At 61.5% G+C, this 81,440-nt stretch carries 73 protein-coding genes and 2 tRNA genes (1 of these 75 cut by a window edge); 27 read left to right on the top strand and 48 right to left on the bottom strand.

All coding sequences use genetic code 11. The features are described 5' to 3' along the window. Positions 1–93: 93 nt before the first annotated feature. The 7 genes from ADN01_RS10990 to ADN01_RS10960 form a co-directional block, all read right to left on the bottom strand. Entirely contained in the window at positions 94–327 is a 234-nt protein-coding gene (locus tag ADN01_RS10990; RefSeq protein WP_075071128.1) for a hypothetical protein, read from the bottom strand. 82 nt (positions 328–409) lie between these two features. Next, complete coding sequence (locus tag ADN01_RS10985) at positions 410–763, bottom strand: hypothetical protein (protein WP_062419532.1); 354 nt, start codon at positions 761–763, stop codon at positions 410–412. Positions 764–774: 11 nt separating this feature from the next. Beyond that, entirely contained in the window at positions 775–1,485 is a 711-nt protein-coding gene (locus tag ADN01_RS10980) for an ABC transporter ATP-binding protein (protein WP_113918794.1), read from the bottom strand. Next, positions 1,485–2,336 (bottom strand): ABC transporter ATP-binding protein, encoded by an 852-nt coding sequence (locus tag ADN01_RS10975; protein ID WP_062419533.1) that lies wholly within the window; start codon positions 2,334–2,336, stop codon positions 1,485–1,487. Before ADN01_RS10975 ends, ADN01_RS10980 begins: the two co-directional genes overlap by 1 nt. Then, positions 2,333–3,604 (bottom strand): branched-chain amino acid ABC transporter permease, encoded by a 1,272-nt coding sequence (locus tag ADN01_RS10970; protein WP_062419534.1) that lies wholly within the window; start codon positions 3,602–3,604, stop codon positions 2,333–2,335. The genes ADN01_RS10975 and ADN01_RS10970 overlap by 4 nt, the downstream gene beginning before the upstream one ends. 7 nt (positions 3,605–3,611) lie before the next feature. Beyond that, the gene (locus ADN01_RS10965) at positions 3,612–4,739 is read right to left on the bottom strand and encodes a branched-chain amino acid ABC transporter permease (protein WP_082142948.1); all 1,128 of its coding nucleotides are present in this window, start codon (positions 4,737–4,739) and stop codon (positions 3,612–3,614) included. A 73-nt stretch (positions 4,740–4,812) separates the two neighbouring features. Continuing rightward, a complete protein-coding gene (locus ADN01_RS10960) occupies positions 4,813–5,967 on the bottom strand; it encodes an ABC transporter substrate-binding protein (RefSeq protein ID WP_062419535.1) in 1,155 nt (384 codons plus the stop codon). Positions 5,968–6,491: 524 nt separating this feature from the next. On the opposite strand from ADN01_RS10960, the gene ADN01_RS10955 reads away from it, so the two are divergent. The 4 genes from ADN01_RS10955 (at position 6,492) to ADN01_RS10940 (ending at position 9,212) form a co-directional block, all read left to right on the top strand. After that, positions 6,492–7,613 carry a pyridoxal-phosphate-dependent aminotransferase family protein gene (locus ADN01_RS10955; protein WP_062419536.1) on the top strand — a complete coding sequence of 374 codons (1,122 nt, stop codon included), beginning with the start codon at positions 6,492–6,494 and terminating at the stop codon, positions 7,611–7,613. Positions 7,614–7,675: 62 nt separating this feature from the next. Then, complete coding sequence (locus ADN01_RS10950) at positions 7,676–8,662, top strand: 2-hydroxyacid dehydrogenase (protein ID WP_062419537.1); 987 nt, start codon at positions 7,676–7,678, stop codon at positions 8,660–8,662. 60 nt (positions 8,663–8,722) lie between these two features. Next, complete coding sequence (locus ADN01_RS10945; protein WP_062419538.1) at positions 8,723–9,091, top strand: YccF domain-containing protein; 369 nt, start codon at positions 8,723–8,725, stop codon at positions 9,089–9,091. Positions 9,092–9,140: 49 nt separating this feature from the next. Beyond that, positions 9,141–9,212: transfer RNA gene (locus ADN01_RS10940), tRNA-Lys, on the top strand. A 1,177-nt stretch (positions 9,213–10,389) separates the two neighbouring features. Here ADN01_RS10940 and ADN01_RS10935 read toward each other — a convergent pair. From ADN01_RS10935 to ADN01_RS10910, 6 genes are all read right to left on the bottom strand, one after another. Then, positions 10,390–10,902 (bottom strand): transposase, encoded by a 513-nt coding sequence (locus tag ADN01_RS10935; protein WP_062419539.1) that lies wholly within the window; start codon positions 10,900–10,902, stop codon positions 10,390–10,392. 29 nt (positions 10,903–10,931) lie between these two features. Beyond that, positions 10,932–11,924 carry a helix-turn-helix transcriptional regulator gene (locus tag ADN01_RS10930; RefSeq protein ID WP_062419540.1) on the bottom strand — a complete coding sequence of 331 codons (993 nt, stop codon included), beginning with the start codon at positions 11,922–11,924 and terminating at the stop codon, positions 10,932–10,934. Positions 11,925–12,080: 156 nt separating this feature from the next. Next, positions 12,081–14,531 (bottom strand): replication restart helicase PriA, encoded by a 2,451-nt coding sequence (priA, locus tag ADN01_RS10925; RefSeq protein ID WP_236691010.1) that lies wholly within the window; start codon positions 14,529–14,531, stop codon positions 12,081–12,083. 5 nt (positions 14,532–14,536) lie between these two features. After that, the gene (locus ADN01_RS10920; protein ID WP_062419542.1) at positions 14,537–15,856 is read right to left on the bottom strand and encodes a hemolysin family protein; all 1,320 of its coding nucleotides are present in this window, start codon (positions 15,854–15,856) and stop codon (positions 14,537–14,539) included. Next, positions 15,853–16,698, bottom strand: a complete 846-nt coding sequence (gene amrB, locus ADN01_RS10915; protein WP_062419543.1) for an AmmeMemoRadiSam system protein B — start codon at positions 16,696–16,698, stop codon at positions 15,853–15,855. Before amrB ends, ADN01_RS10920 begins: the two co-directional genes overlap by 4 nt. Positions 16,699–16,835: 137 nt before the next feature. Continuing rightward, a complete protein-coding gene (locus ADN01_RS10910; RefSeq protein WP_062419544.1) occupies positions 16,836–17,207 on the bottom strand; it encodes a PPOX class F420-dependent oxidoreductase in 372 nt (123 codons plus the stop codon). 256 nt (positions 17,208–17,463) lie between these two features. On the opposite strand from ADN01_RS10910, the gene ADN01_RS10905 reads away from it, so the two are divergent. After that, the gene (locus ADN01_RS10905) at positions 17,464–18,522 is read left to right on the top strand and encodes a hypothetical protein (RefSeq protein WP_075071127.1); all 1,059 of its coding nucleotides are present in this window, start codon (positions 17,464–17,466) and stop codon (positions 18,520–18,522) included. On the opposite strand, the gene ADN01_RS10900 is transcribed toward ADN01_RS10905, so the two are convergent. Then, on the bottom strand, positions 18,501–19,220 hold the full coding sequence (locus tag ADN01_RS10900; protein WP_160318414.1) for an N-formylglutamate amidohydrolase: 720 nt from the start codon (positions 19,218–19,220) through the stop codon (positions 18,501–18,503). The two genes, ADN01_RS10905 and ADN01_RS10900, sit on opposite strands and share 22 nt — an antisense overlap. 204 nt (positions 19,221–19,424) lie before the next feature. Here ADN01_RS10900 and ADN01_RS10895 point away from each other — a divergent pair, with 204 nt between their 5' ends. Together ADN01_RS10895 and map are read left to right on the top strand one after the other, a co-directional pair. Continuing rightward, positions 19,425–19,958: an HIT family protein gene (locus ADN01_RS10895; RefSeq protein ID WP_062419548.1), complete on the top strand. Its 534-nt coding sequence runs from the start codon at positions 19,425–19,427 to the stop codon at positions 19,956–19,958. Beyond that, positions 19,948–20,694: a type I methionyl aminopeptidase gene (gene map, locus ADN01_RS10890; RefSeq protein ID WP_062419549.1), complete on the top strand. Its 747-nt coding sequence runs from the start codon at positions 19,948–19,950 to the stop codon at positions 20,692–20,694. The genes ADN01_RS10895 and map overlap by 11 nt, the downstream gene beginning before the upstream one ends. Here the strand turns inward: map and ADN01_RS10885 are convergent. The 6 genes from ADN01_RS10885 to ADN01_RS10860 form a co-directional block, all read right to left on the bottom strand. Further along, positions 20,681–21,265 (bottom strand): GNAT family N-acetyltransferase, encoded by a 585-nt coding sequence (locus ADN01_RS10885; RefSeq protein ID WP_062419550.1) that lies wholly within the window; start codon positions 21,263–21,265, stop codon positions 20,681–20,683. The two genes, map and ADN01_RS10885, sit on opposite strands and share 14 nt — an antisense overlap. A gap of 10 nt (positions 21,266–21,275) precedes the next feature. Beyond that, positions 21,276–22,715, bottom strand: a complete 1,440-nt coding sequence (gene gatB / locus ADN01_RS10880) for an Asp-tRNA(Asn)/Glu-tRNA(Gln) amidotransferase subunit GatB (protein WP_062419551.1) — start codon at positions 22,713–22,715, stop codon at positions 21,276–21,278. Positions 22,716–22,724: 9 nt separating this feature from the next. After that, positions 22,725–23,636: a DUF4870 domain-containing protein gene (locus ADN01_RS10875; RefSeq protein ID WP_062419552.1), complete on the bottom strand. Its 912-nt coding sequence runs from the start codon at positions 23,634–23,636 to the stop codon at positions 22,725–22,727. Between the two features lie 8 nt (positions 23,637–23,644). After that, a complete protein-coding gene (gene gatA / locus ADN01_RS10870) occupies positions 23,645–25,234 on the bottom strand; it encodes an Asp-tRNA(Asn)/Glu-tRNA(Gln) amidotransferase subunit GatA (RefSeq protein ID WP_062419553.1) in 1,590 nt (529 codons plus the stop codon). Positions 25,235–25,240: 6 nt separating this feature from the next. After that, the gene (locus ADN01_RS10865) at positions 25,241–25,561 is read right to left on the bottom strand and encodes an Asp-tRNA(Asn)/Glu-tRNA(Gln) amidotransferase subunit GatC (RefSeq protein WP_062419554.1); all 321 of its coding nucleotides are present in this window, start codon (positions 25,559–25,561) and stop codon (positions 25,241–25,243) included. Between the two features lie 115 nt (positions 25,562–25,676). After that, positions 25,677–26,150 (bottom strand): hypothetical protein, encoded by a 474-nt coding sequence (locus ADN01_RS10860; RefSeq protein WP_062419555.1) that lies wholly within the window; start codon positions 26,148–26,150, stop codon positions 25,677–25,679. Positions 26,151–26,402: 252 nt separating this feature from the next. Between ADN01_RS10860 and ADN01_RS10855 the strand changes: the two genes are divergently transcribed. From ADN01_RS10855 to ADN01_RS10770, 18 genes are all read left to right on the top strand, one after another. Further along, positions 26,403–26,783: a response regulator gene (locus ADN01_RS10855; RefSeq protein ID WP_062419556.1), complete on the top strand. Its 381-nt coding sequence runs from the start codon at positions 26,403–26,405 to the stop codon at positions 26,781–26,783. Positions 26,784–26,792: 9 nt separating this feature from the next. Beyond that, the gene (locus tag ADN01_RS10850; protein ID WP_062419557.1) at positions 26,793–27,998 is read left to right on the top strand and encodes a threonine synthase; all 1,206 of its coding nucleotides are present in this window, start codon (positions 26,793–26,795) and stop codon (positions 27,996–27,998) included. 131 nt (positions 27,999–28,129) lie between these two features. Beyond that, the gene (locus tag ADN01_RS10845; protein WP_062419558.1) at positions 28,130–29,278 is read left to right on the top strand and encodes a hypothetical protein; all 1,149 of its coding nucleotides are present in this window, start codon (positions 28,130–28,132) and stop codon (positions 29,276–29,278) included. A gap of 45 nt (positions 29,279–29,323) precedes the next feature. Then, positions 29,324–31,594, top strand: coding sequence for an ArnT family glycosyltransferase (locus ADN01_RS10840; protein WP_062419559.1), 2,271 nt, complete (start codon positions 29,324–29,326; stop codon positions 31,592–31,594). Beyond that, positions 31,591–32,004: a hypothetical protein gene (locus ADN01_RS19645; protein ID WP_062419560.1), complete on the top strand. Its 414-nt coding sequence runs from the start codon at positions 31,591–31,593 to the stop codon at positions 32,002–32,004. Before ADN01_RS10840 ends, ADN01_RS19645 begins: the two co-directional genes overlap by 4 nt. Continuing rightward, positions 31,997–32,602, top strand: a complete 606-nt coding sequence (locus tag ADN01_RS10830) for a class IV adenylate cyclase (protein WP_062419561.1) — start codon at positions 31,997–31,999, stop codon at positions 32,600–32,602. Before ADN01_RS19645 ends, ADN01_RS10830 begins: the two co-directional genes overlap by 8 nt. A gap of 249 nt (positions 32,603–32,851) precedes the next feature. Beyond that, a complete protein-coding gene (locus ADN01_RS10825) occupies positions 32,852–33,619 on the top strand; it encodes an ABC transporter ATP-binding protein (protein ID WP_236691008.1) in 768 nt (255 codons plus the stop codon). A gap of 19 nt (positions 33,620–33,638) precedes the next feature. After that, positions 33,639–34,715, top strand: a complete 1,077-nt coding sequence (locus tag ADN01_RS10820) for an ATP-binding cassette domain-containing protein (RefSeq protein ID WP_075071126.1) — start codon at positions 33,639–33,641, stop codon at positions 34,713–34,715. Next, a complete protein-coding gene (locus ADN01_RS10815; protein WP_062419562.1) occupies positions 34,712–37,120 on the top strand; it encodes an ABC transporter permease in 2,409 nt (802 codons plus the stop codon). Before ADN01_RS10820 ends, ADN01_RS10815 begins: the two co-directional genes overlap by 4 nt. 71 nt (positions 37,121–37,191) lie before the next feature. Next, positions 37,192–37,554, top strand: coding sequence for a hypothetical protein (locus ADN01_RS10810; protein ID WP_062419563.1), 363 nt, complete (start codon positions 37,192–37,194; stop codon positions 37,552–37,554). Between the two features lie 21 nt (positions 37,555–37,575). Then, positions 37,576–38,868, top strand: coding sequence for a PQQ-dependent sugar dehydrogenase (locus ADN01_RS10805; RefSeq protein ID WP_075071125.1), 1,293 nt, complete (start codon positions 37,576–37,578; stop codon positions 38,866–38,868). Between the two features lie 113 nt (positions 38,869–38,981). After that, on the top strand, positions 38,982–39,212 hold the full coding sequence (locus ADN01_RS10800) for a hypothetical protein (RefSeq protein WP_062419565.1): 231 nt from the start codon (positions 38,982–38,984) through the stop codon (positions 39,210–39,212). A gap of 194 nt (positions 39,213–39,406) precedes the next feature. Then, the gene (locus tag ADN01_RS10795) at positions 39,407–40,195 is read left to right on the top strand and encodes a hypothetical protein (protein ID WP_062419566.1); all 789 of its coding nucleotides are present in this window, start codon (positions 39,407–39,409) and stop codon (positions 40,193–40,195) included. Positions 40,196–40,405: 210 nt separating this feature from the next. Next, positions 40,406–42,148 carry a S1C family serine protease gene (locus ADN01_RS10790; RefSeq protein ID WP_062419567.1) on the top strand — a complete coding sequence of 581 codons (1,743 nt, stop codon included), beginning with the start codon at positions 40,406–40,408 and terminating at the stop codon, positions 42,146–42,148. Between the two features lie 152 nt (positions 42,149–42,300). Beyond that, positions 42,301–43,464 (top strand): DNA double-strand break repair nuclease NurA, encoded by a 1,164-nt coding sequence (locus tag ADN01_RS10785; protein ID WP_075071124.1) that lies wholly within the window; start codon positions 42,301–42,303, stop codon positions 43,462–43,464. Continuing rightward, positions 43,461–44,093, top strand: coding sequence for a hypothetical protein (locus ADN01_RS10780; protein ID WP_062419569.1), 633 nt, complete (start codon positions 43,461–43,463; stop codon positions 44,091–44,093). The genes ADN01_RS10785 and ADN01_RS10780 overlap by 4 nt, the downstream gene beginning before the upstream one ends. Next, a complete protein-coding gene (locus tag ADN01_RS10775) occupies positions 44,086–45,801 on the top strand; it encodes an ATP-binding protein (RefSeq protein ID WP_062419570.1) in 1,716 nt (571 codons plus the stop codon). The genes ADN01_RS10780 and ADN01_RS10775 overlap by 8 nt, the downstream gene beginning before the upstream one ends. Before the next feature lie 238 nt (positions 45,802–46,039). Further along, positions 46,040–50,143, top strand: a complete 4,104-nt coding sequence (locus ADN01_RS10770; protein ID WP_062419571.1) for an InlB B-repeat-containing protein — start codon at positions 46,040–46,042, stop codon at positions 50,141–50,143. 76 nt (positions 50,144–50,219) lie between these two features. Here ADN01_RS10770 and ADN01_RS10765 read toward each other — a convergent pair whose 3' ends face one another. The 6 genes from ADN01_RS10765 to ADN01_RS10740 form a co-directional block, all read right to left on the bottom strand. After that, on the bottom strand, positions 50,220–50,672 hold the full coding sequence (locus ADN01_RS10765) for a divergent PAP2 family protein (RefSeq protein WP_062419572.1): 453 nt from the start codon (positions 50,670–50,672) through the stop codon (positions 50,220–50,222). Next, complete coding sequence (locus ADN01_RS10760) at positions 50,672–50,908, bottom strand: exodeoxyribonuclease VII small subunit (RefSeq protein WP_062419573.1); 237 nt, start codon at positions 50,906–50,908, stop codon at positions 50,672–50,674. The genes ADN01_RS10765 and ADN01_RS10760 overlap by 1 nt, the downstream gene beginning before the upstream one ends. Next, positions 50,905–52,158, bottom strand: a complete 1,254-nt coding sequence (gene xseA, locus ADN01_RS10755; RefSeq protein ID WP_062419574.1) for an exodeoxyribonuclease VII large subunit — start codon at positions 52,156–52,158, stop codon at positions 50,905–50,907. The genes ADN01_RS10760 and xseA overlap by 4 nt, the downstream gene beginning before the upstream one ends. A gap of 18 nt (positions 52,159–52,176) precedes the next feature. Further along, complete coding sequence (locus ADN01_RS10750; protein ID WP_062419575.1) at positions 52,177–53,628, bottom strand: glycosyltransferase; 1,452 nt, start codon at positions 53,626–53,628, stop codon at positions 52,177–52,179. A 136-nt stretch (positions 53,629–53,764) separates the two neighbouring features. Continuing rightward, positions 53,765–56,131: a S8 family serine peptidase gene (locus tag ADN01_RS10745; RefSeq protein ID WP_062419576.1), complete on the bottom strand. Its 2,367-nt coding sequence runs from the start codon at positions 56,129–56,131 to the stop codon at positions 53,765–53,767. A gap of 240 nt (positions 56,132–56,371) precedes the next feature. Further along, positions 56,372–57,130, bottom strand: a complete 759-nt coding sequence (locus ADN01_RS10740) for a dimethylarginine dimethylaminohydrolase family protein (RefSeq protein WP_062419577.1) — start codon at positions 57,128–57,130, stop codon at positions 56,372–56,374. Between the two features lie 98 nt (positions 57,131–57,228). On the opposite strand from ADN01_RS10740, the gene ADN01_RS10735 reads away from it, so the two are divergent. Beyond that, positions 57,229–58,077, top strand: a complete 849-nt coding sequence (locus tag ADN01_RS10735; protein ID WP_062419578.1) for a DNA-methyltransferase — start codon at positions 57,229–57,231, stop codon at positions 58,075–58,077. A 106-nt stretch (positions 58,078–58,183) separates the two neighbouring features. After that, positions 58,184–58,894, top strand: a complete 711-nt coding sequence (locus ADN01_RS10730) for a cysteine hydrolase family protein (RefSeq protein WP_062419579.1) — start codon at positions 58,184–58,186, stop codon at positions 58,892–58,894. 70 nt (positions 58,895–58,964) lie between these two features. Here the strand turns inward: ADN01_RS10730 and recO are convergent, their stop codons facing one another. From recO to ADN01_RS10625, 22 genes are all read right to left on the bottom strand, one after another. Next, the gene (recO, locus tag ADN01_RS10725; protein WP_062419580.1) at positions 58,965–59,729 is read right to left on the bottom strand and encodes a DNA repair protein RecO; all 765 of its coding nucleotides are present in this window, start codon (positions 59,727–59,729) and stop codon (positions 58,965–58,967) included. 18 nt (positions 59,730–59,747) lie between these two features. Further along, a complete protein-coding gene (gene cdd / locus ADN01_RS10720; protein WP_062419581.1) occupies positions 59,748–60,164 on the bottom strand; it encodes a cytidine deaminase in 417 nt (138 codons plus the stop codon). Then, positions 60,154–61,431 carry a hemolysin family protein gene (locus ADN01_RS10715; protein WP_062419582.1) on the bottom strand — a complete coding sequence of 426 codons (1,278 nt, stop codon included), beginning with the start codon at positions 61,429–61,431 and terminating at the stop codon, positions 60,154–60,156. Before ADN01_RS10715 ends, cdd begins: the two co-directional genes overlap by 11 nt. Then, positions 61,424–62,782 carry a bifunctional UDP-N-acetylglucosamine diphosphorylase/glucosamine-1-phosphate N-acetyltransferase GlmU gene (glmU, locus tag ADN01_RS10710; protein WP_062419583.1) on the bottom strand — a complete coding sequence of 453 codons (1,359 nt, stop codon included), beginning with the start codon at positions 62,780–62,782 and terminating at the stop codon, positions 61,424–61,426. Before glmU ends, ADN01_RS10715 begins: the two co-directional genes overlap by 8 nt. Before the next feature lie 115 nt (positions 62,783–62,897). Further along, positions 62,898–62,968, bottom strand: a tRNA-Gln gene (locus ADN01_RS10705). 99 nt (positions 62,969–63,067) lie between these two features. Then, entirely contained in the window at positions 63,068–64,180 is a 1,113-nt protein-coding gene (locus ADN01_RS10700) for a response regulator (RefSeq protein ID WP_062419584.1), read from the bottom strand. Positions 64,181–64,216: 36 nt separating this feature from the next. Next, positions 64,217–65,248: an ABC transporter ATP-binding protein gene (locus tag ADN01_RS10695; RefSeq protein WP_062419585.1), complete on the bottom strand. Its 1,032-nt coding sequence runs from the start codon at positions 65,246–65,248 to the stop codon at positions 64,217–64,219. Between the two features lie 269 nt (positions 65,249–65,517). Continuing rightward, positions 65,518–67,488 (bottom strand): peptide ABC transporter substrate-binding protein, encoded by a 1,971-nt coding sequence (locus ADN01_RS10690; protein ID WP_062419586.1) that lies wholly within the window; start codon positions 67,486–67,488, stop codon positions 65,518–65,520. 189 nt (positions 67,489–67,677) lie between these two features. Next, positions 67,678–68,433, bottom strand: a complete 756-nt coding sequence (locus ADN01_RS10685; RefSeq protein ID WP_062419587.1) for a glutamine amidotransferase — start codon at positions 68,431–68,433, stop codon at positions 67,678–67,680. Between the two features lie 18 nt (positions 68,434–68,451). Continuing rightward, entirely contained in the window at positions 68,452–69,555 is a 1,104-nt protein-coding gene (locus ADN01_RS10680) for a uroporphyrinogen decarboxylase family protein (protein ID WP_160318413.1), read from the bottom strand. Between the two features lie 17 nt (positions 69,556–69,572). Beyond that, positions 69,573–70,934, bottom strand: coding sequence for an amidohydrolase family protein (locus ADN01_RS10675; protein ID WP_062419589.1), 1,362 nt, complete (start codon positions 70,932–70,934; stop codon positions 69,573–69,575). A gap of 33 nt (positions 70,935–70,967) precedes the next feature. Further along, positions 70,968–72,137 carry an ABC transporter permease gene (locus ADN01_RS10670; protein WP_082142954.1) on the bottom strand — a complete coding sequence of 390 codons (1,170 nt, stop codon included), beginning with the start codon at positions 72,135–72,137 and terminating at the stop codon, positions 70,968–70,970. A gap of 29 nt (positions 72,138–72,166) precedes the next feature. Continuing rightward, on the bottom strand, positions 72,167–73,093 hold the full coding sequence (gene rbsK / locus ADN01_RS10665) for a ribokinase (protein WP_062419591.1): 927 nt from the start codon (positions 73,091–73,093) through the stop codon (positions 72,167–72,169). Next, the gene (locus ADN01_RS10660) at positions 73,090–74,859 is read right to left on the bottom strand and encodes an adenine deaminase (RefSeq protein ID WP_062419592.1); all 1,770 of its coding nucleotides are present in this window, start codon (positions 74,857–74,859) and stop codon (positions 73,090–73,092) included. The genes rbsK and ADN01_RS10660 overlap by 4 nt, the downstream gene beginning before the upstream one ends. 15 nt (positions 74,860–74,874) lie before the next feature. Continuing rightward, on the bottom strand, positions 74,875–75,237 hold the full coding sequence (locus ADN01_RS19640; protein WP_160318412.1) for an adenine deaminase C-terminal domain-containing protein: 363 nt from the start codon (positions 75,235–75,237) through the stop codon (positions 74,875–74,877). After that, a complete protein-coding gene (locus tag ADN01_RS10655) occupies positions 75,195–76,523 on the bottom strand; it encodes an amidohydrolase family protein (protein ID WP_062419594.1) in 1,329 nt (442 codons plus the stop codon). The genes ADN01_RS19640 and ADN01_RS10655 overlap by 43 nt, the downstream gene beginning before the upstream one ends. Continuing rightward, a complete protein-coding gene (locus ADN01_RS10650) occupies positions 76,495–77,757 on the bottom strand; it encodes an MFS transporter (protein WP_062419595.1) in 1,263 nt (420 codons plus the stop codon). Before ADN01_RS10650 ends, ADN01_RS10655 begins: the two co-directional genes overlap by 29 nt. A gap of 3 nt (positions 77,758–77,760) precedes the next feature. Next, entirely contained in the window at positions 77,761–79,029 is a 1,269-nt protein-coding gene (locus ADN01_RS10645; RefSeq protein ID WP_062419596.1) for an MFS transporter, read from the bottom strand. A gap of 140 nt (positions 79,030–79,169) precedes the next feature. After that, positions 79,170–79,754: a nucleoside 2-deoxyribosyltransferase gene (locus ADN01_RS10640; protein WP_062419597.1), complete on the bottom strand. Its 585-nt coding sequence runs from the start codon at positions 79,752–79,754 to the stop codon at positions 79,170–79,172. Further along, entirely contained in the window at positions 79,751–80,245 is a 495-nt protein-coding gene (locus tag ADN01_RS10635; RefSeq protein ID WP_062419598.1) for a nucleoside 2-deoxyribosyltransferase, read from the bottom strand. Before ADN01_RS10635 ends, ADN01_RS10640 begins: the two co-directional genes overlap by 4 nt. Positions 80,246–80,257: 12 nt before the next feature. Continuing rightward, complete coding sequence (locus tag ADN01_RS10630; RefSeq protein ID WP_062419599.1) at positions 80,258–81,133, bottom strand: purine-nucleoside phosphorylase; 876 nt, start codon at positions 81,131–81,133, stop codon at positions 80,258–80,260. 37 nt (positions 81,134–81,170) lie between these two features. Beyond that, positions 81,171–81,440, bottom strand: the 3' end of a protein-coding gene (locus ADN01_RS10625) for a nucleoside hydrolase (RefSeq protein ID WP_075071123.1). The gene runs 681 nt beyond the window's last position; the window shows 270 of its 951 coding nt (coding positions 682–951); the start codon falls outside the window, past its right edge; the stop codon is at positions 81,171–81,173.

Here is an 81,440-nt window from a genome sequence, read left to right as displayed (position 1 = left end):
CATACCCCAAATTATAACACGCCCAAAAAATCAACAGCCCCCGATCGGCGATCGGGGGCTGCGCTCATGCAAGAGAGTAAAAAAATTAGCTGGTCATCGTGGCGCGCACGTCCACCCGGTCGAGCCGGGCAGAGCGGCAGGGGTTTGCGGAGAGGCTTCCGGCACAAAGACTTCTTTCTCCGGCGGGAAGAGGGCGTACACCACCCGAATGCGCAGCTGATCCAGCCGCCAGGAAAGTGAATTGCGCACCACCGGCAAACTCAAGGTCACACCGCCGCAAAACAGCACCACCAATATCACCAGTAGAATTTTTTGCCATTTTTTCATACCCCAAATTATAACACGCCCAAAAAATCAACAGCCCCCGATCGGCGATCGGGGGCTGCGCTCATGCAAGAGAGTAAAAAAATTAGCTGGTCATCGTGGCGCGCACGTCCACCCGGTCGAGCCGCAGCATCAGCCAGAAGGACAGGGCCAGCCCCAGCACAGAAGTGATCATATAAGGGTAGTTAAACACCCCGTCGGCAGGGACGGAATTGGAAGCGAACATCATCAACCGGATGATCACGTTCATGCCTTGCAGGAAGATCAAGAAGGTCAATGCCAGGCCGCGCCCGCGGTTCACCAGCCAGCCCATCACCACCATGAAGGCAATCAACACCAGGATGACCGCCCAACCGCCGATCAACGTTTCAGGCGGGTACAGTAAGATCGCCACGATCGGCAGAACGAAGAAGAGCAGGATGCGTTTTAATGAAGTCATTCTGATCTCCTTTAATGGCCGCCCAGGTAGGCTTCCATCACCATAGGGTTATGCAGGATTTCCTGTGCGTCGCCTTCCAGCACCACCTGGCCTGTTTCCAACACATACGCCCGATCCGCAATCGAAAGCGCCATCTGCGCATTCTGTTCCACCAGGAGGATGCTGGTTCCTTGATCGTTGATGTCGCGAATAATCTCAAAAATCTGCTCCACCAGGATAGGAGCCAGACCCATCGAAGGCTCGTCCAACAGCAGCAGCTTCGGGTGCGACATCAGCCCGCGGGCAATGGCCAGCATCTGCTGTTCACCGCCCGAAAGCGTCCCGCCCAGCTGGTTACGGCGCTCTTTCAGGCGCGGAAAGCGCTTGAAGACGCTTTCGATGTCTTTCTCGATCTGCGCCTTATCGGGATGCAGGTACGCGCCCACTTCCAGATTTTCCATCACCGTCAGGGTCGCGAAGATTTTTCGCCCCTCAGGGACCTGGATGACGCCGCGGCGGACGATATCTTGCGCCGGTGTGCGGGTGATATCCTCACCCTCGAACTCCAGCTTGCCCTCGCGCGCGGCCAACAAACCAGACAGCGCGTTGAGCGTGGTGGATTTGCCCGCGCCGTTCGCACCGATCAGGGTCACGATTTCCCCCTGTTCCAGGTGGAAATTCAACCCTTTCAGCGCGTGAATGGCACCATAGTATACGTGAAGATTTTGAACGTTGAGCATCATCAGTTCTTCTTCCGTTTGAATTTTTCGGATAAGGCCGCCGAACCCGGGCCCAGGTAGGCCTCAATCACACGCTGATCGTTCTGGATCTCTTGCGGGGTTCCCAGAGCGATGCGTTCCCCAAAATCCATCACCGCGATCGTCTCGCAAATGCCCATCACCACGCGCATTTGATGTTCGATCAGCAGAATGGTGAGGTTAAAGCGCTCGCGGATAAAATGGATCAGATCCATTAAGGCCACAGACTCATTGGGGTTCATGCCCGCCGCAGGTTCATCCAGCAGCAGCAGGCTGGGGTTGGCCGCCAACGCACGGGCAATTTCCAGGCGGCGCTGCTCACCATAAGGCAGGTTTTTAGCCGTCTCGCGCAGGCGGTCCTGCAGGTTGAAGACCGACAAAAATTCCACCGCCCGCTCCGTCAGCTCTTTTTCCTTCACCTCATACTTATGGTTGTGGAAAATCGAATCACTCATGCTGTAACCGGCGTGCGGATGGTACGCGATGCGCACATTATCCAGCACAGACAGGCTTTGGAACAGGCGGATGTTTTGGAAGGTGCGGGCGATGCCCATTTGGTTAATCAGGTGCGGCTCCAAGCCGGTGATGTTGGTGCCGTTGAAGATCACATCCCCTGAGGTGGGCTCATAAACGCCGGTAATCATGTTGAACACGGTCGTCTTGCCCGCGCCGTTGGGGCCGATCAGCCCGAAGAGCGCGCCTTTGGGGATGCTGAACTCCATGTTGTTGACCGCGCGCAAGCCGCCAAAGACCTTGCTCAGCTTGCGGATTTCCAGGGTGTTTTCGGGCGCTGCCGTTTCGGCAGCCTTGGGGGTGGGTTGGTTGGCGGCGCTCATAAACCGGCCTCCTGGCTTTGAATAGCGTCCTCAGACCGCAAATCCTCAGCTCGTTTGGGCTGATTGGGCGGCAAGACGGCCCGAATGAAGGGGATTTCATAACCGCCGAAAATCCCGCTGGGTTTCAGCAGCATCATAATCAACAGCAGCAGTGGGTAGACCACAAAGCGCCAGGTTTCAAACCCTTCGGGCAGGAACAGGCGTAAAAAGCCTTCCAGCACCAAAGCCCACGCAAACGCTCCCGCGATGGTCCCCGTCACGCTCCCCAGGCCGCCAAACACGATCACGATCATGGGGTCAAAGGATTTGATGAAGTTGAAGGTATCTGGGTGCAGGAAGCCGTTGATATGGGCGTATAACCCGCCTGCCAGGCCCGCAAAGAAGGAGCCAATGACGAAGGTCAAAATTTTGTAGTTGGCTACGTCAATGCCCATCGCCTTGGCGGCGATTTCATCTTCGCGCACCGACAGGATGGCCCGCCCGTAGCTGGAATTCAACAGGTTGCGCGTGACCACGATGGTGATGATCAGGAACAGAAACACCCAGAACCAGGTGGTGATCTTGGGAATGCCGATCATACCGCGCGCACCCTTCATCTCTGCAAAGCCCAGCAGGGTGTCGGAATTGTCCAGCAGCACTTTGGTGATGATGGTCAGGCCCAGAGTGGCAATGCCAAAGTAGTCGGAACCCAGGGTCAAAATCGGCAGGCCGAACAGGAAGCTAATTTCCGCCGCCAGCATACCCGCCAGGATGACCGCGAAGAAGAAGACCACTTGCAGCGCTACCGCGGGCGGCAAAGCCTTCAAAGCAGCCGCTACGGGCGCGTCTAAGGCCTTGCCAATTTGCAGCGCCACATACCCCAAAATCAGAGTGGTGAGCAAGTAGATGGAGAAGGCTGAAAGCGCGTCCAGGCGGCGGATCTTGCTCAACTGCGTGCGCAGGAATAAAATCGCCGCGCCGGTGAACAGCACAATCATCAGCACCACCATCAACCCGCCTGCGCTGCCCAAATTGGCCCAGCGGTAGGTGATATCCGCCGCGCAGTAAGCGCCAATGGCGTAAAAGGCCCATTGTCCCAGGGAGAACTGGCCGTTGAAACCGTAAATCAGGTTCAGGCCCAGGCTGACGATGGCCATCACCGCGCCCAGGCGCAAGATGGTGTTCCAGAAGGCGTTGAGCAGCCCAAAGCTGATCAACAATTGGACGACGATGAAAAACACTAATGCGCCGCCGTAGAAAATGAGAGAGCTTCGTGGAATTTTTTTCATAGCGGCCTCAGGCTTTTTCTCGGCTGGGTTCACCGAAGATACCGGTGGGGCGGATAAGCAGCACGATGATCAGGATACTGAAAGCGATGGCATCGCGCATGGGGGTCGAGATGTAGGCAGCGCTGAGCACCTCCGCCTGGCCCATAATCAAGGCGCCAATCACCGCGCCAGGAATGCTGCCGATGCCGCCCAAGACGGCCGCGACGAAGGCTTTCAGGCCGGGGATGATCCCCATCCAGAAGAATACCTGCGGGAAAGCTACCGCATATAACATACCGGCTGCGCCAGCCAGGGCCGCGCCGATCATGAAGGTGAAGGAAATAATCCAGTCAGTATTAATACCCATCAGGCGAGCGGTCTGCTTGTCATATGCCACCGCGCGCATGGCCTTGCCGACCCGGGTTTTTTGCACAATGTAATTCAACGCCATCAACAGAGCCACAGAGGCAATCACGATGATGATGAAGATGTTCGAGAAAATAACGCTGCCTTCTGGGATCGTATCCCCTTGGATCAGTTGGCCAATGCCCTTCGTGTTGACAAACCAGGTGGTAATTTCAAACGGGCGCTTATAGGTGATGAAATTAGGGGTGAAAACGAACTTCAACGCGCCAAAATATTCCAGAAAGAAGGAAACGCCAATGGCAGTGATCAGGGCCGAAATTCGCGGGGCATTGCGCAGGGGTTTATAGGCAATGCGCTCAATGGTAAAGGCCAACAGCGCGCAGATCGCCATCGCCACAGCCATCACCGACAACGTGCCCACCGCCTGGGTCAAAATCGGCGGCAGGTTGGGGGCCAGGTTCGAAAGCCAATTATGCAGCTGAAAACGAGCGATGCCGTAAAAGCTGACAAAGGCCCCAACCATAAAAACGTCACCGTGCGCAAAGTTGATCAGGCGCACAATGCCGTAGACCATCGTATAGCCCAAAGCAATCAGGGCGTACACAAACCCCAATTGCAAGCCGTTAATGACTTGCTGGAGGAAAAGGGTTGGATTGGCCAGCAGCGAAACAACAATTTTCCATAACGCCAGCAGCCCAACAACAATCAACAGCCCTTTGCCTAACCATCCCCTTTTGATAATCAGATCATACAATGAAGGGCGATTTGCTGTGGTGGAGGAAACGCTCATAGGGTTTCACCTGGGGAAGCAGTTGTAGCGAGGGGCGGCCTCAGCGGCCGCCCCTCGTGGATCGTCGTTCGTCTTACGGAGCTACCGACTCGACGAAGGATACCTTTCCGTCTTTCACCTGGAGCACAGCCGCAGCCTTAATCGGGTTGTGCGATTTATCAAAGCTGACCTTACCAGAAACAACTTCCAGTTCAATGGCAGCCAATGCTTCGGCAACCTTGGCCGGGTCGTCCGAGCCGGCCTTTTCAATGGCCGTCAGGAGCAGGTAGGTCGCGTCATAGGCCAGAGCGGCCAGGGCGTCGGGGGTCGCGCCGTACTTCGTGCTGTATGCCTTCACGAAGTCAACCACTTTGGCGCGGGTATCTTCCGGCGAGTAGTGGTTCGAGAAGAAGCCGCCGTCGGAGGCTTTCGCATCCAGATCAGGCGAATCCCAACCATCGCCGCCCATCATCACAGAGGTCACGCCCTTTTCCTTCGCCTGAGCAGCCACCAGGTTGACAATGTTGTAGTAATCGGGCAGGAAGAGCACTTCGGCTTTGCTCTCAGCCACCTTGGCCAAAATCGCCGAGAAGTCGGTGTCCTGGCTGGTGTAGGTTTCCTTACCGACCACGGTACCGCCGGCTTCGGTCCAGGACTTTTCAAACGCTTCGGCCAGGCCGCGCACGTAGTCATTGCCCTGATCGAACATGATGAAGGCGGTCTTGTAGCCCTTACCCTGGGCGAACTTGGCCATCACCAGACCCTGGAAGGGGTCAATGAAGCAAGCGCGGAAGATGTACTTCTTGGTCGAGCCGTCCGCCTTGAGGGTCACATCCGGGTTGGTGGAGGTGGGGCTGATCTGCACCACACCCTTGGCCTCGGCAATTTCCGAAATCGGAATGGAAGCCTTGGAGCACACTTCGCCGATGATGTAGTGCACCTTATCCTGATCGATGACCTTGTTGGCCGCGTTCACAGCCGGGTCAGGCGTGCACTGGCTGTCTTCCACGACCGCTTCAATCTTGCGGCCCAAAACGCCGCCCTTGGCATTCCATTCCTCGATGGCCATCAACGCGCCGTCGCGGGTGGAAACACCAAAGGTCGGCACAGGGCCGCTCAACGGGGCCAACACCGCCACTTTGATCGGGCCGGTGTCTGCCGCAGGGGCTGCCGGGGCGGCCGCGGGTTGGCAGGAAGCCAACAAAACCGCCGCCAGCAAAAACACAGATACCAAAATACGCTTCGACATCTTCTGATCCTCCTTAGTGATCACTTCGTGTTCGAAATGTGGCTGTAGATTGCCTGGTTCATCCTCTGAAATTCGCTCAGAATATCTGCGCGAGATGCACCTCCTTCAGTGTGAGGGTACGACAGGTAGTCATAATGTAGGGCGTTAACGTTCTGCCGTTAATTCCCGGACGCTTTTCAGCGCGAAAGGGAGAATTTGCTCAAGGTAATTGGGAAAAAGCCAGTACCTGCGGCATCTGAAAGAATGGGCAAGGGCTTTGATCCTCGTGCAGTGTCTTTCTCTGCGGTTTACATGGCAAGATACATGACATCTTACACTATTTTTCAAATTTTTGTCAATAGATTTGCAGGTACGTCTTTAATATACAGAATCCGATTCGATGAGACAAGATACCTCTTAATCACACTTATTTGCGTGACATTTGTCACCAGCCGATCACACGGGTTGAATTACGTTTATTTTTTCGCTATTGTTTAATCAGAACCCCGTCGTCCCAAATTCGTTTTGGAAAGGACCTCCTCCCCATGCTCAAACAATCGCTCAAGCTGATGATCCCCGGCCCCATCCAGCCCGATCCGGCGGTCTTGGAGGCTATGGGCAGCCCCGTCCCGCCGCATTACGGCCCGGCCTTCACCGATTTTTACAACGAAACCCTCTCCTTGCTGCGCCAGGTCATCCAGACCTCCGGCGATATTTTCCTCATGCCAGGGTCTGGCTCGGCGGGGATCGACGCCTGCCTGGGATCGGCGCTGCTGACCGGCGAAAAATTGCTAGTGGGGATCAACGGCTTTTTCGGCCAGCGCCTGGTGGCCATCGCTGAAAGCAGCGGCCTGGTGACGGTGCCGGTGACGGCTGAATGGGGTCAGCCCCTGCGCAGTGCCGATTTCGCCGCCGCGTTGGATGCCCACCCCGACGCGCGCGCCGTGGCTGTGGTTCATCTGGAAACCTCCACCACCATCGCCAACCCCATCGCCGAAATTGGTGCGCTCTGCCGCCAGCGCGGCGTGCTCTTCTTCGTGGATGCGGTTTCCTCTCTGGGCGGCCTGCCCTTTCAGATGGACGACTGGGGCATTGACCTGATGGCTTCAGCCACCCAGAAATGCCTGGGGGCCCCTCCTGGCCTGGCGCCTGTGGCGGTGGGGCCGCGCGCCTGGGAATCGATCGACCGGGTGCCGTCTTCAAATCACGGCTGGTACACCAACTTGCGCGTGTGGCGCCACTACGCCGAAGATTGGGCCGACTGGCATCCCTTCCCCATCACCATGGCCACCAACAACGTCATGGCGCTTAACGCCAGTTTAAAGCAGCTGCTGGCCGAAGGCATTGCCACCCGCTTGGAGCGTTACCGCGGGTTGGCCTTGCGCCTGCGTCAGGGTCTGCGCCAGATTGGGCTGCGCCCCTATACGCCGGATGAAATGCTGGCCCCCGTGCTCACCGCTGCCTACGGCCCCGCGGGCGTGCCCACGGGCAAAATCGTTTCTTATTTGGAACGCGAAGCCGGAATCAAAATCTCCGGCGGGTTGGGTGCGCTCAAAGATCAAATCATCCGCATCGGCCACATGTCCCCCACCACCACCGACGCAGATATTGACGAGACCCTGGCCGCTCTGCGCACCTTCTGCGAACAAAACCAGGGCGCACCGTGAGCGCCCTGGCCCTTTCATTTATTATATCAACATAGCATCTCAACCCGCCCCAGGAGGTGAAGATGGATAGCCCGCGGATATTTGTCACCCGGCGTATTGCCGCCCAGGCCCTAAAACAGTTGGAAGGCCGCGTGCAGATGGAGGTATGGGAAGGCAGCGGGCCGCCCCCGCGCGCCGAACTGGAAGCGCGCCTGCCCCACCTGGACGGTCTGCTCTCCCTGCTGACGGATCCGCTGAATGCTGAGATGATCGCGCTGGCCGGGCCCAATTTCCGTGTGCTGTCGCAAATGGCCGTCGGCACCGATAACATTGACCTTGCCGCCGCCTCCGCCCGCCGCATCCCCGTGGGGCATACCCCCGGCGTGCTCACCGAAGCCTGCGCCGATTTTGCCATGGCCCTCCTGTTGGCCGCCGCCCGCCGCGTGGTGGAGGGCGACCGTGAGGTGCGCGCCGGCATCTGGCGCCCCTGGGGGCCAGATATCCTGGTGGGCAAAGACCTGTACGGCGGCACACTGGGGATCGTCGGCTTCGGCCGCATCGGCCAGGCCGTGGCGCGCCGCGCCCAGGGCTTTGGCATGCGCTTGCTGGTGCACGACCTCAATCCCGATACGCACTTGGAGAAATGTTTCGGTATCCAGTTTGTGTCTCTGCCAGAGCTGCTGCGCCAGAGCGATTTCGTCTCCATTCATGTGTATCTCTCCCCGCAAACCCGCGGGATGTTCAACGCCGAGACCCTGGGGCAAATGAAGCCCGGGGCGGTGCTTGTGAACACTGCGCGCGGCCCCATTGTAGAACCGCAGGCCCTGCAGGCGGCCCTGGAATCCGGCCGTCTGGCTGCCGCCGCGCTGGATGTCTTTGATCCCGAGCCCATCCCCGCCGACAGCCCACTGCTGGCCATGCCCAACGTGATCATCACCCCCCACATCGCCAGCGCCGCGGGGCAGGTGCGGCTGAACATGGCCCAGATCGCGGTGGAGAATTTGCTCCTGGGGCTGGCCGGTCAGCCGCTGCGCTTCTGCGCCAACGCCGCAGCCCTGGGGCCAGCCTGAGCGGGGCGCAACTTTTCCCAGAAAATTGCGTACATAGAAGTAGAGTGAAAGGAGTGTACGATGAGCTTTCTGGGTAATGTCATCTGGCTGCTGTTTGGCGGTTTTGTCGCCGGTATGGGGTATATTTTGGGCGGTCTGGCCACCTGCCTGACTATCGTGGGCATCCCCTTTGGGATTCAGTCCATCAAGCTGGGCATCGCCACGTTGACCCCCTTTGGCCGCGAGATTGTTGTTCGGCCAGAGTCAGGGGGCTTTTTGGAGGCACTGTTTAATATCCTGTGGGCGGTGCTGTTCGGCTGGGAAATTGCCGTCGCCCACCTGGTGCATGCCGCCATTCTGGCCCTCACCATCGTGGGGCTGCCCTTTGCCAGCCAGCATCTGAAGTTGATCCCGCTGGCCTTGTTCCCCTTTGGCAAAGAGCTGCGCTAACCCTCGCATTGACAGCCGGGCAGAACGCGGTATAATAGCCACGTAATTCGGCTCACTAGCTCAATGGCAGAGCAACTGACTCTTAATCAGTGGGTTCAGGGTTCAAGTCCCTGGTGAGTCACTTTCCGTCAGATTCAATATCTGGCGGTTTTTTTTATTCCTAGGGCACGTGTCGGGGCACGGGGGTTTAACCCCAGGCTTAATCTGTTACACATCCCCCGTGCCCCTACGTTGATTCTTTACGGATCCCCCGTTGGGGCACGTGTCGGGGCACGGGGGTTTAACCTCGGACTCATTCCGTCACAAATCCCCCGTTGGGGCACGGGGGTTTAACCTCGACCCCATTCCGTCACAAATCCCCCGTGCCCCTACGTTGATTCTTTACGGATCCCTCGTTGGGGCACGTGTCGGGGCACGGGGGTTTAACCTCGGACTCATTCCGTCACAAATCCCCCGTTGGGGCACGGGGGTTTAACCTTGGACTCGGTCCATCACAAATCCCCCGTGCCCCTACGTTGATTCTTTACGGATCCCCCGTTGGGGCACGTGTCGGGGCACGGGGGATTAACCTTGGCCTCATTCCGTTACAAATCTCCCGTTGGGGCACGGGGGTTTAACCTTGGACTCGGTCCGTCACAAATCCCCCGTGCCCCTACGTTGATTCTTTGCGGATCCCCCGTTGGGGCACGTGTTGGGGCACGGGGGTTTAACCCCAGGCTTAATCTGTTACACATCCCCCGTGCCCCTACGCTGATTCTTTACGGATCCCTCGTTGGGGCACGTGTCGGGGCACGGGGGATTAACCTTGGCCTCATTCCGTTACAAATCTCCCGTTGGGGCACGGGGGTTTAACCTTGGACTCGGTCCGTCACAAATCCCCCGTGCCCCTACCCCAATTCGTTGCCGATCCCCCGTTGGGGCACGTGTCGGGGCACGGGGGTTTAACCTCAGACTCATTCCGTCACAAATCCCCCGTGCCCCTACCGATTCTTTACGGATCCCTCGTTGGGGCACGGGGGTTTAACCTTGGACTCGGTCCATCACAAATCCCCCGTGCCCCTACGTTGATTCTTTGCGGATCCCCCGTTGGGGCACGGGGGTTTAACCTCGGGCTCATTCCGTCACAAATCCCCCGTGCCCCTACCGATTCTTTACGGATCCCTCGTCGGGGCACGGGGGTTTAACCCAAGGCTTAATCCGCTACACATCCCCCGTGCCCCTACCGATTCTTTACGGATCCCCCGTTGGGGCACGGGGGTTTAACCCCAGACTTAATCCGTTACACATCCCCCGTGCCCCTACCCCTTCCACCGCGCCGGATTCTCAATAATATACCGGCGGATGCGCTCCAACGCCGCCGCATTGCGGATGACATGCTCATAATAATTGCGCTGCCAAATCTGCGGCGCATCTCGCCCGCACAAAATCTGATACCGCTGCGTCACGCTCGATTTATACGATCGGACGATGGTAGGAATCGACCTTACCACCGGCGCGCCAAATTCTTCACACGCCGCAGCGCGGCGGCCCCCCACCCCCCGGTCGGCAAGCACCAGAATCGCGTGCAAATGATCCGGCATCACACAAAAAGCGTCCAATTCCACGCTTGGAAAACGCCGCTCCAACCGCTCCCACTCTTCAGCAATCATTTTCCCCAGCGTATTCACATGCATCTGCCCATCCTGCACCCTGCCAAACAACGGCTCCCGCCCGTGGGCGGCCAGGGTGATGAAGTACGCCCCCGCCTGGGTATAGTCATACCCCTGCAGGCGGATGGACCGCCGATGGTGAATGCGCGGATCATAAGCCATCCTTTACCCTCCTCTGTCGCCGCTCATACTTACCCCTCCCCAGACGGCTTCCCATCTCCTTCATATAGGCGCGCCATATCCCGTGCTTCCTGAGCTATCTCGCTGCGCACCTCTTCCGGCTCCAAAACTTCCACCTGCGCCCCCCACCCGCGGATCCAGTTCATCATCTCGCGCGGTTCGGCCACCCAAGCACTCCAGAGCAGGCTGCCGTCTGGAAGAACGGTCACCTGCTCTGAGCGATGCCAGCGAGTTTCCCTCACCCTGCTTGCCACTCGCGGCCCAAATTTCAACACCACTTTCACCGGCTGACGCTCGCTGGTCCAAATGCCCCAGGCGTCCATAAAGAGCGTCTCGGGGTCCAAATCTTCAAGAATTTGGTACTCCTGGCGCAGCAGCTCGATGCGTTGAATGCGCTCTACCTTGAACGTGCGCCGTAAATTCTGCGGGGCAATCGTCCCAATCACATACGTGGTTTGACCGGTCGCGTACGGCTCCAGGTAATAAGGAGCAAAATCATACTGCTTGATTTGCTCGCGATTTTCATACCAAATGTGCACCCGCCGCCGTTCCGCCCAGGCCAGGGTCAGCTTCTCCATCACCTGCAAATAGCGCGGATCCGCCCTGCGGCCCGAAGGGTTATCCATCTCATTGGCCGAAGCCTGCACGAATTTAGCAATCGTGGGCGCCAGAGTCCGCAGGGAAAGCCCCAGCTTACGCAGCGCTGAAGCCGCGTGCGGGTTTTGCCGGTCAGAACAGTTGGCCAGCAAACGCGCCGCCAGGTGAACAGACACCGCCTCGTGCAGCGAAAAGCGCACATTCACCAACGAGGCTTCGCGGTCTATAAACAGCCGTCCCCCCTCTTCGTACACCGGCGCGGTCATGCTCTGCAAATTACGGTGGATGGTGGAACGATTCACGCCCAAGCGGCGCGCCAGTTCCGCCTGAGTCAACCCTTGAGGGTTTGCTAACAACAATGCTTCAATTTGTGCCAAACGTTCTGCTTTATTATTCGCGGCGGTCATGTAGATTGAATAACCCTTTCGATGTCAGTATAGCGCAGCGCGTGTGCATCTAACGCAACAACGGTCTATTTCAGGGGCTGATTTGGGGAAATTCGGCCAACTCCGCAATAACAAATCCTCGCAGTCCCAACCTTGCCCCCAGGCAAACCACAAACCTTACAGCACATTGGGCGGATCCAACTGCACCCGCCACTCTCCCAGCGGCTTACCTCGTAAAACCTCACCCACATTTTGCCCGCGCAGCAAAATCTGCCAGCGGTACATGCCGTTCACCTTGTGAAAAAAGCACGGCGAAGGCCCAATCAATTCTACCATACCCGCCTCTTCAGCCCAGCGCCCCAGCTGCACGGCAGCCTGCTGCGCTGCGCGCTCTGTGCTCTGCGCATTTTGGCCGCGCACTTCTACCCGCGCCAGATGGGCAAAGGGTGGGTAACCCATCTCGCGCCGCCGCGCCAACTCCTGCGCATAAAAGGCAGCGTAATCATGCCCGGCCGCGGCCTGAATGACATAGTGCTCCGGCATAAAGGTCTGAAAAATCACCCTGCCGCCCAAATGGCTGCGGCCCGCACGGCCAGCCACCTGCGTCAGCAATTGAAAGGCCCGTTCCCCCGCGCGGTAATCCGGGAAACTCAGGCCCACATCCGCCAAAACTACCCCCACCAGCGTCACCAACGGTAGGTCCAGCCCCTTGGCCAGCATTTGCGTACCGATCAGAATATCCGCCTGGTGCGCGGAAAATTTTTCCATCAGAGTCTGGTGGCCCTGCTTACCCCGGGCCGTTTCTGCGTCCCAGCGCAAAGTGCGCGCCTGCGGAAAGAGCGCGTTCACCTCCGCCTCCACCCGCTCGGTGCCGGAGCCGTAATGGCGAATATTGGGGCTGCCGCACTGCGGGCATTGGGACGGCAGACGGCGGCGGTAATTGCAGGTGTGGCAGTGCAAACCGCCGCTGCCCAAATGGTAAGTCAGGGGCAGGTCGCAGCGCGGACAGCGCAGCACATGGCCGCAGTCCCGGCAGAATACGTAAGTGGCTGCCCCGCGCCGATTGAGGTACAAAATCGCCTGCTCCCCGGCCTCCAGGGTGTGCGCCAGCGCCTGCTGCAAGGCCTGTGAGAAAATGGAACGGTTGCCGTGTTTAAGCTCCGAGCGCATGTCCACAATGTCCACCGGCGGCAAAGACAGCGGGGCTGCCGCGTCTTCCTGGTCGTGGATGCGCTCTGTCAGCGCCAGCACCGGCCAGCCCGATTTTTGGGCCTGATACAACATAGCCACATCCGGCGTAGCGCTGCCCAATACCACCACCGCGCGGGCGGCCTGAGCGTAAAACTGCGCCGCCTCCACAGTGTGATAATAGGGCGGGCTTTCGGCCTGGTAATAGCTGTCCTCATGGCATTCATCCACCACAATCAAGCCCACATCCGGCAGGGGCGCAAACAAGGCGCTGCGCGGGCCGACAATGACCGAAAGCTGCCCCGCCCGCGCCCGCCGCCAGGTATCGTAGCGCTCGCCCACCGATAGGCGCGAATGCAAAATGCCCACCTGCTGCGGAAAACGCGATAGGAAGCGCTGCACAGTCTGCGGCGTGAGGGCAATTTCGGGAACCATCACAATCGCCTGCCTCCCCAGCCGCAGACATTCCGCCACCGCGTACAGATACACCTCCGTCTTGCCGGAGCCGGTCACCCCGTGCAGCACAAACGGCGGCGGGGTGCGCCCCTCTTGCGCCGCCGCGCGCAGCGCCGCCTGCAGCGGCTGCCAGACGGCCTGCTGCTGGGCGGTCAGCGCCTTTGGCTGTGAAATGCCCGCCTGGGCGGCCTCCAAAGGGTCGCGCATCACCTCTTTTTCCACCAGATGGATCCAACCCTGTGCCTCCAGGCGCTGCAAATCAGCCAGGTTGCCGCCCGAAACAGCGTACAGCCAGGCAGCCTGAACCGGCTGGCCCTCGTTTTTGAGAAAATTTAAGATCGCCAGGCGCCGTTCCCCCACCGCGCCGCGCCCCAAGGCGCTTCCATCCGCGGGCAAGGCCTCATCCTCCACCGCCAACTCGGCAAAGCGCGCCTGCTTGGGTCGGGCCTGCGGCGGCGGCAGCACCGGCTGGGCCAAAACCCGCCCGCGCTTCACCAAGGCCGCTATCGCCGTGCGCCATCCCGTACGTGAGAAGGAAGATTCCAGCTGCCGCCCGCGCTGTTCGCCCTCATGCAGCACCAGATGGCGAACCAGCCGCTCTTGCAGCGGTGAAAGCGGGTGGTCGTCCACCGGCGGGTGCGGATTCAGGCGGTAAGCGGTATCCGCGTTTTGAGATAGCCCCGCCGGCAGAATCCATTGAATGCACACCGACAGCGGGGTCAGATATTGATACGCCATGCGCTGCGCCAGCGCCATCTGCGCCGCCGTGACCGCCGGTAAGGGATCCACCAAATGAGAAACCGGTTTGGTTTCGGCCACCGAGGGCTTCTCCAACAGGGATAAGACCACCGCCTGCACCATGCGGCGGCCAAAAGGCACCACCACCAGGCAGCCGACGCGCACCAGCCCTTCCAACTCGGCAGACAGGTGATAATCATACTCGCCGCTCATTTGGGGAAGTAGAACGCACACGCGCACGTACATGGGGTTCACATCCGTTCCAGCCGCACCTGCGCCACGCGCAGGCGGTCCATCGCTTCCACCCGCAGGCGGATGCGGTTGTCGGCGTCTTCCACAACATCCCCCACCTGCGGAATGCGTCCCAAATTGGAGAGCATATAGCCCGCAATCGTATCGTAAAACGCCTCCACCAGATTCAAGGCAAAATGCTCGTTGATCTCCTCGATAAAGGTGCGCCCATCAATCAAGGCTGTGCCGTCCGCCAGGGGCTGAATGGGCGGCGGGGTGGCGTCGAAGGGGTCTTGAATCTCGCCGATGATCTCTTCCAGCAGATCCTCCAGCGTCACCAGCCCAAAAGTGCCCCCAAACTCATCCAGCACTATGGCGATGTGCGTGTGCCGTGCGCGGAACTGCACCAACAGGTCATTGACCGAGCTGGTCTCCGGAACAAACAAAGCTTCGCGCGCCAAATCGCGAGCGGTTTTATGAGGTTCACCGCGCCGCCAGGCCAACACCAGATCGCGCAGATGCACAATGCCAGTGATATGGTCTATATCGTTTTCGTACACCGGGATTTTGGTCAGGCCGTGTTCCAATGCCGCTTGAATGACCTCATCCAGGGGTGCCTCCCCCTCCACGGCCACAATTTCTGTGCGCGAAATGCTCACCTGCCGCACCACCAGCGCGCCGAAATCAATCACCGCGGAAAGCATCTCCCGCTCCGGCTGCTCAATCATGGTGGGCAGGTCGGGGCCGGACACAATTTGCTTGAATTCTTCCAGAGAATATACAGAGGAATGCGTATCCCCCCGCGGCAGACCCACCAGCTCCAATACCAGGCGGGTGGCCCCATCCAACAAACTGATAAAGCCTTTGAACACCCGGCTGAATCCGTACATCACCGGCGCCGCGGCCACCGCAAAACGCTCTGGGCTGCGCAGCACCGCCACTTTGGGAACCTGTTCGCCCAAAACCACGTGCAGGGCCGTGACCACGATCAGCGAAAGGGTCAAAGGCAGAGCTGGCAGGATGAATTCCAAAAAGCTCAGCCAGGGGGGCATGTGCGCATCAGCGAAAAGGGGTTCCAGCAGACTGGCAAAGGTATTTTCGCCCACCGCGCCCAACGCCAGGCTGACCACCGTGATGCCCAACTGCGCCGCGGCGATCAAACGGTCGCGAGCGGTGCGCTCATCCAGCCAGGCCCGCACCATCTGTGCGGCGCGGCTGTTAGATTGGGGCAGCAGATCCAGACGCGCGCGGCGGCTGGCAACAGCCGCAAATTCAACGGAGACGAAGAAACCGTTGAGGGCGATCAGGATCAGAATGAGCAGAAAATTGACGAGGGTCATGAAGGTTGCAGGATTACCGCCGCGCCGTACCCCACCACAGAGCTGGCGTCGCCGGTTTGTTCGGCGGAGGTGCTGTGATGCAGCACCTGCACCCGCTGGGCGCCCAACGCCCGCGCCGCCCACATGGCCGCCGCCGCCGCATAGGCCCCGCAGGCAAAGCCTGTGCCGGTTTCTTCGGCCTCCAGCACCGCCTCAGGCGAAAAGGCAGCCATGCGCCGCAGCATCTCTTGATCCAAAGCGTTGGCGATCTCCAACGGGTAAAAGTGGGACAAATCGGTGCTGGCCACCAGCAAAGCCTGTTTTCCAGCCAACACCTTGCCCAGGGCTGCTCCTAGAATCTGCGCCGCCGCCCGGTCCTGGCAGCGCACCATCAGCGGCAGCAGTTCAAACGGCCCGGCCAGGGCGCGCTGCAAAAAAGGCAGCTCAATTTCCAGCGCGTGTTCGCCGTCGTGCGCAATGCGCGTGATCTCCAGACCGTCCGCGGCCAGTTCCTGCTGAAGAGTCTGCAAGAGACCCTCCTGCACCCACACATCCCCCAAAGGGGTCTGGTAAGCATGGTGCGCAGTGCTGAGCACTGCGCCTGGGTGGTAGCGGTGGTAGGGGGAGAGGATCACCACCACCTGCGGCGAAAGTCCCTGCACTGCCCGAAAAGCATATCCCGCCGTAGCACCCGAATAGCGGTGTCCAGCGTGGGGTGCAATCACGCCCACCACCTTCCCATCCAGTTTGGGTAAGTCGGCTTGGGCAAGATACTCATCCACCTGCGCCTGAAGGCGGCGCGGGTCTGCACTGTACCAGGTGCCGGCAATTGGCGAAGGGCGAATCGGGGGAAGGGATTTCATCGGGGAACCTGTCTCAAACCCAAAGGCGCGAATGGGCGTCACAAAATTCTGGACACCCTGGATTCATTTTAACATATTCACACCAATTTTTTGCAAGGAACCGCCGCCCGGAGCCTGCCCCTTATCCTTCAGACCGGTCAGTTTAGTTCAATTTCAATCACCGCCCAGGGTGTGCGGCGCAGGGTGTTCATCAGGTCAAAGAAGCGCTTGCGCAAGCCGTATTTCCTCAGCAGGAGTTGGTTCACCGCTGCGCTTTTCTCTGGCGAAACCACATGCGCCTGCCCTGCGCTCCATTCGCCCAGCAGCTCGCCGCGCGCATCGCAAGGCGCCACCCGCACCTGCGGGTTGTTGCGCACGCGCTTGACCTTGCCCGAATAGGCTGCTGTGCGCACATACAGGCGGTTTTCATCCTCCACAAACCACACCGGCGTGGGCATGGCCTGCCCGCTGCGCTTGTAGGTTTCTAAATTGAGATAAGGCTGTCCGCGAAACGAGCTGAGATCCGTCATAATACTGCCTCCGTGAGTTTTGTTTTTATTATACCGGCCTGGCAGCCTAAACCCAAGAGAACCTTCGACAAAGCTGATACATTCAGAAGCATTGCAAAACCACACCATTGAAATTGAGAGGGGCGATGTATAATATTAATAGATTCTCATTTTCTTCAGCAGTTACCGCTTGAGTCAAAAATAATGGGGGTATTTCGCCGGAGAACGGCAAGTTATTCGACTCATCTATACCTTTTTTCAAAGCAGGGAGGGTAATATGCAAAAGCAAATGGCAGTCAAACGATGGGCGGCTTTGCTGATCATCCTCGCGGTGATGCTGGCCTGCAACATGCCTGGCAGCAGCACCGGCGGCGGTACTGACCTGGAAGCCACCCGCGGCGCATTGCAATTGGAAAGCACCAAAATGGCCCTGGAATTTGAACAGACGGCTCTATCGGTGCAGATCACCCAGGCGGCCAACCAGCCCACCGAACCACCCCCGGCCCCGCCCGCGGCTGCGCCCACCAGCGCCCCTGCAGAACAGGCCACCTACACCCCCTACCCCACCTACACCGCCCCGCCCGAGCAGCCCACCGAGCCGCCCGCGCCCACCGCAGTGGATATGAAGGCCAAAATCAAAGCCGCCAATGTGCTCGTTTTTGAGGACATCAAAGGCTACCCCGCCTTGCTGCCTTACGTCAGCCGTGCGGTGGATAACATGGGCTTTTCCGGCGGCAAGGTCATGAACGTGGGCGATGCGGTCGGCAACTTCATGCAGGCCCTCAACTCACCCGTCAAGTGGGATCTGATTGTGGTCTCCGCCGAAGCTCGCCAGGGCGTGCGCGGTGAATTTTGGGATGTGCTCACCGATCAGGTCAATAACGATGTGGCCCTGGTGGCTGAAGTCTGGTATCTGGACCAAATCGCCAACGGGCGCATCTCCTCCCTGCTGGGCAAATGCGGGGTGGATTTGTTCCGCGATTGGGCGCGCGACCCCAACAAATACAATGATCTGGATTACTCGCTCTATTGGCTGGACCCGCAGCATGAGCTCTTCTCATCGCCCAACGTGGTCGCCCCCCTTTACACCCCCAATATCTATTGGATGGGCGACGCCGGAGATTTGATGAAAATTGGGCCGGGCGGCGACGCAAAACTGCTGGCCGGGCTGCACCCCAAAGAAAAATCCACCCACGGCGTCATCGCCACCTGCCTGGGCGGGCGCGTGGTCTTCCAAACTTTCTCCACGCACGACTACCGCCAGTCACAGGTAGTGCCGCTGTGGGAAAATTACATGACCTACGCCCTCACCAATCACTTCAAAGTCGTTCCGTGAGATTTTGAGCAGCAATCTGCCGCCGCCGCAGCCGCCGCTAAGACCAGGGCACGCAGCGCGGCGGCGGTTCTTTTTAATTCGCTTTGCGCCTGAACGTCCCGCAGTTGGGCGTGAATTTCCACCTGCAAGCACGGCAAATGCAGTTCATGCCAGGCAAAACGGGTCAGCGTTTCGCGCACAGGGGAACCCAGCCCTTTGAATTTCTCGTCCAAATCCACCCGCAGCAGCCCGCGGCCCCGCGGTGAAAACCCCTGCTCTGCCAGCGCCGCCAGGATCTCCGGCAGCAGCCTTGCGCAGCTTTGTCCGCCCATCGAGCCCAGCGCCAGCCCAAAGTTGTGGCGGTCGGATGCGCCGTGCACATCCACCATGAAGCAAAACGGTGTCTGGGTATGCGCCGCGCGCAGCGCCTGCTTGTAGGGGGAGTAAAAATCCGAGTTGGGATCCCCGTTGGTACGCCGGCGCAAATAGAGCACATGCGCGCCGGTTTCTTCGGCCACCCAACGCGCCAGCCCCGCCGTCATTGGCTCGCCGTGTTTGAGCTGCCCTGCGCGGATGTGGCGTGCGGCGTGCGGCGCCGAAAGCAGCACAGGCAGCCTGCCCGGCTGGTAGCCGATTTCAGCTTCGCCAGGGGCAGCCGCCTGGTCTACGCGCACATCATTTTCCAGCACCATCAAATGCGAATACCAGTCGCGGGTCATGATTTCATTATAGACCATCGGCGGTTCAGGGGCAAAAAACCCCCTCGTGATTTAGAACCGCAGGGCTGCTTTTGCGTTACAATACAGCAACGCTGTGCCTTTAAAGCTCGCTGACGCAGCGCGGCTGACAACTCCGCCAGTCTTCAGACCTCCAACCCTGACAAGCCGCTTGTGTTTGCAGGGGGAATCCACAGGATGGTGCCTATGAAGCAGATTTGGTCGCCCTGGCGAATGAAATACATCTTATCGCATGAGCGCTCTCCCGAGTGCATCTTTTGTCACGCGCTGGAAGATCCCTCCAACGACGCCTTGAACCTGGTTGTTTTTCGCGGTAAAAAAGCCTTTGTGATCCTCAACCGCTACCCCTACACCAGCGGCCACCTGATGGTGGTTCCCAACGCGCACGAAGCCTCTCTCACCCGCATAGACGCCGCCACCAGCGCCGAGCTGATGGCCCTGCTGCAGTGGGCAGAACACGTCTTACGTCAGGTCTACCACCCCGACGGGCTGAACCTGGGCCTGAACCTGGGGGCTGCTGCGGGCGCGGGCGTGGTGGGGCACATCCATTTCCATGTCGTGCCGCGCTGGGAAGGCGACACCAATTTCATGACCGCCGTCGGGGATGCGCGCGTGCTGCCGGAAAGCCTGGAAGACACCTACCAAAGGCTGCGCGCCGCCTGGCGTTCACCCCTGGAACCCCTTCCTCAACCTCCCCTGAAGGCCCCTCATGACCGTTGACGGCCCCGAAGAATTGGAAAAACTCCAGCGCATCGGCCAGATTGTCGGTCTGACCCTCAAAACCATGTCGCGGGCGGTGCGCCCCGGCATCACCACCGCCGAGCTGGACGCGCTGGGGCTGCGAACCCTGCAAGCCCACGGGGCGCGCTCCGCCCCGCGCCTGGTGTACCAGTTCCCCGGTGCCACCTGCATCAGCGTCAACGAAGAGGCCGCCCACGGCATCCCTGGGCCGCGCGTTATCCATGCAGGGGATATCGTCAATATTGACGTATCCGCCGAGTTGGACGGGTATTTTGCCGATACCGGCGCCAGCGTGGCCGTGCCGCCGGTGGCCGAACCCACCCAAAAGCTGTGCGACGCTGTGTACACCGCCCTGTGGCGGGTGATCGACACCCTGCGCGCGGGCATGCCGCTGAACACGGTGGGGCGCATTGTGGAAGAAGAGGCCCGCCGCAGCGGCCTGCGGCCCATCCGCGTGCTCACCGGCCACGGCGTGGGGCGCAGCCTGCACGAAGAGCCGGAAGCCATCCACAACTTTTACAACCCCCATGACAAGCGTGTTTTACACGAAGGCCAGGTGGTAGCGATTGAACCCTTTATGACTCTGGGAACGGGAAAAATTGTGGAAGAGCCCGACGGATGGACTTTGCGCACCGCCGACCGGCGGCTGCCTGCTCAATATGAACACACCCTGGTGATCCAATCCGGCCCGGCGCTGGTGATCACCGCCGTCTAAATCCCCCCGGTTCTGGCCCGTCCTCGCCCGCAGCAGCGGGCGTTTTATTTGCGGGCACGCCCAACCAGCACATCACCGCCATGCCCCCCGCGCGCCCCGCGGGACGCAGCAGCCGCGCCAGCCCCCACAGGCGGCGGTAATAGGGCGGCATTTCCTCCGGGTCCAGCTCCGCAAACCCAAACGGCCGGTAAAAGGCGCGCAGTTCCGCCCGGCAGGTCAAATACAGCGGCGGTGCGTGCTGCGCCATCAGGGTCAAAATCAACCCCCTGGCCAGCCCCTTGCCGCGGTGAGCCGGCTCGGTGGCGATGGAAGCTAGCTCGCGCAGGCCGCCGGCGTGAGGCTTCACCTGTCCCATCGCGGCCAGACGCTCTTCATAAGTCACCAGCCAAAAGCGGCGCCAATCCAGCCCCAGCGGGTTAATCCGCGACCGCCACACCAGGCGGCGAATGGCGCCTGCATCCGCAGCCTGGGCCGGTCGCAGATGGTAGCCCGGGGGCAAAACAAAACCCTCCGCCGAAATCTGCCGTTCAGCGGCGGAACCCAGCGGAGGGAAAGGGTCAAACAAGGCCATACAGGGGGAGCTATCCGCCGCCCAGCAGTTCTTCCAAAATGCCGCGCGCCAGGCTGGGATCGGCCTTGCCGCGCATCTTCTTCATCACCTGCCCCACAAACCAACCCATCAGGGTCACTTTGCCGGCGCGGTAACTTTCTACCTCTTTGGGGCTTTCATTCAGCACTTCCTGCACCACCGCGCGGATGGCGCTGTCATCGCTGACCTGGGCCAGGCCCTCTTCTTCCACAATCGCACGCGGGGCTTTGCCGCTTTGGTCCACCTTCGCCAGCAGGGCTTTGCCGGTGGAGGTGTTGACCGTGTTGGCGTCCACCAACTTGAGGATTTCCGCCAGGTACTGCGGCGTGACCTTCAGCTGATCGGCGGTGCGGCCGGTGTCGTTGAGCATGCGCAGCAGGTCGTTCATCAGCCAGTTGGAAACGCGCTTGGGGTCGCCGCCGTAGGCCTGAACCGCCGCCTCAAAGTAATCCGACAGGTTGCGCTCACCGGTTAAAATATCCGCGTCGTACTCCGGCAGACCGTAGGCCTGCATAAAGCGGGCGCGCCGTTCCAGCGGCAGTTCCGGCAGGCCAGCCAGCACGCGCTCTTTCCATTCGTCTGTGATCGGCAGTGAAAGCAAATCCGGTTCGCGGAAATAGCGGTAATCCGCCTCGGTCTCTTTGGAGCGCATCTTGCGCAGCACACCCGCATCCTCATCCCATTCCAGCGTCCAGGCTTCAATGCGGTTGCCCGCCTCCACCTCACGAATCTGGCGGGCAGCTTCGTGCTCAATAGCGTCGCGCACGGCCTCAATCGAGTTGACGTTCTTGATCTCGGTTTTTGGGTTCAGGTAGTCCGCACCCCGGGGACGAATGGAGACGTTGGCGTCGCAGCGCAGGTGGCCTTTTTCCATGTCCGCTTCCGAAACGCCGATCCAGCGCAGCAGTTGGCGCAGGCGGATCAGGTATTGGGCGGCCTCATCCGCCGAGCGCAAATCCGGGCCGGTGACCATTTCCACCAGCGGCACGCCGCAGCGGTTAAAGTCAATCAGCCGTTCGCGTCCGGCGTTTTTGGTCTTGCCCGCGTCCTCTTCCATGTGCAGCTTGTGGATGCTGACGCGGCGGACATAACCCGACGGCATGGGCAGGTCTAAATAACCCCCGCGCGCCAAGGAACGGTCGTACTGCGAAATTTGGAAGCCTTTGGGCAGATCGGGGTAGAAATAATTCTTGCGGTCAAAATACGACACCGGCTGAATCTCAGCGTGCATGGCCGCCGCCAAAAGCATGCCTTTTTCCACCACCGCCTGGTTCAAAACCGGCAGCACCCCCGGCAGGCCGGTGCACACCGGGCAGATATTGGTGTTGGGCGGGTCAAACCACGAATCCGCCTTGCACGAGCAGAAGATCTTGGTGGTGGTGTTCAGCTGGATGTGGGTCTCCAGCCCAATGACGATTTCATAATCGGTCATAGAAAGTCCTCACTCATCCGAATTTGGGTCAGACGAAAGAATGCGTGCATGAATGCGTTTGCCAATCCAGGGGTAATGATAATCACCCCCCCGCACCAGCCGGTAGGCTGCCACCAGCGGCAGCGTGCCGTAAATGGGATACACCAGAATGGCCAGGGCTACCAATCCCACCACGATGAAAAAGGGGATCAGCGCCATTCGGTAGGTTGCCGCGGACAGGTCGCTGAGCACACCGCTTTCGGGCAAAATCAGCAGCAGTGGAAACGCCACCGCCGCGATCTGCGCCGCCAGCAGCGCCGCCGAAATCACCAGACCCGCCAGTTGATAGATCAGGGCCTGCAGGGCGTGAAAGCGCAGCCAGCGCCGCTCTTTCTGAAAGGCCCAGGCCAGCAGCGGCACCAGCAGGCCGTAAAAGGGAACCATCACGCTCAGGTGAGCGTTGGCCGCCACCCAGCGGTCTTCATGATCCTCATCCCAGCCCTCGGCCGGGCGCAAAAACGCCGTCAGGCGCGCCCCCAGCCAGGGGTAACGAAATTCCTTGCCCAGGGCGCAGGCCGCCCCGGCCGCCACCCCCAGCAGCGTGTAGGCCAACATCAGCACGCCCGCCAGCCCCAACGGGATCCCCAGGGCGTACAGGCCGGTGGTGGAAATTTGCTCCGGCGCGGTCAGGGTGATCACGGCGAACCATACCCCGCCGACCGCTACAAAAACCAGCAGCACCAGGGCCGTCACCAGCCCCTGAAGGGTCTGAAAGCCCAGAGCTTGCAGCGCCTGAAAACTGGCAAAACGCGACTTTCCCCGCATGCCGTTCCACACCAACAGCGGCGCCAGCAGGCCTGGCCCCGTGAAAAGGACAGCCAGGTGCGAAACGGCTGCGGCAGCCCGTTCCTGGGAGGTTGGAACCTGCGGGGTCGCGTCCAAAGCCCGGCCTACAGGTGCGCGCTCTGCGGCTCTTCCTGCCGCCAGGGGTCGTCCTGCGTGGCCACTTCATACGCACGGCCAATGCGCAGCAGGGTATCCTCGCGGAAATCCGGCCCCAAAAGCTGAATACCAATCGGCAGACCCTCGGCGGTCAGCCCGCCGGGCAGCGAAACGCCCGGAATGCCGGCGTGGTTGGCGGGCACGGTCAGTTGGTCGGCGTACTGCATCATCACCGAATCGCCGTACACCGCTTCCAACGGGAAAGCCGGGGTGGGCGTGGTGGGGGTCAGCAGCGCGTCCACGTAGACCGCGCCGTCAGGGTCAAAGGCCTGATCAAAGTCGCGGCGGATGAGGGTGCGCACACGCAGCGCGCGCTGGTAATACTGCTCGGAATACTGCGCCGCTGAAACGTACATACCCATCAGAATGCGCAGCTTGGGCTGCAAGCCGAAGCCCTCGGCGCGGGTCTTGCGGTACAGGTCGCGCAGATCGGCAGGGGTGCGCTGGGTGCGGTAGCCGTATTTGACCCCGTCAAAGCGGTGCAGGTTTGAAGCCGCTTCCACGCGGCTGATGACGAAGTAAGCCGGAATGCCGTAGCGCGCGTTGGGCATGGGCACATCTTCGATGATCTCCGCGCCCATCTCCGCCAACACCTGTGCCGCCCGCAGCACAGCCTGTTCAAACTCCGCCGGAACCGGCTCGGTGTGATATTTGCCCGTGCGCGCGTCGGGAATGGCAATGCGGAAGTAATCCGGCGAAAGGCCAATGCGCAGCCCCTGCACGCCCTCTTCTAACGCTTCTATGTAATCCGGAACCGGCACGGTGGCAGATGTGGCGTCTTTGGGGTCTGGCCCGGCGATGGTTTGCAGCATCATGGCCGCGTCGGTCACGTCCCGCGCCATGGGGCCGGGGCAATCCAGCGAGGAGCCAAAAGCGATCAGGCCGTAACGCGAAACGCGCCCGTAGGTGGGTTTGAGGCCCACCACCCCGCAAAAGGCCGCCGGTTGGCGGATGGAGCCGGCCGTATCCGTGCCCAAAGACAGGGCCACCTCGCCAGCCGCCACCGAAGCCGCGCTGCCGCCCGAGGAGCCGCCCACCACGTGATTCAGGTTCCAAGGGTTGCGCGGGCAGGGCTGAAACGCGCTGGATTCGTTGGACGAGCCGTAAGTGAACTCATCCAGATTGACCTTACCCAAAACCAAAGCGCCTTGTTCCTCCATGCGCGCCACCGAAGTGGCCGTGTAGGGGGACACGAAGTTGGCCAAAATGCGTGAGGCCGCCGTGGAGGGCGTGCCCTGCACGCAGAAAATGTCCTTAATGCTCACCGGCACGCCCGCCAAAAGGCCGGGATCTTCACCCGCCGCCACCTTGCGGTCCACTTCTTCGGCCTGGGCGCGGGCGCGCTCCTCTGTCAGGGTGATGAAGGCGTGCACGCGGAGCCGATCTTCCGCGGTCAGTTCCCCCGCATCCAGGGCGCCGGGGCGGCCGTCCACTTTCTGGATGCGCTCCAGGCAGGATTCTAGAACCTGAACCGCCGTGGCTTTTTGGCTGCGCACATGCTGCGCAATTTCATAGGCTGATAAATCACAAAGTTCCATAAGGGATTATTCCAGAGTGGTGTGGGGGATGTCGGGCACAACGATGTAGCCGTCGCTGGTCTCAGGCGCCTGTTTTAAAATGGTCTGAGGTTCGGGGTAGGGCTGCCATTCGTCCTGGCGCAGGCCCTGGCGCACCTCCACCGGGAAGGGCACCCCATGTAAGCTGGCAGGGATGTCAGCGTCCAGCGGGATGGCGCTCAGTTCCTGAATGGCGGCCAGCTGGTGGTTCAGCTCTCCCCGCAGATATTCGGCCTCGTCGGGGTTCAGTTCCAGGGCGGCCAGGGCCACCAGGTGTTCAAAAATCTCTTGGGTGATCTGTTCAGGCATACGCAGGTCTCAATTTTGAATGGTTCCCCCAGGACAGGCGTCCCAGGGGAGGATGGATACGGGATATCAGGGATGCAAGAGGACAGCCAGCACAGCCAGCGGACGCGCTCCAGCCTTAGGGGCCGGGCGGCGCATCCGTGGGGGTTACCGGTGTATTGGTGGGCGGCTTGGGCGTCCGAGTTTTGGTGGGGCGCGGCGTGCGCGTGCGCGTGGGGGTATTGGTGACCGTCGGAGTCTGGGTGATGGTAGGCGTGTTGGTGGGCGTGTTGGTCACCGTGAACGTGGGGGTGAAGGTGGGCAGGGTGAAGCCAGTCGCCGTGGCCGGAAGGGTGGAGCTGGGCGCCAGGGTGACGCCCGGGCCAGCCACCGCCGGCTGCTCGCCGGTGAAGCCTTCGGGGGTCCAGGTGGGCGGCAGCGCGCGCAGCGTGGCCGTGGAAGTGGGGATGGCAATCGTGGGCGGCAGCGTGGGCGGCTTAAACGGGTTGATGGCTGTGTATGGATTGACCATGATCTGAAGCACAACAACCACCACCCCAACCAGCACAAACAAGGTCAGAATGGTGAGAATGTCCCAGATGGTTATCTTCATGGCTTTCCCTCCTGGCTAATTTGCACCGGTCGCGCCGCCGCATTCGTCTACAATGATCAGAACCTGTGCAAGATCTACGCCAGATCTGCTGCACCCAAAAATGGACATACAATCTGTCTTCTGCCAGTATATCCGACTTTCGCGTAGTGTCAAGCAAAGGCGCGCGGGCGCTTTTGAGGTTGTCAGATTTTGATAACCTTGATATGATCAAATTGGGTAGGGGCCCATGTCAGACGCAAAAGGAAAGCCGATTTGAACCCAACCGTCCTCTACATTGAAGATGAAGCCGAACACCGCCTACTGGTGCAGCAGGCCCTGGAAGCCATTGGCTATAATTTCGTGGGCGCGGAAACCGGCATGGAAGGCATTGCCGCCGCCCAAGAGACCCTCCCCAACCTGATCTTGCTGGATATTCATCTCCCCGATGTGTTAGGCTATGAGGTCGTCCGCCAGCTGCGAGCCAGTTCCAACCCCAAACTGCGGGATGTGCCCGTCATTGCCATCAGCGCCGACACCCTGCGCGGCGCGGTGGAAAAGGCCCTGCAGGCTGGTTGTGATGTTTATATGAGCAAACCCATTCACATTCGCGAGTTGTGGACGCGTGTCCAAAGCTTTTTATCCGACTTTAAATAAGGAAAAAAGATGGCCCATCCCACCCACCGCTCCTACCTTCTGCGTCTGGAATGTCCCCAGTGTAAGCGGGTCTTCGACCCCCACCAACTGCAAACCTTCTGTCCCGACTGCCGCGGCCCTCTGGTCTCGTATTACGACCTGGAAAGTGTGCGCCGTCACACCGACCGCGACGCCCTGGCTGCCCGCCCGCGGGGCATGTGGCGCTGGGCCGAGCTGCTGCCGGTGTTTGACCCCGCCAAAATTGTCAGCCTGGGCGAAGGCGATTCCCCCCTGCTGTGTCTGCCCCGCCTGGGAGCCCACATTGGCATGCCGCACCTGCTCTTAAAAGATGAAAGTCTCAACCCCACCGGCAGCTTCAAGGCGCGCGGTTTGGCCGGGGCCATCTCGAAAGCGCATGAGCTGGGCGTGGAGCGCGTGATTATCCCCACCGCCGGAAACGCCGGCGGGGCCATGGCTGCCTATGCCAGCCGGGCGGGCATGCAGGCCGCCGTGTATATGCCCAAAGATACCCCCCAGGCCAACATGCTGGAAACGCGCATCACCGGCGCCGAAGTGCACCTGGTGGACGGCCTGATCAGCGACGCCGCCGCTTTGGCCGGGGCGCGCGCCCGCGACGAAGGCTGGTTCGACGTTTCTACCTTTAAAGAGCCGTACCGCCTGGAAGGCAAAAAGGTCATGGGCCTGGAAATTGCCGAAAGCCTGGGCTGGCAGCTTCCGGACGTGATCCTTTACCCCACCGGCGGCGGCACGGGCCTGGTGGGCATTTGGAAAGCCCTCAAGGAGCTGGAAGCCCTGGGCTGGCTGGAAACCAAATCCTTCCCGCGCATGGTGGCCGTGCAGGCTGACGGCTGCGCGCCAGTGGTGAAAGCCTTTGAAGAAAACGCCGACACCTGCCAAATGTGGCAGGGTGCGCAGACTCTGGCTTCCGGCCTGCGCGTGCCCAAGAGCTTCGCTGACCGGCTGATTCTGGAAACCCTGCGCGAAAGCGGCGGAACGGCCGTGGCCGTCTCCGACAGCGACATCCTCGCCGCCCAGCGCCATTTAGCTACCGCCGAAGGGCTGTTTGTGGCCCCCGAAGGCGCCGCCACCCTGGCCGCCCTGCAAATCCTCCAGCGCCGCCAATGGGTGCGCCCCGACGAGCGCGTGCTGCTGCTCAACACCGGCACGGGGCTGAAATATCTCGAATCCAGCTTCCCCGAAGAATTCGCCCACTAGCCCTTCATCCACACGACCCCAGCACAGACGTCCCCTCCCGCGGGGCGTCTGCTTTTGGGCTGTGCTATAATCACCCCCATCAAACCATGCCCCCAAGCAGCCCTGCCGCTTTGGGTACTCGAAGGAAAGTCATGACGGCAAGCCCCTGGATGATCTGGCTCAAACGCTACCGCGTGTTGGTTTTGGCCGCGGTGCTGTACTTCCCCCTCATCTTTTTTGGCTACGGCAGCGATTACGACGCCCACGGTGTGGTATGGGCCGGTAAGCATTTCGTCAAAACTCTCGATTACGTCCCCTCTCGCAGCCCCGGCTTCCTGGTGCATGAAACCATGACGCTGATCCTCAACACCCTGGGCGGCAGCCTGCTGACCAATTTGGGCAGTCTGTGCATGGCTCTGGTGTTCCTGGGCAGCTTTTTGGCCGTCGCCCGCCGCTTCCAGTTGGAACAGGCCGAGCTGCTCACCCTGATCATGGCCGTCCATCCTTACACCTGGGTCAGCGCCGCCAGCACCATTGACTACTTCTGGGCGCTGGGTTTCGCCTTCCTGGGCTTCTACCTGCTCTTGGATCAGCGCCCACTCTTCGCGGGCATTGCCCTGGGGCTGGCGGTGGGGTCGCGCATTTCCACCGGTCTGGTCATCGCCGCGGTGCTGCTGTTCGTGTTCATTACCCAACGCAGCCAACGCAAACAGGCCGTGGGCGCAGGGGCTGCCGCCGCGCTGGTGGCGGTGCTGTGCTACCTGCCCACCGCCGATTTTGTAGAATGGAGCTGGCGTTTCCTCAAACCCACCGTCGGCGACGAGACCTTCTGGTCGCTGCCGCTGCGCCTGGGGCGCTTTGGCTACAAAAATGTCATCTTCTGGAGCCTGCCCGGCTTCCTGGCCCTGGTCTTTGTGGGCGCTGCCGCCCTTCTCCGGCTGGTGCGCCGCGGCAAAAGCCTGCCAAACGCCGCCCTGGGCTGGCTGGGGCTGGCGGGCGTTTTGGCTTACGAGGCCTTTTTCTACCAAATCCCCACTGAAATCTCTTACCTGCTACCGACCCTGCCCTTTTGGATGCTGCTGCTGGGCGTCACCCTGCCCCACAAGCGCCGCTGGCTGCTGGGGCTGGCCGCCCTGGTGCTCATCAGCAATTTTGTCACCGTCAATGTGGCGCGTCCCAATGTGCCCAATCAGGCCACCGGCGCGGAATATGGGCTGTGGGTGGAGCCCGGCCACCTGGTGAAAGATTTTGCCGCCCGCCAGGCCAAAATCGGTTACGAATATCCCGACCCCCTGCCCTAAAAGGCCGCGTCTGCCTGCTCATGCTATAATCATGGGGTGACGCCCATGAACCCCAAGCCGCCTTCCCAAGACTCAACCGAACCCGAAGCTGTGGAGCTGGCCGCGGGGCGTGCGCGCGTGCGCCTGCTCATTCAAGCCCCCCCCGGCACGCGGGTGCGCGTGACCCTGGAGGCCGAAGACACCCCCGATGGGCTGGCCGTGCAGGCCCAGGCCGAGCCCGACAGGCCGCATGTGTTCAGCGCCGCCTGGGAGGCCCTGGCGGCCGGGGTGCAGCGCGTGTCTGCCTGGGTGCAGCGCGCCGGGGCCGAAAAACACCTGGAATTCGGTCTGCTCGGCCTGACCCTGGCGGTTTATCTGCTGACCCGCTTCATCGGCCTGGAGCAATACCCCATCTATTTCTTCACCGATGAGGCCGTGCAAACCGTGCTGGCGCAGGATTTCCTGCGCGACGGCCTGCGCGGCTCCGATAAGATCCTGCTGCCCACCTATTTCCTCAACAGCTACCAGTACAACCTCAGCCTGTCGGTGTACGTGCAGGTGCTGCCCTATCTCCTGCTGGGCAAAGCCATCTGGATCACCCGCGGCGTTCCCGCCCTGCTTTCGGTGCTGGCCTGCCTGTGGGTGGCGCTGACGCTGCGGCGGGTGTTCCACCTGCCGCACGCCTGGGCGGGCGCGCTGCTGCTGTCCATCACCCCCGCCTGGTTCCTGCATTCCCGCACCGCCTTCGAAACCAGCCTGGCGGTCACCTTCCTGGCGGGCTTCGTCTATTACTATCTGCGCTACCGCACCGGCCATCCCCGCGCCCTGCTGCTGGCGGCGCTGATGGGCGCGCTGACCTTTTACAGCTACGCCCCCACCCGCCTGGCCATTGGGCTGGCCGCCGTGTTCCTGCTGCTCAGCGACGCCGCCTATCATTGGCAGCAGCGCAAATGGGTGGGCTGGGCTTTTCTGCTCACCCTGCTGCTGGCCCTGCCGCTGCTGCGTTTTCAGCTGGCTCACCCCACCGAGAATCTCAACCATCTGCGCGTGCTCAATTCCTACTGGATCCAGCCCATCTCGCTCAGCGCCAAGCTGGGGCAGTTCTTCAGCGAATACGCCCGCGGCCTGAACCCCATGTACTGGTATCTGCCCAACACAGTTGATTTGGAGCGGCACACCATGAAAGGCTACGGCCACCTGCTGCGCTTTACCCTGCCCTTCCTGCTGGTGGGTCTGGGCGCCGCCCTGTGGAAGATCCGCTCAGCCCCCCACCGCGCGCTGCTGCTGGTGCTGCTGGCCGCGCCCAGCGGGGCCGCCCTGGTGGCGCTGGGCATTACCCGCGCCCTGGTGATGGTCATTCCGGCCGCCTTGCTCAGCGGCCTGGGCCTGTGCCTGCTGCTCCAATGGATCGAGAAGCGCTGGCGCGTGCCGCGCACCGCTCTGGCCGTCCTGACTTTTGCCCTCCTGGCGGGGGTTAACGTGTACATGCTGCGCGACGCATTGGTCAACGGCCCGCTGTGGTTCCGTGATTACGGCCTGGGCGGTATGCAGTATGGAGCCAAGCAATTGGTAGCCGCCATTGACGAATATCAGAACCAAAACCCCGGCGCGCGCCTGATCGTTTCACCCTCCTGGGCCAACGGTACCGACACCATTCTGCGCTTCTTCTACCCAGAGGATCTGCCCTACCAGATGGGCAGCATTGAGGGCTATTTATATGAAATTCAGCCGCTGGACGAGCAGACTGTGTTTGTGATGATCCCGCAGGAGTTTAAAATGGTGAACGCCAACCCCAAGTTCACCGATGTGCGCGTGGAGAAAACCGTACCCACCCCCGACGGGTTGACTGGCTTCTACTTTGTGCGCCTGCGCTACGCCGACAATATCCAAGAGATTTTGGAATCGGAACGCCAGGCGCGCCAGGCCCTGCGCGAAGGTGAAATCCGCCTGGGCGGCCTGACCCTGCCTGTGCGCTATTCCTATCTGGATATGGGCGAAATCGGCCAGCTTTTCGACGGCGACGAGAACACCCTGGTGCGCACCCTGGAAGCCAACCCCCTGCGCCTGCAAATTACCATGAATGAGCAAATCCGCCTCTCCGGCGTTGAAGCGCGCATCGGCGGAACCGCCACCGAAGTGACCGCCACCCTGGTGGACGCCGCCGGGCAGGTATTGGCCCAGCAGCAGATCTCCGCCGCCGACGACCCCAACCCGCGCTGGGTCAGCCTGCGCTTTAACCAGGCCTACACCCCCGCCGCCCTGTGGCTGGATGTGCGCAGCCTGCACGACGGCGAACCCGCCCATGTGCACCTATGGGAAGTGCGGTGGCAGGAATGAAGCCGCGCCGGGCGCGCACCTGGCAGGTCTGGCTGGCTGCCGCCCTGTTTGCGCTGGCGGCCTTCTTCGGTTTTTCGCGCGCCTACCAAAGCCTGCTCTACAGCGACCTGCTGGCCGCCTACCGCGCCCAGCCCGCCCCGCCGTATGGGGTCGTCACCGGCCTGCTGTGGGGCCTGGCGGGGCTGCTGGCCAGTTTCAGCGTATGGTCAGGCTGGCACGCCCGGCGCATCGCCTATTGGACGGCAGGGGGCATGGCCGTCACCTATTGGGCCGACCGGCTGCTCTTTTCGCAGTCCAGCGCGGCGCGCGCCAACACGCCCTTTGCTGCCTTTTTCAGCCTGTGCCTGCTCGTATTCGTCATCGCTGCCGTGCAATCAAAGCCACCCCGAGAAGGAAAATCCGATGAATAAAGATGAAATCGAAGCCAAGTTTTACCTGCGCGACCGCCCGGCCTATATCGCGCGTTTGCAAGCCGCGGGGGCGGTGTTGGAACACCCCCGCATGTTGGAACAAAACCTGCGCTTCGACCTGCCGGACGGCAGCCTGATGGCGCAGAAAAATGTGCTGCGCCTGCGCCAAGACCGCGCTGCCCTGCTCACTTTCAAAGGCCCCACCCGTCCTCAGCAAGGGGTAGCCGTGCGCACCGAAATTCAGTTTGAGGTCAGCGATTTCGACGCCGCCCGCGGCCTGTTGGAAGCCCTGGGGTATCAGGTGGTGGTGATGTACGAGAAATACCGCGAAGATTACTTCCTGGGGGAAGTCCTCATCACCGTGGATGAAATGCCCTTCGGCCTGTTCACCGAACTGGAAGGCCCCTCTGTGGAGGCCGTTCAGGAAGCCGCCCACCGCCTGGGGCTGAACTGGGAAGCGCGCGGAGCCGCCGGTTACCTGGAGCTGTTCGACCGGCTCAAGAAGGCCCGTGGGCTGCCGCTGCAGCACCTCAGCTTTGCCGAAGTGGGCGGGCTGGGGGTGCGCCCCGAAGAACTGGGCATGATCCCTGCCGATTAACCCGTCCTCACGCCAACACCAGCCGCAAAACTCGCCGCTCCGGGCACAATGTGCCTGAAAGTGTGACTGGAATGTGCCTGCGCACCCAGGGCAGGGTTTCTGCACTCCCCTATAATAAAACCAACCAGTCGGTATGTTTATCTGTCAAAACTGTAATCTGATTCTAAGGAATTTTTGGACAAATCCGGTTTACAATTGCCTCGATTGAACCTTGGTAAAAATATGTGTAAACCTTTGGAAAATGACGGTATGATGTTTGAACCCACGAAATTACCCCTACCGGTAGATGCTTCGACCCCTGTCGCCGCTCTCACCGCGCTGCACAACCCCAAACCCCTGCTGAGTCTGCGCCAGGTGGTCAAGGTGTACCCCACCCGCTCCGGCGATATCACCGCCCTGAAAGGCATTGACGCCGAATTTTACCGCGGTGAATTTGTCGGCATTGTCGGCAAATCGGGCGCGGGGAAATCCACCCTCACCCACATGATCAGCGGCGTGGATCAGGTCACCTCCGGCGAAGTGTGGTTTGAAGACACCCCCGTGCACACCCTCAGTGAGGATCAAAAAGCCTTGTGGCGCGGGCGGCATGTGGGTGTGGTCTATCAGACCTTTCAGCTCATGCCCAGTCTGTCCCTTTTGGATAACATTTTGCTGCCGATGGAATTTTGCGGCACCTATCAGCGCGGCAAAAGCGAAGAGCGCGCCCTGGAACTGCTGCGCGCGGTGGAATTGGAAGACCACGCCTTCAAAAAGCCCTCGGCCATCTCCGGCGGCCAGCAGCAGCGCGCCGCCATTGCCCGCGCCCTGGCCAACGACCCGCCCCTCATCGTGGCTGACGAGCCCACCGGCAATCTGGATACAGCCACCGCTGAAACGATTTTCAGTTTGTTTGAGACTCTGGCCGAGCGGGGCACAACCATTTTGATCGTCAGTCACGACCGCAGCCTGGAAGATCGCGTTTCGCGCCTGCTGACCATCACCGATGGTGAATTATCGGAAATGCGCAGCCTGCGCTGAGTTGTAAGGAGTCCCTCGTATGGCAGTCACCAGCGCGCTTCCGCAGGTTCCCCACATGGGGGAATCCATCCGGATGCGCAAGATCGTAAAGAAGTTTAAAACCGTGGCCGGGGATGTGACCGTCCTCAAAGGGGTGGATGCGGAATTTCACCCCGGCGAATTTGTGGGCGTAGTGGGGAAATCCGGCTCTGGAAAATCCACCCTGGTCAACATGCTCACCGGCATTGATAAACCCACTTCGGGTGAAGTGCAGATTGGCGACACCCTGGTGCACAAGCTCAGCGAAAGCGATCGTTCCCGCTGGCGCGGTTTAAATTTGGGGATCGTCTTCCAGTTTTACCAGCTTCTGCCGGTGCTGTCCCTGTTGGAAAACACCATGCTGCCCATGGATATCGCCGGGAAGATTCCCCCCACCGAGCGCGAAAGCCGCGCTCTGGACCTGCTGCGTCAGGTGGGGCTGGAGCACGATGTGCACAAGCTCCCCGCCGCCGTTTCCGGCGGTCAGCAGCAAGCTGCCGCCATCGCCCGCGCCCTGGCCAACGACCCGCCTTTCATCATCGCCGACGAACCCACCGGCAACCTGGATTCGCGCACGGCGGAATCCATCTTTGGCATCTTCGAAGGGCTGGCTGCCCAGGGCAAAACCATCCTGGTGGTCACCCACGACCCCCAGTTGGCCCAACGCACCAGCCGCACCCTGCTGCTGTGCGACGGCGAGGTCATTCACCCTGCCGTGGCCGCTGCCCTGCCCTGGCTGAGCCATCCGCAGATGCTGCGCGCCACCCACCACAGCCGCCCCATTCATTTGGACGCGGGCCAGAGCCTGGCAAAAACCGGTGAAACCCTGGAAGGCGTGTTTGTGATCGTCAGCGGAACCCTGGAACAGACCCATGCCGACAGCGGCGAGCCCCTGCGCCTGGGAGCCAACCGCATCCTCGGGCACAACGCCTTCCTGATGGGCCGCCCCGCCCGCGCCGAAGTCGCGGCGGTGGAACCCAGCGAAGTGCTCCTGCTGGACGGTGCCGTCTATCAAGACCTGGCCGCCCACAGCAGCCTGCGCGCCGAGCTGGCCAAAACGGGCGAGGATTGGCTGTGAAACCCTGGCAGTCCTATTTAAGACCCAGCTGGCGTAAGGTTCTTTCTGATCTGATCGGCAACCGCACGCGCACCCTCTTGGTGGTGGCCTCCATCGCCGTGGGCGTGTTTGCCGTAGGCATGATCGCCGGGTCGTATTACATCATCCCCAGCGACATGAATGACAGCTACAGCAGCGCCAACCCCGCCAACATTCAAATTCAAACCCGCCCCTTTGATGAGAACCTCATCCGCGCGGTGGAGCGCACCCGCGGCGTGTCCAGCGCCGACGGCGAGCGCACCGTCTCGGTGCGCATGAAGACCCCCGACGGCGATTGGGTCAGCCTGAGTCTCATCGCCCGCACCCAGCCCTTTGCCGAACGCATTGACCTGGTGAAGCCCCTCAGCGGGGCGGTGGAACCCGGAAAAAACGAGCTGATCCTGGAAAAGCGCACCGCCGAAAAGTACAGCCTCGGCCCAGGGGATGTTTTGGAGCTGAAGCTGGAGGATGACTCCATCCGGCGCATGAAAATCGCCGGAACCGCCCAGGACCTGACCTCCGGCATCGGCGGCATGTTTAACAACACCAAGGGCTACATCTCCGACGAGAGCATCGAGTGGCTGCACGAGCCGTATTACTTCTCGCGCCTGCTGGTGCGCGTGGCCGAAGGGGATAATGACCCCGCTGCCATTCAAGCTGTGGCCGACAACGTGAAGGACACTCTGGCCAAAGACGGCTACGAGATTTACCAGATTCAGAAGAACCCTACCAATGTGCACCCGATGGAATCGATCTTACAGGCCATCATCCAGGTGCTGCTCTATCTGGGGGTGCTCATCGTCTTCCTGAGCGGGTCACTCATCTCCAACACCCTCACCGCCCTGCTGAACCAGCACCTGCCCCAAATTGGGGTGATGAAGTTGGTGGGAGCGCAGCGCCGCCAGATCATCCGCCTGTACCTGGCCCTCATCTTGTCCTTCGGCCTGCTCTCGCTGGTCATCGCCATCCCTTTGGGGAGCTGGGCCGCTTACGCCCTTTCCGATTTCGCCGCGGGGCTGATCAACTTCCCTCTCAGAGGCTTCCGCATCGTCCCGCAGGCCATCTTGATTCAAATTGCCATCGGTTTGTTTGTGCCCCTGCTGGCGGGCATTTGGCCGGTGGTGCGCGGAGCCGGGGTGACGGTGGACTCAGCCATCAGCGGCGGCAGCCACATGCAGGAAGCTCCCGCCCAAAAGTCGCTGGTGGATCAGGGGCTGGGGCGGCTGCGCTCGCTTTCGCGCCCCTTGCTCATCTCGGTGCGCAACACCTTCCGGCGCAAAGGCCGCCTGGTGCTCACCCTGCTGACCCTCACCCTCGGTGGGGCTATCTTCATCTCGGTTTTCAACGTGCAGGTCTCGCTGAACCACAAGATCGAGCAGATCACCAAATATTTCTCGGCGGATGTCAACCTGGATTTCAACCGCCCCTACCCCATTCATCAAGTCACCGCCCTGGTGCGCGGCGTGGATGAGGTCGTCAGCGTGGAACCCTGGGCCATTGGGCAGGCCAACGTGCTCAACGAGAAAGATGAGGTGGTCGATTCCCTCACCCTGCTGGGACCGCCCGCCAACAGCCCCCTGGTCACGCCCATCATCACCGAAGGACGCTGGATTCAGGCGGACGATAAAAACGCCTTGACCGTCAACGAGGCCTTCATGCGCAAGGTTCCCGGTCTGAAAGTGGGCGACACCATCCGCCTGAAAGTGGGCACGCGCAAAGCGGATTGGACCGTGGTGGGCATTTTTCAATTCACCGGCATCAATGACTTGATCGCCTACAGCCACTACGACCATCTGGCGCGCACCCTCAACTACACCGCCAGCGCCGCCGCCTACCGCATCACCACTCTGGATCACAGCCTGGAGGGGCAAACGCGCCTGGCTCAACAAATTGACGCCCGTTTTCGCGCCCGCGGCTACGACATCAACTCAGTCGAAGCGGGTGCCACGATCACCAACTCGGTCACCGAATACATCGGCGTGCTGACGGCCTTCCTGGTGGTCATGGCCCTGCTGACCGCCTCGGTGGGCAGCATCGGCATGGCCGGCACCCTGAGCATGAACGTCATGGAGCGCACCCGTGAAATCGGTGTGCTGCGCGCCATCGGCGCCTACGACACCATGATTCTGCGCCTGGTGCTGGTGGAGGGCCTGCTCATCGGTTTGATCAGCTTCGTGCTGGGGGCACTTCTGTCCTTCCCCATCACCCACGTGCTGGCAGATGTGATCAGCATGGCCATCTTCAGCGCCCCGGCCCAAACCGCCTTCACCCTGCAGGGCTTCGTCATCTGGCTGGGTGTGGTCATCCTCCTGTCGGTGGGCGCCAGCCTCATCCCCGCGCGCAACGCCTCGCGCATGACCATCCGCGAAGTGCTGGCTTACGAATAAGCGGGGCAGGTGTACAACGGACTTGGGTTCTGCCCGGCGGGCGGGTATAATCAAATCAGGAGGTAGTTCTTATGTCCCCTGAGCCTTCCAAAGAAATTCAGCCGCTGGGCTTCCTGGGCGAAGTGGGCCTGCGCGCCCGGCTGGTCTTTCGCCTGCTCGGCGACCGGCGCGTGAACCTGCTGCTCAAAGCCATCCCCGTCGCTGGTGTGGCCTACTGCCTGGTCCCCGATTTGCTGATCGGCCCCTTTGACGACGCCACCGTGCTGGCCGGGGCGGCCATGCTGTTCACAGAGCTGTGTCCGCCGGAAGTGGTCAACGAGCACATGCGCAGCCTGCGCGGCGAAAACCCGCCCCCATCCGCTGCCGACCCGGCGCCCAACGCGGAAGAAGACATCATTGACGGGGAGTACAGCGAACTGCCCAAAGATCAATAACCATTCGAAGAGGAAATTCCCATGAGCGCCCATTTACCGGTACGCCCGCTCCTCCTGGGTCTGATGTTTATTTTGGCCCTCAGCGCCTGTCAGCCCGCCCCCACCGCCCTGCCTGCGGCGGTGACCCCGGCGGTCAACACCCCTGTGCCCACCACCGCGCCCGCGCAGCCCACCCCACCCCCACTCGACCCCACCCAGGCTGCCCCCGAACCCACACAGCCTGAGCCCACCCAACCTGCACCGCCCGCCGACCCCGCCGCCCTCACCTGGCGCGAGGTGGTCAGCGGCCTGAATAAGCCCGTGGATTTGACCTACGCCCCTGGCGAAGAGCAGCGCGTCTATGTGGTGGAACAGGCCGGGGTCATTCGCATCATCGAAAATGGGGCCTTGCTGGCTGAACCTTTCCTGGATCTGCGCAGCCGCGTCGGTTCGCAGGGCAGCGAACAGGGCCTGTTGGGGCTGGCCTTTCATCCCCAATACGCCCAAAACGGCTGGCTGTATGTCAATTACACCGACCGACAGGGGAATTCCCTCGTGGCGCGCTTCACACGCAGCGCCGCAGCCGCCCAGGCCGACCCCCAATCTGAAGCCGTCCTGCTGCGGGTAGAACAGCCCTACGGCAATCACAACGGCGGCGGGGTGGTCTTTGGCCCGGACGGGTTCTTATACCTGAGCTTCGGCGACGGCGGCTCGGCCAACGATCCCCTCGGCGCAGGGCAGTCCACGGACACCCTGCTGGGCAAGATTTTGCGGGTGGATGTCAACACCGGGCAGGGCTACACCATCCCCGCCGACAACCCCTTTGCCGCGGGCGGCGGGCGCGCCGAAATTTGGGCCTGGGGACTGCGCAACCCCTGGCGTTTCTCCTTTGACCGCCTGACGGGCGATGTGTACATCGCCGACGTCGGCCAAAACAAATATGAAGAGATCAACTACTGGCCTGCCGGCAGCCCGCCCAACGCCAACTTCGGCTGGGATCTGCGCGAAGCCAGCCACCCCTTTGAAGGCTCCGTGCCCGCCGGCCTCCAGCTCACCGACCCCGTCTGGGAGTACAATCACAGCCGGGGCTGCTCGGTCACCGGCGGGTACGTTTACCGCGGCCAGGCCCTGACGGAATGGCAGGGGGTGTACATCTTTGGCGATTACTGCTCCGGCCTGATTTGGGGCCTGCGCCAGGCGGAGGGCGGCTGGCAGGTGCAGCAGATGTTTGACACCGACGCCAATATCAGCGCTTTTGGCCTGGACACCCAGGGTGAATTGTATCTGCTGGATCACCGCACTGGGCGGGTGCTGCGGCTGGAGCGGGTGCGGTAAAATAGTTACGCGCTTTGTCAACGATAATTGATGACGGAACGCACTATGAAAACCGGCCGCGTGCGTTTATAGTACAATTCAGACAGCATAAGTGGATTTTTTAGGAGGTTCGCATGGCTGAAATCAATTGGGAAACCTTAAAAGTGCGCCACTGCAAACACGCAGGCGGCAAAGTTCGTTTAGAAGTGCAAAAAATCTATCCTGCCGAGTTTATGCCGGATCAACCCGCGCGCGTCGTCGCCCACCGCTGTTCGCACGGGATGCGCTGCCTGATCACCAATAAAGGCGCCTGCGTCTGGTCGGGCGGCAACCCCGGGTATGACCCCTTCATCGAAAGCGACTGAAGCCGCCTCTTCACTGACCCTTTAATCAAAGACTGGCGCACCGCCTCTGCTTTTAGCAGAGGCGGTGCGCTCTTAAACCCTACGATCCGCCTTTCAAGGCTGTCAACGGGAGCATTCTTGACTTGCCGGTTCGGATACCCTATCCTCAGGGGGAGGACAGGCACAAAAACCTGCGCAGTACAGAAAGGAGAATCATGAAACGCACTGTATTAATTCCCTTGATTGTCTTAATTTTGGCCAGCGTGGCCTGCAGTTTGGGCGGTTTAACCGGCGGAGACCAGCCCGCCGCGTCTCAGCAGGAGGGAAACCCACCTGCCGCCACCCAGGCGCCCAAATATCAGCCCACCCAGCCCGAAGCCACCCCCACCGAAGCCCCGCGCGACGAGGTGGAAGGGTTTGAAGATGAATTTGACGTGATCAATACCGACTGGTCGGACGTCTTCACTGTCACCACCCAGGCGCTGAACGGTAAGATGTTCTCTACGGTCAAGTTGGAAGACGGCAAACTGACCTTCGCCCTGAAGGACAAAGAAACCTACCAGTACAAATTCTACAAAAACCCCTTCCCCGCGGACGTGATCATTGACGCCAAGTACCAGGCAGGCGGCTACCTGTTCAACGGCATCGCCCTGGTGTGCCGCGCCAACAGCGACATGACCCAATGGTACGAGTTCCGCGTTTCCAGCGAGAGCAAGTATGCCATCTACCTCTTTGATCAGAGCCTGCGGGATTCGGGTAAGAACCCCTACGTCAGCCTCAAGCAGGGTGTGGTGGCGGTGGAGACCCTGGCCCCCACCAAAGAGAATGAACTGCGGGCGGTCTGCGACGGAACCAGCCTGATCCTGGAAGCCAACCAGGTGCAGATTGCCAACGTGCAGGATACCACCCTCTCTGAAGGCGGTATGGCTGGGGTGGGGGCTATGTCGGGCAGTTTAACCCCCGTCACCGTCTGGTTTGACTATTTCCACGTGACTCAACCCTAAATCCTCTCAGCCTGCCTCGTGCCGCTGCCCAGCCCCGCGTTCCCCTCCGCGGGGCTGGATGGTTTTCGAGAAGGGTCTCAGCGGCATTTTTTGTCCTTGACAAAATCCATTCACAATACTGACAAAAAACGTGTAAAATAGGTCAAGAAGCGATTTCCGCCCAGCGCTGTCCATTGACCCGGCTTTTGACAATAAGGAAGGAGTTGGAAGATGAAGCGTATCCTCTACCTGATGGTTCTTATCGTGTTTGTCTCTGTCGCCTGTTCCTTACCGTTTGGAAAAGATAAGGAAACCCCCACCCCAGAGCCAGAAATGCCAACCCCTATGACGGAACCGACCGCTGCGCCGGTGGAAGAAGAACCCACCGCAGAGCCGGTCAGCGGCGGCGGCGCAGTCTCCAACCTGCGGGACGCTGAAAAAGCCGTGGTGCGCATCGTCACCCAGGGCGCCTATGAGTTTGCCGGCTACGGTTCTTATGAACAGTCCTTCACCGGCACGGGCTTCATCATTGACCCCAGCGGCATCGCCGTCACCAACAACCACGTGGTCACCGGCGCCGCCCTGGTGGAAGTCTACTTCTCCGGCGATCCCAAACCGCGCCAGGCGCGCCTGTTGGGCCATTCGGAATGTTCCGACCTGGCCATCATTGATATTGACGGCGACGGCTTCCCCTACTTTGACTGGTTCACCAATGACATTGACCTGGGCCTGGAGGTCTATTCCCTGGGCTACCCGCTGGGCGACCCCGAATATTCCCAGCACCAGGGCAACATCTCTAAGAAAAACGCCAACACCCCCACCAATTGGGCGGATGTTTCCAATGTGGTGGAGCACGATGCGCTCATCAACCCCGGCAGCTCCGGCGGCCCGCTGGTCACCAGCGATGGGCAGGTGGTGGGCATTAACTACGCCTCCATCGGCTCGGCCAATCAATACTACGCCATCACCTACAAAGAAGCCCTGCCCATTTTGGACAAACTCAAAGCCGATCAGGATTTCCTCTCCATCGGCATCAACGGCGAGGCCTTCCTCACCGATGACGGCTTCTCCGGCATCTGGATCTACTCAGTGGCTTCCGGCTCCCCCGCCGACATCACCGGCATCAAAGCGGGTGATATCCTCCTGGAGATGGAAGGCATCTCCCTGGCCAAGCAAGGCACCATGTCCGAATACTGCGGCATTCTGCGCGGTAAAGCAGAAACCGCTGTGATGGGCGTCAAGATCCTGCGCTACAAAACCGGTGAAATTCTGGAAGGCCAGATCAACGGCCGCAAACTGGAAGTCACCGCGGCGGGCAGCGCCCCCGACCCAGGCTCCAGCGGCGGGTCCACCAGCCAGGCCAGCGGCGATTACTACACCGAAGAATTCAACGGCGATGTGACCCCCTGGAAGACCTGGGTGGCGGCGGGCGACGCCAACAAGAAATTTGCCACCGCCGGAGCGGGCGTGCTGCGCTTTGAGCTGCCTTCTTCCGAAACCTACGCCTATGTCCACAACACCGATTTTGTATATTCGGATGTGTATGTTGAAGCCGAGTATAAAACCATCAGCGGCGGGCGCAACGGTTTTGCTGTCATCTGCCGCGCCTCCGATCAAGGCTGGATCGAAGCTCGCATCAGCACCCGCGGCCAGTACACCGGCTCCTTTGAACTGTACCGCTACGATTACAACCTGAAGTCCCGCGGGCAGAACCCCTACGTGCAGTTGGTTCCTGGCATTGACCGCGTGTACACCAACGCCATCAAGACCGGCTTCAACACCAACACTCTGGGTATGTCCTGTGTGGGCAATGAAATTCGCCTGTTCATCAACGGCATGGAACAGTTCACCCCCAACAAGAAGGCCATCATTGACAACGTCCTCACCAGCGGCACCACCGGCGTGGGCGGCATGTCCTTCAGCGACGGCAGCGTGATCATGGAAGTGGAACGCGTGCAGACCGTTCAGCCCTAGAAGATGCGTTAGCTTTTCCAACCCGGCGCAGGGTTCGGTTCTCGCCAAAGGGCCGAACCCTGCCCATTTTTTAAGCGCAAAGCGCTTGCAAAGCGCTTTGAAGCGGGTATAATTTCATTAACAATTGTTCTAGGAACCTGTCAGGGGACAACATGCCCATTAATTATCAGGAACTGCAGCCCCAAATCCACACCCTCGGTGAGCACGCCGTACAGCGCGAACACAGCCTGCGCGAGCGCCGCGAACAGGTCCTGCGGCTCTTGCAGCAGGCCGCCGCCCAACCGCAGCGCCTGCGCGAACGTATCGAACTGGCCGCGCTTCAGGATCCGCGCCTGCGCTGTGCGGCCCCCGCCGCCGAAGGCCTGACCCTGCACCGCCCGCCCCCCCATTCAGACCAGCCGCGCACCCTGCTGGCCGCGGACGGCTCCCAGATCCCCCCCGACCGCCACGCTGCGGTGGAATTTGCCCTGCTCAACGTCGGCCTGATCGAAATGCACCCCCAGGAGGCCGCCGCCCCCCAGGAGCACATCACCACGCTGCTGCTGGCCGATGACGAGGATCATCCAACCGGCGCCCCTCTGACCGAAGAGGCCGTGGAAAACCGGCGCGACATCCTGGAACGGCAGGTGCTGGCACGGCGCGCCGCCCAGCTTCCGGGGCCGGTGGTGGCCCTCACCGACGGGCCGCTGGAGCTTTTCCGCGAAACCGGGCAGCCGGAACTGCGCCAGTATCTGGACGAACTGCGCTCCCTGGCGCGCCTGAGCGTCATCACCGCCGGTTATGTGGAAATCCTCAAAGCCCAGCTAGTGGTGCGCGCCCTGGAGCTGCTGATTCTGGCGGAAGACGAGCTGAGCCGCGCCGCGCAGCTTCGCCCCCTCTTTGGCGTGGATGACGGCGACCTCTTTCGCGGCCTGCTGGATGTGGGCGAGCGCTCGGCGGTCTTCGCCCTGCAATCCAACCGCGCCCAAAGTTACAAAGATGAATTGGCCCTGCACTTTTTCTATCTGAATGTCGGCCGCCCCCACCAGCCCTACCTGGCCCGGGTGGAAATTCCCGCCTGGGTGGCCCAGGAACCCGCCAGCGTGGACCTGCTGCACGCCGCCCTGCTGGCCCAATGTTCTCTGTTGGGCAGCCGCCCCTACCCCTACATCCTCCAGCGCGCGCATGAGGTGGCCGTGGTGCGTTTTGAAGAAGCTGAACAGGTGCTGCTCATGCTCCAGCGTGAGCTGCTTTCTCGCGGGTTAGACCCCGGCAGCCTGTCGAACAAGCTGTATCATAAACAGATGAGCCACAAACGAACGAGGTATGGACGATGAGCACGATTGAAATTGGACGCCTGCTGCGCTCCAGCACCACCGGCTGTGTCATCGGCTGCCGGCTGTCGGATATTGATGTGCCCGCCCTGGGGGGCATGGTGCGCATCCCCCTGGAAGACCCCGCCCACACCCAGGTGTACGGGCTGATTTACGATATCCACGTGGATGACGACGGCCTGGTGCGCCAGCTGATCACCGCCGATCAGGTGCACCCCAGCGTCATCCTGGATAACCGCCTGAACCGCAACGTGCCTGTTGAAATTTCGGTGCTGTTTACCGGCTACGAACAAAACGGCCAGATCTGCCATCTGCTGCCGCCGCGCCCGCCCCTGACCCTGGATGTGATTTACCTGTGCAGCCCGGCCGAGCTGGCGCGCTTCACTGCCGCCGGGCGCTTTGGTTATTTCCGCCATGTCCTGCGCGCCCGCGACCTGCCCGTGGAAGAGCTGCTGGCCGCCCATGTGCAGCAGGCCGCCGCGGCCCAAAGTGCGGCGGGCAGCCGCGAGTGGGCACAGCAGGCCGCTGCCGAGCTGATCACCCTGCTGCGCGATGATTACCCCACCCTGATGGGCGTCTTAGGCGCGCTGGCCGACGCCCAAATGGGTTCCATCGGAGGGCAAAATGCCTGAAAAACCGCTTTCCAACCCGGTCATCGGCTACGTCGTCGGCGGCGGGCTGAAGAACAGCCTGCGCGTGCGCCTCAACGTCTCACCCCAAAGCGTGCAGGAAGGGGCCTTTGTGGTGGTCAACAGCGGCGATTGGCAGTTCTACGGCCTGGTCACCGACCTGGAGCTGGGCGCCACCGACCCGCGCTTTGCCGATGAGCAGTCCGAACAGCGCCTACCCCCTGCCCTGGCCGGGCTGCTGCACGGGCAAACCCTGTACACCAATCTGGAGGTCCTGCCGCAGTTGATGCGCGAAATCGGCCCCGACCTGGGCGACCCGCGTTACCCGGCCTGGCGCGCCGAACACCCCGACGACCGCGAACTGCGCCTGCTGCCGGTGAAAACCATCCCCTCGCACCACGCCCCCGTGCGCATGGCCGACGCGGGCGACGTGGCCGAGATCTTCGGCGTGCCCGGCGAGGGCGGCAATTTCGAAATCGGCAGCACCCGCGAACAGGGCCACCCCATCAGCCTCAATCTGGATAAGTTCGTGCAGCGCTCCTCTGGCATCTTCGGCGCTACCGGAACCGGCAAATCCTTCCTCACCCGCATCCTGCTGGCCGGGCTGATGCACCACAACAAGGCCTCCATCCTCGTGCTCGATATGCACAACGAATACGGCCTGGATGACACCGCCAGCGACACCGGGCAGCGCGTCACCGGCCTACAGAGCAAATTTGGCCGCAGCCGCGTGCGTGTGGTCGGCGTGGGCCGCGGCACCATGATCCGCGGGCAAGCCCCCGATTTTCATCTGGAGCTGGCCGAAAGCGACATCACCGCCGCGGATATCGAGATGCTCACCCGCGAGCTGAACCTGAAAGAGACCACCCCCACCACCCTGGACGCCCTCTACCATTCCTTTGGCAGCCACTGGTTCTCGCGCTTCCGCGGGCTCAAGGTGGGGGCCGTCATCGAGGATGACAACGGAAAGAAAATCCCCGCGCCCGACAGCGTGGCCGCCTGGGCGCTGGAAGCGGGGGTCAACGTGGCTGCCGCCGAAGGCCTGCGCAGCAAATTGGAGCGGGTGTACAACCTACCCTACATCGTGGAAAAACCCACCTCCGACAGCCTGCAGGAGGTGATTCACTCGCTGGAGGAGGGCAAACATGTGGTGCTGTCCTTCGGTGAATATGAACGAGACCTGGACTATCTGCTGGTAGCCAACATCCTCACCCGTCACATCCGCACCGCCTGGGAACGGCGCACCAACGCCTTCCGCGCCCACGGTGAAAAAGAACCCCGTCCCCTGGTGATTGTGGTGGAAGAGGCCCACAAGCTGCTCAACCGCGAAATGGCCGCCCAAACCGCCTTCAGCACCATCGCCCGCGAAATGCGCAAATACTACGTCACCCTGCTGATCATTGACCAGCGCCCGTCGCAGATTTATGACGAGGTCATGTCGCAGCTCGGCACGCGCGTCACCGGCTGGCTGGGCGACGAAAGCGATATTCAGGCTGTGCTTTCCGGGCTGGCCGGGCGCGACGCCCTGCGCGGCATGTTGGCGCGCCTGCAGCCCAAAGAAGAAGTCCTGCTGCTGGGCTGGGGCATGCCCATGCCCATGCTGGTGCGCTCGCGCCGTTACGATGACCGTTTCTGGCAGGAACTGTTGGGCGGCAAAGCTGGCAGCGCCCGTTCGCAAAGCGACCTGCTCAAAGAACTGGGGATCTCTTAAGCCAATCCCTGCGGAAAACCCGCGAAATTCTCTTCCAAGAATCATCCCCCTTGCTGTGGACGAACAGCAGGGGGCTTTTTTTCGACTCCCCGGTCTGGCCGGTTTACAATCACTTTACATCCCATCCGGGCCGGTTTTTCCGTCCGCATCCGCTTGTATAATCATCTCAGGCGGGCTTTTTTTGTTCACCCACAGCTTTAATTTCATCTACATTCCAAATGAACCAGTGAGGTCAACCATGAATCAGCGGGGCCAATTGTGGAAAAGCATTTTCAATGCGATCGCGGTTTTCATTCTTCTTGTCTCGTGGGTGGGGGCCAGCCCGGCGCAGGCCCAGGCCGAAGACCCGCCTGCCGCGCCCCAGGGCGGGGGCGGCTGCCATCCATTCCCAGACGTGTTGGAGCCCAACGACACCCTGGAACAGGCCCCGCGGGTGGACGCCAACGACAGCATCCACGCCCAGTTGTGCCCAGGCAGTGAAAACGACTATTACGCCGTGGATCTGACCGCCGGGCAGGAACTGGTGGTTACCCTCGAATACGATACGCCCTACCCCTGGCCCATGTTTGAAATCTTGGACGCAAACGGAGACACGGCCGTGGATTCCTGGTGGCTGTGGTCCAATGGGATTTATCTGTTCAGCGAAAATGGGCGTGAATACATGAGTTACGCCTTCACACCCCAGCAAAGCGGGCGCTACTACATCCATGTTTATTCCTGGATGAGCGAGTTCCCGATCGAGTACACCTTGCACCTATCCACGTTGTGCAAGGGTTTGTTCACCGAAGCCCAATACAGCGAGGACGGAAATGCCATCCTCACGGAGCCCGCTGGCAACTGCGGCAAAGGCCCGCGCGTGTACCAGGCCGGCACCCAGGTGCGCCTGCAGGCCGTCGCAGGAAAAGATTACCAGGGGACAGATTATAAATTCGTGCGCTGGAACGGCGACCTGAGCGGAAGTGCCAATCCGGCAACCGTGCGTATGGACCGCACTCAGCGCATCCGAGCGCTGATGACCTTAAGCGGCCCGCCCTTCTCCTGCGCCAATGCTGAGGGCGTCAGCGTCAGCGATTGCGAAGCCCTGGTGAGCCTGTTCAACGCCGTGGACGGCAAAAACTGGAAAAACAGTGAGGGCTGGCTGTACGATCCTTATGTTTGCGGCTGGTATGGCGTGTACTGCGGCAAAGACTACAGTCTGTATCTGCGCGGCAACAAGCTCAAAGGCAGCCTGCCCGCCAAATTCTATACGCTGAGCGGCTTCCCTCACATCGATCTGGGCGAGAACCAGTTAGGCCCTTCGCTTTCCGACAGCTTCTCCAAAATGCCCCAGCTCAAGACCCTGCGCCTGGATCATAATCAGTTCAGCGGCACACTGCCCGCCGGCATGAAGACCCTGCCCAACCTGCGCACCCTGGACCTGAGCTACAACCAGCTCGGCGGCCCCCTGCCGCTGGACGGCGCCAACTGGCCCGCCCTGCGCAGCCTCAACCTGGCCGGAAACCAGTTCAGCGGCGGCATTCCCAGCGCCCTGCGGGATCATTTCTGGTATCTCAACAGCCTGGACCTCTCCTACAACCGCCTCACCGGCCCCATCCCCACCGATCTTAATCAGATGTTCTGGCTGGAACGCTTGGAAGCCCATCACAACCAGCTCAGCGGCCCCATCCCACAAGAAATCGGCACAATGGGTCATCTGGCTTACCTGGATCTGCAAAGCAACCTGCTCAGCGGGCCGCTGCCGGCCGTCCTGGGCAATCTGCCCCTCCAGGTGCTTCAGCTTTCCAACAACCGCCTCAGCGGGCCCATCCCGCCCGAACTCTTCAGCGAAAACACACAGAGTTTGGAAGTCCTGGAACTGGCCAACAACCAGCTCAGCGGCGAGATCCCCTGGCTGTTCAGCATGTTCCCGTACCTGCGCCAGCTGCGGCTGGACGGCAACCGCCTGATTGCACCGGACTGGTATCTGCGCCTGTTCCTGGCCTGGAAGAACCCCAGTTGGGTCAGCAGCCAGCGCGTGCCCATGCTCCAGGTCAGCCTGAACGACCTGGGCATCTCCGTGTGGAATTTCCCCGTCAACACCGACCTGAGCGTCTCTATCCGAGACAGCGGCAACGCCCTGCTCTATCAGACCACCACACAGACCAACAGCATGGGTTATGCCTTCTTAAGCAGCGGCGATCATCAGGTTGCCCTGGCCCCCGGCATGACCGTGGAGGTCAGCGACGGCGTCACCGTCAAACAGCTCACCCTGGAAACGGTCGCTGTGAATCAAGTCAACCTGCCCGCTCAGCAGGTGACGGGCACGGCCCAGCCCGGCGCTTTGGTGCAGGTACTAGCGGATAATTTAAGCCAATATGACCGCGTGCAGGTCGTGGCCGACGGCGGCGGCAGTTGGGATACCCAAAACGACGACTGGCTGCACGACTGGTTTGGCGAATGGGCTGAGCCCACCGAAAGCCTGCTGCTCCTGCCCGACACCCGCGTCAGCGCCCGCGTCTACGACGCCGACGGGGACGTGACCTACGCCCAGCAAATCCCCTGCATTCCGCTGCAAACCGCCGTCTCCCCGGCCTCTGCTGGCACGGTGAACGCGACCCCCGCCCCCAACTGCCCCAACGGTTATCTGCAAGGCACCATCGTGCAGTTGGAAGCCGCCGCTAACCCGGGCTTCAAATTTGACCATTGGAGCGTTGCGGGCTATACCACCTCCGACCCGCAATTCCAGGTGCAGGTGAACCCCGACACCCTGGTGACGGCCAACTTCCAGGAAGCGGTGCCCCCCACCGTCCTGAAGGTCAATTCCTTCCGCCCCACCGCGGACCAGCAGATCACCCCCGGCGAGGTCATCACCAATCTGCCCATCACCCAGCTGTGGGTGCATTTCAGCGAGCCCATGTACAACCCCAGCGGCGACCTGCTCTACCCGCGGGATGTGACCAACCCCAACGCCTACCGACTGACCGTCTCCGGCCAGCCGGTGACGGTCAACCTGGTGGTCTACGACGCCGCCAACCGCGCGGCCAAGCTGCTGCTCAACGGCGGCAAGGCCCTGGAATCAGGGAGCTACACCCTCGAAATTTTGGACGGCTGGTTGGATGACAGCCAGCGCAACCTCTTCGACGGCGACGGCGACGGCATCCCCGGCGGAGCGTACACCCTGGATTTCACCCTCAGCAATATCCCCTCGGCCCCCAAGCTGGTGGCGCCTCTTTCGCGTACTTTCCTCAACGACACCACCCCCGCCTTTGAGTGGATGCCCGGCCCCACCGATAAATCTTATATCCTGCAAATCGCCCACGACTCGGCCTTCCAGAGCCTGGTGGGAACCTATGCTGTTGCGGGTTCCACCTTCACCCTGCCCGCAGAGGATGCGCTGGCGGAGGGACGCTACTTCTGGCGTGTGTATGCCGTCAACCCCTTCGACCTGCCCGGCAAGTGGAGCCAGGTGTGGAATTTCATCGTGGATACCAGCGCCCCGGCTGCCCCGCTGCTGCGCACGCCCAAGCAAAACACCAACACCACCGATACCACCCCATTGTTGGCCTGGATGCGTTCCCCCGGCGCACAGAGCTACCGCTTGCGCCTCTCGAACGAACCCAGCTTCTCGCGCATCCTGGTGGATACGACCACCCTCAAAACCAGCTATGTGCTGCCCACCGCCGATGCGCTGCCTTACGGGCGCTACTACTGGCAGGTGCAGGCCGTGGACGCCGCCGGCAACCTTTCGCCCTGGAGCGGCTTCTTCACCTTTGATGTCAGCTTGCTGCGCAGCCCCCAGGACGGCACCTACACCACCCAGACCAACCCCACCCTGCGCTGGACACGGCTGAAAACCGCCTCGCATTACTATCTGGAAGTCAGCCGCAGCCCCTACTTCACCCCCGGCAACCAGGTGCTGTTCTTAACCGTGCCCGGTAACGAAACGCGCTGGGTTCTGGGGCCGCTTTCGCACGGCTGGTACTACTGGCGCATGGCCGCCGTGGTGGACGGGGTGACCACACCCTGGATGCCGACCGAGAGCTTCGCCGTCACCCCCGGTCTGGGACGGCCCAAACTGACCAGCCCGGCCAACAATAGTATCCAGCCGACCCGCACCGTGGAACTGGTCTGGCAGGAAGCCTCCTGGGGAGGTTACCTGCCGCCGGTGTATCAGGTGCAGGTGGATGACACCAGCAACTTCTCCAGCCCGCTGGTTGATGTCACCCTGAGCGCGGGCGAGCTGAGTTGGGTAACGCCCAATCTGGTCAACGGCAAACACTACTGGCGCGTGCGCGCCGTCAACTGGCTGGGTTACACCGGCCCCTGGAGCGCCTCCGGCAATTTCACCGTGCTGGCGCCGTAACCGGCCGACTCCCCTTCAATGCAAAGCCCCCCGCTGTGAAAGCACAGACGGGGGGCTGTTTTATCTTCTCTATACCTCACGGCCAAAGGAAGTAAATCAGCACCGGAACAAGGATGCCCAGGAAAATACCCGCAATCACCTGCCGCGGCGTATGCCCCAGCACCTCCTTCAGCGATTCCTGCGAAATCGGATGTCCGCTGAAGAGTTCATTAATCATCAGATTTAGCTTTTGAGCGTGAATGCCGGCCTGCCGCCGCACCCCGGCCGCGTCATAGACCACAATCATGGCCACCGCCAGGCTGACCGCAAAGGCGGGTGTTTCAAAGCCGGAAAACAAGCCAATGGCTACCGCCGTTGAGACCACCAGGGAGGAGTGCGAACTGGGCATGCCCCCCGCGCTGATCCACATCCCCCAATTCCACCGCCGCGATGTCCAGTAATAAAACAGCGGCTTTAGCACCTGCGCCAGCCACCAGGCCGACAAGCCGGAGATCAATATTCGATAAGGCGCCAGGGTTTCCCAGAACATCAGTCCTCCTCGCCCGTCTCCAGCGTGCCCAACTCCACGCGAAGCTGCCGCACGCGCAGTTCCGCCTGATCCAACAGCAGGGCGCAGCGCCGCGCCAGGGCCTGACCGCGTTCAAACAAGGCCAGGGACTCTTCCAACGCGCTTTGGTCCCCTTCCAGAGCGGCCACCACCTGTTCCAGCTCCGCGTAGGCCTGTTCGTAGGTCATGCTTTCAATGTCCACAGGGTTCTTTTTCATTCCGTCTCCTTTGGGCTGCCTTGCGCGGGGCGCGGCGGGGTGCTGACCTGCGCGCCGAAGGTGCCGTCGGCTACGCGCACCTCCACCCGCTCACCCGCCTGTACCTGCCCCACACTGCGCACCAAGTGTCCATGTGCGTCCGATACCCAGGCGTAGCCGCGCTGCAAAACCGCCAGCGGGTTCACCCCCGCCAGGCGTTTTTCCAGGCCCTGCACATGCACCCGGCGTAAAGCCAGGGTTTGTTGGGCGGCGCGCTCGCGCCGCTCCACCAGCCGGTCCAATGCCTGCCGCTCCATCTGCACCCGCCGCAGGGGCGAAGCCCAGCTCATGCGCTGAGCTGCTTCATCCAGCGCCGCGCGCTCCCCCTGCATGCGCGTCAACAGCGCTATCTCGGCCCGTTGCCACAGCCCGGCCAGTTCATATTGCATGTCGCTTTGCGGGGGAACCGCCGCCACCGCCGCCCCGGTGGGCGTGGGGGCGCGCAGATCCGCGGCAAAATCCGTCAGGGTGAAATCCGTCTCATGCCCCACCCCGCTGATCACCGGCACGGCGCAATTGGCCACAGCTCGCACCACGCGTTCATCGTTGAACGCCCACAAATCTTCCAACGACCCTCCCCCGCGCGCCACCAGAATCACATCCGGCAGCGGAGAGAGCCGCTGCAGCGCGCCCAGGGCCGCTGTAATCTGCGGCGGGGCCTCTACCCCTTGCACCGCCGCAGGAGCCACCACCACCTCTGCCAGGCGGTAGCGGTTGGCCAGGGTATTGAGCATGTCCTGTAAGGCCGCCCCCGTGGCCGAGGTGACGATGCCAATGCGCCGCGGTCGCTCTGGGATGGGGCGCTTGCGGGATGGGTCAAACAGCCCTTCGGCTTCCAATTCCGCCTTCAGACGCATAAATTCCAGATACAGCTGCCCCTCACCCGCCAGGCGCAAGCTGGAGACGATCAGCTGGTATGAGCCGTCGCGCTCATACAGGGTGATCGCCCCATGGGCGTCCACCGCCAGCCCATTTTGCAGCTCCAGGCGGATGCGCTGGGCGGTGCTGCGCCAGATAACGCACTGCAGCGCCGCCGCCGAGTCTTTCAGCGTGAAATACAGGTGGCCGCTGGTGGCCCGCTTAAAATTGCTGATCTCACCGCTCACCCACACATCTTGCAAAAGCTCATCGCCTTCCAGGCGTTGGCGGATGTAGCGCGTCAGCTCAGCAACGCTCCAGGCGGCGGGTCCAAACAAAGCGGGCTGTCGCATAGCCTTCCTCGGTTCGCGTTAGATAAATTTCATGCGCCGCGAGGCAAACGACACCATGCGCAGCAGCAGCCAGCCGTGTTTCCAGCGCTGAATGTTGGTGGTGCCGTAGGTGCGTTCGCGGTAGCGGATGGGCAGATCCATGATCTTAAAATTCAGGCGGGCCGCCCCAAACAGCAGATCAAAGTCGCCAAAGGGGTCGAAATCGCCAAAATAGGAGCGGTTGGCGGCGATGGTGCGGTAATCCTGCTTCCACAGCACCTTCGTGCCGCACAGGGTGTCTTTCACCGGCTGACCCAGCAGCCACGAAAATACCATCGAAAAGAACTTGTTGCCCAGGAAGTTGAAAAAGCGCATGGCGTCTTTTTCCATCGGGTACACCAGGCGCACCCCGTTGATGAAATCGCCCTTGCCCGCTACCAGCGCCTCATAAAAGCGCGGCAGATCTTCCGGCGGAACCGTCAGGTCGGCGTCCAAAATCATCAGAATGTCCCCTTGGGCCACATCAAAGCCCGCGCGCACGGCATCCCCTTTGCCTACCCCCGGCTGGCGCAGCAGCACCGAGCGGCGCTGAGGGTTGGCGGCGATGGCCTGCTGAATGGCCTCGTAGGTGTTGTCGGTGGAATTGCCTTCCACAAAGATCAGCTCCGTGCCTGCACCCATTTCGGGAACCCGCGCAAAAATGGCCGGGACGTTGCCCGCTTCGTTGCGCGCCGGAACCAGCACCGACACCACCGGCTTTTCCGGCACATCCCGCCGCACCGGGGCCGGGCGGGCCAGGGTGAAGTGGGTGAGGGCCAGATGGTTGAACGGCCAGAGGCGCACCAGAAAACGGTTGAAAAACGGCGCCAGCAAGGGGATATCCAGCGGCAGAATCACCTCTTCCCAGGTGCGAATCGGCTCAAAATTAGCCAACGCCAGCAAATTTTCCACATCCGATGGAGTCAGCCAGTTCTGATACAGATTGGGGGCTGCCAGGCCCAAAGCCCGCGCCGCGCGCAGGGGCAGTTCCCACAACCGGCTGTAATAATTGACCAAAATGCGGGTCGCGGGCGTACACAGCGGCTTCAGGCGGTCAAAAGCCGTCTGCACATCCCATAAATCGTTCACCAGGTCCGACAGCACGATCACATCAAACGGCCCCTGCACATCCAGCTCGTGGGCGTCGGCCTGAACAAAGTGCAGCTGCGGGTGTGCACTGCGGGCGCGTTCCAGCATCCCCGCTGAAAAATCTACCCCCACGCCGTACGCGGGTTTCAGCGCGGCCAGCAGATGGCCCGCGCCGCAGCCAATTTCCAACACACGCTGGCCTTCAGGGATCAAGTAGCGGTAAATTTTGGCTAAACGGCGTTGATACGCGCCGCCCCAGCCTTTCCAGGTCTTCAGCCGTTCGGCCACCTGTTCCCAATGGGTGCGACGTTCAGATTGATAACGTTCATACGCGGGGTCAAGAGAGAGTTCATGCGGGTCCAAAATTGGTTCCTGTTCGTGAAAAATGAAGATCGTTTGATTTTACCATGCCCAGGGCCTGCCGGACGTCGATTAAAAGAACTCCGCCGGTTTTCACCGGCGGAGCAGTATGGTTTGGATGGTTCGCAGCGTTCAGCGGCTACGGGATGATATACGGCCAGATTGCGTCCGTACCGCAGGCGTCCACAGCGGTGAAGGTCTTGCCGTTCACCGTGCCAGCGTGCCACCAGGCTTCGGTCAGCAAGGGATCGCAAGCATCCGCCGTGAAATCGCGCACCACGCCGCCGATCACCTTGCCATTGAACCAGGCGGTCACTTTGATCCACTGGTTAAGCAGGGTGCCGTCGCCGTTGTCGGTGAACAGAACCTGATAGTCGCCCGGCAGTTTCACCTTGGCGCCAGCGCGTTTGATGCTCAGCACTTCCCAGGTCTGCAGGTCCTCTTCGTCAAAGCGCTGGTAGCGAGCAAAGGGGAACTCCCACATGGCGCCGACTTCGGAATAGGGGTTGTTGGGATACATAATGCCGTCATATTTCTCCGGGCCAACGATGAACGGCGTAGCATCCGGCAGCCACAGGTAGGAATCCAATTCGTCAAAGAAATTCCACCAATCCCACTGCGAAACCACCTGGAAGTCGCCCGCGGGCGGGATCACCAGGAAGTGTTCAGCGGAGTTGCTTTCAAAGACGCCCGGGGTGGCGAACAGATCCATCGCCGCCGGCTGCCAGCCCGCGGTGTAGCCTTTGGCTTTAACACGGGCATTGTACGGCCCCACGGGCAGGTTGATCAGATCCACCGCCGGGAAGGTATAGAACGGGGGCTCCACAGCCGCGATATCCATCACCTTGTTGGTGACAGCATCCACAGCCGCAACCTGCGCGCCAGCCAGCGGCAGGCCGGTCACCGCATCATAGGGGAACACGGTCAAAGCGCCGCGGCCCATAGCAGCAGCCAGGTCCAATTCCACCGCGTTTTCCATATCCTCGGCTGCGGTGAAGGGGACATCAGCGAACGGCCAGCAGAATGGCATTTCGCCCAGATAACCGCTGTCGCTGGAGCCCACCGTGGGATCAACCACATTTGGATCCACCGCCAAGATCACCGGGCGGCCCGAATCCATCAGAATGCCCTCCACATCCGCGTTCGTCAATTTTTTATCCAGCGACCAGACTCGCGCTGCCGCCGCCGCCACATGCGGGGTGGCCATCGAGGTGCCGTTGAGATACGCAGCATCACTGCCCATCATATATTGGCCCAGTACCGAAGGATAGCTGACCGGGATCGTGGAGAAAATATCTTCACCCGGCGCAACGATCTCAACCCAGGCGCCGTAATTGGAGAAGTAGGCAGCGCAGCCTTCAAAATATTCGCCGTCATCATCAATTCCGTTGCCGTCCATATCCACCCAGGTCTCTTCGGAGGCAATCGCACCCACAGAGACCATGCCTTCGTGAATGGTATTGGCGCCGCCGTCATCCACCGAACCCACCGGCGGAACCGACAAGGGGGAGGCAAACGCCGCCGGGTAGTGCATTTCACTGGTGCTGGCGTTGCCCGCGGCCATGGCCACGAACTTACCCTGGTTGACGGCCAGATGCAAGGCGTCGTATTCCACCGCCGAGCCTTCACTTCCGCCCAGGCTGAGGTTCAGAACCTTCACGGCCTTGTTGTTGGCGCAGTAGCGAATGCCAGCGGCGATATCGGCGCTGGTGCCCCAGCCCTGGTCGGAAAGCACTTTCACCGCCAGAACCTTGCCGTTGGAAATGCCCGCCGGGCCCATGCCGTTATTGGCCTTAGCGGCAATCGTTCCGGCCACATGCGTGCCGTGACCGTAATGATCATCCGCGATCTTGTCATCGTTGACGAAATCATAGCCGTTGATCGCGCGGCCCTTGAGGTCGGGGTGGTTAATGTCCACGCCGGTGTCAATCACGCACACCACAGGGGACATTTTCTTCTCCGGCCAGATGATGTCGTGACCGATCCAGGAGTTGCCCCAGTTCTCAAATTCATCGTTGGGGTAGGTGGGGATGACCTGCACTTTGCCGCCGGTGCGCTTGACTGTGCGCATGGACAGCAGCTCTTCCACCGTCAGCTTCTGTTTGTTGGGCAGTTTGCGGTCCACCTCTTTGAGTTGGAAGGGTTCCGCAGAGGTCAGCAGTTGTTCCGGCAAACGGCGCACGTAGTTCGGCTCCACAAAGCGCACGCCCGGCTGACCCGCCAAACGGGCCGCCACCGCCGTCACATCCGCCGCAGGGTCAAAGCTGATCACAGCCGTCTGGTCAAACACCTTGACCACCTGCGCGTCCACCGAACCTGCCAGGGCCGTTGCCTGGCCCATGACAACCTTTACCGATGCATCAAAACCAATCACCAGCTCACCCGGCACAAATTCGCCCTCCGGGACAGCAGGTGCTGCCTGCGCCTGCGCTGGGGCAGCCGCGGGCAGCAGGCTGAGCGCCAGAAGCAGCGCGATGAGCAGATGAACAACGCGAGTCTTTTTCATAGAATTCCTTCCTTTGCACAAGTCGAAATTAAGGAGTGACCTTTCTTTGATCGCCAGGGGGTTTTTCGAGCGAATAAGTACCGGAGCTCGCCTGACGTAATCCCCGCCGTAACCGCACACCCCGTACCAACGCTAATTCGCATAGAGGAGTCTGCCCATTCACAGCAGTCACATTAAATAATTATAAGGAGAGTAATGCCGCGCCGCAAGCCAAATCATGTAAGCAAATTTTGGCGCGCCTTAAAACCGCAGCGTCATACAGCTCAGCCCGCCGTCCATCTTGCGCGGCTCGCTCACCGCCTGTTCAATCACGGGATACCCCAGCGTTTCCAGCAGGTGGCGCGTGCGCGGGAACCCCGCCGGGGTGATGAGGTGTTCATTGACCAGCAAGGTATTGGCCGCATATTCTTCCTCCGCGGGCACCACCAGCCGGGCATAATTTGCGAATTCAGGGCGGTCTGCAAAGGTGGGCGTGATCAGCAGCGTGTTCTGGCCCACATACGTCACCGATGATTTCAGGTGTAAGCCCGCCGCCACCGGAACCGCCTGCCAGGTGTAGCCGTGCGGCTCCAAAAAAGCACCCAACTGAGCCGCGCCCTCAGCGTTGGTGCGCTCCGACACGCCGATAAAGAAATGGCGCTCCACCATCAACACATCTCCGCCGTCCAACGTTCCCGGCGACTCAATGCGCACCGTGGGACGAAAGCGAGCCAACACCGGCTCTATGCTGTCTTCTTCCCCCTGCCGGGCCGCCGCCCCTGGACGCGCGATCACCGCCAGTTCGGGCGTGACCACAGCGGTATCTTCCACAAAATAGGCATCCGGATACCCCGGCAGGGCCGGCAGCAGGGTAACGGCGATGCCCAGCCGCTCAAAGGTGTGCAGATAATCCGCATGCTGCTGCATGATCAAGTTGTAATCCGGCGCGCCCAAAGCGGCTGTCGTTAACCCCTTGGCAAAATCTGCTCCCGGCAGGCGGGCTATCACCTGTGTAAACATGAAAACCTCCCAGATGGAAAATAACCGTGTCTACCCATGAGTATAGCGAAAACCCCAACAGAGTCAACGGCCTGCCAAAAGCATGTTAAAATCAGGGCATGCCCAACCGCATCTACTTCGGCGATAATTTACCCATCCTGCGCTCCCTTCCGGCGGGCTGCGTGGACCTGATCTACATAGACCCTCCCTTTAATTCCGGCAAACAGCAGGCCCGCACCCAAATTCGCACCGTGCGCGACCCCCAGGGCGACCGTACCGGCTTTCAGGGCAGCACCTACCGCACCGAAACCCTGGCCACCCGCCAATACGCCGATTGGTTTGAGGATTACGAAAGTTTCATCCGCCCGCGCCTGGAAGAGGCGTACCGCCTGCTGGCCCCCCACGGCAGCCTGTATTTTCACATTGACTACCGCGAAGTGCATTACTGCAAAATCTGGCTGGATGCGCTCTTTGGGCGCGACTGTTTTCTGAACGAGATCATCTGGGCCTACGATTACGGCGGCAAGCCGAAAAACCGCTGGCCCGCCAAGCACGACAACATCCTCTTCTACGTCAAAGACCCGCAGCATTATACCTTCAACGTTGCAGATATTGACCGCGAACCCTATATGGCCCCCGGCTTGGTGGGGCCAGAAAAAGCCGCGCGCGGCAAGCTCCCCACGGATACCTGGTGGTACACCATCGTGGGAACCAACAGCAAAGAGCGCAACGGCTACCCCACCCAGAAGCCCCTGGGCGTCCTCAACCGCATTGTGCGCGCCTCATCCAACCCCGGCGACGTGGTCATGGATTTCTTCGCGGGCAGCGGCACCCTGGGCGAAAGCTGTTTGCAGTTGGGCCGGCAGTTCTGGCTGGTGGATAACAACCCCCAGGCCCTGGAAACGATGGCGCGGCGTTTTGCGCATGTGCCAGATATCGAATGGATTGGATTTTCCCCAACCCCTTGACAGGCCGATGCGGAATAGATATAATAGTGTAAGATTTACACAAAAGCGGGCAACCGCTTTTCTTTCACCCATCAATTTGTGTATTTTTTACACATAGGAGACCCCCATGACCAACTCGTCCCTTGCCGCCGGCGCCCAGCCCTTTCTGGATGACCTGCAAACCTGGCTCGAATCCCTCCCCAACCTACCGGTGAACGAGGCCCTGCCCCACCCCCAACGCGCTGCCGTCCTTTCGGTGGATGTGATCAGCGGCTTCTGCGAAAGCGGCAGCCTGGCCAGCCCGCGCGTGGGCCGCATTGTGCCCCCCATCGCCCAGTTGATGAGCGCCGTCTGGGATGCCGGACTGCGCCACATCGCCCTGCTGCAGGATACGCACGAAGAGAACGCGGTGGAATTTGGCGCCTGGCCGGCCCACTGCGTGCGCGGTTCGCACGAATCCGAAACGGTGGAAGCCCTGCGCCGCCTGCCCTTCTACCCGCACATGACCGTCCTGCCCAAAAATTCCATCCATCCCGCCCTCAATACCGGCCTGGATGCCTGGCTGGCCGAGCGGCCGGAACTGGATACCTTCATTGTGGTGGGCGACTGCACCGATTTGTGCACCTACCAGTTGGCCATGCACATCCGCCTGAGCGCCAACGCCTACCAGCGTCCCTGGCGAGTGATCATCCCTGCCGAATGTGTAGACACCTACGACCGACCCCTGGAAGACGCGCGCGCCCAGGGCGGCTGGGCGCACCCTGCCGATCTGCTGCACGCAGTGTTCTTGTATCACATGGCTCTGAACGGCATGGAAGTGGTGCGCGCCATTCGCTAGCGCTGCCCCCTAAGATAAACCGCGCTGGCGCGCAGGTTGGAGCTGTTTCCGGCCTGCGCGCTGGTTGTGTTTAAGCCCCGCGCCGCACCGTGCGCAAAAAGCCCGGAGTGTTCAGCGTGCGTTCCAATAAATAGGTGAAGTACGCCTGCATCACCCCCTCCATTTCGGCGTGCGAAGCCGCCGAAAAAGCCGCGCTGCGCACCTGGGCATACGTACTGCGCTGATAAAACCGCAGCATTTTCAGCGCCCGGCGCGAAAGCGGCCAAAGCCCCGGCTCCAGGCGGCCGCAGCGCGGGCAAAGCGCCCCGCCCTGTTGGGGTGAAAAGAACTGATCCTCGTCCTGAATAGGCTGGCGGCAGCGTACGCACTCGTATAATTCCGGGCGAAAGCCCAAAAGGTCTAACAAGCGCAGGTCATAAAAACGCAGCACCGTCTGCGGCGCATCTACGCTGGACAGGCGGTGCAGGCTTTCCACCAGCAGCTGGTACAGCCCCAGGTTTTGCCCCTCTTCATAGGTGAAGCGGTCCAACAGCTCCACCACATAGGCGGCGCTGGCCGTGCGCACCAGATCTTCGCGCAGCGGCAGATAGGCATCCACCGTCTCGGCCTGGGTCACAATCCAAAAATCGCGCCCGCGCGCCAACATCAAAGACACGCGCGTGAAGGGCTCCATGTGCCCGGCCTTGCGCGAATGCAGCTTGCGCGCACCCTTCACCACCGCGCGCAGCTTGCCCTGTTCGCGGGTGAAGAGGATCACCAGGCGGTCGGCCTCGCCCCAATCCGAATGGCGCAGTACCACCCCTTCGGTCCGCAGCGAGCGTTCGCGCTCAGCCATCCCGCCTCATTGCAGTCCCTATTCCAGACTGCTGGAATTAAACGCCCTCGGCAGCAAATCCGCCAGGCTGCATTCCGAAAGGATCTCCCCCTGAGCGTTGGCCATCATCACATGCAGGCCCAGGCCAAATTCAGACATCACCTGCCGGCAGGAGCCGCAAGGCGAACCGCCGTCCTCAGTCACCACGGCAATCGCCACGAAATCGCGTTCCCCTTCCGAGACCGCCTTAAAGACCGCCACGCGCTCTGCGCAGATCGTGGTGGGGTAAGCCGCATTTTCAATGTTCACGCCGTCATACAGCTTGCCCGAGGCGGTCAGCAGGGCCGCGCCTACCGGATAATGAGAATAGGGCACATAAGCCCACTGGCGCGCCTGTTTGGCTCGCTCAACCAGATCTTGTTTTTGTTCTGGGGTTAATTGTATTTCAGCCTTCATCCTGCCCATTCTCCTTTTTCTCTTCCGGGGGGTTCAAGCGCGCCCGCACCAGGCGGATGCGCCGTCCGCTGACCTGTTCCACCGTCAGCAGCCAGTTTTCCACCCGCACTTCCTCGCCGCCCACCGGCACACGGCCCACCTCACCGTAGATAAACCCGCCCAGGGTGTCGGCCACATCTTTCGTTAAATGCGTGCCCAACAGCTCGTTCACGTCTTCCAGGTCAATGCGCGCCGTGAACAGATACTCCTCCGGGCTGATGGTTTGGAACAGCAGTTCCTCACTCTGATCGTATTCGTCGCGGATTTCACCCACAATTTCCTCGACGATGTCTTCCATCGTCACAATCCCGGCCATACCCCCATACTCATCCACCACCACGGCCATGTGGGTGCTGCGGCCCTGCATCTCGCGCAGCAGTTCATCCACCTTTTTGGCTTCGGGGATGAAATAGGCCGGGCGCAGCAAGGAGCGCAGCGAAGTGCTCTGGTTGCCGTCCAATTGCAGCCGCAGCAGGTCTTTGGCGTACAGCAGGCCGATAATATTATCAATGGCTTCTTCATACACCGGCAGGCGCGAATGTCCCGAACGCATCACCGCCTCGATGGCCTCAGTGGGGGAAATATCCACATCCAGCGCAAACACATCAATGCGCGGCACCATAATCTCGCGCGTGAGCGTGTCGCCAAATTGAAAGATGGAATAGATCATGCGGCGTTCGCCCTGTTCCAGGCTGCCCTCCGCCTGGCCGACCTCTACCCAGTTGCGCAGTTCGTCATCCGTCACGCCGCTGCGCGCCCGCTGCCAGCTTTCGGGCGGGCCCAACAGGCGCATGTACACGGCCGTGAACGGGCGCAGAAGGATATCCATAGCCTCCGCGAAACCGCTCATGCGCATGGCCCAGCGCTCTGCTGACCGCAGGATGATGCCCTCCACGGCAAATTCCAACCCCAGCAGCAGCACGCCGCCCAAAAGCACCAGCCCCAACAGCAGCCAGGCGTTCATGCCCCCCGCCGCCAGGCTGGCCAGCAGCAGCACCCCCACCGCCGCCAGCAAAAAATGTGCCGCGGCCACCGAAGTGCGCAGCACGGCCGTGGTGTAAGGTTTTTCCAAGATCTTCAACGCACGGTCCCCCTGCGCGGGGTTCGAATCGCGCAGATTCAGCAGGTGCGGCAGGCGCGCATGGATAAAGCTGGCGCGCAGCACCGCAAACAACAAATCCACCGCCAAAAGCAGGGCAAACAGAAGCCAGAGCGTATCGCTATTCACCGTCTTTCTCTTTCAATTTCCGCAAAACGCGCGCCGGAACCCCCGCCACCAGGGTGTCTTCCGGCACATCCCGTGTAATCACCGCCCCGGCCCCGCTGCGTGAGCGGTCGCCAATCTTCACCGGAGCCACCAGCATGGTATCCGAGCCAATGAAGACCTCATCCCCAATCTCGGTGGGGTGCTTGTGCACGCCGTCATAGTTGCAGGTGATCGTGCCCGCCCCAATGTTCACGTTTTGGCCGATGGTGGCGTTGCCAATGTAGGAGAAATGCCCCATCTTGGTTCCCGGCCCCAGATAGGAGTCTTTCACCTCGCCAAAATTGCCCATGTGCACGTGCGAAGCCAGGTGTGCACCCTTGCGCAATCGGCAAAACGGCCCCATCTCCACATGGTCTTCCAACACGGCCTTTTCCAACACGGAGGCCAACACCTTACAGTCGTTGCCCACCACGGCGTCTTCCAGAATGGAATTGGGGCCAATTACGCAGCCGCTGCCGATGACGGTCTTGCCGCGCAGATACGTGTTGGGCTGCACAACGGTATCCTGCCCAATCTGCACGTCCGGGCCAATGTAGGTGCAGGTCGGGTCCACCAGGGTCACCCCCGCCAGCATCCAATCCGTGTTAATCCGCCGCCGCAGCACGGCCTCGGCCTCGGCCAGATGCACACGGGTGTTGATCCCCAAAGCCTCTTCGTTGTCGCTGATGGTCAGCGCCAGCACCGGCAGGCCCTCATCTACCGCGATGCCCACCGTGTCGGTGACGTAATATTCACCCTTAGGCGAAAGCGGCACGCGGTGTAAGGCCGGCCACAGCCAATCGGCGCGAAAGCAATACGCCCCCACGTTGTATTCGCGGATGGCCAACTGCTCCGGTGTGCATTGAGCCTCTTCCACAATCGCCCGCACGGAGCCGTCCGGCGCGCGCACAATGCGGCCAAAGCCGTGGGAATCCTCAGCGGTCATGGTCAGCATGGTGATCGGGCCGGGGTTTTGGCGTTGAGTTTCCACCAGGCGGCGCAAGGTCTCATGCCGCAGCAGGGGCATATCCGCGCTGGTCACCAACACCAGGTCCCCTTGTCCCGCCGCCAGGCCTTCGGCGGTCAGCACCGCGTGTCCGGTTCCCAGGCGCTCGGCTTGCAGCACAAAGCGGGCGGCTTCTCCGACGGTCTTGCGTACTTCCTCAGCGCCGTGACCAATCACCACAATGGGGGCTTCCTCACTCAATCCTTCCACCGCGCGCAGAGCATACTGCACCATCGGCTTGCCGCCCAAAGGGTGCAGCACCTTGGGCAAATTGGAGCGCATACGCGTTCCTTGCCCTGCCGCCAGGATGATGGAAATTGTTTTCATAAAGACGCTCCTGAATCCAAGATCAAACGATCTGGGGGTTAACACAAGCGAGCCCTGAGCTGCCCTGTAGGCAGCGCAAGGCCCGTTGGTGGGCTAGCAGCCGGTGTAACCATAGCTGGGGCGCCTGGACTCGAACCAAGATCCACAGATCCAAAGTCTGGTGTGCTGCCATTGCACCACGCCCCAAAGTAACTTTGTACAGGCGCACCCATTTTAACACAGAATTGCGGAATCGGGCAAACAAAGCTGGAAACAAGCGAAAAATCAGCAGAGGCAGGCTGGGTTTCAGGGCTGTTCAGGCGGTTCATCCGGCGCCAGTCCCAACTGGCGAGCCTGATCATACGAAAGCACGTCCGGCGGCAGCGGCGCGGCGTCGCCCCCCTGGGCCGCCGATTCCCAAAACGAGTCCAGGTCGCCCGCGGGGGCCGCTGCTGCGGAGGGCTTTTCCAACAGGTCCAGCAGGTCGCCCACCTCTTCCAGGTTCAGCGACAGCGCCTCCAGGTTCAAGTCGGGCTGCTCTGCCGCCTGGGCCTCGCCCCCTTCGGCGGGCAGGCTCATTTCGGGCTGCTGCTGCCAATGGATACCCATGCGCGTCAGCGCCTCGGCAAGGTCCTTCTGCGCCGCCAACACTTCTTCCAGCGCCAGCGCCAGGCGCAAAGCCGAGCGTCCCGCGGGCAGCACCAGCAGCAAAGCGTAGGTTCCAATCGCCCCCACCACCAGGTCGCGGCTGGCCCCGCGCAGCACCTGCACCGGCGCGGGTTGGGCAGCTTCCATCCAGCGGCCCAACCGTCCCGCCGCGCTGAGGGCCGACATCACCAAGGCCGCGGTCTCTTTTTCAAACTCCTCCGGAAGCGGGCTGCCGCTGTGGGCTGCCACCCGGCCAAAATCATCCAACAGGGCCACCACCTCGGCCCCCAGGGTCTGGCGCAGCTCGGCCACCCGCTGTGAAAGCCCCGGCTCCGCGGGCGGCTCCAGTACCACCAGCTCAGGCACAGCCTCTGCGGCGGGGCTTTCGGTTGGTGCGGTGGGCTGTTCGCCGCCCAATACCTGCTCCACCACAGAAAGGAAAGTGCCCATATCCATCGGCTTGCGGAAAAAGGCCGTCACCCCCAGCTTTTCGGCCTGGCGCTTCACCTTTTCATCCGTCAATCCGGTGACCAAAATGGTGCCGATCTCGGGGTTGCGCGCGCGAATCTTGGGAATCAGGTCCAGGCCCGATATCCCCGGCAGGCGCACATCGCTGATTAACAAATCCACGCTGGTCCGCGCCGCTTCGAGCAAGGCTTCTTCGGCAGAAGGGACCAGCGTGATTTTCAAGTCGGTATAGACGGCTTGCAGTGTGTCGCGAACCATGCGGCCAAATTCAAGGGAATCATCCACAATGGTGACGCGTTTCATAAGCAAACCTCAAATCGGTGTAGGTGCGCCAAAACCTCAGGCGCTTTTCTTCAACGGCGCGCGGTGATCTTCGCCGTGATCGGTGTACAGCCAGCAGCGGGCCAAATGCCCGGGCTTGATCTCGTGCAGCTCCGGCTCCACCTCGGTGCAAATATTCAACCCGTATTTTTCACGCAGACGGCAGCGCGAGGCAAAGCGGCATCCCGCCGGCAGGTTAATCAGGTTCGGAACCGAGCCGGGGATCACATCCAGGCGGTTGGTCACCTTGCCCAGCACGGGGATGGAACCCAGCAGGCCCTGGGTATAGGGGTGCAGCGGCTCGTCAAAGATGGTCTGCACCACGGCCTGTTCCACCACCCGCCCGGCGTACATCACCGCCACCCGATCTGCCATTTCGGCGATCACCCCCAGATCGTGGGTGATCAGAATCACAGCGGTGTTGAATTTCTCGCGCAGGCCGCGCATCAAATCCAAAATTTGCGCCTGAATGGTCACATCCAGGGCCGTGGTGGGCTCATCCGCAATCAGCAGGCGCGGCTGCAGCGCCAGAGCCATGGCGATCATCACGCGCTGGGCCTGCCCGCCGGACATTTCGTGCGGGAAGGAGAACACCTTTTTCTTCGAATCGGGAATGCCCACCATCTGGAACAGCTCCACCGCTCGTTCCCAGGAACCTTCCTTCTTCATCTTCTCGTGAATCTGGAACACCTCCGCCACCTGGTCACCGGTCATGTACACCGGGTTCAGGCTGGATTGGGGCTGCTGGAAGATCATGGAGATGCGGTTGCCGCGCATTTCCACCATTTCATCTTCCGGCATTTTCAGCAGGTCGCGGCCCTCAAACAGAATTTGACCGCCGACGATCTTGCCAGGGCGGCCCACCAGGCGCAAGATTGAAAAAGAGGTGACGCTCTTACCGCACCCCGATTCCCCCACCAGCCCCAGCACTTCGCCAGGGTACACTTCAAAATCCACACCATCCACGGCCTTAACCACGCCGTCATCGGTGTAGAAATATGTTTTCAGATCACGAACTTCCAGCAGGGGTTGTTTTGCGGATTCTGCCACGGTGAACCTCACAAGAGAGAATGGGGTGGGGAGGAATCAAGCCCAATAATAAAAACCATCAGCCTGTAAGGCGGTTCTGCCCGGCCTGACAGGGTATCGCAAACGTGGGGTTGATTCCAATGGGCAAGGGCTGTGCAAAAGCAAACAGCCTAAAGTTTTATAGCACAAGATAGGGTGAGTGTCAATTGATTTTTCAACAAAAAACAATCCAAAAAAATACCGCCCAGCAGTCTGCCTGGGCGGTTGAATTCAGATTCATGAGAAGGCGGCTAGGGCTGCGCCGGGCAGGTCTCGCCAAAATCTAAGGCTTCCAGGTTCCACAAGGCGCTGCGCGCACTCACATCCAGATCAAACTGGCACAAATCTGGGCGCGAGACAGCCATTTTCAGGCGGTAATACAGCGGGATCACGGGCAAATCCTGGGCGAACTGGCGTTCGGCCGCCTGCAGCTTGTCCTTGGCCGCCGCATCCAGGCCCACAACAGCCCCGCGCGCCGCGCCGCAGGCCGCATCATACGCTGGGCTGGAGAACCCGCCCACATTGACCCCCAGCCAGTTATTGGCCGCGGAAGGGATCTGGCTGCTTTCAAACAGGCTGCACACCGCGGCCTGCGCGCCCACATCCCAGGAGAACTGGGCCAGGTCGAAGCGCCGCCCAAACAGCGTCCCCTCTGGCCCAGGCGCATAGAGCGCATCCGTCCCCAAGGTCTGCAAGGTCACCTGCACGCCGCACTGCGCCAAAGACTGCACCAGTTTTTGGGCCGCCGCCTGGCGCACGGGCGCCTGGGTGGTCACATAGTTCAGCGTCAGCGGCGTGCCCTCGGGCACATTGGCCAACCCCAAAGCCACGCGGGGCGTGGCCGGGTCGCCGTCCAGGTCTTTCCAACCCGCCTCTTCCAGCAGCTGGCTGCCGCGGGCCGGGTCGAAAGGCAGAGCGGTCAGGTCCGCCGCGGCCCAGGGGTGGCTGGCGGGCAAATACCCCGCCGGAACGCTGGTTTGACCCAAGAAAACAGAATCCACAATCCCCTGGCGGTCCAGGCAGTAAGTCAGCGCCTGGCGCACGCGCCCGTCGCCGAAGAAATCCGCACGGTCTCCGCCCCAGGGGGAGTAGCCGTCATCATAGGCGGCCGGCAGAATGCCCAGCGAGAGCATTTCCCATTCCGGCCCCTGGCCCAGATAGACTTTCAGCTTGCCGTCGCGCTGCATCTCCAGCACCTGTTCCAGCTGCTCATCCAGCAGGGAGGTCTGATCCACCAGGTCGCATTCGCCCGCCTGCAGCGCCGCCAGGTTATTATCCAGCGGCTGGCCCAGGAAGCGGAACACCAGGGTGTCGAAATGCGGCAGCCCTTCGGCAGCGCGGAAATAGTTGGGGTTGCGCGTCAGGGTGATGTGATCCCCCGCCGCCCATTCCTGCACAACATACGGGCCCCAGCCCAGGGGCTGGCGGCTGGCAGCTTCCTGTGTGGGCAAATCCGCCGCGGCGAACTGGCCCCAGGCGTGCTGGGGCAGCGGCAGCCAGAAACGCGTTTCAAGGCGCGCGGGCAGCTCGCCGGGGATACCCACCCACTGCACGGTTAAGTCATTCAGGGCGGTATAGGTGAAGGTGCGGTTGACCGCCCGCTTGGAAACCGGCGTGGCCGGGTCAGCGGAGAGCTGATACGAATACACCGAATCCGCCGCCTTCAGAGGCGTGCCGTCCGACCACAGCAGGTCGGGCAGCAGTTTGAACTGCAAGGTGAGCTGATCCATCTCCAGGGGCGCCGCGCCGTCCCACACCTGAGCGCATTCCGGGGTGCGGCAGCCCGCCGGCAGCACCTTCACGCCCGCCGCCAATACCGTCACCTCGCCGCTGGCGTCCACCACCACATCCCCGGCCTGCACCGCGGCCTTTTTCAGCACCGCGCCGCCGTTCTCGGCCGTGGGCAAATCAGACAGAATCACCGGCACGGCCTCAAAGGCGCGCGTGTCCACCGGGCCGTCATACACCGCTTCCAACACCGACCAGGTGCTGCGCGCGGAACTGCCGTAGGGGTAAAGGGTGGTGGGTTCCTGACCCAGGCAAACCACCAGAGAGCGCGGCTGAGGGGTGGGGGAAGGCGAAGGGATGGGGGTCGGCTGCACGGGGGGCGCAGCCGGGGTAGGAGAAGCCGCCGCCGGGGCAGACGCAGGCTGGCAGGCGCTGAGCACCAAAACCGCCGTCATCGCCAGCCACAGGGCGGGGCGCAGTCGACCAGAATTCATAACAAACACTCCTCTCAAAATCGGCGCTGCGCCGCAAAAAACGGCTCAGCGCGCCAGACAATCTGCATATTATAACCCGGATATGAGCAACTTTCCCCGCTTCCTTCTGGCCGCCCGTCTCCATAAAAAGAGGCTCCCCTCCCGGACTGTCGGGAGGGGAGCAGAGGAGAGGAGAGAATTGGCAAAGGGTTAAATTTTTCCGGCCAGCCACTGCGCCAACTGGTTCCAAAAGGCGCGGTAATAGGCCCAATTGACAAATTCCATCGGCGCCCAATGCGGCGAGCAGTCCGAAGCAAAGGCCGCCGTGCGCCCCTGCCCCACCTTGCGCACCGCCAGGAAGGGATCCCCCTGACATTCCAAAATCACCTCGCCCTCGGCGGGCATCAGGCGGTTATATCCCAAAAAGTGCGGCCACTCCGCCGGAATCCCATCCAGAATGGGGTGCGCCTGCACCGCCCGCGGCGTCGTGCCTTCCGGCGTTTCCATGCGGTCGTCGAAGCCGAACATCTTCACCGGCAAAATCTCAGCCAGCGGCGAAAAGTGATAGTTAGCCTTGCCCTGAATGCCGGAGAAGGACATATATCCGCCGATCATCAAAAAGCCGCCGCCCGCCTGAACATATTCCGCAATATGCCGCAGCCGGTTGGGTGTGCGCTGCCCGCGCAGAAACGTATCCGGGTGCAGCAGCAGCGTATCCGCAGGGATATCGCTGAGCATGACCACATCGTAGGTACTCAGCTCTTTCACCGTCATGGGGAAATGCTCCCCCGCCAGGTGATTGGGCAAATAGGTCACCTCGTGCCCCGCCGCAGCGAAGGCTTCGCGCAGGGGCGCCCAGCCTTCTTCGTAATAGCCCGTCTCAAAGCTGGAAAAGCCCTTCATGTGCATCCCGTGAGACATCCAGGACTCACCAGCAAACAAAATACGCAGTTTTGCAGTGGACATACGCTCCTCCAAAATTTGTTATGCGTGCGAATGGCGCGGCGTGCGGTACATCGCCAGGATATTTTCGGTGGGGGTATCGTTTTGAATGTAGTGCGAGGGGGCCAAAATGTAACCCCCGCCCGCGCCCAACACCTCGCAGCGCGAGCGCACCTCATCCGCCACCGCCTGGGGCGTACCTTTGGGCAGCGTGTTCTGAATATCCACCCCGCCGTGGAAGCTGACCGCAGCGCCGTGTTCCGCCTTGATCCTGCCCATGTCCATGCCCTTGGCGGCAGGCTGCAGCGGGTTCAGCACATCAATGCCCAGTTCCTGAATCAGCGCGCCCATGATGGTGAACACCGCCCCGCAGGAATGGTACATGTGCTTCACCGGCGCGGCGTGCAGCACGCGGTTCAGGCGCTGGTGATGGGGCAGAATGCTGCGCCGCCACATGGCCGGGGAAAGCAGCAGCCCCTGCTGGTGGGCGATGTCGTCCCAGGTGTAGACCATATCCACGCGCCCATCCGTGGCTTCCATCACCCGCTGAAAATTGCCAATGTAGAGGTCGGTCATGCGCTCCATGATGGCCGCGGGCACTTCCGGGTTTTCCACCAGGTCGGAGAGGAAGCGTTCAAAGCCCAGCAGCCCCCACGAGCGCTCAAAAATGCCGCCCAAGTCGTAACAAATGAAGTAATCGTCCTCGCGGTCCAGATCGGCCAGCTCCGCCGCCAAGTTCGAAGGGTCCCAATAAGTCGGCTGAGGCCAATCCCAATCGTACACATCCTGAGCCGAGCGCGCAAAGGCCAGCGGATACCCCGCATATTCCGAATAGCTGCCGTAATCGTGCTGATGGCTGCGCCGCAGGTGGCCGTAGGCGTCCTGCACCACACCGCCGGGCAGCTCCTTCACCGGCCCCACGTATTGGGGGAAGACCCAGCGCGCATCCACCCGGAACTGGCGCAGAATTTCGCGGCGGGTCAGGCCCAAATGCGCCGATAGACGCTGCCACACCTCCGGCACCGCCCACAAATCCGCCGGAACCCGGTCGGTTTCCTGGTGGGCCAGCGCCGCCAGCACGCGCTCGCGCGGTTTCATCTCGCCGTAGGGCAAATCCTGCCACAGTTCGGGGGATAGAGCAGTCATGGGGGTTTCCTCCAGGGTCATTCCGGCAGGCTGCTGGGGCGGTCTTTCCACAGCCAGGCCAAATCGGTCTCTTTTCGAATGGCGCGGCTCAGCAGGCCGCGGCCGGCATCTTCCACCTCGCGGATGAGGGTATCCTCGTCCAGGCGCAGCAGCCGCCCGCCCTGCACCACGATTTCACCGTTGACGATGACCGTGTCCACATCCCGGCCGGTGCAGCAGTACACCAGATTATCCAGCAGCAGGTAGTTGGGCGCGGTGTGCAGCCCGTGAATATTGACCAGGATCACATCCGCCAGATAGCCGGGCATCAGCGCGCCCAGTTGGCCGCCCATGCCGATGGCCTCGGCCCCATCCACGGTGCACATTTCCAGAATTTTGAGGGAAGGCATGGCCTGAGCGTCGCCGCTGAGCTGTTTCTGCGAAGCCCCGGCGATGCGCATCTCGCCCCATTGATCCATGACGTTATTGGTGGTCACGCAGTCTGTTCCCAACAGCACCTTTGCGCCGCGGGTGAGCATTTTCCAGGCGCTGGCCGGGCGGCCGTTCAGGGCGTGGCCCATGGGCGTGTACAGCGGGCGGGTTCCCGTGCGCGCCAGGATGTCAATTTCGTCGTCGTCAATGAAGATACAGTGCGCCGCCAGCACATCCGGCCCCAAAAAGCCGATGCGCTCCAGATATTTCACGCAAGTGGTGCCCTGCGTTTCCAACACATATTCGCGCTCGCGCATAGACTGGGCCAGATGCAGGTGCAGCCCCACCTGGTGGCGCGTGGCCGCCTCGCGCAGCAGCAGCAGCCATTCCATCGAGACCGTATCGCTGGCATGCGGGGCCAGCCAGGGCGTCACCAGCGCATGGCGGCCTTTCCAATCCTGCACAAATTGCAGCCCGGCGTTCAGCTCTTTTTCGCCGGTGATCGGCCCCAGGCGGCTCATGATGGTGTGTCCGATGACCGCGCGCACGCCCACCGCGGTGGTGGCGCGCGCCACCTGTTCGGCGAAGAAGTAATGATCCACCACCGTGGTCGAACCGCCCTTCAGCGCCTCGCCCGCCCCCGCCAGCGCGCCCACATAGGCTTCCTCGGCGGTCAACGAAGATTCCACCGGCCACATGATGCGGTACAGCCCATCTGAAAAGGCCAGAGTCAGCCCCTTCTGCACGCTCATGGCCACATGCGTGTGCGCGTTGATCAGTCCGGGCAAAACCGCCTTCCCCGCGGCGTCGATGCGCTGCGCCTGGGGGTAGCGCAGGCGCAGTTCCTCGCGCGGGCCAAGCGCCGCGATGCGGCTGCCTTCAATCGCCAGGCTGGCGTCGTACAGAATCTCGCGGCCGGGGTTCATGGTCACAATCACCCCATTTTCAATCAACCACTGTTCGTTCAATGCGCCCTCCTTTAAAAAGTCTGCAAAAGCCCGCTAGCGGCGGCCGGTTAAAAAGCGCCCGCCCAAATTTTCCGCATCCCCACTGCCAGAGCCGGTGAAGAAACGGCGCATACTGGGCACGGCGGCAAACAGGAACAGCATCTGCACCAAAATATCAATCAAAGGGCGCGGGACAGAGGTGAACCAACCCGCGTTCATGGCCCCCGCCTCCAGCCCGCCGTAGAGCAAAGAGGCCAGCATCCCGCCGAAGAACGAATTACCGCCCACCAACGCCAACACGATCCCGCGGTTGCCCACCGATGACAGGGTGCCCATCGAGAGCTTGTGCCAGGTTCCCAACACCTCGGTGGCCCCGGCCATGCCCGCGATGGCCCCGCTCAGGATCATGGTCAAAAAGAACATGCGGTTGGCGCGAATGCCCGCGAATTCCGACAGGGAAAAGCTGAAGCGCGTCATGCGAATTTCGTAGCCCGTTTTCGAGCGGCGCATCCAATAGCCCAGGATCAGCACCACCATCACCGCCGCCAAGATGCCCACATTGGCCTTGGTGCCCTCGCCGATCCCGCCCAGGGGCAGGTCGGCAAAATGCGCCAGGGTGGATTCAACCGGCAGCCCGCGCGAAGCCGCCCCCTGCGCCGCGCGCAGCGCCGGAAAAGCGAAGATGATCGAGCTGAGCAGGGGTGGAATGAGCAGATTGGCGATCATACCGGTGATGACCTCGCTCACGCCCGAAAAACGCTTGAACAGGGCCGGGATCAGGGCCGCCGCGCCGCCGCCCAAGCCGCACAGCAGGAAGATCAGCGGAATGCGCACCAGCGCCGGCATCCATTCGGGCATCAGCACACCCGCCAGCCCGGCCACGCTCAGCCCCACGGCAAACTGCCCGTCCAGGCCCATGTTGATGGCCCCGCCCTGAAAGGCCAGCCCCGCCGCCGCCGCGGCCAAAATTAACGGCGTGGCCCGCTGCACGGCGATCATCAGCCCCAGCGGGGTGAAGTAGGCCTGCTCGATCAGGTTGGCGTACACCTCCAGGGGGTTTTCACCCACCCACAGGATCAACACCGAACCCAAAGCCAGCCCCAACAGCAGCGCAGCCGCCAACTGAAAGCCGTAACGCAAACCGGAACTGCGCCGCAGTGCCTGCATGAGGCGCATGCTCAAGCTCGTACCGGTATCTTTCTCCAATGTCAGCTCTTTTGCCATGTCCGCGCGCCCTATCCGCGTCCCGGGTCTTAGCCGTCTTTTTGCGTCAAAAAGCTTTCCACTGCCTCGCGCCGCGGCATGGCCGGGGCTGTGCCGCGCTGGGTCACTTGCAGCGCCGCCGCCGTATTGGCAAAGGCCACCGCCGCCGCCAGATCTTTGCCCTCACCCAAAGCCACCGCCAGCGCGCCGTTAAAGGCGTCTCCTGCGCCGGTGGTATCCACCACCTCTACCTTGCGTCCGGGCACGTGCATGAAGCCCCCGGCCCCGCTCGCCAGTGCGCCCTTCGCCCCCAGGGTGATCACCGGGGTGCGCACACCCTGGGCCGTCAGCCAGCGCGCAGCCGCCTCAGCCCCAACCACGTCCGCCACCGGCAGCCCCGAAATTAGCTGTGCCTCGCTCTCATTGGGGGTCAAATAATCCACATGCGCCAGAAGGTCTGCCGAAAGCGGCTGGGCAGGCGCCGGGTTCAGCAGCACCGTCACCCCGGCCGCATGCGCCAGCGCGGCGGTGTAGGCCACGGTTTCCATGGGAATTTCCAATTGCAGCAGGACGATATCCGCGCCGGTGATCACATCCCGCACGCCGTCAATATCTGCCGGGGTCAGTTGGGCGTTGGCCCCGCTGGCCACTACGATCATGTTCTCGCCCTGCTGATCCACCACAATGAAGGCCACGCCGGTGTGAGTGTCCGCGGTGCGGATCACCCCGCGGGTGTCAATGCCCTCCTGGACCAAGTTCTCCAGGGCCTGATCGCCGTAGTAATCCTGTCCCAGCTTGACCACCATGCTGACCTGCGCGCCCAGGCGCGCCGCCGCCACCGCCTGGTTGGCGCCCTTCCCGCCCGGCCCGGTGTAATACGGCCCGCCCAGAATGGTCTCGCCGGGGGCCGGCATGCGCGGGGTGAAGACGGTCAAATCGGTATTGAAGCTGCCTACCACTGCAATTTTCGGTTTCATCTTGCCTCCTGGTTTGTCGTTTCTTCATCCAAGAACTCAAACGCCGGGATGAAGGTCTGCCGCTGCACATCCACAAGTCCGCGGTCGGTGGGTCGAAAAGCCGGCACCACCGGCAAAGGCAGCGAGGTCAGCAGCTTTATGGGCTGATCGCTCACCCCCAAATCGCCCGCCGCGGCGCAGAACTGAGCAAATTCTACCGCGATTTCGGCCACCGGCCGGTCGGCCAGAATGCCGGCCACGGGCAAAGCCGCCAAAGCCAGCACCTGCCCGCCGCACACCGCCGCGTAGCCCCCGCCCGCCTCGCGCAGGGCGTTGGCCGCCGCGGCCATGTCGGCTGGGTCGCGGCCCACCACCACCAGATTATGCGCATCATGGGCGTAGGTGGTGGCCAAAGCCCCTCGCTGCAAGCCGCAGCCCTCCAGCAGCACGCTGGCGTGATCCTGGGTGCGCCCGTGGCGGTGCCACACGGAGACCAGAGCCAGATCGGCCTGGTCCTGCCACCCCACCTGCCCAGCCTGCACCGGCAGCAGGCGTTCATTCAGTTCCCGCCCGCGCTGCGCCAACACGCGCGCCCGCGCCCGGCTGCCGCGCCCGACTACCGCAAAATCCTCCGCCGAAAGCGGCGGCACATGCACCGAGTGCAGCGCCAACTCCGGCATGTCATACGCGCTGACGCTGGGTACCAGCATCTGCCCGCCGCGCGCCGCCCAGCGGCCGTCCACCATCGTGGCCGCCACGTGAAAAGCGTTCAAATCGTCAATCAGGAGGATGTCCGCCTTGCGGCCGGGGGCGATCAGCCCCAGATCGTATTGACGCAGACGGCGGGCCGGCAGCAGCGTGGCTGCGCGCACCGCCTCAGCCGCGGGCATGCCCAGTTGGATCGCACGCCGCACGCCCTGATCCAGATGCCCGGCGCTGATCAATTCCTGCGGCGGAATGTCATCCGTCACAAACACCACCGCGTCCAACGGCCCGCCCATGCGCCAGGCCTCCACCGCGGCGGGGATGGTATCGCGCGCCTGGCAGCAGCAGATCTCCACCGTCATGCCCAGGCGGCTGCGGGCCAAAATTCCGGCGGCGTCCAGCTGTTCGTGGTCCGAATCGATCCCCGCCGCCAGATAGGTGTTCAGCTCGCGCCCGCCCAGTTGGCGGATGTGGCCGGTCATCAGCGCGCCGCGCGCCCGTCCCACCTTCACAATCTCGGTCACGCGCGGCTTCTGGCGGATCACCCCCCAAAAGTCCATCACCTCCGCCAAGCCAATCACATCCGGCTCGTCCAGCAGCGCGTCAATCTCGGCCGCGCCGAACTCGGCCCCCGAAGTCTCCATCCCCGGCACCGAGGGCACGCAGGTGGAAGCCAGGGTGAGAACGCGCAGCGGCAGCCCCACCGCCGCCCGGCGCATGGCGTGAACCCCCTCCAGGCCCAGCACATTGGCCATCTCATGCGGGTCCTGAGCCACACAGGTGACGCCGCGCGGCAGCACCGCATCGGCGAAATGCCGGGGGGTGGCGTGGGTGCTTTCAATGTGCATGTGGGCGTCAATCAGCCCTGGGGTCAGCCAGCAGCCGCGGGCATCCACCACCTGTGCGCCCTGCACGGCCGCATCCTCTGCGCCGGTGACGTACGCAATGGTATCCTCGCAAATGCCCACCGTGGCAGGGTAAATCTCGCGGGTGAGCACATTCACCAGCAGCCCGCCGGTGATGACCACATCCGCCGGGGCTTCTCCCAAAGCCGCCTGAAGCAGCCGTTCATAGTTGGCCATGCCCGCCTCCTCGGCTTATGCCCACAAAGGCACCCGCTCCTGGCGCGTCACGTCCACCAGGCCCAAATCGGTGAAGCCGTAATCCGGGATCACCGGCAGCGCCATCGCAAAAATCGGACCCAGAGGCTGCGGGTATTCCATGCCCCCTGCCCGCATGGCGTCGTTCAGCAGCCCCATGCGCGCCACCATCTCCTCCAGCCCCCAGGGGCTCATCAGGCCGCCAATCGGCAAGGGCAGCTCGGCCGTCACGCGCCCATCGCGGGCATAGGCAATGCCCCCGCCCGCCGCCGCCACAGCCCCCGCCGCCGCAGCCATATCCTCCGCGCTGCGGCCCATCACCACCAGATTGTGACAGTCGTGGGCCACCGTGCTGGCCACCGCCCCCGCCCGCAGCACCAGGCCGCGCGCGTTTCCAGGCTGCGCTGCAAACTGGGCGACACCACCAGCACATGCACCTGCTCCTCCGTCCGCCCGGGGCGGGCCGCCAGCAGGAAATCCTCGCGGCAGGGAGGGTGCGGCAGATGCACGGTATTCTCGCTCTCCAAAGGGTGCGGCTGGGCCGGGCGCAGATCCATCAACATCTTGCCCTGACGGGCCGTCAACTGGCCGCCGCAGAACACCTCGTCCGGCACAAAGGCCGTCAAATCCGGCACGAGGACGATATCCGCCGCCTTGCCGGGGGCCAGCGCGCCCAAATGATGCAGGCGGTGGCGCAGCGCGCCCTGCAAAGACCCGGCGCAAACGGCCTGAACCGGCGTCATCCCGCCCGCAATCCCCAAACGCACCACGCGGTCCACATGGCCGTGCCGCGCCAGGTCTTCGGGGAAAATGTCATCCGTGCACAGCACCAGGTTGGACGGAAGCGCCCCCAATTGCCGCACAATGCCGCCCACCGCCGTCATGCTCTCCAAAAAACTGGAAACGCGCCCCTCCACGGTCATGCCCGCGCGCAGCTTCTGCCACAATTCTTCCGCCGTATAGGATTCATGATCCGAGCTTATGCCCGCGATCAGATAGGCCGAAAGGGCCTCATTCAGCATCCCTGGAGCGTGGCCGCTGATGGGCACGCCCTTTTCCAGCGCCGCCCCCACCACCCCGCTCATCAGCGCGTCCTGTTGGATCACGCCCACATAATTCATCACCTCGGCCAGGCCGATCACCCGCTCCCAGGTGAGCATCTCGCGGATTTCCGCCGGGCCAAAGGCCGCCCCTGCCGTCTCCAGGCCGGGAACCGCCGGAACGCAGGAGGGCGCCTGTGCATACACCCGCAGCGGCAAATCGGCGGTGGCCTCCAGCATGTAGCGCACCCCGCGCAGCCCAACCACATTGGCGATCTCGTGCGGATCCACCACCACGGTGGTCGTCCCCCGCGGGATCACCGCCTCGGCAAAGGCCGCCGGAGACATCATGCTGCTTTCAATATGCACATGCGAATCCACCAGCCCCGGCAGGGCATACTGACCGCGCCCATCGTAGCGCCGCGCCGCCGACCCCGCAAAGCAGCCCGGCGGCCCCACATGCGCAATCATGCCTTCAAAGATGCCGATCTCTGCCGGGTACACCTCCTGGGTGTAAACATTGACCAGCTGAATGTTTTCCAGCACCCAATCCAACGGCCGCAGACCGCGCGCGGCCTCAACCTGCCTTTGTCTGGCTGACTGCATACGCCGCCTCCTGTTGGTTCAGCCGGGTTTCCATACGCTGGAAGAAAAGCTGGTTGACCAGCCCGGCCATAATAACCGCACCCGCCGCCCAAAACAGCGGGCTGGTGTAATCCGAACGGGCCATAGACCAACCCACCAGGGGCGCCGCCACGGCGTTGCCCAGCCAGTAGGTCACGTTCAGCCAGGCCGAGGCCGCCGTTTTGGCCTTCTCGGTGGCGGCCCGCATGGCAAAGGCAAAAGACAGCGGCTGCGACATCTGGAACATGGACATCATCATCCAGTAGGCTGCCGCGCCCAGCAAAGGGTTGGCGGTGAAGGCAAACAACACCAGGAACAGGCTGATGCCCATGCGGATGGCCGTCACCACCGGCACCGACCCCCAGCGGCGCGCCAACAGCGGGGCCAGGCTGACCGCCGTCATGGTGAACAGCACCGTCACCGCCGAGACCGAGCCGAAGAACTCGCGCGTTCCGCCCAGATGATAAATGAAGTACAGGTTCATGAACGGGGTGAGCATCCCCAAAGACAGCCCCACAAACAGGGAAACCAGCGCCTGCTTAACCGTGAAGGCGTCCATACCCCATAAATAAGGCTTCAGGCTGATTTTGCGGTCGTGGGCGGAGGGCAAATCCTGCATGCGCAGGCACGGCAGCACCGCCAGCACCGCCAACGCCCCCGACACATACAGGGTCAGGCGGTAAGCCGTCAGCAGGTCCAGGTTTAGGGCTGAGAAAAAATTGGGCATAAAGCCCGCCGCCAACGCGCCCACCGACATGGACAGGCTGAAAATCAGGCTGTTCAGGCTGTACACCTGGGTGCGTTCTTCGGTGGTGGTGTTGGCCGCCAAAAAGGACAGCCGCACCACAAAATCGCCAGCCAAAGCCAGCCCGCCCAAAAAGGCAGCGGCCGAGATCAGCCCCACGCTGCCGGTGGAAACCTGCGCCAGCCGCGCCAGGCCGGAGATGCCGTAAATCAGCACAAAAACCTTGCGAAAGCCAATCACCTCCGCCAAAAAACCGACGGGGATGGAGCCCAGCGCCTGCGCCAACGGGCTGGCGCTGAGGATGCCGCCCAACACGTCCGCGGAGATGCCCATTTCCAGGATATACAAATTAAACACCACCAGGAAGATGCCCTGAGATAACCCGTTGAGCAAGTTAGCGGTAAAGCTCAGCCTAACGTTGCGGTTGAAGCGGAAGAAGCTGCCAAAATAGGTGGTGATGCCGCTCATCATCTCTCACTCCGCCGGATGAATTTGTTTCTGCGAGTCCCGGGCGCGCCGAAGCGGCACCGAGATGAACCAATGGGTCAGCGAAGCCGTCACCAGGGCCGCACCAGCAGAGAGAACAAACGGCATGGTGTAATTGCCGCGCGCCAGGTAACTGCCGGTCAGCAAGGCCGCAATCGCCATCCCCACCTGAAAGGTGATCTCCAGCCAGGCGGAAAGGGCCGTGCGCGACTTCGGCTGCGAGGTGGCCATGGCCAGCGAAAACCAGATGGATTGGGTCGCAGAAAACAGGCCGCGGTACGCCCAATAGGCCAGCGCGCCCAGGGTGGGCAGGCCGGTGAAAGCCAGCACCAGCGGGAACAACGGGATCAAGAAGCGCCCCATCGTGATCGATTCGGCCACACCCCGCCGCAAAGCCACAATGGGCAGCAGCGCCAGGGCGATACTGGTGGGGATCCACACCAGGGCCTCCACCATGCTGAAGAACTCGCGAGTGGTGCCCAAATGGTAAATAAAGTACAGGTTCATGAAGGGCACAATCAGGCCCATGGTCAAACCGATAAAGAATTCAATCGCCGCGCCTTTGACCGTAAAAAGATCCATGCCCCACAAATACGGCTTGAGGCTGATCTTGACAGTGGTGGAGCGCTGCGTATCGCGCATCAGCAAGGCCGGCACCAGCCCCAAAAAGGTCAGCGCAGCGGCAAAAAACAGGGTGTAGCGGTAGCGCGCCGAGGGATCTGCGCTGAGGAAGGTGAGCAGGTTGGGCAGATAGCCCGCGATCAGCGCGCCCAAAGCCGTGAAGACCCCTTGCAGCAGGCTGTCCATCGAAAAGGCGTGGGTGCGCTCTGCGTCGCTGGTGTTGGCGTTCAAGAACGGGAGCTTCACCACAAAACCGCCCGAAGCCGCCAATCCGCTGATGAAGGCAGCCCCGGCGATCCACGGCAGCTGCACTGCCGCGGCCTGAGTGAACTGCATCAGGCCGATCATGGCAAAAATCGCCACGTAGATGCGGCGGTAGCCCATCTTTTCGGCCACAAAACCGATGGGAATGGCCGAAAGGATCTGCGCAAACGGCCCCATGCTCAGCACGCGTCCCAAATCGGCAGGGTTAAACCCCAAAGACAAAATATACAGATTAAAATCCACCGAGAAAATGCCGTACCCGATACCGCTTAAGCAAGAAGTCAGCATCAATAGGCGCACATTTTTATTAAATCGGTTGAAATAACCGATGTAATTGCGTAAGCCTTGAAACCAGCGAGACAAACGATTCATTCAGCCGTCTTCCATTCCATTCAATGAGTAAAATTGCACGCCGCACCGGCCAGGGAGCTTGAGCCCCCCGGCCGGGTCCAGCGGCTGCGTTCAGCGCCCGCCTCGTGTGATGAAGTTCGCGGCAGGCAGCGGGTGGAACGTCATACCGGCTGGGCGTCCCATACCTTTAATTGGCGAATGACCTCATTAAAATCGTCCACAATCGGCCCGTGTTCCAGCACGGTGCCCAGAACGAACAAATTGACCCCGTAGCCGGTGGCGGCCCGGGTGACTCCGCGGCTGTCGGTCATGAAACCGATGATGCCCTTCTTGCTGGGGTCGCGGCGGCACAACGCCGAAAAAATGCCGATCTCACAGGCCGTGCCGTCGTCCACCTGCGTGCCGTCCAATACAGCCACCACCGCGTCTGCCGTGGACAGGCCTTCGTAATCCACCTCAAAAATCACCTCAGGGGTCATCTTCGGCAGGTTAAAATCCTCACGGCTGAGCTTGCCGCGGCGGATCAAATCCATGACCGCCTCGCGGAAATCGCCCGTGCCCAAATCTTCCGCGCGGATCTTGCCCGCAGCGATGACCGCGTCCACCTGCTCGCGGGAGATCATGTTGTTGAATTTCTCGTGCGGCACAAACGGGTCAATCCCGTTCTCGCGCAGAATCTGGGCGTGCTCGGCGATGAACTTGCGCACGTACGGCGTAAACAGCGGCCCGGCGAAGTAGATTTTCATGATGCCCTCCCGGTGTTTCCCAAATGCCCTTCGGCTTCCAGCTCAGCCTGCCAGATCTTTAGCTGGGCGATGGCCTCTTCCAGGGTCTTGCACACCACCCCCGATTTCAGAATGCAGCCGAGGACAAAACCGTTAATCCCCTTGCCTTCCCCTTTGGCCTGCGTGCGGTAATCATCATGCAGGGCCACAATGCCTTTTTTGGTGGGGTCCACCTTCATCAGCTCCGAAAAAATCCCAATCTCACACGCCGTGCCGTCATCCACCTCGGCGCCGTTGAGGATGGCCAGCATGGCGTTGGCGCCGTCAATGCCGCCAAAATCCGCGTCAAAGCATTTTTTGGCCGGGCTGCGCGTGTCGGCGGGGTTGGCAAACTTGGGGTTTTCGTGCGGCACAAAAGGATCAATGCCGTTTTCGCGCAGGGTCACAGCCGACTTCGAAATAAAATCCCGTTCATAGGGCGTGAACAGCGGGCCAGCAAAATAGATCTTCATGTCGTCCCTTTCCTACAGGTTAATTTCGCGCAGGATGGCCTTCATCAAGCGGATGAACTTGGGCTTGGTGCGGTTGGCCACTTCCACCACCTCCTCATGGGTCAGCACCCCCGCCGGACCCGCCTTGGGGTCTTTGCTGGCGTCGGTGATGCAGGAAATGCCCAAGGTGCGCATGCCCGCATGGGTGGCGGCGATGATTTCAGGCACGGTAGACATGCCCACCGCGTCCGCGCGCATCAGCCGGTACAGCTCGCCCTCCGCGCGGGTGGTGTACACCGGCCCTTGCGTGGCCACATACACGCCGCGCTTCACCGGGATGTTTTCCTTATCCGCCGCGGCCTGGGCCAGCTCAATCATGTCCCAGGGGTAAGCCAGCCCCATCGCCGGGAAACGCACGCCCAATTCGTCATCGTTGGGGCCGATCAGAGGGTTATCCCACAGCAGGTTGATGTGATCCACAATGATCATCAAATCGCCGGGCGAAAACGAGCGGTTAATGCCCCCTGCCGCGTTGGTGGCGATCAGCACCTGCGTGCCCAGGGTGCGCATCACCCACACCGGGAAGGCAATCTGCTGCATGGTGTAGCCTTCATAAAAATGAAAGCGCCCATTCATGGCCACAATCTTCTTGCCTTCCAGCTCACCCAAAATCAGCTCACTGGCATGCCCCATCACGGTGGACTGGGGGAAATAGGGGATGTCTTTGTAGGGGATCACCGTCGCGTTTTGAATCTCGCTGGCGATGGCCCCCAGGCCGGAACCGAGGATGATCCCAATCTCCGGAACGAACGAGGTTCGCGTGCGGATGTACGCCGCGGCCTCTTTGCGGCGTTCGCGCCACAACAGGCTGGGGCCGAACGTGTCGCCAAACTGCGCTTTTGTGTCCATATGCGCTCCTTTCACTCCCTTCCATGATGTCAGCCCACTAGTGGGCGGTCAGCGTATCCACCACCAGGGCGCGGTAGCGGAGATTATCCACCGTCTTCACCACGTTCACATTTGGCTTAGCCGAAAGCCCCATCGCCCGCGCCCACATGCGCCGGTCGAGGAGGGTCATCCCGCGGGTGTGCTCGCCGCGGCATTCCACGGTCACATGGAACATCTCGCAGTCGGCGATGCTGGGGTCAATGTACACCCCCACCGCCAGCAGGTCGGGCGGGTTCGTCCGCAGGTTGTCGCTGTAAATGATCTTCAT

The sequence above is a fragment of the Levilinea saccharolytica genome, assembly GCF_001306035.1.
GTDB lineage: Bacteria > Chloroflexota > Anaerolineae > Anaerolineales > Anaerolineaceae > Levilinea > Levilinea saccharolytica.
The sequence above is the reverse complement of the archived record's forward strand: the minus strand, read 5'-3'. Positions and strand labels throughout refer to the sequence as shown.

Excerpts from the sequence above, each read along its gene's own strand:
- ADN01_RS10950 (WP_062419537.1), top strand. The coding sequence starts at position 7,676 with ATGGATAGCCCGCGGATATTTGTCACCCGGCGTATTGCCGCCCAGGCC.
- ADN01_RS10765 (WP_062419572.1), bottom strand. The coding sequence starts at position 50,672 with ATGTTCTGGGAAACCCTGGCGCCTTATCGAATATTGATCTCCGGCTTG.
- ADN01_RS10680 (WP_160318413.1), bottom strand. The coding sequence starts at position 69,555 with ATGACTGCTCTATCCCCCGAACTGTGGCAGGATTTGCCCTACGGCGAG.
- ADN01_RS10730 (WP_062419579.1), top strand. The coding sequence starts at position 58,184 with ATGACCAACTCGTCCCTTGCCGCCGGCGCCCAGCCCTTTCTGGATGAC.
- ADN01_RS10905 (WP_075071127.1), top strand. The coding sequence starts at position 17,464 with ATGCAAAAGCAAATGGCAGTCAAACGATGGGCGGCTTTGCTGATCATC.
- recO (WP_062419580.1), bottom strand. The coding sequence starts at position 59,729 with ATGGCTGAGCGCGAACGCTCGCTGCGGACCGAAGGGGTGGTACTGCGC.
- ADN01_RS10650 (WP_062419595.1), bottom strand. The coding sequence starts at position 77,757 with ATGATGAGCGGCATCACCACCTATTTTGGCAGCTTCTTCCGCTTCAAC.
- ADN01_RS10820 (WP_075071126.1), top strand. The coding sequence starts at position 33,639 with ATGGCAGTCACCAGCGCGCTTCCGCAGGTTCCCCACATGGGGGAATCC.
- ADN01_RS10810 (WP_062419563.1), top strand. The coding sequence starts at position 37,192 with ATGTCCCCTGAGCCTTCCAAAGAAATTCAGCCGCTGGGCTTCCTGGGC.
- ADN01_RS10745 (WP_062419576.1), bottom strand. The coding sequence starts at position 56,131 with ATGAAAAAGACTCGCGTTGTTCATCTGCTCATCGCGCTGCTTCTGGCG.
- ADN01_RS10955 (WP_062419536.1), top strand. The coding sequence starts at position 6,492 with ATGCTCAAACAATCGCTCAAGCTGATGATCCCCGGCCCCATCCAGCCC.
- ADN01_RS10800 (WP_062419565.1), top strand. The coding sequence starts at position 38,982 with ATGGCTGAAATCAATTGGGAAACCTTAAAAGTGCGCCACTGCAAACAC.
- ADN01_RS10960 (WP_062419535.1), bottom strand. The coding sequence starts at position 5,967 with ATGTCGAAGCGTATTTTGGTATCTGTGTTTTTGCTGGCGGCGGTTTTG.
- ADN01_RS10895 (WP_062419548.1), top strand. The coding sequence starts at position 19,425 with ATGAAGCAGATTTGGTCGCCCTGGCGAATGAAATACATCTTATCGCAT.
- ADN01_RS10740 (WP_062419577.1), bottom strand. The coding sequence starts at position 57,130 with ATGTTTACACAGGTGATAGCCCGCCTGCCGGGAGCAGATTTTGCCAAG.
- ADN01_RS10970 (WP_062419534.1), bottom strand. The coding sequence starts at position 3,604 with ATGAAAAAAATTCCACGAAGCTCTCTCATTTTCTACGGCGGCGCATTA.
- gatA (WP_062419553.1), bottom strand. The coding sequence starts at position 25,234 with ATGGAACTTTGTGATTTATCAGCCTATGAAATTGCGCAGCATGTGCGC.
- ADN01_RS10980 (WP_113918794.1), bottom strand. The coding sequence starts at position 1,485 with ATGATGCTCAACGTTCAAAATCTTCACGTATACTATGGTGCCATTCAC.
- ADN01_RS10795 (WP_062419566.1), top strand. The coding sequence starts at position 39,407 with ATGAAACGCACTGTATTAATTCCCTTGATTGTCTTAATTTTGGCCAGC.
- ADN01_RS10700 (WP_062419584.1), bottom strand. The coding sequence starts at position 64,180 with ATGAAACGCGTCACCATTGTGGATGATTCCCTTGAATTTGGCCGCATG.
- rbsK (WP_062419591.1), bottom strand. The coding sequence starts at position 73,093 with ATGAAACCGAAAATTGCAGTGGTAGGCAGCTTCAATACCGATTTGACC.
- ADN01_RS10640 (WP_062419597.1), bottom strand. The coding sequence starts at position 79,754 with ATGAAAATCTACTTCGCCGGGCCGCTGTTTACGCCGTACGTGCGCAAG.
- ADN01_RS10850 (WP_062419557.1), top strand. The coding sequence starts at position 26,793 with ATGGCCCATCCCACCCACCGCTCCTACCTTCTGCGTCTGGAATGTCCC.
- cdd (WP_062419581.1), bottom strand. The coding sequence starts at position 60,164 with ATGAAGGCTGAAATACAATTAACCCCAGAACAAAAACAAGATCTGGTT.
- ADN01_RS10865 (WP_062419554.1), bottom strand. The coding sequence starts at position 25,561 with ATGCCTGAACAGATCACCCAAGAGATTTTTGAACACCTGGTGGCCCTG.
- ADN01_RS10785 (WP_075071124.1), top strand. The coding sequence starts at position 42,301 with ATGCCCATTAATTATCAGGAACTGCAGCCCCAAATCCACACCCTCGGT.
- ADN01_RS10900 (WP_160318414.1), bottom strand. The coding sequence starts at position 19,220 with ATGACCCGCGACTGGTATTCGCATTTGATGGTGCTGGAAAATGATGTG.
- amrB (WP_062419543.1), bottom strand. The coding sequence starts at position 16,698 with ATGAAATCCCTTCCCCCGATTCGCCCTTCGCCAATTGCCGGCACCTGG.
- ADN01_RS10975 (WP_062419533.1), bottom strand. The coding sequence starts at position 2,336 with ATGAGCGCCGCCAACCAACCCACCCCCAAGGCTGCCGAAACGGCAGCG.
- ADN01_RS10630 (WP_062419599.1), bottom strand. The coding sequence starts at position 81,133 with ATGGACACAAAAGCGCAGTTTGGCGACACGTTCGGCCCCAGCCTGTTG.
- ADN01_RS10635 (WP_062419598.1), bottom strand. The coding sequence starts at position 80,245 with ATGAAGATCTATTTTGCTGGCCCGCTGTTCACGCCCTATGAACGGGAT.
- ADN01_RS10935 (WP_062419539.1), bottom strand. The coding sequence starts at position 10,902 with ATGGCTTATGATCCGCGCATTCACCATCGGCGGTCCATCCGCCTGCAG.
- ADN01_RS10845 (WP_062419558.1), top strand. The coding sequence starts at position 28,130 with ATGACGGCAAGCCCCTGGATGATCTGGCTCAAACGCTACCGCGTGTTG.
- ADN01_RS10840 (WP_062419559.1), top strand. The coding sequence starts at position 29,324 with ATGAACCCCAAGCCGCCTTCCCAAGACTCAACCGAACCCGAAGCTGTG.
- map (WP_062419549.1), top strand. The coding sequence starts at position 19,948 with ATGACCGTTGACGGCCCCGAAGAATTGGAAAAACTCCAGCGCATCGGC.
- ADN01_RS10920 (WP_062419542.1), bottom strand. The coding sequence starts at position 15,856 with ATGACCCTCGTCAATTTTCTGCTCATTCTGATCCTGATCGCCCTCAAC.
- gatB (WP_062419551.1), bottom strand. The coding sequence starts at position 22,715 with ATGACCGATTATGAAATCGTCATTGGGCTGGAGACCCACATCCAGCTG.
- ADN01_RS10965 (WP_082142948.1), bottom strand. The coding sequence starts at position 4,739 with ATGAGCGTTTCCTCCACCACAGCAAATCGCCCTTCATTGTATGATCTG.
- ADN01_RS10770 (WP_062419571.1), top strand. The coding sequence starts at position 46,040 with ATGAATCAGCGGGGCCAATTGTGGAAAAGCATTTTCAATGCGATCGCG.
- glmU (WP_062419583.1), bottom strand. The coding sequence starts at position 62,782 with ATGAAAACAATTTCCATCATCCTGGCGGCAGGGCAAGGAACGCGTATG.
- ADN01_RS10790 (WP_062419567.1), top strand. The coding sequence starts at position 40,406 with ATGAAGCGTATCCTCTACCTGATGGTTCTTATCGTGTTTGTCTCTGTC.
- ADN01_RS10830 (WP_062419561.1), top strand. The coding sequence starts at position 31,997 with ATGAATAAAGATGAAATCGAAGCCAAGTTTTACCTGCGCGACCGCCCG.
- ADN01_RS10990 (WP_075071128.1), bottom strand. The coding sequence starts at position 327 with ATGAAAAAATGGCAAAAAATTCTACTGGTGATATTGGTGGTGCTGTTT.
- ADN01_RS10945 (WP_062419538.1), top strand. The coding sequence starts at position 8,723 with ATGAGCTTTCTGGGTAATGTCATCTGGCTGCTGTTTGGCGGTTTTGTC.
- ADN01_RS10805 (WP_075071125.1), top strand. The coding sequence starts at position 37,576 with ATGAGCGCCCATTTACCGGTACGCCCGCTCCTCCTGGGTCTGATGTTT.
- ADN01_RS10930 (WP_062419540.1), bottom strand. The coding sequence starts at position 11,924 with ATGACCGCCGCGAATAATAAAGCAGAACGTTTGGCACAAATTGAAGCA.
- ADN01_RS10735 (WP_062419578.1), top strand. The coding sequence starts at position 57,229 with ATGCCCAACCGCATCTACTTCGGCGATAATTTACCCATCCTGCGCTCC.
- priA (WP_236691010.1), bottom strand. The coding sequence starts at position 14,531 with ATGTACGTGCGCGTGTGCGTTCTACTTCCCCAAATGAGCGGCGAGTAT.
- ADN01_RS10860 (WP_062419555.1), bottom strand. The coding sequence starts at position 26,150 with ATGAAGATAACCATCTGGGACATTCTCACCATTCTGACCTTGTTTGTG.
- ADN01_RS10775 (WP_062419570.1), top strand. The coding sequence starts at position 44,086 with ATGCCTGAAAAACCGCTTTCCAACCCGGTCATCGGCTACGTCGTCGGC.
- xseA (WP_062419574.1), bottom strand. The coding sequence starts at position 52,158 with ATGCGACAGCCCGCTTTGTTTGGACCCGCCGCCTGGAGCGTTGCTGAG.
- ADN01_RS10645 (WP_062419596.1), bottom strand. The coding sequence starts at position 79,029 with ATGAATCGTTTGTCTCGCTGGTTTCAAGGCTTACGCAATTACATCGGT.
- ADN01_RS10660 (WP_062419592.1), bottom strand. The coding sequence starts at position 74,859 with ATGGCCAACTATGAACGGCTGCTTCAGGCGGCTTTGGGAGAAGCCCCG.
- ADN01_RS10670 (WP_082142954.1), bottom strand. The coding sequence starts at position 72,137 with ATGGCAAAAGAGCTGACATTGGAGAAAGATACCGGTACGAGCTTGAGC.
- ADN01_RS19645 (WP_062419560.1), top strand. The coding sequence starts at position 31,591 with ATGAAGCCGCGCCGGGCGCGCACCTGGCAGGTCTGGCTGGCTGCCGCC.
- ADN01_RS10910 (WP_062419544.1), bottom strand. The coding sequence starts at position 17,207 with ATGACGGATCTCAGCTCGTTTCGCGGACAGCCTTATCTCAATTTAGAA.
- ADN01_RS10885 (WP_062419550.1), bottom strand. The coding sequence starts at position 21,265 with ATGGCCTTGTTTGACCCTTTCCCTCCGCTGGGTTCCGCCGCTGAACGG.
- ADN01_RS10825 (WP_236691008.1), top strand. The coding sequence starts at position 32,852 with ATGATGTTTGAACCCACGAAATTACCCCTACCGGTAGATGCTTCGACC.
- ADN01_RS10780 (WP_062419569.1), top strand. The coding sequence starts at position 43,461 with ATGAGCACGATTGAAATTGGACGCCTGCTGCGCTCCAGCACCACCGGC.
- ADN01_RS10760 (WP_062419573.1), bottom strand. The coding sequence starts at position 50,908 with ATGAAAAAGAACCCTGTGGACATTGAAAGCATGACCTACGAACAGGCC.
- ADN01_RS10655 (WP_062419594.1), bottom strand. The coding sequence starts at position 76,523 with ATGCAGTCAGCCAGACAAAGGCAGGTTGAGGCCGCGCGCGGTCTGCGG.
- ADN01_RS10985 (WP_062419532.1), bottom strand. The coding sequence starts at position 763 with ATGACTTCATTAAAACGCATCCTGCTCTTCTTCGTTCTGCCGATCGTG.
- ADN01_RS10685 (WP_062419587.1), bottom strand. The coding sequence starts at position 68,433 with ATGTCCACTGCAAAACTGCGTATTTTGTTTGCTGGTGAGTCCTGGATG.
- ADN01_RS10690 (WP_062419586.1), bottom strand. The coding sequence starts at position 67,488 with ATGAATTCTGGTCGACTGCGCCCCGCCCTGTGGCTGGCGATGACGGCG.